Genomic DNA, 95054 nt, shown 5'->3' with positions numbered 1-95054 from the left:
GGCATGCTCCTGGGCTTGGTCTTTGGTTACCCCCTCGTGCAGGGTCCAGATCCTGTTCTCCTGAGTGGGGCGCGGCGGGTTGGGGTTGAGGTAGTAGTCGAGGGCGCGGCGGGCGGCTTCGCTGTCGAGATCTGTTTCGTCGTTTTTCGGTGGTTTCATCCTGATACCTGCTAACACCAGTAAGGAAAGGGTTCAGGTCGATACTAATACCTGGTGTATTTTTGTGCTTTCCGATAAATAATACTGAATGTTTATTGAGCGCTAGAAGGCAGTCCGTATCGTGCCAGCGATGAATATGGATAAATGGATTGCCCTCGTCCGTGACCGGATGGAGGAGCTAGGGCTCACTCAAGAGCAGCTTGCCGAACGCGTTGGCGTGTCTCAAGGCAGCGTGGGGCATTGGGTGAACAAGCGGCGTCAGCCGAAGATCGAATCGATGAACCGCACATTCGTCGAGATTGGCATGCCGCACTACAACGTCAGCCTACAGTTGCGCATTGTTGGCCAGGTTGGCGAGGAGCGCGGCATTTACGAGGTGGATGACGATGATGATGAGCTGGACCTCATGCAATACATCGTGTGTTTCCGCTACCCGGTGCTGGGTTGGGATGAGCTAGGTGTTGCAGATGTTACGGAGCCTGGCGTATTCGAACAGACGGACTATCTGGCCCAGGGCAAGGCGTTCTGGCTGACCGTGGAAAACGATGCCATGAGTGCCGTCAGTGGCCGCAGTGTGCCGCAGGGCATGCGGATGTTGGTTGACCCTGGCTTGGAAGCCGAGCCAGGGCGTTTGGTTATCGCCCGTCAGCCGGGCAAACCGGCGATTTTCCGTGAGCTGGCCGAGGAAGGTGGGCAGCGGTACCTGAAGGCATTGAACAGCAACTATCCGGCGCTGCTGTGTGAGGATGGCTGCGAGTTTCTGGGGGTGGTCGTGCGTGTACATGGGGCCTTCTAGATTGCCGGGGCTGCTGCGCAGCCCTTTCGCGACACAAGGCCGCTCCCACAAGTACCGCGCCAACCTCAAGGCATGCACCGTACCTGTGGGAGCGGCCTTGTGTCGCGAAAGGGCCGCAAAGCGGCCCCCGGGTACCCTCATTCCGCCAGTTCGACCAGCACCGTCCCTTCGCTGACCATATCGCCTTCCTGGCAGAACAACGCCTTCACCGTGCCGCCATGCGGCGCGCGAATGCTGTGTTCCATCTTCATGGCCTCCAGCACCACCAGCGCCGTACCTGCTTCCACCACCTGCCCAGGCTCTACCAGCACGCGCACGATGCTGCCGTTCATGGGCGCGCCCAGGCCGCCCTGGTGGCTGTGGCTGGCCTCGGCCTCGGCAATCGGGTCGAAGGCTTCGATGGCATGTATCTCGCCGTCCCAGTGCAAGTACAGCGTGCCACCACGGCGGATCGCCAGATGCTGGCGACGCACGCCCGCCTGGTCATGAACCAACTGCTCGCCCACCAGTTGCCAGGTAGACGCAGCGCTGCGCTCCAGGGCAACCGCCTGGTCTTGCCCGCCACTCACCAGGTGCAGGGTGCTGCGCGCCGGCAGGCCCAGGCGCAGGCCGTTGCGTTCGGCCCATGGCGAACTGTGGTCGTCGTCCCGCTGATGTGCGGCCTGGCCCTGCAACCAGGCCTCGGCTGCGGCTTCCCAGAAGCCTGCTGGCAGCACTTGAGGCGCGGGCAGCAAAACCTCCTGGTGACGCGGAATGAAGCCGGTATCCAGTTCGGCTGCAGCAAACGCCGGGTGGGCGAGAATGCGCCGCAGGAAGGCGATGTTGGTCTTCAGCCCGCCAATGGCAAATTCGTCGAGCATGGCCAGCAAGCGCAGGCGCGCCTGCTCGCGGTCTTCGCCCCAGGCGATCAGCTTGCCCAGCATCGGGTCGTAGAACGGCGACACCACATCGCCTTCGCTGACCCCGCTGTCCACCCGTCGCCCTTCGCCGGCTGCCGACTCACGGTACAGCGCCAGCTTGCCGGTCGCCGGCAGGAATTCGTTGGCTGGGTCCTCGGCATACAGGCGCACTTCGATGGCATGGCCGATCAGCGGCACCTGTTCCTGGGTGATCGGCAGGGCCTCGCCGCAGGCCACGCGAATCTGCCAGGCCACCAGGTCGAGCCCGGTAATGGCCTCGGTGACTGGATGCTCCACCTGCAGGCGGGTGTTCATCTCCATGAAGAAGAACTCGCCACGGGCATCGAGCAGGAACTCCACGGTGCCGGCGCCCACGTAGCCGATGGCCTGGGCCGCACGTACTGCCGCCTCACCCATGGCCCGGCGCAATTCGGGTGAAAGGCCTGGCGCAGGGGCTTCTTCCACCACCTTCTGGTGGCGGCGCTGAATAGAACAGTCACGCTCGTTGAGGTACAGGCAGTTGCCGTGCTGGTCGGCGAATACCTGGATTTCCACATGGCGCGGCTTGAGCACGTACTTTTCCACCAGCATGCGCGCATCGCCGAACGACGACTGCGCCTCACGCTGGGCCGAGGCCAGGGCGTCGGCCAGCTGGCTTTCGTCCTCGACCACTTTCATGCCCTTGCCACCGCCGCCGGCGCTGGCCTTGAGCAGCACCGGGTAGCCGATGCGTTCGGCGGCGGCGCGGAAGGTGTCCAGGTCCTGGGCCTCGCCGTGGTAGCCCGGCACCAGCGGCACGCCAGCGGCTTCCATCAGTGCCTTGGCCGCCGACTTGCTGCCCATGGCATCGATGGCACTGGCCGGTGGGCCGAGGAAGATCAGACCGGCTTCTTCGATGGCGCGTGCGAAGCCTGCGTTCTCGGACAGGAAGCCATAACCCGGGTGGATGGCCTGGGCACCGCTGGCCTTGGCTGCGGCCAGCAGCTTGTCGACCAGCAGGTAGCTTTCGGCAGCCTTGGTGCCGCCGAGGTCGACACGGATATCGGCTTCGCGGCTGTGCCGGGCATCACGGTCGGTGGCGCTGTGCACGGCCACGGTGGTCAGGCCCATGGCCTTGGCGGTGCGCATCACCCGGCAGGCGATCTCGCCGCGGTTGGCGACCAGCAGGGTGGTCAAAGCGGGGCGGCTCATGGGCGCGGCTCCTTCTTGTCGTCGGTTTGCCAGGCGGGGCAGCGTTTTTCCAGGAAGGCGCGCAGGCCCTCCTGGCCTTCGGCGCTGACGCGGATGCGGGCGATGGTGTTTTCGCAGTAGCGGCGCAGGGCTGGGCTGAGTTCGCCGTCGTCCACTTCACGCAGCAAGTCCTTGGTGGCGCGCAGTGCTTGCGGGCTGTTCTGCAGCAGGTTGTTCACCCAGGCTTCGACCTGGGCGTCCAGTTCGCTGGCCGGGTATACCTCGGCCAGCAAGCCCAGCTCGCGGGCCCGCACGCCGCTGAAACGCTCGGCGGTAATGGCATAGCGGCGCGCGGCGCGCTCGCCGATGGCCTTGACCACGAACGGGCTGATCACCGCCGGGGCCAGGCCTATGCGCACTTCCGACAGGCACAGTTGGGCGTCTTCGGCACCGATGGCCATGTCGCAGCAGCTGATCAGGCCCAGCGCGCCGCCAAAGGCCGCGCCTTGCACCACGGCCAGGGTCGGCGCCTTGAGGCGGTGCAGGGCATACATCAGCTCGCCCAGCTCGCGGGCATCATCCAGGTTGGTGTTGAAGTCCAGCTGCGCCGACTGCTGCATCCAGGCCAGATCGGCGCCGGCGCTGAAGTGCCGGCCGCGGCCGCGCAGCAGCACGAAGCGCAGGCTGGCGTCCTCGGCCAACTGGTCGAGGGCGATGATCAGTTCGCGGATCATCAAGGCGTTGAACGCGTTGTTCTTGTTCTCGCGGCTGAGCCACAGGGTGGCGAAGCCGCGCGGGTCGCGGATCACTTCGAGGGTGCTGAAATCGCTCATGGTCACATCCGGAAAATGCCGAAGCGGCTTTGTTCGATCGGTGCGTTCAGCGCGGCGGACAACGCCAGGCCGAGCACGTCGCGGGTCTGTGCCGGGTCGATGACACCGTCGTCCCACAGGCGGGCGCTTGAGTAGTAGGGGTGGCCCTGGTGCTCGTATTGGTCAAGGATCGGCTGCTTGAGCCGGGCTTCGTCCTCGGCACTGAAGGCCTGGCCGCTGCGTTCGCTCTGCTCGCGCTTGACCTGGGCCAGCACGCCAGCCGCTTGTTCAGCCCCCATCACGCCAATGCGGGCGTTGGGCCACATCCACAGGAAGCGCGGGTCGTAGGCCCGGCCGCACATGCCATAGTTGCCGGCGCCGAAGCTGCCACCGATGATCACCGTGAACTTTGGCACCTGGGCGCAGGCCACGGCGGTGACCAGCTTGGCGCCGTGCTTGGCGATACCGCCTTCTTCGTACTTCTTGCCGACCATGAAACCGGTGATGTTCTGCAGGAACAGCAGCGGGATGCCGCGCTGGCAGGCCAGTTCGATGAAGTGTGCGCCTTTTTGCGCGGCCTCGGCGAACAGGATGCCGTTGTTGGCGAGGATCGCCACCGGGTAGCCGTGCAGGTGGGCGAAGCCGCACACCAGGGTGGTACCGAACAGCGCCTTGAACTCGTCGAATACCGAGCCGTCGATCAGGCGCGCGATTACCTCGCGCACGTCGAACGGTTGCTTGGCATCGGCCGGCACCACGCCGTACAGCTCGTCGGCGGCATACAGCGGTGCCACCGGGGCCAGGCGTTGCAGCTTGCCCAGCTTGTGCCAGTTGAGGTTGGCCACGCTGCGTCGGGCCAGGGCCAGGGCGTGTTCGTCGTTGTCGGCATAGTGGTCGGCCACGCCGCTGGTGCGGCAGTGCACATCGGCGCCACCGAGGTCTTCGGCGCTCACCACTTCACCGGTGGCGGCCTTTACCAGTGGGGGGCCGGCGAGGAAGATGGTCGCCTGCTGGCGCACCATGATCGCTTCGTCGGCCATTGCGGGCACGTAGGCACCGCCGGCGGTGCACGAGCCCATCACCACGGCAATCTGCGGGATGCCCAGTGCGCTCATGTTGGCCTGGTTGAAGAAGATGCGTCCGAAGTGCTCGCGGTCGGGGAACACTTCGTCCTGGCGTGGCAGGTTGGCGCCGCCGGAGTCCACCAGGTAGATGCACGGCAGGCGATTCTGCAGGGCGATGGTCTGCGCACGCAGGTGCTTCTTTACGGTCAGCGGGTAGTAGGAGCCGCCTTTGACCGTGGCGTCGTTGGCCACGATCATGCATTCCACGCCTTCGACGCGGCCGATGCCGGCGATCACGCCCGCAGCGGGCACGTCTTCGCCATACACCTCATGGGCAGCCAGCTGGCCGATTTCGAGGAACGGCGAGCCCGGGTCCAGCAGGCGGTCGATACGCTCGCGCGGCAGCAGCTTGCCGCGCGAAGTGTGCCGCTCCTGAGCCTTGGGCCCACCGCCCTGGGCCACTTGGGCGAGCAGGCCGCGCAGGGCCTGGACCTGTTCGAGCATGGCCGCGCTGTTGCCGGCGAACTCCGCCGAACGCGGGTTGATCTGGGTGTGCAAGGTAGCCATGTGCGCCCGTCCCTTGTGCTCAGCGGGTTTCGTTGAACAGTTCGCGACCGATCAGCATCCGGCGGATTTCGCTGGTGCCGGCACCGATCTCGTACAGTTTGGCGTCGCGCAGCAGGCGGCCTGCCGGGAATTCGTTGATATAGCCGTTGCCGCCAAGAATCTGGATCGCCTCCAGCGCCATTTGCGTGGCGCGTTCGGCGGTGTACAGGATCACCCCGGCGGCGTCCTTGCGGGTGGTCTCGCCACGGTCGCAGGCCTGGGCCACGGCATACAGGTAGGCGCGGCTGGCGTTGAGCTGGGTGTACATGTCGGCGATCTTGCCCTGGATCAGCTGGAACTCGCCAATGCTCTGGCCGAACTGCTTGCGGTCGTGGATGTACGGCACCACCAGGTCCATGCAGCTTTGCATGATGCCGGTCGGGCCGCCGGACAGCACCACGCGCTCGTAGTCCAGGCCGCTCATCAGCACGCGCACGCCACCGTTGAGCTGGCCGAGGATGTTTTCCTCCGGCACTTCGACGCCGTCGAAGAACAGCTCGCAGGTGTTGGAGCCACGCATGCCCAGCTTGTCGAACTTGTTGCTGCGGCTGAAGCCTTTCCAGTCACGCTCGACGATGAACGCAGTGATGCCGTGCGCGCCCTTGTCCAGGTCGGTCTTGGCGTAGATCACGTAGGTGTTGGCGTCCGGGCCGTTGGTGATCCAGGTCTTGCTGCCGTTGAGCACGTAGTGGTCGCCGCGCTTTTCCGCGCGCAGTTTCATCGACACCACGTCGGAACCGGCATTGGGCTCGCTCATGGCCAAGGCGCCGATGTGCTCGCCGCTGATCAGCTTGGGCAGGTACTTGAGCTTCTGCTCGTGGCTGCCGTTGCGGTTGATCTGGTTGACGCAGAGGTTGGAGTGGGCACCGTAGGACAGGGCCACCGAGGCCGAGCCACGGCTGATTTCTTCCATCGACACCACGTGGGCCAGGTAGCCCAGGCCGGCACCGCCGTATTCTTCCGGCACGGTGATGCCCAGCAGGCCCATGTCGCCGAACTTGCGCCACATGTCGGCGGGGAACAGGTTGTCGTGGTCGATTTGCGCGGCACGCGGGGCCAGTTCGGCGGCGACGAAGGTGCGCACCTGGTCGCGGAGCATGTCGATGGTTTCGCCCAGGGCGAAGTTCAGGGTGGGGTAATGCATGCTGGGGCACCTTGTTGTTCTTGAAATGTAGGAAACACCCTGGCTCATGGATCTGGCGCCGAACCCTGTGGGAGCGGGCGTGCCCGCGAATGCGTCAGCAGGACCACCGTCATTGCCTGAGTGATCGCATTCGCGGGCACGCCCGCTCCCACAGGGTTCGGCGTCAAGCCTGAGGGATGGTGTCGTTCATCACCTTTACGTTAACGTAAACCTGCATGCGTCCACTGTCAATCGACTCATCACCTTTACGTAAACGTAAATCTGCGCCAGAGTATTCCCGCTTGCTTCAGTCGTGCCCAGAACAACCACAAGAAGGGACACCCATGAGTCAACCAAGCTATACCCGCGGTCGCCAGGACCAAGCCTTGCTGACCCAGACCATCGGCCAGGCCTTCGATGCCACCGTGGCCCGCTACGCCGACGGCGAGGCCCTGGTGTCGCGTCATCAGGGCCTGCGCTACAGCTGGCGGCAACTGGCCGAGCAGGTCGAAGTGCATGCTCGTGCCTTGATGGCCCTGGGCGTGAACACCGGCGATCGGGTCGGCATCTGGTCGCCCAACTGCGCCCAGTGGTGCATCCTGCAGCTGGCCAGCGCCAAGGTCGGCGCGATTCTGGTCAACATCAACCCGGCCTACCGCGTGGGCGAGCTGGAATACGTGCTGCGCCAGTCCGGATGCCGCTGGCTGGTATGTGCCGATGCCTTCAAGACGTCCGACTACCACGCCATGGTCCAGGAACTGGCACCGGAGCTGGCCAGCACCACCCCGGGTGAAATGGCCAGTGAACGCCTGCCCGACCTGCGTGGAGTGGTCAGCCTGGCCGCCAACCCGCCGGCAGGCTTCCTGCCTTGGCAGGCGCTGGCCGAGCGGGCAGGGCAGACCTCGACCGAGGCCTATGCGACGCGCCAGCAAAGCCTGCAGTTCGACCAGCCGGTGAACATCCAGTACACCTCCGGCACCACCGGCGCGCCGAAGGGCGCCACGCTCAGCCACTACAACATCCTCAACAACGGCTTCATGGTCGGCGAAAGCCTGGGCCTGACCGCACGCGACCGCATGGTGATCCCGGTGCCGCTGTACCACTGCTTCGGCATGGTCATGGCCAACCTCGGTTGCATCACCCACGGCAGCACCATGATCTACCCCAACGACGCCTTCGACGCCGAGCTCACCCTGCGCGCCGTGGCCGAAGAGCGCGCCAGCATCCTTTATGGCGTGCCGACCATGTTCATCGCCATGCTCGACCACCCCGCGCGCGCGCAAATGGATTTGTCGACCCTGCGCAGCGGCATCATGGCTGGCGCCACCTGCCCGATCGAGGTGATGCGCCGGGTCATCGACCAGATGCACATGGCCGAAGTGCAGATCGCCTACGGCATGACCGAAACCAGCCCGGTGTCGCTGCAGACCGGCCCCGACGACCACCTGGAGCTGCGCGTGACCACCGTCGGTCGCACCCAGCCGCAGTTGGAGAACAAGCTGGTGGACGCCGACGGCTGCATCGTCCCGCGCGGCGAGATCGGTGAGCTGTGCACCCGCGGCTACAGCGTGATGCTCGGCTACTGGGACAATCCCCAGGCCACCGCGGATGCCATCGACCCGGCCGGCTGGATGCATTCGGGCGACCTGGCGGTGATGGACGAGCATGGTTATGTGCGCATTGTCGGGCGCAACAAGGACATGATCATTCGTGGCGGCGAGAACATCTACCCGCGGGAACTGGAAGAGTTCTTCTACACCCACCCGGCGGTGGCCGATGCGCAGGTGATCGGCATCCCGTGCAGCCGTTATGGCGAGGAGATCGTCGCCTGGATAAAGCTGCACCCGGGGCACAGTGCCACGGTCGAGGAGCTGCAGGGCTGGTGCAAGGCGCGCATTGCCCATTTCAAGGTGCCGCGGCATATCCGCTTCGTCGACGAGTACCCGATGACGGTGACCGGCAAGGTGCAGAAGTTTCGCATGCGGGAGATCAGTGTGGCGGAGATCTCGGCTTTAACTGCTGGTTGATGTATTGATGCTGCTGGCCCTTTCGCGGGTGAACCCGCTCCCACAGGGACAGCGCCGCGTTCGAGGTCGGCGCGGTCCCTGTGGGAGCGGGTTTACCCGCGAAGAGGCCGGCCCTGCCAACACATCATCCTGGTCTACCCTTAAGCCTTCACCGGTGGCTCCTGGCTCGGCGGGTCGCCCACTGTCGGCGGCACGGTCGGCTTGATCGGCAGCTCGTCCGGGTCTTCCTCCGGCACGGGCGGCGGCAGGCTCGGGTCGTCGATGTTGGGATCGGGAGTCTCCGGTGGAATGGGAATGTTCATGGCCTGACCTCGCTTGGGTAATTGAAGAGGTGCTGCAGGCTTCGACTTCGCGCAGCTGCCGTTTGCTCAATTTTTTTGAACCCCACGCCTGTGCCCGGCTCTGAATCCTTACCGCCACCAGCCTGAGGGAGCAAGGTCCGATGTCACGAAACGAGCCCTTCGAAAGCGTGCCCATGGCCAACGATCACCCGGACCAGGCCATCAGCCTGTCCCAGGCGCTGCTGGCGCCGCGCATCGTGATCGAAGACACCCAACCCGTGCTCGAAGCCGGCACCTTCGCTGCCAAGGCCATCAGTGGCCAGCCGGTGGAGGTCAGCAGCAAGGTCTACAGCGACGGCCATGACCGCCTGGCGGTGATGCTCAACTGGCGCCAGGCCCACAGCCGGCGCTGGCATTGCGTGCCCATGCACTCGCCGGGCAACGACCTGTGGCTGGCCGAGTTCACCCCCACCGATCTGGGCCCGCACCTGTTCAGCATCGAGGCCTGGATCGACCCGTTCGCCACCTATTGCCACGACCTGGAGAAGAAGTACCACGCCGGTGTCGAGGTCAAGTTGGAGCTGGAAGAAGGCCGATTGATGCTGGGCAAGGGCATCGAGCTGTGCAACGGAGCCCTGCGCGAGGAGCTCCAGGCCTTGCAGCAGCGTCTGCCCACGTTGAACACCGACGACCAGGTGGCGCTGTTTCTCGACCCCGCCACCGCCCGCCTGATGAGCGATGCCGAGCATCGCAGCTACCTGGCCCGCAGCCGTGAATTCCCCGTCGATGTCGACCGCCCTGCCGCGCAGTTCGCCAGCTGGTACGAGCTGTTCCCACGCTCGATCACCGACAGCCCCGAGCGCCACGGCACCTTCAATGATGTGCACACGCGCCTGCCGATGATTCGCGACATGGGCTTCGACGTGTTGTACTTCCCGCCCATCCATCCCATCGGCATGCAGCACCGCAAGGGCCGCAACAACGCCCTCACGGCAGCGCCCGGCGACCCGGGCAGCCCGTACGCCATCGGCAGCGCGGAAGGCGGGCATGAGGCGATTCACCCGCAACTGGGCAGCCGCGACGACTTCCGCCGCCTGGTGGCCGCGGCGGCCGAACATGGCCTGGAAATCGCCCTCGACTTCGCCATCCAGTGCTCCCAGGACCACCCCTGGCTCAAGGAGCACCCAGGCTGGTTCAGCTGGCGACCGGACGGCACCATCCGCTATGCCGAGAACCCACCGAAGAAATACCAGGACATCGTCAACGTCGATTTCTATGCCCCCGACGCCGTCCCCTCGCTGTGGCTGGCCTTGCGCGATGTGGTGGTCGGCTGGGTCGAGGAGGGGGTGAAGACCTTCCGCGTCGACAACCCGCACACCAAACCACTGCCATTCTGGCAATGGCTGATCGCCAATGTGCGTAGCCGGTACCCTGAGGTCATCTTCCTCGCCGAAGCCTTCACCAAGCCGGCGATGATGGCCCGCCTGGGCAAGGTCGGGTACGCGCAAAGCTATACCTACTTCACTTGGCGCAACCACAAACAGGAGCTGCGCGAGTACTTCGAGCAGCTCAACCAGCCGCCATGGAGCCAGTGCTACCGGCCCAACTTCTTCGTCAACACCCCCGACATCAACCCGTACTTCCTGCACACCTCCGGCCGGGCCGGCTTCCTCATCCGCGCGGCGCTGGCCACCATGGGCTCGGGGCTGTGGGGCATGTACTCGGGCTTCGAACTGTGCGAAGGCACGCCGCTGCCGGGCAAGGAGGAGTACCTGGATTCGGAGAAGTACGAAATTCGCCCACGCGATTTCAGCCAACCCGGCAACATCATTGCCGAGATCGCCCAGCTCAACCGCATCCGCCGGCAGAACCGCGCCTTGCAGACCCACCTGGGCGTGGCGTTCTTCAACTGCTGGAACGACAACATCCTGTACTTCGCAAAACGCACGCCCGAGCGCGACAACTACATCCTGGTGGCCATCAGCCTCGACCCGCACAACGCACAGGAGGCGCATTTCGAGCTGCCGCTGTGGGAGCTGGGGCTGGATGACAACGCCGAAACCCATGGTGAAGACCTGATGAACGGCCATCGCTGGTCGTGGTACGGCAAGACCCAATGGATGCGCATCGAACCCTGGCATCTGCCGTTCGGTATCTGGCGCATCGAAAAGGCCCGTTAGCAAGGTACACGCCATCCCCTGTGGGAGCGGGTTCACCCGCGAAGCAGGCGCTGCGGAGCATGGCACCGGCTTCGCCGGTGTTCGCGGGTAAACCCGCTCCCACAGGGAATCGTGTCAAGTCAGTTGCTTGTGCATCAGGGACACAGCAACCAGAATTGAAAGGAGCAGCACATGGCCAAGCGTTCCCGCCCGGCAGCCTTCATCGACGACCCGCTGTGGTACAAGGACGCCGTCATCTACCAGCTGCACATCAAGTCGTTTTTCGATTCGAACAACGACGGCATTGGCGATTTCGCCGGCCTGATCAGCAAGCTCGACTACATCGCCGAGCTGGGCGTCAACACCCTTTGGCTGCTGCCGTTCTATCCCTCGCCACGCCGCGACGACGGCTATGACATCGCCGAATACAAGGCCGTGCACCCCGACTACGGTAACCTGGCCGATGCCCGCCGCTTCATCGCCGAGGCGCACAAACGCGGCCTGCGGGTAATCACCGAGCTGGTCATCAACCACACCAGCGACCAGCACCCCTGGTTCCAGCGCGCCCGCCATGCCAAGCGCGGCAGCAAGGCACGGGACTTCTACGTGTGGTCGGATGACGACCAGAAGTACGATGGCACGCGCATCATCTTCCTCGACACCGAGAAGTCCAACTGGACCTGGGACCCGGTCGCCGGCCAGTACTTCTGGCACCGCTTCTACTCGCACCAGCCCGACCTCAACTTCGACAACCCGCAAGTGCTCAAGGCAGTGATCGGGGTGATGCGCTTCTGGCTCGACCTGGGTGTCGATGGCCTGCGCCTGGACGCCATCCCCTACCTGATCGAACGCGACGGCACCAACAACGAGAACCTTGCCGAAACCCACGATGTGCTCAAGGCGATTCGCGCCGAAATCGACGCCAACTACCCCGACCGCATGCTGCTGGCCGAGGCCAACCAGTGGCCCGAGGACACCCGCCCGTATTTTGGCGAAGGCGAGGGCGACGAATGCCACATGGCCTTCCACTTCCCGCTTATGCCGCGCATGTACATGGCCCTGGCCATGGAAGACCGTTTCCCGATCACCGATATCCTGCGCCAGACACCGGAAATCCCTGCCAACTGCCAATGGGCGATCTTCCTGCGCAACCACGATGAGCTGACCCTGGAAATGGTCACCGACCGCGAGCGCGACTACCTGTGGAACTACTACGCCGAAGACCGCCGCGCCCGCATCAACCTGGGCATCCGCCGCCGCCTGGCGCCGCTGCTGCAGCGTGACCGCCGGCGCATCGAACTGCTCACCAGCCTGCTGCTGTCGATGCCCGGCACGCCCACCCTGTATTACGGCGACGAACTGGGCATGGGCGATAACATCTACCTGGGCGACCGCGACGGCGTGCGCACGCCCATGCAATGGTCGCCGGACCGCAACGGCGGTTTCTCTCGCGCCGACCCGCAGCGCCTGGTGCTGCCACCGATCATGGACCCGCTGTACGGTTACCAGACCGTAAACGTCGAAGCCCAGGCCGCTGACCCGCACTCGCTACTTAACTGGACCCGGCGCATGCTGGCGGTGCGCAAGCAGCAGAAGGCCTTCGGCCGCGGCAGCCTGCGTACCCTCACGCCGAACAACCGGCGCATCCTCGCCTATCTGCGCGAGTACACCGACGCCGATGGCAACACCGAAGTCATCCTGTGCGTGGCCAACGTGTCCCGCGCCGCCCAGGCGGCTGAACTGGAGTTGTCACAATACGCCGACAAAGTGCCGGTGGAGATGCTCGGCGGCAGCGCCTTCCCGCCGATCGGGCAACTGCCATTCCTGCTGACCTTGCCACCCTACGCCTTCTACTGGTTCCTGCTGGCCAGCCACGACCGCATGCCCAGCTGGCACATCCAGGCCACCGAGGGGTTACCCGAATTGACTACACTGGTACTGCGCAAACGCATGGAAGAACTGCTGCAAGCCCCCGCCAGCGATACCCTGCAAAGCGCCATCCTGCCGCAGTACCTGCCCAAGCGGCGCTGGTTCGCCGGCAAGGAAGGGCCGATCGACGCGGTGCGCCTCTGCTACGGCGTGCGCTTCGGTACGGCAACCACACCGGTGCTGCTCAGTGAGATCGAAGTGCTCAGCGACGGTGTGGCCAACCGCTACCAACTGCCGTTCGGCCTGCTGCCCGAAGAGCAGATCAACAGCGCGCTGCCACAGCAGCTGGCCCTGTCACGGGTGCGCCGTGCCCATCAGGTTGGCCTGATCACCGACGCCTTCGTCCTCGAGCCGTTCATCCGCGCGGTGCTGCGAGCCTGTGAGGATGGCATGCATCTGCCTTGTGGCAATGGCGAGGGCGAGCTGCGCTTCGAAAGCACGCAGCAGTTGGCGGGCCTGGCGTTGAACGACGAAAGCAGCGTGCGCTACCTCAGCGCCGAGCAGTCCAACAGCTCGGTGGTGATCGGCGACCAGGTGGTGCTCAAGCTGATTCGCCGGGTCAACCCCGGTGTGCACCCCGAGCTGGAAATGAGCGCCTACCTGACCGCCGCAGGCTTTGCCAACATTTCGCCGCTGCTGGCCTGGGTCAGCCGGGTGGACGAGCAGGGCGCGCCACACCTGCTGATGATCGCCCAGGGCTACCTGAGCAACCAGGGTGACGCCTGGGCCTGGACCCAGAACACCCTGGAGCGGGCCATTCGCGACCAGATGGAGCCTTCCAGCCTCGACGCCGATGCGCACACCGATGCAATGGCCGAACTTACCGGCTTTGCCGCCTTGCTCGGCCAGCGCCTGGGCGAGATGCACCTGCTGCTGGCCGCACCGACCAATGACGAGGCCTTCAAGCCGCGCCCAAGCGATGCCGACGACAGCGAACGCTGGAGTGCGCAGATCAGTGCCGAACTCACCCATGCCCTCGACCTGCTGGCCCAGCACCGCGACAGCCTCGACAGCGAAAGCCAGGCGCTGGTCGACGACTTGCAGCAACAGCGCGACGGCCTGGCCCAACATATCGCCGACCTGACCCACCAGGCCCAGGGCGGCCTGCTGATGCGCGTGCACGGCGACCTGCACCTGGGCCAGGTGCTGGTGGTGCAGGGCGACGCCTACCTCATCGATTTCGAAGGTGAACCGGCCCGGCCGCTGCAAGAGCGCAGGGCAAGACATAGCCCGTACAAGGATGTCAGCGGCGTGCTGCGATCCTTCGACTATGCTGCTGCGATGATCTTGCGCAGCGCGTCTGCGGTGGACCTTTCCGACCCGGCGCGCCAAGCCCGGCAACGTGTAGCCAGGCAGTACCTGCACCAGTCGCGGCATGCCTTTGTCGAAGCCTATGGCCTGGCCACCGCGGCCATGCCTCACGCCTGGCAGCAGGCCGAGGGCGAGCGTGCCGCACTGGAGCTGTTCTGCCTGGAGAAGGCTGCCTACGAAATTACATACGAAGCCGAAAACCGTCCGAGCTGGCTGGCCGTGCCTTTGCATGGCCTGCATGGACTGATCAGTACTTGGGGAGAGTCAGAATGAACGTTACAACGCGTGAAAACGGCGGCCTTCGGCAACGGGACCTCGACGCCCTGGCCCGCGCCGAGCACGCCGATCCATTTGCGGTACTCGGCCCCCATGGCGACGGCGCGGGCGGGCAAGTGGTCCGCGCCTTCCTGCCCAATGCCCTGAATGTGCGCATGCTGGCCCGGCATGACGGGCGCATCCTCGCCGAAATGGAGCAGGGCAGCCTGCCCGGGTTGTTCACCGCGCACCTCGATGAGGCACACCCGTACCTGCTGCAGATCGGCTGGGCCGGTGGCGAGCAGGTTACCGAAGACCCCTACAGCTTCGGCCCGCAACTGGGCGACATGGACTTGTACCTGTTCGCCGAAGGCAACCACCGCGACCTGTCCGGGCGCTTCGGCGCCCAACCTGTGCAGGTGGATGGCGTCGACGGCGTGTGTTTCTCGGTGTGGGCACCGAACGCCCGGCGGGTGTCGGTGGTGGGCGACTTCAACAACTGGGACGGCCGCCGCCACCCCATGCGCCTGCGCCACAGCGCCGGGGTGTGGGAGCTGTTCGTGCCGCGCCTGGGCGTGGGCGAAACCTACAAGTTCGAGGTGCTGGGCAAGGACGGCATTCTGCCGCTGAAGGCCGACCCGCTGGCGCGCGCCACCGAACTGCCACCGAGCACCGCCTCCAAGGTAGCGGGGGCGCTCAGCCACCACTGGCAAGACCACGACTGGATGGCACAACGCGCGCAGCGCCATGCCTACAGCGCGCCGCTGTCGATCTACGAACTGCACCCGGGGTCGTGGCGCTGCGAGCTGGATGAGGCGGGTGAGGTCGGGCGCTTTTACAACTGGCGCGAGCTGGCCGAGCGCCTGGTGCCGTACGTTCAGGAACTGGGCTTCACCCACATCGAACTGCTGCCGATCATGGAGCACCCGTTCGGCGGCTCCTGGGGTTACCAGCCGCTGTCGCTGTTCGCGCCCACCTCGCGCTACGGCAGCGCCGAGGACTTTGCCGCTTTCGTCGACGCCTGCCACCAGGGCGGGATTGGCGTGCTGCTCGACTGGGTGCCGGCGCATTTCCCCACCGACGAACACGGCCTGGCGCGTTTCGACGGCACCGCCCTGTACGAATACGAAAACCCCCTGGAGGGCTTCCACCAGGACTGGAACACGCTGATCTACAACCTTGGCCGCAACGAGGTGCGTGGCTTCATGATGGCCTCGGCGCTGCACTGGCTGAAGCACTTCCACATCGATGGCCTGCGCGTCGATGCCGTGGCCTCGATGCTGTACCGCGACTATTCGCGCAAGGCCGGCGAATGGGTGCCCAACCGCCACGGCGGGCGCGAGAACCTGGAGGCCATCGACTTCATCCGCCACCTCAACGGCGTGGCTGCCCACGAGGCCCCTGGCGCGCTGATCATCGCCGAGGAGTCCACCGCCTGGCCCGGCGTCAGTCAGCCGACCCAGCAGGGCGGCCTGGGCTTTGCCTACAAGTGGAACATGGGCTGGATGCACGACACCTTGCATTACATCCAGAACGACCCGGTGCACCGCACCTACCACCACAACGAGATGAGCTTCGGGCTGATCTACGCCTATTCCGAGCACTTCATCCTGCCCATTTCCCACGACGAAGTGGTACATGGCAAGCATTCGCTGATCGACAAGATGCCCGGCGACCGCTGGCAGAAGTTCGCCAACCTGCGCGCCTACCTCACTTTCATGTGGGCCCATCCCGGCAAGAAGCTGCTGTTCATGGGCTGCGAGTTCGGCCAGTGGCGTGAGTGGGACCACGATGGCGAGCTGGATTGGTACCTGCTGCAGTACCCTGAGCACCAGGGTGTACAGCGCCTGGTCGGTGACCTCAACCGCCTGTACCGCGAGGTGCCGGCGTTGCACGAGCTGGATTGCCAGCCGCAAGGGTTCCAGTGGCTGATCGGTGACGATGCGCAGAACAGCGTGTATGCCTGGTTGCGCTGGAGCAGCAGCGGCGAACCGGTGCTGGTGGTGGCCAACTTCACGCCGGTACCGCGCGAGGGGTATCGCATTGGCGTGCCGTTTGGCGAGCGCTGGCAAGAGCTGTTGAACAGTGATGCAGAGCTGTATGCCGGGTCCAATGTCGGCAACCTGGGGGTGGTGGTGAGCGACGAAATAGCCAGTCATGGCCAGCCGCAGTCGCTGGCGCTTAACCTACCGCCGCTTGGGGTTCTGATAATGAAACCTGCTTGATGTATTGCTTGTACTGGCCTCTTCGCGGGTAAACCCGCTCCCACAGGTATTGCACAAGCTTCAACCGCTGTGCGCACCTTGTGGGAGCGGGTTCACCCGCGAAAGGGCCGACCCTGCCTACCACCGCATCCGAACCCCAAGGCTGCCAATCAATCCATTCAAATCGTTGTCATCCACATCACTGCTGTAATCGGCACTGACGAACAACGCCACCGAAGGCGTCACCCGCGCCACCAGCCCCAACCCCAGTTCCACCGTGGTCGAGTAGCGCGAGCTGGAGATCTTGTCGACCTGGTCCAGCTTCACCTCATCGGCATTGCTGAAGTCATACCACACGTTGGTCCGCACATAGGGCTCGATCGGCATGCCGCGTACTTCATAACGCCCGGACAGCCTGGCACCGACACGGCCGCTCCAGCTCGGCTGGCTGTCGAAGGCCTGCAAGGTCTCTTCCTGCGCCCGATTGCCAGGGAAGAACTGCTGGTTGATCAACTGCGCCTGCGGCTCGATCACCCAGCCGCCACCCAGGCCGATGGGTATGCCGCCTTCCAGCGAAAAGGTCATCGCGTGGCCGCTGTCGTCCAGTCGCTGGCCATTCTCGCCACGGCCATTGACGTCGATGCGCGACCCCATGGCCACGGCATCCAGATGCCAGCCCTGCTCATGGGTCATGCTCCAGTACACCCCCAGGCTTTCTCCGCTGAGGTTCACGGCGTTGCGTTGCTTGTCACCCAGCAGCCGGCGCATGCCGTTGAAGCTGGTCTGCAGATTGTTTTGCCCCACGAAGATCCCCGCTCGGTGCACATTGCCCGCTGCAGTTTCGCGCACGAACAGGTCCGGGCCGATCGTCAGTTGCTGGCTGGGTGCCTCCAGCTGGTCCGGGGGCTGCGCGCCATTGCGCGCAGTGGTGGGGAAGAACTGCGCCCACTGGCTGGCGACCAGGTCCGGTGCAGCCTGCCCATGGCGCTCGCTCATCTTTTGCGTAAACGCGTTCAAGGTACCCATACTCAAGCCACTGGCGCTGAACGGGTCGAGCGACAGCTGTGGTACTGCCGGTTGGTGCAGGAAGCCGGGTGAGATCGGGTCGTCCTGCAGTTCATACGCGATAGTTTCCACCGGGGTTGCCAGAAGCAGCGACGTGGAAACCGCGTAGAAAATGCTGTCGAAACGCAAGTGGTTCGAGGAACTTTTCATGGCGGATCTCCTTTGTTTTTGTGTTACAGCCCTAGGACCTGGCCTGTTGTCACGAGCTGTACGGCAAAAACAGTGGGCGACCCAAACCAGCACGCCAGGCTTTCGCCAGCGCGCACGAAGGCGCGAGCTAGAGGCCCGGCGCGAGATCATTACTGCTTTGATATGTTCAGCTAAGGAGAGCGCGCCGCTTGCGTCAAGAAAGCGTGAAGAAAGTGTTCAGGTTCCGTGGTTTCGTCCAACTTGTTGAATCATCAGACAAATAATCGGGGCATAGCCGGGTTCGCTATTTGCCGTGTCGTGACTATGAAGAATGATTGCTAAGCCTGACTTCGACCGACAAAGGCAAGTGGTCCGACAGGTGCGACCAAGGTTTGTGCCCCAGAATCCGCGGCCCATGGCTTTCGGCGTTGCGCAGGTAGACGCGATCCAGGCGCAGCAGCGGCAGCCGCGCGGGATAGGTGCGTGCCAAATGGCCATGGTGGCGCTCGAAGGCCTCATGCAAGTCATTCTGCAAACCCAGGGTGCGATTACCATGGGATTTCCAGTCGTTGAAATCACCGGCGATGATCACCGGTGCTTCGGCGGGCAGGGATTCGAGCAGCTTGCGCAGCAGTTGCAGTTGTTTCTGGCGGTGGCTTTCCAGTAACGACAGGTGCACGCAGATGGCATGCACCTGGTGCTGGCCGGGTACATCGAGGACGCAGTGCAGCAGGCCACGACGTTCGGGGCCGGTGATCGACACGTCGAGGTTGCGGTGTTCGATGATCGGGTATTTGGACAGCAGCGCGTTGCCGTGGTGGCCGTCGGGGTAGACCGCGTTGCGGCCGTAGGCGAAGTCGCTCCACATGCTGTCGGCGAGGAACTCGTACTGCGAAGTCTGCGGCCAGCCAGGGTAGCGCGCGGCGTGGCGGTCGTGGCTGCCGAGCACTTCCTGAAGGAAGACGATATCGGCCTGTGTACTGCGCACCGCCTCGCGCAGTTCCGGCAGGATGAAGCGCCGGTTGAACGCGGTGAAGCCCTTGTGGGTGTTCACCGTCAGCACTTGCAGCCGCTTCACGGCCGGGGCCTGGTTGACACTGGCGAAACCTTTACTGCCGGCTTCGGGGTTCACGGTTACTCCTGCTGGTGTTCCTGACTGATATGACCAAACCCTGTGGGAGCGGGTTCACCCGCGAAGAGGCCCGATCAGGCATTTGGGTTGTCTGGGCTGGCGCATTCGCGGGTAAACCCGCTCCCACAGGGATAGCATGGGGTGATCAAAATTTACGACCTCCCTGCGCCATTACGGTTCACTCCTCATCCCGCTGCAACACCATCAGCAGCAACGACCGCCCCTTCACCTCGAACGTGCTGTCGAACTGCAGATGCTGGCCCTTGCGTAGCTCAGGCCGGTCGGTATCGACCAGGCAGCTCCAGTAATCCCCTTCGGGCACGGTCGGCAACTTGAACGGCACGATGTCGTGGTGGGCATTGACGATCAGCAGCACGGTGGCCTCGGCACCTGGCCGGGCAATGCCGCTGACCTGGGCTCGGCCATCGATCAGCATGCCCAGGCAGCGCCCGTGCGGGTCTTCCCATTGCTCCACGCTCATCTCGTTGCCATCCGGTGCCAGCCAGGTCACGTCCTTGACGCCGATTGCCTCATTGTAGTCGCCCACCAGGAAGCGCGAGCGGCGTAGCACCGGGTAGGCCAGGCGCAGGCGGGTCAGGCGCTTGACGAAGGCCAGCAGTTCCAGGCCCTCCTGGTCGAGGTCCCAGTTCACCCAGCCGATCTCGCTGTCCTGGCAGTAGGCATTGTTGTTGCCGTGCTGGGTGCGGCTGAACTCATCGCCGGCGACGATCATCGGCGTGCCCTGGGCCAGCAGCAGGGTTGCGAAGTAGTTGCGCATCTGGCGCATGCGCAGGGCATTCACGGCCGGGTCGTCGGTTGGCCCCTCGACACCGCAGTTCCATGACAGGTTGTTATCGGTGCCGTCCTGGTTGTTCTCGTCGTTGTCTTCGTTGTGCTTGTGGTTGTAAGACACCAGGTCGCGCAAGGTGAAACCGTCGTGGGCGGTGACAAAGTTGACCGAGGCATAGGGGCGCCGGCCACGGTTGTTGAACATGTCCCCCGACGCGGTCATGCGCGAGGCAAAGTCGGCCAGTTGGCCTTCGTCGCCTTTCCAGAAGGCGCGCACGGTGTCGCGAAAACGGTCGTTCCACTCTGCCCAGCCCGGGGCGAAGTTGCCCACCTGGTAACCGCCCGGGCCGCAGTCCCAGGGCTCGGCGATCAGCTTCACCTGGCTCAGCATCGGGTCCTGGCGGCAGGCGACGAGGAAGCCGTGGCGTTCGCTGTAGCCGTCGTGGTAGCGGCCAAGGATGGTCGCCAGGTCGAAGCGGAAGCCGTCCACGTGCATTTCGCCGGCCCAGTAGCGCAGCGAGTCGGTGACCAGTTGCAGCACGCAGGGGTGGCTGAGGTCCAGGGTGTTGCCGGTGCCGGAATCGTTGATGTAGTAGCGCTTGTCGTCCGGCATCAGGCGGTAGTACGAGGCGTTGTCGATGCCGCGCATCGACAGCGTGGGGCCGCGCTCGTTGCCTTCGGCGGTGTGGTTGTAGACCACGTCGAGGATCACCTCCAGCCCGGCGTCATGCAGGTGCGCGACCATTTCCTTGAATTCGGCGATCTTGCCGCTGGCCAGGTAACGCGGGTGCGGGGCGAAGAAGGCGATGCTGTTGTAGCCCCAGTAGTTGTTCAGGCCCTTGTCCAGCAGATGCTGGTCGTTGACGAAGGCGTGAATCGGCAGCAGCTCTATGCTGGAAACGCCCAGCTCCTTGATGTGTTTGAGCAACTCGTCATTGGCCAGGCCGGCAAAGGTGCCGCGCAGTTCTTCCGGCACCGCCGGGTGGCGCATGCTGATGCCACGGGTGTGGGCCTCGTAGATGATCGTGCGTTCCCAGGGGATCAGCACGCGCTGGTCGCGGCCCCAGGTGAAGGCGGGGTCGATCACCTTGCACTTGGGCACAAAGGGCGCGCTGTCGCGCTCGTCGAACGACAGGTCGCCGTCGGGGTGGCCGATGGTGTAGCCGAACAGTGCTTCGGACCATTGCAGGCTGCCGACCAATTGCTTGGCATACGGGTCGATCAGCAGTTTGTTGGGGTTGAAGCGGTGGCCGTTCTCTGGCTCGTAAGGGCCGTGCACGCGGTAGCCGTAGACCAGCCCGGGGTGCGCGTCGGGCAGGTACCCGTGGTAGATCTCGTCGGTGTATTCGGGTAGCTCGATGCGTTCGATTTCGTGCTCGCCAGTGGAGTCGAACAGGCACAGCTCGACCTTGGTGGCATTGGCCGAGAACAGGGCAAAGTTGACCCCAAGGCCATCCCAGGTGGCGCCGAGGGGGAATGGCAGGCCTTCGCGGATACGCGAAGGGGCGACCGAGCGGGTTTTCTTCGGGGTGCGGGGGCTCATGGCGGTCCTCTGTAGCCGTGGTAGGGGGGAGGGAGCTGCGTTGGCCTGCACCGGCCTCTTCGCGGGTAAACCCGCTCCCACAGGAATGGGGTCAGGCCTGAGCGTTACGCCGTACCTGTGGGAGCGGGTTTACCCGCGAAGAGGCCGGTACAGGCTTAACCGGCAGCCGGCTTTTTCACCGCCCGGGGTTTCTTAGCTGCCACGGCCTTCTCAACCGGCTCAGCCGCTACCTTGGGCTTGGCCGGGGCCCGCTTGCGCGGCGCAGCCTTGGGTGCCAGCGCCTCGGCTTCGGCCAACTTGCGAGCCATGTCCCAATGGCGATCTTCCTGGCCGGCGGGCTTACCCTCGGACTCCCAGATCTGGTAGGCAAATTCGCGGATGCGTTTTTCATCGACACTCATCATGACGCTCCTGATGCTCAAGATTGTTGTATCAGCAGGTTGACCGGAAACTCCGCCAGCACGGCGCTCAACAACAGCTCCCTGCAAGAGCTGACCGCAGCACTGGGGAAAAGTCCCGTCGAGTTGGCAGGCGACAAGGCAAACGGCAGGTTTACCCGGGTGTCTTCCCAGTTCTGTGCCGGGATCAGGGGTATCGGTGCACCTGCCAGCAGGGTACTGGCCAGGCGTGGCGCGATGATGACGGCCCGTTCGCCTTCGCCCAGGCGGGCGAACGCGACCACCTTGTCGGCATGCCGGCCGTGCACGGTCAGGGGCAGGTAGGCGCCACGACGGAACAGCTCGGCATGGGCCTGACGGCAGTCCAGCACCCGGGCGATCAGCGCCTGCTTCAGGCGGCCGTCGCGCCAGTGCGCCAGCAGCTCGGCTACCGGCGTTGCATCGTCCAGGGTGCGACGCCGGCAAGCGTAGTCCACGGCGCGGCGGTTGTCCGGGTCGACCAGGCTGAAGTCCCAGTATTCGGTGCCTTGGTACAGGTCGGGCACACCGGGTGAGGTCATGCGCAGCAGGGCCTGGACCAGGCCGTTGAGGGCACCGGGGCAGGCCACCAGGTGCGCGGCGTCGGCCAGCGATCTGCGCAACTGCTGGTTCTCGCCGTCCAGCAGCAGGCCGTCGATGTAGCGGGCGCAGGCGCTTTCGTAGGCCTCGTTCGGCGCGCTCCAGCTGCTGCGCAGCTTGGCCTCGCGCAGGGCCTTCTGCTGCCACTGGCGCATGCGTTCGGCGTACTGGCCAAGGGCGTTGTCGTCGTGCAGGTCGAGGTCCAGCGGCCAGCTTCCCAGCAAGGTCTGCAACAGCATCAGCTCGTCGCCGGGGCTGGGTGCCAGGCCGTCATCCAGTTGCGTACGCAACGGCGTGGCCAGTTCGCGCCAGTGTTCCATTCGGCTGGCCAGCCACGGGCCGCGCTCGCTGAGCACGGCCAGGCGCGCGCGGGTATCTTCGCCGCGCTTGTGGTCATGGGTAGCGGTGGCCAGCAGGTTGTCGGGGAAATCGCGCAGGCGCCGCTGGGCCTCGTTGTGGAAGTGCTCGGGCGGGGCGCTGAAACGCTCGGCGTCGAAGCCCACATCGTTGCGCGACAGCAGCCGCGCGCTGCGGTAGAACGCGGTATCTTCCACTGCCTTGGCGGCGCTGGGCGCGGTCAGTTGCTGGAAGCGCACGCAGGCATGGCGCAGCTGCTTGCGCGCCCGGCCTGCTGGCAGGTTGCGCCAGGCCTGCCCGCCCAGCCATTGTTCAAGGTGCTCGAGCAGCGGCCAGTCGGCTTCACCAAGATCCTGGCGGGCATTGGCCAGGGCCTGCTGGAAAAAACCTTCGTCTTCTGCCGGGCGCCCGCAGGCATTGAAGTAGGTGCGGTACACCGGGTAATGCGCTACCAGCGCCTGCAAGGCGCGGCGGATCGCGCCCAGGGTCAGGTCGCGGGTCATCAGGTCGTTGCGCGCCACCTGCAACAGCGCCTGGGCCACCGACTCGCAGTCACCGGCCAGGCTGGCATTGAGCACCAGGTGGCGGGCCTGACGCACTTCTTCGGGGAAGTCGGGGCGTTCGCTCACATTGGCCCACAGCTCGGTCAGCGCTGTTTCGCCCGCCGGGTCGTGCTGCAGCAGCGAGACCTGGTTCATGAAGTCATAGCCGGTAGTGCCATCGGTAAGCCAGTCGCGGTGCAGGTGCTCGTTGGCGCCGAGGATCTTCTCCACGTAGATCGGGAAGTGCTCCAGGGCGGCGTCCAACGGCCGCCGTGCCAGCAGGCCATCGACCCGCCGGCGCAGCTTGCGGCAGTAACCGCGCGGGTCGGCCAGGCCGTCGATGTGGTCGATGCGCAGGCCGTCTACCAGGCCGCGCTCGATCAGCTCGAACAGTTTGGCGTGGGTGGCCTCGAACACCACCGCGCGTTCGACGCGCAAGCCGCCCAGTTCGTTGATGTCGAAGAAGCGCCGCCAGTTGATGTCGTCGGCGGCAGTGCGCCAGCTTGCCAGGCGGTAGGTCTGGCGTTCCAGCAGCAGGTGCAGGCGCTTGAAGCCATGCTCGTTGCGGCTGTCGAAGGCCTGCAGCGCCGATTCGAGGTCGGCACCTTCAGCGACCAGGCGCGCCAGTTCGGCGTGCAGGGGCAGGGCGTCGGCCAGCGGCGTGGCCGATGCGCTCAACGCGGTGAAGCGCTCGGCCAGGGCATTCAGGGCCGGGTCCGGGCTGAGGGCGAGAATCCAGCCATAGTCGACCGGGCAGATCGGGAAGCGGTGTTCGTAGTGGGCGATTTGCAGCACCCCATTTTGCCTGTCGAACTCCAGCGGTATTTCGCCATTCTTCAGCGCCACGCCATAGTCGCTGCCCAGGAACGGCAACAGCAGCTGGCCGGCCAGCAGTGGGTCGCTGGAGTGCCACTGGATGTCGAAGAATTCTGCATACGGGCTGCGCCGGCCCCAGGCCAGCAGGCTCTGCCACCAGGGGTTGTCGGCACCACCCACGGCCATGTGGTTGGACACCGTGTCCAGAATCAACCCCATGCCGTGCTGGCGCAGGGCGGCAACCAGCCGTTGCAGCGCCGCTTCGCCGCCCAGCTCGGGGTTGACGCAGGTCGGGTCGACCACGTCGTAGCCGTGGCGCGAGCCGGCGCGGGCCTTGAGGATGGGCGAGGCATACAGGTGGCTGATACCCAACTGGGCGAAGTACGGCACCAACGGCACGGCGTGATCGAGGGTGAATTCACTGTGAAACTGCAGGCGCAGGGTCGCGGTCAACGCTTTCATCGGTCACGCTCCCACGCCTGTTCGCGGGCCTGGGCCAACAGCTCCAGGCGCCTTGCTGCGTCTTCATCGTCGAGCAGTTCACGTACCGGCCGGGCAAAGCGTCGGCGCCAGTTGGGGTGGCCGGCGGTGGTGCCCGGCAGGTTGGGTTGCTCGTCGCAGCCCAGCAGGTCTTCCAGCGGCACCAGCACCAGCGGTGCGCGGGTGTGGCCAACGTAGCGGATGGCCGCGTCGATCAGCGCGTCATTGTCCGGCAGTGTGCCGTAGTTGGCCTCCAAGGTGCGGCGCAGGCCATCGTGCTCCTTCTGCCGCTCGTGGCGCCAGTGCAGTTCGGTGGCAGCATCGATCAGTTGCAGGCGGTGGCTCCAGTCGATGTCGCGGTTTTCCAGCCAGCCGGCCAACGGCGCCAGGTCGTGGGTGCCGGTGGTGGCCAGGGCGTTGTCCGGCCAGTCGAGAATCGGCTTGAAGTGGCCGGGTTGGGTCTGCTCGAAGGGCAGCACGCGCATGCCCAGCACGGCCTTGGCCGCCAGTTGCTCGCGCAGGCCGTCCGGCACGGTGCCCAGGTCTTCACCGAGGATGATCGCCTGGTGGCGCACCGACTCCAGCGCCAGCAGGCGCAGCAGGTCGTCCAGCGGGTAGTTGAGATAGGCGCCTTCGCTGGGCTTGGCCCCCTGCGGGATAAGCCACAGCCGGCGCAGGCCCATGACATGGTCGATGCGCAGGCCGCCGGCATGGGCGAGGTTGGCCCGCAGCATTTCGATGAAGGCGCGGTAGCCGTTGCGCTTGAGGCCTTCGGGCGAGAAGGCGCAGATGCCCCAGTCCTGGCCGGCACGGTTGAGAATGTCGGGCGGTGCGCCCACCTTCAGGCCTGCCAGCAGTTCGTCCTGCCGGCTCCATGCCTGGCTGCCGACACCGTCGGCGCCCACCGCCAGGTCAGCGATCAGGCCGACCGCCATGCCATTGCCGCGCGCTGCTTCCTGGGCGCGTTGCAGGCCCCGCTCGGTCAGCCATTGGCAGAAGGCATGGAACTCGATCTTGGCCGGGTAGGCGTTGGCGAAGGCCTCCACTTCCGGGTGGTACGGGTCATGCCAGGTCTTGGGCCAATGGCGCCAGTCGGCACCCAGGCCGTGCTCCACGGCTTGGGCCTGCAGCACCTCGAAGCGGCAGTGGTGTTCCAGGGCCTGGCCACCGGCTTCGCGGAAGCTGTCGAAATCCTTGCGCAGCGGGTGGTCGCCCTGGCTGAAACCCTGGTACAGGGCTTCGAGCAGGCGCAGGCGGGCGCTGGCGGCACGCGGCCAGTCGACCAGCGGGCCTTGCTCCAGGTCGTCCAGCTGTTGCTCCAGGCCGCAGGCTTCTATGGCCACGCGCACCTCGCGCTCGCCCAGCAGTGCGGCTGGGCTGGCGTACAGGGTATTGAGCAGCAGGCGGCTGGAGGGTGAATAGGGGCTGTAGTGCGTCTGGTCGATGGTCGACAGGGCGTGGATCGGGCTGATGGCCAAGGCATCGGCACCACGCTCGGCGGCCGCGCGGGCCAGTTGTTCCAGGGCCAGGCAGTCGCCGTAGCCGCCATCGCCGGGCCGGCGCAGGCTGTACAGCTGCACCGCCAGGCCCCAGCAGCGCGGGGGCGGTGCCTGCACTCGGTCTTCAAGGCTGTGGCAGCGTGGCGGAGCCACGGCCACGGTGAAGCGGCGGCTGTCGATTTCCACTTGGTGGTAGCCGATGGGCAACGCACCGGGCAGCTGGGCCTGGTTGTCGAGGCTGAGGGTGACGGCGCTTTGGTCCTCCAGGGTGCAGTGCGCGAGGCTGGTGGCGCTGAAATAGCGCGCCAGTGGCAGTGGCTGGCCGAGGTCAGCGGTCAGCAGCGGCGGCAGGTGCTCACTGTCTTCGGCAGCGTCCACGGCGCGCAGGCTGGCGGCAATGGCGGCGTCATCGGAGGCGGGATGGCCAAGACCTTCAAGAATGTTGCGCAGCACCTCGTCGCTGACTCGCTGGGGCCGGGCGTTGGCGTCGATCCAGTCGCGGCTCAGCCCGACGCGGGTGGCCAGGCGGTGCAGGGCGGTTTCGCTCATGGGCGCTCCTGGGCAGGGGAAAGCAGGCTGACCACGCAGCTGTATGCGGCCAGATGGGTATCGGGGTGTCGGGTGTCGCTGCTGTCGAACAGTCGGTTGGCGGGCGTGGGCAACTCGACCTCCTGCGGGGTAGCGGCCAGGTTCAGGTCAATGCGCAGGGTGGTGCCGTTACCCAGGCGCCAGCGTGCGGTCAGGGCCTTGTCACCGTGTACTTCGGCGCCCAGCGCGCGGCTGCCGGGCAGGTGCGGGATCACATGGCGGCGGCGCAGTTCGAGCAGGTGCTGGTACAGCCCGTGCCAGCCAGCGATCACTTCCCTGGCCTGCGGGCGGGAGGCCTCGAAGGTCTGTTCTGCGTTGGGGTCGGGAATGCGTTGGCGCTGCTCGGGGTCGGCGAAGGCGGCGAAATGGGCGAACTCACCGCGCCGCCCCTCGCGTACGGCGTCGGCCAGCTGGTCATGGAAGTCAGTGAAGAACAGGAACGGCTGGCAGCTGCCATCGTCGTCGCCCATGAACAGCAGCGGGATCATCGGCGCCAGCAGCAACAGCCCGGTGGCCGCCCGCAGCGCCTGCGGCGGGCACAAGCGAGTAAGGCGCTCGCCCAGGGCGCGGTTGCCAACCTGGTCATGGTTCTGCAGGAACAGCACGAAGGCGCTGGGCGGCAAGTGCCCGCTGGGCTCGCCGCGGGGCGTGCCATGGCGGTTGGCCTGGCCCTGGAACACGAAACCTTCGGCAAGGCAGCGGGCCAACTGTTCGATGGGGCGCTGCTGGTAATCGGCGTAGTAGCCTTCGGTTTCGCCGGTCAGCAGCACATGCAAGGCATTGTGGCCGTCGTCGTTCCACTGGGCATCGAAGCCTTGTTCCAGCAGGAAGGCCTGGTTGTGCTCGTTTTCCAGGACCAGCCACACGTGGCGGCCCGGCTCCACGGCAGCGCGTACCCTTTGCGCCAGCTCGACCAGGAAGTCGGGCTGGTCGATGGCGTGCACGGCATCCAGGCGCAGGCCATCGAAGCGGTAGTCGCATAGCCACATCAGGGCGTTCTGGATGAAGTATTCGCGCACCTGCGGGCGGCGGAAGTCGATGGCTGCGCCCCAGGGAGTCTGCCGGTCCTCGCGGAAGAACGGGCTGGCGTACTGGTGCAGGTAGTTGCCGTCGGGGCCGAAGTGGTTGTACACCACATCGACCAGGACCATCAGCCCCTGGCCGTGGGCCTGGTCGACCAGCGCACACAGCTGCTCGGGGCTGCCGTAGGTGTTTTGCGGCGCATAGGGCAGCACGCCGTCGTAACCCCAGTTGCGCTCGCCCGGGAACTGCCCCAGCGGCATCAGCTCGATAGCGCTGATGCCCAGCTCGGCCAAGCGCGGCAGTTGCCGAGCGACCCCTTCGTAGCCGTCGAGCAGACCGACATGCAGCTCCTGAATGACCGCTTCGTGCCAGGGGCGGCCTTGCCAGGGGTGTTGCCAGGCATAGCTGGCCACATCCACCACCTGGCTCGGCCCCTGCACGCCGTCGGGCTGGTAGCGCGAGGCGGGGTCGGCCACCTGCAGTTCACCGTCGATACGGTAGTGATAACGGTCACCGGCCTGGCACGGGGCCACGCCGGTGTACCAGCCTTCATCGTCGGGCAACAGCTCGATGGCTGGCTGCTGCTCCAGTTCCACACTCACGCTGCGCGCATCCGGCGCCCAGAGGGCGAAGCGCGCCGACGTGGCGTCCAGCAGGTGTGCGCCATGCCTGTGCATCTTCAACTCCCCGTTCAGTATTGGCTGTGCTGGGCCTGCTTGACCAGGTCTTCGTACAGGCGTGCGTAGGGTTCCACGGCCTGGCACCAGTTGAACGGTTGGGTCATCGACAGGCAGCGCATGGCGTTCAGCAGGTCCTTCTTGCCGTATACATAGAAGGCGCGGCTGAGTGCCTCGCGATAGCTTTCGACGGTGGACTCGTTGAACAGGAAACCGGTGACGCCGCACTCGATGGTGTCGGCCAGGCCGCCGGTGTTGCGCGCCACCGGCAGCGAGCCGAAGCGCTGCGCGTACATCTGGCTGAGGCCGCATGGCTCGTAGCGTGACGGCATCAGCAGGAAGTCGCTGCCGGCGAACATGCGCCGGGCATCGGTTTCGTTGAAGCCGATGCGTACGCCGATACGGCCAGGGTGGCGTAGCGCCAGTTCGCGCATGGCCTGCTCTTCTTCGGGCTCGCCACGGCCGATGATCGCGATCTGCCCGCCTTGTTCGACGATGTAGTCGGCCACCCCCAAGGTCAGGTCCAGGCCTTTCTGGTAGACCAGGCGCGAAACCACGGCGAACAGCGGGCCTTCGGAGGGCTGCAGTTTGAACAGCTCGCGTACTTCCTGGGTATTGCGCGCCTTGCCTTCCCAGTCGTTGATGCTGAAATTGTGTTGCAGGTGCTTGTCGGTGGCCGAGTCCCAGCTTTCGTCGATGCCATTGGGAATGCCGCCGAGCAGGCCTTGCTGGGCCTTGCTGGCGAGGAAGCCGTCCAGGCCGCAGCCGAATTCCGGAGTGGTGATTTCCCGGGCATAGGTGGCGCTGACCGTGGTGATGTGGCTGGCGTAGGCCAGGCCGGCCTTGAGGAACGACAGCTTGCCGTAGAACTCCATGCCCTCCTGCTGCATGGCGTGCTCGGGGATTGCCAGTTCCGGGCTGCAGCCGCGGCTGTACACACCCTGGTAGGCCAGATTGTGGATGGTGAACAGGGTTGGCGTGCTCAGCCCGCGCCAGTGCATGTAGGCTGGTGCCAGGCCTGCTGGCCAGTCGTGGGCATGGACCACTTCCGGCTTCCAGTGGATCCTGCCTTCGCCGGCGGCGATTTCGGCGGCAGCCAGGCCCAGGCGGGCGAAGCGGATGTGGTTGTCGGGCCAGTCGCGGCCGTTGTTGGCGCCATAGGGGGTGCCGTCGCGCTGGTACAGTTCGGGGCAGATCAGCACATAGATGACCAGGCCGTCGGCCATGTCCATGCGCCCGATCTTGCACGGCGGCAAGGCGGCATGGCCACCCAGTTCACCGACAATGTGGATGGGGTTGTCGCTTTCCATCACCTGGCGGTAGCCAGGGATCAACACCCGCACATCGTGCAGGTGTGCCAGGGCACGGGGCAGGGCTGCCGACACGTCGCCCAGGCCACCGGTTTTCACCAGGTCGGCGATTTCCGAGGTCACGAACAAGATCTTGCGCTTGTTGCGGTTGTGCTGGCGCTGGGCGCCGGGTGCCTTGCCTGTCGTGGCGAAGTCCGGGGTGAGCGGCTCGCGGTTGTCCGGGTTGAATGAATCTACGTGAGGCTCGACAGCGGCACTGATCATACTTCTCTCCATCCCTATGCTTGGCCGGGTGCTGGCACCCGTGGCAATGTTTCGTGTTGGTTCTCTCTGTTTCTGGATTCTGCGTAGTGCGTTCCATGCCCCAGGGTCGTGCGCGCAGGCACGGCGCGATCGGCATTCCCGCCGAAGGCGATTGGGCTGGTGGGGTGTGTGGGCCGAGGCTGGGAAGTCCCTTTGCGTTTGGCCTACTTAGTTCCTGACCTGCCCGCGTTCCGTAAAGTTCGACTTTTTTTCGTCACTCTTCCGATGAGCAAATGGCGGGCCGAAACCCGAGTGTAGGAGAGAAAGAGATAAAAATGTGACCCGCTGGTCACTATTGCCATGCTGCGGAGTAGACGCAAACGTTGGCGGTTGTGACCGGATGTGAATGCATAGGCTGGAGCGGTGGATGACGGGCAGATGGCATGCCCCGTTACCGATAGCTGTGCACCTTTCTGGTGCGCTGTGGGGCCCGAACGGTGCCCGCGCTTTGCTTTGGGGGGCAGGTGAGGGCGTTCAGGTGCCTGTCTTGGAATATGAGGTTATGCGCAAATCGAGTGCCGCTCGAGTTCAACGGCGTCGAAAATGTTGTGACAAGCCCTCATAGCCAAATTCCTTATTGGCGCAGGCAAACAAAAGGGCTACTGGCAAACTTCCTCGAAGTTTCTTTCACAATGTTTCTGGATTGAATGGTCACTAATGCAGTGAGAGCTCGCGCGGGCAAAGGTTATAAAACGTTGCTTTAGGAAATTGCCTACGCAAGCACCAGTGCATTGAACCCATCGTTTCTGTCATGGAAGGACAATACGATTTAAGTTGCTCTTCAGTCACCGCCTCATCCCCGCAGTCGTCATCGGTTGATCCCGTCAATGCCACGGATCCAGCCGGCTGGCGCCTTGGCAACGGGCAATTTTCATTCGTCGTGATCAGCTTGAAGAAAGCCAGGGTGAGGTTGTCTTTCGCCGGTAAACATGATGGCGGGTAGAGCAACTCATGAAACAGTCGGACTTTCGTTTCGGATTTCAGGCGCTCGCCGGGCGCACGGAGTTCGAAGTGGTTTCATTCAAGCTGGAAGAAGCCATCAGTCAGCCATTTGAACTGAGACTTGAACTTGTCAGTTACGACAGTGATGTCGACTTCGGCCAGGTGCTCGACAAGCCTGCGCTATTCACCCTTTATTGCGCAGATCGGCCACTGCGCCATGTGCATGGCCTGGTCAGCGCCTTCAGCCAGGGTGAAACCAGCTTCTGTCGCACGCGCTACCACGCCGTGGTCGAGCCGCAACTGGCCCGCGCCCGCTTGCGTTCGAACTGGCGCATCTTCCAGCAGAAAACCGTACCGCAGATTCTTGAACTGATGTTCAAGCGCCAGGGCATTACCCGATTCGAGCTCAATAGCAGCGCCGAGCACCAGGTGCGTGAGTTTTGTGTCCAGGCGGGGGAAACCGACCTCGACTTCATCCATCGCCTTGCCGCTGAAGAGGGCTTTGTCTACCGCTTTGCACACTGCGCCAGGCAGCACACGCTGATCGTTACCGATCGCCTGCTATCGCTTGGGTTGCTCAGCCGGGGCATGCTCAAGCCCGAAGGTGATGAGGCGCTTTGGCTGGATGAAGACGATCTCGGCCCCGACAAGGTGCTGTACCACGCCCGTAGCGGTGGCGACCAGGCCCGTGCCTGCCTGCGGCGTTTGCGCTATTGCGAGCAGGTGCGTACTGCGCGGCAGGTGCAGCGCGACTACACCTTCACCAACCCGGCCTATCGTCAGGAGCACAAGGCTCAGGCCAGCGGAATCACGCACCAGTCGCCGGACTACGAGTTTTTTGATTACCCGGGGCGCTACAAGCGCGATGCGGTCGGCAAGCCCTTCACTGAAACGCGGCTGACGGCGCTTCGCCATGACGCCCGCCAGGCCGAAGTACAGGGCGATGATGTGCGCCTGCAGCCAGGCCTGAGCTTCACCCTCGTCGGCCACCCGCGCGAAGACCTCAATGTGCACTGGCGCGTGATCAGCCTGCGCCACGAAGGTACGCAGTTCTCCAGCCTGCAGGAAGAAGCCGCTGGCGCCGAACAAGGTACCCGCTATGTGAACGATGCGCTGCTGGTGCAAGGCATGGCCGAATGGCGCCCGGCACCCTTGGCCAAGCCGCGCATCGATGGCCCGCACATGGCCACCGTGGTCGGCCCGCCGGGGGAAGAGATTTTTTGCGATCAGTGGGGGCGGGTCAAGGTCAGCTTCCCCTGGGACCGTGAAAGCAGCAACAACGAATTCAGTTCCTGCTGGGTGCGGGTGTCGCAAGGCTGGGCCGGTGGCAGTTGGGGGGCGATGGCGATTCCTCGTATTGGCCAGGATGTGATTGTCCAGTACGTCAATGGCGACCCTGACCAGCCGGTGATCACCGGGCGCACCTACTGCGGTGACCAGCTGCCGCCGTACGACCTGCCGGAACACAAGACCCGCATGACCATCAAGAGCCAGACCCACAAAGGCGATGGCTTCAACGAGTTGCGCTTCGAGGACGAACTGGGGCGGCAGGAAGTATTCATTCATGCCGAGCGCGACCAGAACAACGTCGTGAAACACAACGAAACCACCTTCATCGGCAACGATCGTAGCGAGCGCGTCGAGCATGACGAAGTGGTGCACATAGGTGGCAACCGCAATGTCAAGGTCGGCGCCAGCAAGAGCGAAACGGTCGCCCTTGGCAAAGTCGAAAGCATAGGCCTGGGCAAGTCGTTGGCCGTTGGCGGGGCGTTGAACGTGATGGTTGGCCTCGAGGCCAGCGAGCGGGTCGCGCAGGACAAGCGTGTGCAGGTCGGCGGGCAACTGCGGGTGGAGGCCAATGACGATGTGTCGATCACCAGCCATAACGGCCACGTGCACATCGATAGCCGAACGTCCCTGACCCTGAGCTGCGGTGGGGCCTTCATCAAACTGGGTGATGGCCGCATCGAAATCGGTTGCCCCGAGCCACTACTGTTGCATGCCATCGCCCAGGTCAAGGCGCCTGCACGTTACGGTGAGCCGCCTGCACCGTCGCAGGAGGAAATCGAGTTTCGCCTGGTGCATGCCGACGGTACGCCGATTGCGGGCACGGCCTACGTGGCGACGTTGTCCGATGGCACCCAGCGCCAGGGTATGGTCGACCAGAACGGCTATGCCCGCCTGGCTGGCGTTACCCCCGGTTGCAGCGCCCGGGTGCGCTACGAGGTTGGCCAAGGCTCGCTTCAGCTGACGACCGCAATCGAGCCGGATGCTGCCTTGCAGGCATTGCTTGCCGGCTCCACCTCGGCGGGTGGCCAGCCATGAACTCCGCTGCTGACTGGCTGGATGAAGCGGTGGAAAGGGTGGCAGGCGGCTTTGGCTGGCTGCGTGACCTGGTGCTGGGCGAGTTTGCCGAGGACAGGCCACTGAGCGTGGTCATTGCCGACATGCTGCTGTCGTTGGTGCCGGGCGTGGTGATCGTACTCAGTGCCCGTGACCTGGCCGCAGTTTGCCTGCGCTTGGGCAAGCGCTACACGGCGGATGGCAGCCAGGCAACGGCGCAGCCGCCACAATGGCAGGAGTGGGTGCTGTTGGTTGCCTGCCTGATTACTTTGATCGCGCCGATCATTGCTGCCGTGGTGGGGGCGGTGGGTACGCCCGTGGGCTCGGTGGCAGGTGCACTGGTTGGGCAGGAAGCCGCAGCGTTTCTGCGAGGTTTGTGCCTGCTGCTTATCCGTGAAAGCCAGATCATCTTGCGGACCGTGGTTGCGTTTCTTGGCAAGTTCACCCGCGGCAGCGTGGAGTACTGGCTGCGCCAGGTCAGGTTCGCGAGCTATGAAAAGGACTTGCTGGCCTATCTGAACCAGTTCTTGACCAAGGTCATCGCTGCAACGGCAAAGCTTCGCAGCTATCTGGGCAACTGGCCCTTTAACCAGGCGGCCTCGCACCTGTTGGTGCGGCTCCAGGCGATGGAAGCCCAGTTCTACGCGGTGCAGGTGCATGCAGTGCGGGAAATCCCAAGGGCGCTGATGCAGCTCGACGCCAGGCTGGCCAAGGTGCTGGAGCAGGCCAGCGATCTGCCCGCGCAGGTTGCGCAGGCCGGGGTGCATGCGCCTAAGCCGGTGCCCATGGCCATGAGTGGTGGGCGGGTGACTTCTGGCATTGGCATGCGTCCGCGTTATCTTGAGCGCCCCGAGGGTGCGCTCGGCCCGCCAGTGCCCACCTCTGCGGCAGCCGCCACGCATGGCGCCAATGTGCACATGTTCGATCATTCGACGGCGACCCGGGCGCAAAAGGGCATTTATGGGGAGGTGGTCAGTGATCAGTACATGCTCGGCAAAGGCCATGAGAACCTGCTGTCGGTCTCTCGTGGGCCTCGCAGCCTGCAAATGAAACCCACCGGACGCGGGCTGGATGGCGTCTATCGTAATGCCCATCCACCGCCGCCGTTCATCATTACTGAGACCAAGTATCGAACGGGAGGCGCGTTTTCGCCGGGTAGTTTGCCAGTTACAAAGGGGAGTAAGGGGTTTCCGGGTGCCAGGCAGATGAGTGATGCGTGGATTCGTCCAAGGCTTTCCGAAAGTTTGGGGAAAGAACAGGCAATGAATATTCGCTCGGCTGGATATGAGCGCTGGTTGATAACCGTAGATGAGAAAGGCGCTGTAACCCAGGTAGTTAAGCTTGATGGGCATGCGAGATCTATAGGTGATGTAATTCAGTAGGGTTTGAAAATGAAGAGATTTGATGAGATCAAACGTGAGCCTTTGCTGCAAGAGGCAGCCTATCTCGACTCTGTTGGTTTTTGGAAGAAATACTATGTGGAACTAAAGGCTGAAGATTCTTTAGTGTTGGAACGCCCAGATTACGTAAATGTTGAAGGGTTGAGTTGGGATTGGTGCTTTGAATCTCTGGAATTGTTAGTAGCGCTTTATTCGGGGGGCGAGCCCGTTGAAGCGCTTGAGTTTTACGCGGATCACATGTTTTCCCAGTTTCAACGTCACAAGCAAGCTTATCCGGCTTTCAGCTTGAAGCTGTGGGAGCCTGATGCATATCAATACACGCTCTGGCTTCTATCGTTTGCAGTGCTGTTCAACAAGCCCGGGCGCATCAGGCAAATCGCACGTTTTTTAAGTGAAGACCCAGATGACGGTGAGGACATCCTGTTGCGGCAACTGTTTTCCCGTGTGGGGGTGACGATCCCTGGGAGTACGTTGATTCACGAGCGCCCCTACCATGAATTGCTCAATGCCGTAACTACCGAGAAGGATGAGCAGCAACAGGCAGTGCGTAGTTACCTGAAACAGTGGTATCGCGGCATGCGCAACTGTTATTGGCATGACCGGCACAAGGCACGAAGCGATGCGGGTTTTTTTGGCTATTGGGCCTTTGAGGCAGGATTGGTCACTGTGTTGTGGGGCGTCGACGATACGCCCTATAGAGATCTTCCTTTCTACCCGAAGGATTTGGTAGACGATGCTCGCAAGCGTCAAGTTATCAAAAGCTTCCCTGAACAACTGCAAAGCGCGACGTATTCGGATGCACTTGCCAGGTCGGGGGAAATTTGCCCGCGCACCGGCGTGTGGGTATGTGATGAATGGGCTGTGGGGCCTCAGACATTCATGCAAGGCGTAGAGATGCCGAGCGAAAATGGGCGTTCTCTGGTTTGGCGCTTGGTGAAAGGCTTATAGCGTGCGGGAGAGCCAATGGGCCAATTCGACAGCATCAAGCGCGACCCGTGGATGGTCGAGCAGCGTTACCTGGCTTCGACCCATGAAAAAGAGCAGGAATTCGCCGACCCTGACACCCAGGCATTGCTGACCGGGCCAGCCGAGCACAGGCATCACTACCGTGGCCTTAGCCGCGACTGGGCACATATGGCACTGGAGCTGGCAGTGCAGCGGTATTCCGGTGGCGAGCCTATGGAACTGGTAGAGGCCTATGCAGACTATGCGTTCGCCCAGTTCGCCCGGCATTTTTCGGCGTACCCGGCGCCCAGCGAGCAGTTGCGCCCTTGGGTGTCGGATGAATACCGGCTTGCCTTGTGGCTACTGTCGCTGGCGGTGCTGTGCGGTTATCCCGAGCGTGTCGGCCAGGTACTGGGCTGGCTGAACCAGGACGACGAGCGCAGCCCCGACCTGCTGCTGCATCGCCTGTTCCAGCGGCTGGGCAAGACCTACGCTGGCACCTCACTGCTTCACCCCGAACCATACGGCGCCTTGCTGGAGAGCCTCGACCTGAAAGGGCCCGCGCAGCATGACGCACTCGTGCGCTATCTCCGGCAGTGGTACCCCAATGCGCGCGGTTGCTACTGGCACGAGCGCCACACCCGGGCACGAAATGACCACCTGGGATATTGGGCATTCGAGGCGGCACTGGTGGCGTTTTTATGGTCTGTGCAGGGTAATGCCCTGGAAAGCGCTCCCCACTTTTACCCGCAGGCGCTGGTCGAAAGGGCGCGTTACCGACGCCTGGGCAAACAGTTCCGCGACCCGGAAACCGCAAGGCGCGAGGATGCCCCTGGCTGGCCTTCAGGCACGCCTTGCCCCTGGCCCGGCTACTACGTCTGCGTCGAGCGCATGATGGGTGAGCAGGTGTTCATGCACCAGGTACCTTTCCCTGAGATCGATGGCCAGGTCGTGCACTGGCGGCTGTCGAAAACGTTCTGAATGGCGCTGCCGGCATGCGTGCCTGGCGCCTCACATGATTCGGGAGTGGCAACAATGCCTGCCATCGTTCTGCTAGGCCACCCTCACCACTGCCCATTGTGCGGCCCGACCAGCATCAGCAGCGGCTCCAGCCTGTTCTTTGTCAACGGCAGGGCAGCCGCCAGGGTTGGCGACAGGCTCGGGTGTGGGGCGGTGATTACCACCGGCTCGGCCCTGATGATAGACGCTGGGCAGTCGCTTGCCAGGGTCGGCGATACCACCAGTCATGGCGGCACCCTGGAAAATGGCGATAATAGCTGGCTGCTTGATTGAGCGATGTGGGAGCAGTTCAGCTCCCACAGGGGCGGGGTAGGTTCAGAGGCTGACGGCCTTGTCGTCTGTGCGCGCTTGCGCCAGCAGCAGGTTCAGTTGGGCGACCTGCTGGCGCAGCTGGTCACGTTCGTCCTTCAGTTTACGCAGCTCATCACGGCGCACGGAGACATAGAGGGTCTGGGTTGGGGTTGCAGGCATCAAGGTACCCATGAGCACACCTCGCGGTTTTGGCTGGTGACAAGTTAAAGCGTAGACGCTTCAGGCGGGCGTATTTTGAATTCTTTCGCAGGTCTTGGGAACTTTTTTGTTTATCGTGGTCTCGCCGTTCGTCGCTGAACCCTCGATCGGTTCGCTGGACTAATCTGAAAAGCTGGATTGTGTTGTCATTTATTTCGAAAGGGGAGCATCGGCTCATGCAACTGGGAATCATCGGGCTGGGCCGCATGGGCGGCAATATTGCAAGGCGCCTGATGCGCGCCGGCCACCGCACCGTTGTACACGACCGCAACCGCGAGGCCATCGATGGCCTGGAGGGCGAGGGCGCCCAGGGTGCGCACGACCTCGGCGCGCTGGTACAGAAGCTGAAGGCACCGCGTGCGGTGTGGGTCATGCTGCCCGCCGGTGAGCCCACCGAGCAGACCATCGCCCAACTGGCCGAGCTGCTGGAGCCGGGTGATGCGATCATCGACGGCGGCAACACGTTCTACAAGGACGACATGCGCCGCGCCGCCGAGCTGGCCAAGCGTGGGCTGCATTACCTGGACGTCGGCACCTCGGGCGGCGTGTGGGGCCTGGACCGTGGCTACTGCATGATGATCGGTGGCGCAAAGGATGTATTCGAGCGCCTGGAACCACTATTCAAGGCACTGGCCCCGGGCGTGGGTGACATTCCGCGTACCCATGGCCGCAGTGGCGAGCACCAGCGTGCCGAACACGGCTACATCCATGCCGGCCCACCCGGTGCCGGGCACTACGTGAAAATGGTGCACAACGGCATCGAATACGGCCTGATGCAGGCCTACGCCGAAGGTTTCGACCTGTTGCGCAGCAAGGGCGGCAACGAACTGCCGGAGGACCAGCGTTTCGACCTGAACGTGGCCGAAATCGCCGAAGTGTGGCGGCGTGGCAGCGTGGTCACCTCGTGGCTGCTCGACCTTACCGCCGATGCGCTGGTAGCCGACCCGCAACTTTCGCAGTTCAGTGGCTCGGTGTCCGACAGTGGTGAAGGCCGCTGGACCATCGACGCCGCCGTCGAGCAGGCGGTGCCGGTGCCGGTGCTGTCCAGCGCGCTGTTCGCCCGCTTCCGCTCGCGCCAGCAGCAGGGCACCTATGGCGACAAGATTCTCTCGGCCATGCGCCTGGGCTTTGGTGGCCATGTCGAGAAGAAAGGCGAATGACCAGACAGAGCATTCCGGCTGCTCCGCCATGCACCCTGTTCCTGTTCGGCGCCAATGGCGACCTGGTCAAGCGCCTGCTGATGCCGGCGCTTTACAACCTCAGCCGTGACGGTCTGCTGGACCGCAACCTGCGCATCGTCGGTGTCGACCACAACCCGGCCACCGCCGAGGAGTTCGCCGGGCGCCTGCATGCGTTCATGGCCGAGCGTGACAAAGGTGGCGAGGGCACGGCCAAATGCCTGGATGAGAAGCTCTGGGCACGGCTGGCCAAGCGCCTGGATTACCAGACCGGCGATTTCCTCGACCCGGCCACCTACCAGGCGCTCGCCAAGCGCATCGACACAACCCGCCATGGCAATGCCATCTTCTACCTGGCGACCTCGCCGCGCTTTTTCCCCGAAGTGGCGCAGCGCCTGGGGCAGGCCGGGCTGCTCGACGAATCGGCCGGCGGCTTTCGCCGGGTGGTGGTGGAAAAGCCCTTCGGCACCGACCTGGCCAGCGCCGAGGCGCTCAACGCTTGCCTGCTGAAGGTGATGGGCGAGCGGCAGATCTACCGCATCGACCATTACCTGGGCAAAGAGACGGTGCAGAACATCCTGGTCAGCCGGTTCTCCAACGGCTTGTTCGAATCGTTCTGGAACAACCACTACATCGACCATGTGCAGATCACTGCCGCGGAAACCGTAGGCGTCGAGACCCGGGGTGCGTTCTATGACAGCACCGGGGCCTTGCGCGACATGGTGCCCAACCACCTGTTCCAGTTGTTGGCGATGGTGGCCATGGAGCCCCCGGCCGCGTTTGCCGCCGATGCCGTACGCAGCGAAAAGGCCAAGGTGGTCGGCGCCATCCGCCCGTGGTCGACGAAGATGGCCCTGAAAAACTCCGTGCGCGGCCAGTACAGCGACGGCCGGCAGGGGCGCAAGCGGTTGCCCGGCTACCGCCACGAGGCCAACGTCGCGGCTGATAGCCAGACCGAGACCTATGTAGCGCTGAAGGTGATGATCGACAACTGGCGCTGGGCTGGCGTGCCGTTCTACCTGCGCACTGGCAAGCGCATGAGCGTGCGCGATACCGAAATCGCCATCTGCTTCAAACCCGCGCCTTACGCGCAGTTCCGCGAGTCGGAGCTGGAGCGGCCCAAGCCCAATTACCTGAAAATCCAGATCCAGCCCAACGAAGGCATGTGGTTCGACCTGCAGGCCAAGCGCCCCGGGCCGGAGCTGGTGATGGAGAATGTCGAGCTGGGCTTTGCCTACAAGGACTTTTTCAAGATGACCCCGGCGACCGGCTACGAGACGCTGATCTACGACTGCCTTACCGGTGACCAGACCTTGTTCCAGCGGGCTGACAACATCGAGAACGGCTGGCGCGCGGTGCAGCCGTTCCTCGATGCCTGGGCACAGGGTGGCGAGGTGCATGAGTACCCGGCCGGTGAAGACGGGCCCGAGGCCGGCAATGAATTGCTGACCCGGGACAAGCGCGAGTGGCATCGCTTGGGGTGAGGTTTTTGTAAAAGCCTGTGCCGGCTCCTGTCTCAGGGGTTGCACGGACCTGTAGGAGCAGCCTTGCGCTGCGAAAGGGCCATTAAGCCAGTTGAGATGTGCCGGCCTTGCTGCCTTCTTCGCAGCACAAGGCTGCTCCTACAGATATGCCACTGGTTTCAAGACCTGTGATGTACCTGTGGGAGCGGGTTCACCCGCGAAGAGGCCAGCACAGGCAGCCACACAAGGAGCCGCAATGCCTGCCCACATCGAAGACTATGCGCTGCTGGGCAACTGCCGCAGCGCCGCCCTGATCAGCCGCGATGGCTCGCTCGACTGGCTGTGCCTGCCACGCTTCGACGCCCCTGCGGTATTCGCTGCACTGCTGGGCAATGAAGAAAACGGCCGCTGGCGCCTGGCCCCCTGTGACCCGGTCGAACACAGCAGCCGCCGATACCTGGACGACACCCTGGTACTGGAAACCACCTGGGTTACCGCCACCGGCCGCGCCCGCGTGCTCGACTTCATGCCGCTGAGCGAGGTCAACTCGCTGGTGCGCATCGTCGAGGGCCTCGCTGGCGAAACCAATTTCGAGATGGACCTGGTCATGCGCTTCGACTATGGCCGCAGCGTGCCCTGGGTAGAACGGCTCGACCCGCTGACCCTCAGCGCCGTCGCCGGCCCCGACCGGCTGATCCTGCGCACCACCGTCCCGCCGCATTCCCGCGACCAGCACACGGTCGCCCGCTTTCGCGTCGGTGCAGGCGAACGCCAGGTGTTCTGCCTGTGCCACCAACCCTCGCACCTGCCGGTGCAGCCTGGCTGTGATAGCGACGAAGCGCTGGCGCAAACCATCGACCAATGGCAGGCCTTCGCCGCCCGCTGCCCACAAGTGGGTCCATATTCCGCCCTGGTGCGCCGCTCGCTGTTGACCCTCAAGGCCATGACCTATGCACCTACCGGCGGCATCGTTGCCGCCGTCACCACCTCACTGCCCGAGCGCATCGGCCACGAGCGCAACTGGGACTACCGCTTCTGTTGGCTGCGCGACGCGACCATGACCCTGCTGGCCTTCATGAACCTCGGCTACTTCGACGAAGCCCAGGCCTGGCGCGAGTGGCTGTTGCGCTCGGTGGCCGGCAACCCCGAGCAAATGCAGATCATGTACGGCCTGGCTGGCGAGCGCGACCTGCAGGAATACAGCTTGCCGTGGCTGGCCGGTTACGAGCACTCGCAACCGGTGCGGGTGGGCAATGCAGCGTCGCAGCAAATGCAGCTGGATATCTATGGCGAACTGGCCGATGCCATGGCCCAGGCGATCAGGGGCGGCTTGCCCCGGCACCCGCGCAGCGCTGCCATCTCCCGGCTGATCCTGCCCTACGTCGAGCGGATCTGGCGTGAGCCGGACGAAGGCATCTGGGAAGTACGTGGCGGCCGCCAGCAGTTCGTGCACTCCAAGGTAATGGCCTGGGTCGCCTTCGACCGTGCCGCGGGGCTGGCCGACACCACTGAGGAAGGCCGCGAGCGCGGGCAGCATTACCGCCAGGTGGCTGACGAAATTCGTCATGAAGTCTGCGCGCAGGGCCTGGATCCCAGCGGCCGCTTTTTCGTCCAGGCCTATGGCTCGACCGAGCTGGACGCCAGCCTGTTGCACATCGCCCTGACCGGCTTCCTGCCGGCGGATGATCCGCGCTTTTTGCGCACGCTTGAACAGGTCGAGCAGCGCCTGCTGAAAAACGGGCTACTGCTGCGCTATGACAGTGACAGTTGCAGCGACGGCCTCACGCCCGGGGAGGGCACATTCCTGGTGTGTTCGTTCTGGCTGGCCGATGTGTATGTATTGCTGGGCCGTCAGACAGAAGCGCAGGCACTGTACGAACGCCTGACCGGGCTGTGTAACGACCTTGGCCTGCTGGCCGAACAGTACGACCCGGCGGGCCAGCGCATGCTTGGCAACTTCCCTCAGGCGTTCAGCCATATCGGCATCATCAACACTGCACTGAACCTTCACCGCGCACAGTGCCCGGTGCGTGATCGTGCGAGTGGTGGATAGAAACGCCTCCACTGGCAATCAACGTGTGACGCATTACGTCACATATGATACTTTGCTTCGTGTGACTCATGGCGTCACACTTGGCTCGTCTCCCAAATGGACGCGGCGAGCTACCCATGATCATCAGTTTTCGACACAAGGGACTGCGTATTTTTCATGATACGGGCAACACTCGAGGGATCCAGCTCTCTCACGCAAAGCGCTTGAAGCGGCAACTCCAGTTTCTCGAGTGCGCCATGTCTGCGCAAGATTTGAGCGTACCAGGCTGGCACTTACATCCGCTCAAGGGGGAGTTGTCAGGCTTCTGGTCAGTCAGTGTGTCTGGTAACTGGCGGCTGATCTTTCGCTTCGTGGGTTCGGATGTCGAACTGGTCGATTACCTTGATTACCACTGAAAAGGAGAGCTGAGCATGTCTTTGCACAACCCGCCACATCCTGGCGAAACCCTGCGTGAAGATGTTCTGCCCGCGTTAGGTCTGACGGTTAAGGCCTTCGCATCGCATCTTGGATTCTCTCGAGAAGCGCTTTCGCGGGTATTGCATGGTCGCGCGGCGATGTCTCCGGATTTGGCGATACGCCTGGAGATGGCTGGAATAAGTACCGCCCGCCTGTGGTTGGCCATTCAGGCTGATTACGATATCTGGCAGGCGCGTCACCGACAGCAACCTGTAATTACCCGGTTGTTTCAGGCTGCCTGATATAAAAGTGTGAAACGACCGGAGTAGACTAGGGCAAACCCCTTCGGCACGGAGCACACATGGGCATTCGCGGTACTGACCGGCAGATTGACAACATCGAGTTCAATGTCAGCGACATCGCATGGAGCAAGGCCTTCCATGGCAGTGTGTTCGGCTGGACGGCCCAAGCCTGATGGCCAACCACAAGATCGAAATCCGCCGGCGCAATATCGAGAAGATCCTGCAGGCAGCGGAAAAGGTGTTTGCCGAGAAAGGTTACGGCGCCACCTCGATGGGCGATATCGCCGAGCAGGCCGAGTTGCCGCGTTCCAACCTGCATTACTACTTCAGCACCAAGGACGACCTGTTTCGTGCGGTGCTGCAGGACTTGCTGGATGTGTGGAAGCAGGACGCGCTGTGCTTCGAGAACTTCGACGACCCGCGCGTGGTGCTGACCAGTTACATCCGGGCGAAGATGGGCCACTCGCGCTCGCGACCGCTGGGTTCGAAGATCTGGGCCGAAGAGATGCTGCACGGGGCGCCGGTACTCGGGGTGAACCTGGATGAAAGCCTGGTGCCCTGGGCCAAGCTGAAGGAAGCCAAGATCCGACGCTGGGTGGAGGAGGGGCGCATCCTGCCAGTGGAGCCGTCGGCGCTTTTGTACATGATCTGGGCCTCGACCCAGCACTATGCCGACTTTGGTTACCAGGTGACCTTGCTCAATGGCGGGGAAGCGTTGTCGGACATGGCCTTTGAAAGTTCGGTACAGACGGTGACCAGTGTGATCTTGCGGGGGATCGGGCTGGAGCCTTGAGGTTGGTGTACGCTGAGCGATCGGGGCCGCTTTGCGGCCCTTCGCGAGCACGCCCGCTCCCACAGGTGTTTCGCTGCCTTCCCAAGCGGCGCAATCTCTGTGGGAGCGGGCGTGCCCGCGAAGGGCTGCAAGGCAGCCCTATTGCTTCAACTGGCCTCACGGTAGGGGTTACGCGGATCCTGCGTCCAGTTCAGGTACGGCTTGCCGGTGTCCTGAGCCACCATCTCGATGCAGCTCTCCACCGGGCAGGTGATCTGGCACAGGTTGCAGCCCACGCATTCCGCATCGATCACGCTGTAGGCATGCGTGCCATCTGCCTTCAGCGTACTGGCAATCGCTTGGTGCGAAGTATCCTCACAGGCAATGTGGCAGCGCCCGCAGCCAATGCATGCCTGCTGGTCGATGTGCGCCACCGACTTGTAGTTCATGTCCAGGTACTTCCAGTCAGTGGTATGCCCCACCGCCTGGCCGCGAAACGCCTCGATGTTGCGGTGCCCGTGCTGGTCCATCCAGCGCGCCAGGCCGTCCTTCATGTCCTCGACGATGCGGAAGCCGTGCAGCATCGCTGCCGTGCAAACCTGCACGGCGCCACTGCCCAGGGCCATGAACTCGGCGGCGTCACGCCAACTGCCGATGCCGCCAATACCGCAAATCGGCAAGCCGCGCGTTTGCGGGTCGCGGGCGATTTCCGCCACCATGTTCAGGGCAATCGGTTTCACCGCCGAGCCGCAGTAGCCGCCATGGGTGCTCTGGTCGCCGACGATGGGGTGGGCGACCATGCGATCAAGGTCGACGCTGGTGATCGAGTTGATGGTATTGATCAACGACACCGCATCGGCCCCTCCACGGTGCGCGGCGCGCGCCGACTGGCGGATGTCGGTGATGTTCGGCGTGAGTTTGACGATCACCGGCAGCGAGCAGTACGTCTTGCACCAGCGGGTGACCATCTCCACGTACTCCGGCACCTGGCCGACCGCCGCGCCCATGCCGCGCTCCGGCATGCCGTGCGGGCAGCCGAAGTTCAGTTCGATGCCATCGGCCCCGGTGGCTTCCACCAGCGGCAGGATGAACTTCCACGAATCTTCCACGCACGGCACCATCAGCGACACGATCAGCGCGCGGTCGGGCCAGTCTTTCTTCACCTGGGTGATTTCGCGCAGGTTGATGTCCAGTGAGCGATCGGTGATCAGCTCGATGTTGTTGATGCCCTGCACCTGGCGATTGGGGCCGTAATGCGCCGAGTAGCGCGACGACACGTTGACTGCCGCCGGGTCTTCGCCCAGGGTTTTCCACACTACGCCACCCCAGCCGGCCTCGAAGGCGCGGACCACGTTGTAGGCCTTGTCGGTTGGCGGTGCGGAGGCCAGCCAGAAGGGGTTGGGTGCCTTGATGCCGGCAAATTCGATGGACAGGTCGGCCATTTACGCAGCCTCTACGTTGAGCATGAGTTGGGCATGGATGGCTTCGGCGGCCAGCTTGCCGTGTTGCACAGCCTGAACGGTAAGGTCCTGGCCCAAGGCGGTGCAGTCACCGCCGGCATATACGCCCGGCAGGCTGGTCTGCATCGTTTCGTCGACGCAGATGCGCTCGCCAATGCGCGCCAGTTGTGCGGCCACCGGGTCGCCGAGGCTGGCGTCGTCGAAGCGTTGGCCGATGGCCTTGAAAATGGCATCGGCAGCCAGCTCGAAGGTTTCGCCGGTGTCGCGCAGGCGGCCGTCTGCCAGCTCGGTGCGGGCAAAGCGCATGCCGCGCACCCTGCCGCTTTCGTCCAACAGTACCGCATCGGGGCGGGCCCAGGTGTGCAGGCGTACCTGGTTGGCCTTGGCGATGTCCTGCTCGTGGCCGGTGGCACCCATGTCGGCATGGCCGCGGCGGTACACCAGGTTGACATCGCGGGCACCCAGGCGGCTCATCTGCACGGCCATGTCGATCGCGGTGTTGCCGGCGCCGATCACCAGGCAGCGGTCGGCCAGGGGCAACTGGCTCAGGTCGCCGGCCTGGCGCAGTTCGCGGATGTATGCGGTGGCGGCGAGCAGGCCGGGGGCTTCTTCATCCGGCAGGCCTAGCTGGCGCACGGCATTCAGGCCCAGGCCGAGGAACACTGCGTCGTACTGGTCGCGCAGTTCGCCCAGGCCGAGGTTGCTACCCAGGCGCTGGCCATGGCGAATTTCGATGCCACCGATGCCGAGCAGGAATTCCACTTCACGCTGGGCATAGTCGTCCACCAGCTTGTAGCGGGCGATGCCGTACTCGTTGAGGCCACCAGCCTTGTCGCAGGCCTCGAACACAACCACATCATGCCCATGCATGGCCAGGCGGTGGGCGCACGACAGCCCGGCTGGGCCGGCACCGACCACGGCAATGCGCTTGCCGGTGGCCGGCGAGCGCTGGAACGGGTGCTCGGTGAAGTGGGCATTGTCCAGGGCATAGCGCTGCAACTGGCCGATCAGCACCGGTGCGCATTCCTGCGCGTTGTTGCGCACGCAGGCTTGCTGGCAAAGGATTTCGGTGGGGCAGACGCGGGCGCAACTGCCGCCGAGAATGTTGGCCGAAAGGATGCGCTCGGCGGCGCCTTGCAGGTTTTCGTCGCTGATGCGGTGGATGAACGACGGGATGTCGATGTCACTGGGGCAAGCGTTGACGCAGGGAGCGTCATAACAATACAGGCAGCGTGCGCTTTCGACGGCGGCCTGGCGAGCGGTGAGGGGTGGGGCCAGATCGCTGAAGCGCTCGGCCAGTTGGTCGGCGCCGGCCCGGGGGCGCGGCAAGTGGTTCAGGACGTCGATCACGGTTGTAGCCTCTCTATTTTTTATGGATGCAGGCGACAAGCATTGCGGTGTTTTCTAGGGCCGCTGCGCGACCCATCGCGACACAAGGCCGCTCCTACAAGGAACCGCGCACTCATGTAGGAGCGGCCTTGTGTCGCGATGGGCTGCGCAGCAGCCCCAATGGCCTTAACGCTGCACGGGCGTCGGCCGCTGCACTTCAGCCCTGCGCCCCAGTACCTCATACACCGACGGATACGCCGGCCGTTCCACATACCGCCCCGCGCCCTTTTCCGCGCGCAGGTCGCCATCGGCCCAGAGCACCTTGCCCTGGCTGATGGTGTGGCTGGGGATGCCGCGCACGGTACGGCCTTCGAAGATGTTGAAGTCCACCTGCTGGTGGTGGGTCTTGGCCGAGATGGTGCGGGTGCCTTGCGGGTCCCACAGCACCAGGTCGGCATCGGCGCCAACACGAATGGCACCCTTGCGCGGGAACAGGTTGAAGATCTTCGCAGTGTTGGTGGAGGTCAGCGCGACGAACTCGTGCATCGACAGGCGCCCGCTGTTAACCCCGGCATCCCACAGCACCGCCATGCGGTCCTCGATGCCGGCAGTGCCGTTGGGGATACGGCTGAAGTCGTCGCGGCCCATGGCTTTCTGCTCGGCGCAGAAGCAGCAATGGTCGGTGGCGGTGGTGTGCAGGTTGCCCGACTGCAGCCCGCGCCACAGCGCCTCCTGGTGTTCGCGCGGGCGGAACGGTGGGCTCATCACGTAGCCAGCGGCGGTGGCCCAGTCCGGGTCACGGTAGACGCTGTCATCCAGCAGCAGATGGCCGGGCAGGACTTCGCCGTACACCGGCTGGCCCTTGCCGCGGGCATAGGCGATTTCGTCCAGCGCTTCGCGGCTGGAAACATGCACCAGGTACAGTGGCGTGCCCAGCGTCTCGGCAATACGAATGGCACGGCTGGCCGCCTCGCCCTCGACCTGGGATGGGCGTGACAGCGGGTGGGCTTCCGGCCCGGTCAGGCCCTGCGCCAGCAGTTTCTTCTGCAGGTGGTAGACCAGTTCGCCGTTCTCGGCATGCACGGTGGGCACCGCCCCCAGTTGCAGGCAGCGCTCGAAGCTGGCCACCAGGGTGTCGTCGGCGGCCATGATCGCATTCTTGTAGGCCATGAAGTGCTTGAAGCTGTTCACCCCATGTTTGGCCACCAGTTCGCCCATCTCTTCGGCCACCTGCTCGCTCCACCAGGTGATGGCGACGTGGAAGCCGTAGTCGCTGGCGCTTTTCTGCGCCCAGCCGCGCCAGGTGTGGAAGGCCTCCAGCAACGACTGCTGCGGGTTGGGGATGACGAAGTCGATGATCGAGGTGGTGCCACCGGCCAGGCCTGCGGCGGTGCCGCTGAAGAAGTCCTCGCTGGCCACGGTGCCCATGAACGGCAGCTGCATGTGGGTATGCGGGTCGATGCCGCCTGGCATCAGGTACTGGCCGCAGCCGTTGAGGATCTCGCAGTCGCTGGGTGGTTCGAGGTTTTGCCCGATGGCGCGAATCAGGCCATCGGCACACAGGACATCGGCGGGGTAACTCTCTTCGTGGGTGACCACGGTGGCGCCACGGATCAACAGGGACATGCCGTTTTCCTCGCAGGCTGACCGGTCTGGGCCGGTTCTTGGAATTGTCTTGGCGCAGGGCGGGCAGGGAGGTTAATCCTGTCAGACCTGACAAGATTGGAGGCTAGATGCAGATCCGGCATTCAGCAAGAAAATTTTCCCATTAATTTTGTGGTTTTTAACTCATTGAAATTAATGGATTTATTTGTTTTGCAGTGCTTAATTCGGGGTTTTTTGAAACTTTGACTGACTTGACAAGATGAAAATCTGGTCGAGATTTTCAAGCACATAAAGCGTGTGTACTCCGGCCATCGCATCAACCCGATGGGCAAACAACAACTACAAGAAAACCTGGAGCAAGCCTCATGCAGCAGAGCAGATCGGAAGTGGTCGAGCAGGATGGCCTGTTCGAGCTGTCCGAGGGCAGCGATGTCCTCGACAGCCCGCGCTACAATCACGACATCGCCCCGACCAAGGTGCACCAGCGCACCTGGAACAAATGGCATATCACCGCCCTGTGGGTGGGCATGTCCATCTGCGTGCCCACCTACACCCTTGGCGGCGTGCTCACCGCCTACTTCGGCCTCAGCGTGGGCGAGGCATTGCTGGCGATCTTGCTGGCCAACCTGATCGTGCTGATCCCGCTCACCCTCAACGCCTTCCCAGGCACCAAGTACGGCATTCCGTTCCCGGTGCTGCTGCGTTCGTCGTTCGGCATTCTTGGCTCCAACGTGCCATGCCTGATCCGAGCGGTGGTCGCCTGTGGCTGGTTCGGCATCCAGACCATGTTCGGCGGCCTGGCTATCCACCTGTTCCTCGGCTCGGTGTTCGACGGCTGGAAGGCCCTGGGCGGTACCGGCGAGGTGATCGGCTTCATGGTCTTCTGGTGCCTGAACCTGTGGGTGGTGCTACGCGGCGCCGAGTCGATCAAGTGGCTCGAAACGCTTTCTGCACCGCTGTTGGTGGCGGTCGGCGTCGGCCTGCTGTTCTGGGCCTTGCCGCACATGTCGATGAGCGAACTGCTGGCCCAGCCGCCCAAGCGCCCGGAAGGGGCGAACATGCTCGGCTACTTCTGCGCCGGGCTTACTGCCATGGTCGGTTTCTGGGCCACGCTCTCGCTGAACATCCCCGACTTCAGCCGTTACGCACGCAGCCAGAAGGACCAGATTCTCGGGCAGATCTTCGGCTTGCCGCTGACCATGTTCCTGTTCGCCGCGCTGGGCGTGGTGCTGACCGCTGCCTCGGCGTCGCTGGTTGGCGAGACCGTGTCCGACCCGGTCAGCCTGATCGGCAAGATCCACAGCCCGTTCTGGGTGGCCCTGGCCATGGCGCTGATCGTGATCGCCACGCTGTCGACCAACACCGCGGCGAACATCGTGTCGCCGACCAACGATTTCCAGAACATCGCCCCACGCCTGATCGGGCGCAGCCGCGCGGTGTGGCTGACCGGCTTCATCGGCCTGGCGCTGATGGGCCATGAGTTGCTGAAGAAGCTGGGCTGGATCGTCTCCGACCTTAGCCTGGAAAGCGTGTACTCCAACTGGCTGCTGGGCTATTCCAGCCTGCTGGGGCCGATTGCCGGGATCATGGTGGTGGACTACTTCCTGATCCGCCGGCAGCAGCTGGACCTGGCCGGGCTGTACCGTGACGACGTATACCCGGCGTGGAACTGGGCCGGCTTTGCCGCCTTTGCGTTGCCGGTGGCGCTGACAGTAATGGCCATTGGCAACAACAGTTTCAGCTGGTTCTACGACTACGGCTGGTTCACCGGTTCGCTGCTGGGTGGGGCGCTGTATTACCTCTTCGCCGGCGTTGTCGCGCGCAGCCCGGCGCGGGTGGCCAAGCCCTTGCCGTGAGACCGCGCTGGCTTCTTCGCGGGCCCGCCCGCTCCAACAGGTACTGCACGGTTTTTCAGACCTGTGGTGATCCTGTGGGAGCGGGCATGCCCGCGAAGAGGCCGGCACAGAAAACAAAAAGCCTTAAGGAGAAACCCGTGACCCCAGTCCAAGACATCCTGAAGACCACCGCCCCCCACATCGACAGCACCCGCCTGTGGCAGTCCCTGATGGACCTGGCCCGCCTCGGTGCCACCGCCAAGGGCGGCGTGTGCCGCCTGGCCCTGACCGATCTCGACCGCCAAGCCCGCGATCTGTTCGTGCAGTGGTGCGAGGCCGCCGGTTGCACGGTCAGCATCGACGCCGTCGGCAACATCTTCGCCCGCCGCCCTGGGCGAAACCCCAAGCTGCCCCCGGTGATGACCGGCAGCCATATCGACACCCAGCCCACCGGTGGCAAGTTCGACGGCTGCTTCGGGGTGATGGCCGGGTTGGAAGTGCTCCGCACCCTCAATGACCTCGGCGTGGAGACCGAAGCGCCGCTGGAAGTGGTGGTGTGGACCAACGAGGAAGGCTCGCGCTTTGCGCCGTGCATGATGGGGTCCGGGGTGTTCGCCAGCAAGTTCACCCTGGAGGAAACCCTGGCCAAGCGCGACGCCCAGGGTGTCAGCGTTGGCGAGGCGTTGAACGCCATTGGCTACGCCGGCCCGCGCGCTGTATCAGGCCACCCGGTGGGGGCCTATTTCGAAGCGCATATCGAGCAGGGCCCGATCCTCGAAGATCAGCGCAAGACCATCGGCGTGGTGCTGGGCGCGCTGGGCCAGAAATGGTTCGACCTGACCCTGCGCGGTGTCGAGGCCCATGCCGGCCCTACGCCCATGCACCTGCGCAAGGACGCCCTGGTCGGCGCGGCGGCGGTGGTGGAGGCAGTCAACCGCACCGCCCTCGGCCACCAGCCCCACGCCTGTGGCACGGTGGGTTGCCTGCAGGCCTACCCGGGCTCGCGCAACGTGATCCCGGGCGAAGTGCGCATGACCCTGGATTTTCGTCATCTGGAGGGTGAGCAGCTGAATGCGATGATTGCCGATGTGCGCGCGGTGATCGAAGCGACTTGTGCCAGGCATGGCCTGAGCCACGAGTTGGTACCCACGGCCGATTTCCCGGCGTTGTACTTCGATAAAGGGTGTGTCGACGCCGTGCGCGAATCGGCGCAGGCGCTGGGCCTGCCGCACATGGACATCGTCAGCGGCGCGGGGCACGACGCGATCTTCCTGGCCGAGCTTGGGCCGGCGGGGATGATTTTCGTGCCCTGCGAGAACGGTATCAGCCATAACGAGATCGAGAACGCCACGCCCGAGGACCTGGCTGCGGGCTGCGCGGTGTTGCTGCGCGCGATGCTTGCGGCATCGGAGGCGATTGCCAGTGGGCGATTGGCGGCATAGTACCGTCAGTATCAGGAGTACGCGCTTTTTGTAGGAGCGGCCTTGTGTCGCGATCGGGCTGCGCAGCAGCCCCAGGGTCTTGAAGTAGACGCAGGCATCGCCGGGGCCGCTTTGCGGCGCTTTCGCGACACAAGGCCGCTCCTACAGGGGCTGTGCTGCCGGTGCGGGTTGGGTAAGATCTGCCAGAAACGCCGCAATCTGCCGCTCACCCCGCAAATGCACCACCGGCACCTGCGGCCCTATGGCCTGGCGGCTCGCCTCGATCCCCGGCCGATAGCCCCGGTCGAACGTCCATACGAACTTCAGGAAAGTCAGAAACTCCCGGTCCAGCCGTTCGGTACATCCCGTAGGCAGGTCTGGCCGGGGCTTGTTCAGCACGCTGCGCAGGATCACCCGCTTGAGGCAGGTCAGTCTCGGCGTATCCAGCCAGATGACCAGGTCGGCCCGCGGCAGACGCAGGTCGAACGTGCGGCGGGCATAATTGCCCTCGCATACCCAAGCCTCCCCAGCTACCGCATCGCGCACGCGCGTACGGAAGGTCTCGGCATCCGGCTCGACCCAGCCGGCCTCCCAGAACAGCATATCGAGGTGCACCACCGACACGCCCAAACGTGCGCCAATCTGCCGGGCCAGGGTCGATTTGCCACTGCCGGCGTTACCCAGAATCACGATGCGTTGCATGGCCAAGTCCTTTTGGAAAAACCGGCCATGCTAAATCATCCGGCCGGCTGAAGACAGCCATCGCGCCCGATGTGATAGCGCTGCAGGTCCTGCGCCAGGGTCAGCTGCCCGCTGTAGTGGGCGAGGGCTTCGTCGCGCACGTTGTCGATGCTCGGGCTGCGCCGTGGGTCGTTCTGGTAGCGGGCGCTGAAGTGCGTCAGCACCAGGTTGCGCACGCCCGCAGCTTCGGCAAAGCGCGCCACCGCAGCCGCGGTGCTGTGGCCGAAGGTAACCCCCGTGCGTTCGACCACCGCCTGGGTGAACGTGGCTTCGTGCACCAGCACATCCGCGCCCTTGGCTGCGTCGGCCAACAGCTCGGGGTTGTCATTGTCGCCGCACACGATCACCCGCCGTGGCGGGCGCGAAGGGCGCAAGTAGTCACTGCCATGCAGCAGCCGCCCGCCATGCTGCACCGTCAGGCCTTTGGCCAGGTCGCCCCACAGCGGGCCGCGGGGGATGCCATCGGCTTCCAGGCGCGGAATGTCCAGGCGTGGTTCGGGGTTGAGCTCGGTGAAAACGAAGCCGACGCTCGGTACCCGGTGCGACAGTTGTACGCTGGTTACTTCCATGACGTCGCTGCGCCACTCGACCAGTTCTTCCACGGGCAGCAGGCGCAGTTCGAACGGCAAAAAGGTATCGCTGGCCACCAGACCCTGGCGAACCCAGCCGTGCAGGGCAGCGGGCAGGACAAGGTCCAGCGGCTGGGTGCGCCCGCTCATGCCGGCGCTGGCCAGCAGGCCCGGCAGGCCGAAGCAATGGTCGCCGTGCACGTGGGTGATGAAGATGGCGCGCAGGTCGCGGATCGACAGCGGCGTGTGCAGTAGCCGGTGCTGGGTACCTTCGCCACAGTCCACCAGGTACCAGTGGCTGCCGCTGGCTTCGATCACGGCGGTGGCGCTGACGTTGCGTGTCTTGGTCGGCACGCCGGCGGAGGTGCCCAGGAACAGCAAATCCATACTCTGGCTCCTTGTTCAGCCCAGCAGCGACGCCTGTACCAGCGGGCCGATGTGCGTCAGACGGATACAAGGTGCTGGCGGCGGCGTAGTACTCAACGGGCTCGTTCCTTCGAGGTGATACGGGGCGCACACCTTAGCCGGATTACCGCATGCCGTCGATGGCCCGCCAGGTCTCGCCTACTCGGCCTGTCGCCAGATGAGCTTGCTGGTGTCATAGCCTTGCTCCCGGGCAATCGTCAGCAGTTGCTCGCGCTGCTGGTCGGTGACCGCTGGCGTGCGCGAAAGCAACCACAGGTACTCGCGGTTAGGGTGGCCGACCAGGGCCACGCGGTAGTCCTTGTCGTGGTACAGCACCCAGTACTCGCCCTTGGTCAGGCCGGGCGCGAGGCGGCTGAACCAGTTGTCGAAGCGCACCCAGAGTTTGTCGGTACTACCCGGTTGCTGGGCTTCGGCAATGCCCTTGGCCTGGTTCCACTGGCCGTCCTTTTCCTGGCAGCGGTTGGTCACATCGAGGCGGCCGTCATCTCGCAGGCCATAGTACGCCTCGGACTGCACGCAGTTGCGCTGGAAGAACATCGGCAGCCGCGCGAGTTCGTACCAGGTGCCCTGGTAACGTTGCAGGTCGACCTGCTGGGTGCGCGGCGGCGCCGGGTGATCGTTGCCGGCGCAGCCGAGCAGGGCCAGGGTCATGCAGGAAAACAGCAACGTGGTGCGTAGCGCCATGGTGAACCTCCTTGACACGGACGGGGCTTACCTGTGTTTCGATGCGGGCGAGAGGCAAAAGTTGTACGGGATTGGATAGCCGAATGGCAGGCAGCAGAATCGACAGCGCAAACCTGTGCTGGCCCTTTCGCGGGTAAACCCGCTCCCACAGGTACTGCACAGCCTTTGAGCCTGGCGCAATACCTGTGGGAGCGGGTTCACCCGCGAAGAGGCAGGTGCAGGCTACCTCACAGCCAGTAGGTCACCGCCCACCACCCCAGCCCACCCATCACTACGGTATAGGGCAAGGCCATCCACACCATTCGCCCATACGACAGCCGGATCAGCGGCGCGATCGCCGAAGTCAGCAGGAACAGGAACGCCGCCTGCCCATTCGGAGTCGCCACGCTCGGCAGGTTGGTGCCGGTGTTGATCGCCACCGCCAGTGTCTCGAAATGCTCGCGGCTCATGCCTCCATCGAGGAACGCCTGCTTCACCTCGGTAATGTAGATGGTGGCAACGAACACATTGTCGCTGATCGCTGACAGCAGGCCGTTGGCCAGGTACAGCATGCCCGGTTGCTGCTCGGCCGGCAGCGCCAGCACCCAGGCAATCAACGGGCTGAACAGTTGCTGCTGGTGAATCACCGCCACCACGGCGAAGAACACCACCAGCAATGCGGTGAACGGCATGGCGTCCTGGAAGGCACGGCCCAGGCGGTGCTCGTCGATAATACCGGTGAATGCCGTGATCAGCACGATCACCATCAGGCCGATCAGGCCGACCTCGGCAACGTGCAGCCCCAGGCAGACGATCAGGATCAGTGCGGCCAACCCTTGCACCCACAACGCGATGCGCTGGGCAGTGGTGCGCGCAGCATCGTCCTCGGCTGCGTAAGTGGCCAGCACCTGGCGCACCGGCTCGGGCATCAGCGTGCCATAGCCGAACAGGCGCAGCTTTTCCAGCAGCACGCAGGTCAGCAGACCGGCGCCCAGTACCGGCAGCGACACCGGTGCCACCTTCAGGAAGAAGTCAGCAAAGTGCCAGCCCATCTCATGGCCGATCAGCAGGTTCTGCGGCTCGCCCACCAGCGTGCACACGCCGCCCAGGGCGGTACCCACCGCGCCATGCATCAGCAGGCTGCGCAGGAAGGCGCGGAACTGGTCGAGGTCTTCACGGTGCAACTGTGCGACCTGCTGATCGCTGTCCAGCGCACTGTCTTCGCGCGGGTTGGCCCCGGAGGCGACGCGGTGGTACACCGCATAGAAACCGACCGCGGCGCTGATGATCACGGCGGTCACGGTCAGCGCATCGAGAAACGCCGAGAGGAATGCCGACAGCACGCAGAACAGCAACGCCAGGATCGCCTTCGAACGCACCCCCAGCAGGATGCGCGAGAACAGGAACAGCAGCAGTTCCTTCATGAAGTGGATGCCCGCGACCATGAACATCAGCAGCAGGATCACCGGGAAGTTGTGCTGCAGCTCTTCGTACAGGGCTTGCGGCGTGGTCATCTGCAACAGCAGGGCTTCGACCAGCAGCAGGCCGCCAGGCATCAGCGGGTAGCACTTCAGGGCCATGCCCAGGGTGAAGATGAATTCGAGCACCAGTGCCCAGCCGGCCGCGACCGGGCCGACGGTCATCAGCAGCAGCGGGTTGAGCACCAGGAACAGGCAGATGACTGCCTTGTACCAAAGCGGCGACTGGCCCAGAAAGCTGTGGGCGAGGGCGCCGGTCAGGGAGCGCGACATGAATTTGTATCCTTATGATTCGGCGATGGCGCACGGTGCCGGATCAGCGCGTCTTAGGCAAGACGTAAAGTCCCGTTTTTGGCACAAGTGCGGTCATCGGGCTGGGTTACCATCCTTGCCATGAACCCTTCACCCGCAGGAGTGCCGCCCGTGACCGAGTACAGCGCATTCAAGGTCGAACTGACCGACAGCATCGCCCACGTTCAGATCAACCGCCCGGACAAGCGCAATGCGATGAACGCGGCCTTCTGGGAGGAGATTGTCGACATCTTCCAGTGGGTCGACGACACCGACGCGGTGCGGGCAGTTGTGATCAGCGGTGCCGGCAAGCATTTTTCCGCCGGTATCGACCTGATGATGCTGGCTTCGCTGGCCGGGCAGATGGGCAAGGACGTGGGCCGCAATGCGCGCTTCCTGCGCAGCACCATCCTGCGCCTGCAGGCATCGTTCAATGCCGTGGACAAATGCCGCAAGCCGGTACTGGCCGCGGTGCAGGGTTACTGCATTGGCGGCGCGATCGACCTGATCTCGGCCTGCGACATGCGCTACTGCAGCAGCGACGCGCAGTTCTCGATCAAGGAAATCGACATGGGCATGGCCGCCGATGTCGGCACACTGCAACGTTTGCCTCGTATCATCGGTGACGGCATGATGCGTGAGCTGGCTTTCACCGGGCGCAATGTCGAGGCCGAAGAGGCGCTGCGCATCGGCCTGGTCAACCGGGTCTATGATGATCAGGCCGCGCTGATGGACGGGGTCTTTGCCATTGCCGGCGAGATTGCCGCAAAATCGCCGATCGCCGTGGCCGGCACCAAGGAAATGCTCAGCTACATGCGTGACCATCGCATCGACGATGGCCTGGAATACATCGCCACCTGGAACGCCGCGATGCTGCAGTCCGAAGACCTGCGCGTGGCAGTGGCGGCGCACATGAGCAAACAGAAACCGACGTTCGCCGACTGATCAGGCCGGGGGACGCGCAGTAAAGGAACCCCCGACATGTCAGCACGCTGGACTACCGCAGTACTCGACCCGCAGATAACCGGGGGGCTGGCCGTGGCCCGCAGCCCGGAAGGGTTCCTGGTGGACGACAACGGCGCGCTGTTCCCTCGCGACTGGCTCAAGCGCCAGGACCTCGACGTGCTGTGCGAGCACGGTATCGGCCACTTCGACGGCCAGCCGGTGTTCCTGCTGGAGCTGCGCAGCGCCACCGACCTGCCCGGCTGCGCCTGGCGCGGCCTGCGCGCGTTCATGCTCGAGGGTGACTTCGACACCTACAAAGTGCTGGGCTATGCCGCGCAGATTGGCACCTGGGCCCGCGAGCATCGCTTCTGCGGCAGCTGCGGCCAGGCAATGACGCAGATTCGCTGGGAGCGGGCGATGTACTGCCAGCCGTGCGACTTGCGCAGCTATCCGCGCATCTCGCCGAGTATGATCGTGCTGGTGACCCGAGGCGACGAGATCCTGCTGGCGCGTTCGCCACGCTTCGTCACCGGGGTGTACAGCACTCTGGCAGGCTTCGCCGAGCCGGGCGAGTCGGCCGAGGACTGCCTGGTGCGCGAAGTGCGTGAAGAGGTGGCGGTGGAAGTGAAGAACATCCAGTACGTCGGCAGCCAGTGCTGGCCGTTCCCGCATTCGATGATGCTGGGCTTCCATGCCGAGTATGCCGGCGGCGATATCGTCATGCAGCCGGACGAGATCGAGGACGCCAAGTGGTTCAGCGTCCACGACCTGCCGCCGCTGCCGGCCGGGCGGTCGATTGCCCGGTACCTGATCGACCTTTATGTTGCACGGCGGCTGGGCTGTGATATCCCTGCTTTCCCGTCCTAGCTGCGCAGATAGGGCGGGTAAGCAGGGGTATCACAGCCCATCAGGCCTGCCCGAACCAGTGCTGCCACGCTAGGCGCACGGTCAATGCCAGCACCACGGTGATGAACACCGGGCGGATGAACTTGCTGCCGCCACTGATCGCCGTGCGTGCGCCGAAGAACGCGCCGACCATTACCGACAGGCCCATGCACAGGCCGACGATGTAATCCACCTGCCCGGAAATGATGAACACCGTCAGCGCTGCGATGTTGCTGACGAAGTTCATGCTGCGCGCCACGCCGCTGGCCCGGACCAGGTCGATGGGGTAGAGCAGCAGGGTGCTCACCGTCCAGAACGCCCCGGTACCCGGGCCGGCCACGCCGTCATAGAAGCCCAGGGTGAAGCCTTGCGGCACTTGCCACTTTTTCCTGATAGGTGCATCGGCATCCAGCGGTGCCTTGGGCGTGCCGCCGAACAGAAGGTACACGCCACAGGCGAAGACGATGACTGGCAGCATCTTGTTCAGCCATTCGGCCGGCATGTAGTGGGCGATGACCGCGCCGAGCAACGCCCCGGTCAAGGTGGCGAACAAGGCCAGGCGCCATTGTGCCGGATGGAACAGCTTGCGCTTGTAGTAGGTGAAACCGGCGGTGGCCGAGCCGAAGGTGGAGCTGAGCTTGTTGGTGCCCAGTACCAGGTGCGGTGGCATGCCGGCGGTGAGTAGCGCCGGGGTAGTGAGCAGGCCGCCACCGCCGGCGATGGCATCGATGAAACCGGCGACGAAGGCGACCAGGGCCAGGATCAGCAGGGTGAGGGGTTCTACGGTGAGTTCGAAGGGCATGGGGTTCTGGCAGGCAGGGAGGCAAGGGGCGGCAAAAGGCCGCACTAGAAGGGTGACATGGTAATCCTGGGGGAGGTGTGTTGCCAGTGCCGACCCTTTCGCGGGCATGCCCGCTCCCACAGGTTACCTGCACATTTCAAGACTTGTGCAGTACCTGTGGGAGCGGGCGCGCCCGCGAAAGGGCCGGTACAGGCCATCACATCAGCTACGGATAAACGCCAGCAAATCCGCATTGATCACATCGGCATGGGTGGTCGGCATGCCATGCGGGTAGCCCTTGTAGGTCTTCAGCGTGCCATTGGGCAGCAGCTTCGCCGACAGCAGCCCGGAGTTCTCATACGGCACGATCTGATCATCATCACCATGCATCACCAGCACCGGCTGTTGGATGCCCTTCAAGTCATCGGTAAAGTCAGTCTGGGAAAACGCCACGATGCCATCGTAATGGGCCTTGGCGCTGCCAATCATGCCCTGGCGCCACCAGTTGCCGATGATGCCTTCGCTGGCTTCGACACCGGGGCGGTTGTAGCCGTAAAACGGCCCGGCCGGCACATCCCGGTAGAACTGCGCACGGTTGCTGGCGACCTGGGCCTGGAAGCCGTCGAAAACCGATTTGGGCAGCCCACCGGGATTACCGGGAGTCTGCACCATCAGTGGCGGTACTGCGGCGATCAGCACGGCCTTGGCCACCTTGTCTTCAGGGTGCCGGGCCATGTAGCGCACCACTTCACCGCCACCGGTCGAGTGGCCGACATGCACGGCACCCTGGGTGCCCAGGTGAGCGACCACCGCCGCCACATCGTCGGCGTAGTGGTCCATGTCGTGGCCGTCCCATACCTGGCTGGAGCGGCCATGGCCACGGCGATCATGGGCGACCACGCGGAAACCCTGAGCGAGGAAGAACAGCATCTGCGCATCCCAGTCGTCGGCGCTGAGCGGCCAGCCGTGGTGGAAATGGATGACCGGCGCATCGCGCGGGCCCCAGTCCTTGTAGAAGATCTGTACGCCATCCTTCGTGGTTACATAGCTCATGTCGTGTCTCCTGGGTGCAGGAAGCGAAGGGAGCTATTGAGCATAGGAGGAATTTATCCTGGCGCTGGAATTTGTATTGGCAGTACCGGCCTCATCGCCGGCAAGCCAGCTCCCACAGGTACTGCACAGAACTTTCGGCCTGTGGTGATCCTGTGCGGGCCTCTTCGCGGGTGAACCCGCTCCCACAGGTACTGCACAGGTCTTGATATCTGTACATGACATGTGGGAGCGGGTTCACCCGCGAAGAGGCCCGCACAGGTCATACAAATTGCCCTCAGACGCGGTCGCGCATCCGGTACCAGGCCTTGGCAGCGGCTTCCAGCGGTGCCGCCAGTAGATCGCCGCCGGGGAAGCGGCCGTTGTCGATGCCTTGGTACAGCGTCAGCAGGTCGTCGTCGCCAAGAATGGCATCGCTGACCGCACGCGCCGCCGCCAGTGTAGGGAGCACGCCATGGCCGGAGAAGCCCTGCAGCCAGTAGCGCTGGCCCTCGCGGCCGACATCCGGGGTACGCTGAATACTGCAATCGATATGGCCGCCCCAGGCGTAGTCGATGGCTACCCCGGCCAGTTGCGGGAACACCCGCTCCAGGTACGGGCGGGTGGCGCTGGCGACATCCTTGGGGATGCCACCCAGGTAGGTGCAGCCGCCGCCGAACAGCAGGCGGTGGTCAGGGGTAAGGCGGAAGTAGTCGGGCACGAACTGGTTGTCGATCACGCAACTGTTGCGCGGCAGCAGCGAACGGGCGAAGTCGGCGTCCAGTGGCGCGGTGGCCACCTGGTAGGACCCGACGGGCAGCAGGCGGCGTGACAGGCTGCGGTCGAGGCGGTCGATGTAGACGTTGCAGGCCAGCACCAGCACATCGCTGCGCACTTCGCCACGCGCAGTGCGGGCGATGTAGCCGCTGCCGGTCTGTTGATAGTCGAGCACCTGGCTCTGTTCGTAGATTCGCCCGCCAGCCGCTTCGATGGTACTGGCCAGGCCCTGGGCCAGCTTCAGTGGGTTGAGGTGGGCGCCTTTGGCATCGTATAGCGCGGCCTGGTAGCGCGGGCTGTCGATCCATTGCGGCAGCTCGTCGCGGCCGATCAGGCGCAGGGCGTCGTAGCCCCATTTGTGTTCGGCCTCGTGCAGGGCATCTTCCAGCATCTTCACCCGGCGCGGCAGCACGGCGGTCCACAGGCTGCCCAGCCGGTAGTCGATGTCGAAGCCATGCCGCTCGGGCAACTCGCGCAATTCATCGGCGGCCCAGCACATACTGGCCCACAGGCGTTGGGTGCGTTCGACGCCCAAGGCCTTCTCCAGCGGCGGCATGTCGCACGACCAGCCGAGCAGTGCCTGGCCACCGTTGCGGCCGGACGCTGCCCAGGCCACGCGGCTGGCTTCCAGCAGTGTTACACGCTTGCCGGCCTGGGTCAGGCGCAAGGCGGTGTGCAGGCCGCTGAAGCCGGCGCCAATGATCAGGACTTCGGTGTCGTGGCTGCCTTGCAGGGTAGGGTGCAGGGGAATGCTGGCGGGGTAGGTCTGGGCGTAGTAGCTGGCGATGTGCTGGGCGGACTGTTTGAACATGCAGAGATTCCATGAAATTTATTGTGTTTATTTTCATGAAAACTTAGCAGGTAAATTTCATGGTGCCAATGCATGGTCGGGGTTGATGGGTTAGCTGGGGGTTGTTGTGCTACCTGTCCTGGCCCTTTCGCGGGTAAACCCGCTCCCACAAAGTCATCACAGTTATCGAGGTTGGCGATGTACCTGTGGGAGCGGGTTTACCCGCGAAGAGGCCGGAGCTGATATTGCAAAAACTTCAGGTTGCCGCCTTTCTCCGCGGCTGTCGCGGCTTGCTGGCAGCCTTGCTTCCAGCCGCTTTACTCTTCCCATTTCCTCGACGCTTCTTCTTCCACGGCGGTGCAGTCCCGGCTGCCGGCCCGCTGATGGTCATGCGCATGCCGCTGCACCGTTCGACCAGCTTGCCCATCCATGCCGACTGCCGGGCGACGAACTCCTCCAGCGTCATCTCGCCACTCTGCACCATGTCCAGCGCCTGTTCCCAGATAGCCGTGGTGCCAGGGTCGGCAATGGCGCGTGGCACGGCATCGATCAGGCTGAAGGCCGCAGGGGTGGCGGACAGCGCCTTGCCGTTCTTCACCAGGTAGCCGCGGTCTAGCAACCCCTGGATGATGCTGGCACGGGTGGCTTCGGTGCCGATGCCGGTGGTTTCCTTGAGCTTCTGCTTCAACCGCGGGTCGTCCACCAGCTTGGCGACGTTCTTCATCGCCTTGATCAGGTCGCCTTCGGTAAATGGCTTGGGCGGCTGGGTCCACAGGTCCTTCAGTTGCAGGCCCTGCACTGTGCAGTCCTGGCCTTCGCGCAGCACCGGCAGTACCTGGGCTGGTGGTGCCTCGCGGCCCTTGGCCGGGGTCAGCGCCTCGGGTAGCGCACGGCGCCAGCCTGGCTCGATGATCTGCTTGCCTACTGCACGCAGGGCATGGCCGGCGCAGTCGAAGTCGGCCTGGGTGCGGTCGAACTCGTGGTTGGGCAGAAACTGCGCCAGGTAGCGGGCGCGGATCAGGGTGTACACCGCCTTGTGCTTGGCGGGCAGGCGCGACGGGTCGCTGGCGGCGGCAGTGGGGATGATGCCGTGGTGAGCGCTGACCTTGGCGTCGTTCCACGCCCGTGAACGGCGCTGCGGCTCCAGATAGGGTTGCAGCGGCGCCAGGCTGGCATCGGCCCGTTGCAGGGCGGCGAGGATGGCTGGCGCTTCGGCATGCTGGCTTTGCGGCAGGTAGCCGCAGTCGCTGCGCGGGTAGGTGATCAGCTTGTGGGTTTCGTACAGGGCCTGGGCGATGTCGAGGGTTTCCTGGGCGCCGAGGCCGAACTTTTTCGAGCACAGTTCCTGCAGGGTGCCCAGGTCGAAGGGCAGAGGCGCGGCTTCTCGTACGCGCTCGGTGGCCACCTTGGTGGCCCGGGCAGTGCCGGCCTGGTTGATGTCCGTGGCGGCCTGTTGTGCCAGGGCCTGATTCAGACAGCGGCCTTGATCGTCGCAGGCGTCCTCGGGCGCGCGCCATTGGGCATTGAAGCCTTGGCCTGCGTGCTCCAGCTGCACATCGATGGCCCAGAACGGTACCGGCACGAAGTCGGCGATGCTGCGGTCGCGGTCGACCACCAGGCGTAAAGTTGGCGTTTGCACCCGGCCCACCGGCAGCACGCCCTGATAGCCCGACTGGCGGCCCAGCAGGGTGAACAGCCGGCTCATGTTCATGCCGATAAGCCAGTCGGCGCGCGAGCGACCCAGCGCCGAGTGGTACAGGTTGAAGGTTTCGTGGCCCGGCAGCAGTCGCGCCAGGGCCTTGCGAATGGAGGCGTCGTCCAGCGCCGACAGCCACAGGCGCTGCACCGGGCCGCGGTAGCGGCAATGCTCGACCAGTTCGCGGGCGATCATTTCGCCTTCCCGGTCGGCGTCGGTGGCGATCACCAGTTCGCGCGCTTCGCCGAGCAGGCGTTTGACTGCCTTGAACTGGCTGGCGGTCTTGGGTTTGACCAGCATCTTCCACTTTTCCGGGATGATCGGCAGGTCGGCCAGGTTCCAGCGCTTGTAGCGTTCGTCGTAGCTGTCGGGCGGGGCGGTTTCCAGCAGGTGGCCGATGCACCAGGTCACGCAGACGTCGGTGCCTTGCCAGCAGCCATCGCCCTTGCGGTTGGCGCCGAGCACTTTGGCGATGTCTTTTGCCTGGGAGGGTTTTTCGCAGAGGAACAGGCGCATGGCCGGGGACGCTTCATCGGGGTTGATGGGCGATAGGATGCGCAAGCGGGGGCGCGGAGGCAAGTTTTATCTGGATGGATGTACAGGTTTTTTGTCAGGAGGGATGTCTTGGCTGTGCCGGCCTCTTCGCGGGTGAACCCGCTCCCACAGAGGCCCCCCCACAATTTTCGGGATTTGGGGAGGCCCCTGTGGGCAGATCATGGATCAGGCACGCGAGTCGCGCACCATGTCCACGTGCGGGATGCCGGCTTCGAGGAACTCTTCGCTGACTACGCGAAAGCCCAGCCGCTCGTAGAACGGTGTGGCGTGCACCTGGGCGCTGAGCATCTGCTGCTTCAGGTCGCGGTTCTGTGCTTCGACAATCACAGCGTTCATCAGCGCGTCACCCACCTTCAGCCCGCGCCAGTCCTTCAGCACCGAGACCCGGCCGATGGTGCCATCAGGCAGCAGGCGCGCGGTGCCGATCGGGTAGTCGCCTTCCAGGGCCAGGAAGTGCACGGCGGTCGGATCATCCGAGTCCCATTCCAGCTCAGGCGGAACGTGCTGTTCGGCAATGAACACCGCTTCGCGGATGCGGCGGATGTCGGCGTTGTCCTTGTGCCAGTCGGCGAGGCGCACACGAATCTTATTCATTGGCGAATCCCAGGCTTCCTTGTTTGACCAGCTGCTGTACCAGCATAAGGCCATCTTCATCCTGCAGCCATTCGCCCAGGTTGTCGATGTGCAGGGCGTCGGCCGCGCAAACCAGCTTCAGCAGCTCGCGCAGTTTGCCTGGCAGCGGGCAGCTGCGGCCGCTGGCGAACAGCAGCAGGTCTTCTTCGAATTCGGACCAGGCCAGGCGCGCGCTCGGGTTGCGGATCAGGATGGCGCCCTGTTCCAGGGCATCGACCAGCTCTTCCTCGGACAGCTCTTCACCGACGATCTGCTCGGGGTAGCGCGGCTCGGTCATGAACTGGCCGAACCAGGTCAGCAGCAGGTCCTTGTCGCCCATGTGCTTGTCGAGCAGCGCCTTCAGGCGGTCGAGGGCGTCGTGCTGGATCTGGTGTGGGTCGCTGACCGGCTGGGCATCGGCGTCGCTGTAGCGTTCTTCGTCGGGCAGGAACTGGCCGAGGAAATCGGTGAAGTGGGTCAGCACTTCGGCGGCGCTTGGCGCGCGGAAGCCTACCGAGTAGGTCAGGCAGTCGTCCACGGCCACGCCGTAGTGGGCCAGGCGTGGTGGCAGGTAAAGCATGTCGCCCGGCTCCAGGGTCCACTCATCGCTCTGCTCGAAGTCGGCGAGGATGCGCAGGTCGGCGTGCTCCAGCAGCGAGCTGTCGCTGCTGCACATCTGGCCGATTTTCCAGTTGCGCTGGCCGTGGCCTTGCAGCAGGAACACGTCGTAGTTGTCGAAGTGCGGGCCGACGCTGCCACCAGGGGCGGCGAAGCTGATCATCACGTCATCGATGCGCCAGCTGGGCAGGAAGCGGAAGTTTTCCAGCAGTTCGGCTACCTCCGGGACGAACTGGTCCACGGCCTGCACGAGCAGGGTCCAGTCCTTTTCCGGCAGCTCGGCGAAGGTGTCTTCGGTGAACGGGCCGCGGCGCAGCTCCCAAGGATGCGCGCCGTGCTCGAGTACGATACGCGACTCTACTTCCTCTTCCAGGGCCAGGCCGGCCAGCTCGTCGGGGTCGATCGGGCTGATGAAGTCCGGGAATGCCTGGCGCACCAGTAGCGGCTTCTTCTGCCAGTAGTCGCGCATGAATTCGCGGGCCGAGATGCCGCCGAGCAGCTGCAGTGGAGTATCAGGATTCATGTTCAACCTATTGAAAAAATGTAATTTTCGTTCGGGAATAAAAACGCCCGGCCAGGCCGGGCGTTGAACGCGACGGTCAGCTTAGATGCGTTTGGCCTGTGCTGCCGCGTTGCCGATGTAGGTAGCAGGGGTCAGCTGCTTGAGCTCGGCCTTGGCTTCGGCTGGCATGTCCAGGCCGTCGATGAAGGTCAGCAGCGCTTGCGGGGTGATGCCCTTGCCACGGGTCAGCTCTTTGAGCTTCTCGTAGGGGTTTTCGATGTTGAAGCGGCGCATCACGGTCTGGATCGGCTCGGCCAGCACTTCCCAGCAGGCGTCCAGGTCGGCGGCGATGCGGGCTTCGTTGACTTCCAGCTTGCCGATGCCTTTCAGGCTGGCTTCGTAGGCGATGACGCTGTGGGCAAAGCCCACGCCCAGGTTGCGCAGCACGGTGGAGTCGGTCAGGTCACGCTGCCAGCGCGAGATCGGCAGCTTGCTGGCCAGGTGCTGGAACAGCGCGTTGGCGATACCCAGGTTGCCTTCGGAGTTTTCGAAGTCGATCGGGTTGACCTTGTGCGGCATGGTCGACGAGCCGATTTCGCCGGCAACGGTCTTCTGCTTGAAGTAGCCCAGCGAGATGTAGCCCCACACATCGCGATCGAAGTCGATCAGGATGGTGTTGAAGCGGGCGATGGCATCGAACAGCTCGGCGATATAGTCGTGCGGCTCGATCTGGGTGGTGTACGGGTTGAACTGCAGGCCCAGTTCGTCTTCGATGAAGGCGCGGGCGTTCTGCTCCCAGTCGATCTGCGAGTAGGCCGACAGGTGGGCGTTGTAGTTGCCCACGGCGCCGTTGATCTTGCCCAGCAGCGGTACGGCGGCAACCTGGGCGATCTGGCGCTCCAGGCGGTACACGACGTTGGCCAGTTCCTTGCCCAGGGTGGTCGGCGAAGCCGGCTGGCCGTGGGTGCGCGACAGCATCGGCACGTCGGCGTGGGCGTGAGCCAGGGCGCGGATGGCGTCGGCGATCTGGCGCATCAGCGGCAGCAGCACTTCGTCACGGCCGGCGCGCAGCATCAGGGCGTGGGACAGGTTGTTGATGTCCTCGCTGGTGCAGGCGAAGTGGATGAACTCGCTGACCTTGGCCAGCTCAGGCAGCTTGGCGGCCTGCTCCTTGAGGAGGTATTCGATCGCCTTGACGTCGTGGTTGGTGGTGCGCTCGATTTCCTTGACGCGTTCGGCGTGCTCGAGCTTGAAGTCGGTGGCCAGGCTGTCCAGCAGCGCGTTGGCTTCGGCGGAGAACGCCGGCACTTCGCCGATCTGCGGGTGGGCGGCCAGGCGCTGGAGCCAGCGCACTTCGACCAGGGCGCGGAAACGGATCAGGCCGAATTCGCTGAAAATGGGGCGCAAGGCCTGGGTTTTGCCGGCATAACGGCCGTCTACAGGGGAAACCGCAGTGAGCGAAGAAAGCTGCATGGGGTGTTCTCGGACAGTCAGGCTTTTGGAAGGGCGCATATCATACATGAAAATTGCGCCCGAGTCGGGTGGCTGACCAAAGGTCGGGCCTAAAACGCATGTTGCGGTCCCAGTGTAGGAGCGCCTGTGGGAGCGGCCTTGTGTCGCGAAAGGGGCGCGCAGCGGCCCCCAATTCGTCGCCCCAGCAAAGATTGCCGGGGCTGCTGCGCAGCCCTTTCGCGACACAAGGCCGCTCCCACAGGCCGCTCCTACTGTGTCAGGAAGGCGAACGCATCATGTCGTACAGTTCGTTCAGCAGCTTGCGGCGGCTGAATACCAGCTGCCAGCGGTGCCCGCCCAGCTGGCGCCACAGGCGTGCGGCGCGGATGCCGGCCAGCAGCAGGGCGCGGATCTTCGAGGCGTTGCTGGCCTGCTGCAGGAAGCGCATGTCGCCATGCACCTGGATGCGTTGGCGCAAGGTGCTCAGGGTGTCCTGGTACAAGGCTCCGCTGGAAGCGATGACGTTTTCATGAACCAGGCCGAAATGCTCGGCCTGGGACTGGATTTGCGGCAGGCGGTTGCCAATGGTGTCGAGCAGGTCGCCGCGCTTGTTCAGCTGGCGCTCAAGGCCCAGCATCGACAGGGCGTAGCGCAGCGGCTCGCGCTGCAGGCTGCTGGGGTCGCGCTCCAGCGCGCCGACCAGTGCGCGGTAGCCGTCGCGCAAATTCAGGTCGTCACCGCCGAACACCTCCAGGGTGTCCTTGGGGTCGCGGACCAGCAGGCTGCCCAGCATGCAGCCGATGTTGGCCTCGCTGGCCTGCCCGGTGCGGGCGATGCGGTCGACCAGTACTGCGGCCTGGAACACACCGCCCAACGCAATCAGCTGCTCCTGCAGGTTGCTCATGCGCGTGGGCTCCACGGCTCGGCAGCTTCGATCACGCCGCCGCCCAGGCACACTTCACCGTCGTAGAACACCACTGACTGGCCCGGGGTAACGGCGCGTTGCGGTTCGTCGAACACCGCGCGGTAACCGCTTTCGGTCAGTTCCAGGGTGCACTGCTGGTCGCTTTGGCGGTAACGCACCTTGGCGGTGAGCTGACGCGGGCTGCTGAGGTCGACCGGGTTGACCCAGAAAATTTCCGAAGCGAGCAGGGCGCGGGAGAACAACCATGGGTGTTCATTGCCCTGGCCGACCACCAGCACGTTGCGGGTCAGGTCCTTGTGCAGCACGTACCACGGCTCGTCGCCGGCGTCCTTCAGGCCGCCAATGCCCAGGCCCTGGCGCTGGCCGATAGTGTGGTACATCAGGCCGTGGTGGCGGCCGATCACTTCACCGTCGGTGGTTTCGATGTTGCCTGGCTGGGCCGGCAGGTATTGCTTGAGGAAGTCGCTGAAGCGGCGCTCGCCAATGAAGCAGATGCCGGTGGAGTCTTTCTTCTTGGCGGTGGCCAGGCCGTGCTTTTCGGCAATGGCGCGTACCTCGGGCTTTTCCAGTTCGCCGACCGGGAACAGGGTGCGGGCGATTTCCTTGCCGCCGACGGCGTGCAGGAAGTAGCTCTGGTCCTTGTTCGGGTCCAGGCCCTTGAGCAGTTCGGTGAGTTCGCCGGTGTTGCGGCGGCGCACGTAGTGGCCGGTGGCGATCAGGTCGGCGCCCAGCGACAGGGCGTAGTCGAGGAACGCCTTGAACTTGATTTCGCGGTTGCAGAGGATGTCCGGGTTGGGCGTGCGGCCGGCCTTGTACTCCTCGAGGAAGTGCTCGAACACGTTGTCCCAGTATTCGGCGGCGAAGTTGGCGGTGTGCAGCTTGATGCCGATGCGGTCGCACACGGCCTGGGCGTCGGCCAGGTCTTCACGGGCGGTGCAGTATTCGGTGCCGTCGTCTTCTTCCCAGTTCTTCATGAACAGCCCTTCCACCTGGTAGCCCTGCTCCATGAGCAGAAGGGCGGAGACGGAAGAGTCCACGCCGCCGGACATGCCGACGATGACGCGGGTCTTGGCGGGGTCTTTGAGTGCTGGGCTGGTCATGGTTACCGGTGTGTATCAAGGGGGAAAAACGTCGATTCTATCAAACCTGCGGCGGCGCGTCAGTCGCGCAGCAGGTCGAGACTGTGCAAGGGGCCTTTGAGGTAGTCGTCGAGGCAGCGTGGTACCAGTTCGCTGCGCCAGCGGGCGGGGTCGGCCAGCAGTTCGTCGCGGGTCAGCCACACGGCGCGGACGATGTCGCTGTCCAGTGCCAGGTCGGTGTGATGGCGCACGGGGCGGGCGGCGAAGCAGATGCGCTGGTAGGTCACGCCGTTGCTTGGGGCGGTGTACAGGTAGATGCCGACCACGCCGGTGAGCTCGACTTCCCAGGCGGTTTCTTCGAGGGTTTCGCGCAGGGCGGCCTGGGGCAGGGTCTCGTTGGGTTCGAGGTGGCCGGCGGGTTGGTTGAAGACGTGCTGGTTGGCTTTGAATTCTTCGACGAAGAGGAACTTGCCTTCGTGTTCGACGATGGTGGCGACGGTGATGTGGGGTTGCCAGGTCATTTGTATGTCCCTTTGAATTGTTGGGGCCGCTTTGCGGCCCATCGCAGGCAAGCCAGCTCCCACAGGGGTCGTGCAAACATAGAGCCTGATGCAGTGCCTGTGGGAGCTGGCTTGCCTGCGATGGGCTGCAAAGCAGCCCCTGTTCCCAGAAAGCACAAACCCCGGTGCGTGGCCGGGGTTTGTGCTGTTACTTCAAGCGAACCTTACAGGGCAGCAATGGCGCTGTTCAGGGTCTGGCTTGGGCGCATCACCTTGGCGGTCAGCTCGGCATCCGGGGCGTAGTAGCCACCGATGTCGGCCGGCTTGCCCTGGACGGCGTTGAGCTCGGCGACGATGGTCTCCTCGTTCTCGGTCAGGGTCTTGGCCAGTGGCGCGAAGCGTGCCTGCAGGGCAGCGTCGTCGTTCTGCGCAGCCAGGGCCTGGGCCCAGTACAGGGTCAGGTAGAAGTGGCTGCCGCGGTTGTCGATACCACCGACTTTGCGCGAAGGCGACTTGTTGGTGTCGAGGAACTTGCCGGTGGCCTGGTCCAGGGTGTTGGCCAGCACTTTGGCGCGCGGGTTGTCGTAGGTGTTGCCCAGGTGCTCCAGGGAAGCGGCCAGGGCCAGGAATTCACCCAGCGAGTCCCAACGCAGGAAGTTCTCTTCCACCAGCTGCTGTACGTGCTTCGGTGCCGAACCGCCGGCGCCGGTTTCGAACAGGCCACCGCCGTTCATCAGCGGCACGATCGACAGCATCTTGGCGCTGGTGCCCAGTTCCATGATCGGGAACAGGTCGGTCAGGTAGTCACGCAGCACGTTGCCGGTCACCGAGATGGTGTCCTTGCCTTCGCGGATGCGGGCCAGGGAGAACTTGATGGCATCTACCGGTGCCAGGATGCGGATGTCCAGGCCGGTGGTATCGTGATCCTTCAGGTACTTCTGCACCTTCTCGATCATCACACCGTCGTGAGCGCGGGCCGGGTCCAGCCAGAACACTGCAGGAGTGTCGCTCAGGCGGGCACGGTTGACGGCCAGCTTGACCCAGTCCTGGATCGGCGCGTCCTTGACCTGGCACATGCGGAAGATGTCGCCGGCTTCGACGTTCTGCTCGAGAACGACCTTACCTTTGCTGTCGACCACGCGCACGACGCCGTCGGCCTTGATCTGGAAGGTCTTGTCGTGGGAGCCGTATTCTTCAGCCTTCTGTGCCATCAGGCCGACGTTCGGTACGCTGCCCATGGTGGTCGGGTCGAAGGCGCCGTTGGCCTTGCAGTCTTCGATGGTGGCCTGGTAGATGCCGGCGTAGCAGCGGTCCGGGATGATCGCCTTGGCATCCTGCAGTTCGCCGGCGGCGTTCCACATCTTGCCCGAGTCACGGATCATGGCTGGCATCGAGGCGTCGACGATGACGTCGCTCGGCACGTGCAGGTTGGTGATGCCTTTGTCGGAGTTGACCATGGCCAGGGCCGGGCGCTGGGCGTACAGGGCCTGGATGTCGGCTTCGATTTCGGCCTGCTTCTCGGCTGGCAGGTCCTTGATGCGGGCGTACAGGTCGCCGATGCCGTTGTTGGCGTTGAAGCCAACTTCAGCCAGGGCGGAGGCATGCTTGGCCAGCACGTCGTTGTAGAACTCTTCGACGATGACGCCGAACATGATCGGGTCGGAGACCTTCATCATGGTGGCCTTCAGGTGTACCGACAGCAATACGCCGGAGGCCTTGGCATCGGCGATCTGCTCGGCGATGAAGGCTTTCAGGGCCTTGCGGCTCATGGTGGCGCAGTCGATGATTTCGGCAGCTTTTACCGCAGTCTTTTCTTTCAGTACGGTGGTGTTGCCGTCTTTGCCGACCAGCTCGATGCGCAGGCTGTCGTCAGCTTCGATCAGTGCGGCTTTTTCGCTGCCGTAGAAGTCGCCCTGGGTCATGTGGGCAACGTGCGACTTGGAGTCGGCAGCCCAGGCGCCCATCTTGTGCGGGTGCTTGCGGGCGTAGTTCTTGACCGACAGCGGCGCGCGGCGGTCGGAGTTGCCTTCGCGCAGCACCGGGTTCACGGCGGAACCCTTGATGCGGTCGTAGCGTGCGCGGGATTCTTTTTCTTCCGCAGTGGCCGGCTCGTCGGCGTAGTCAGGGATGTTGAAACCCTTGCCCTGCAGTTCCTTGATCGCGGCTTTCAGCTGCGGTACCGAGGCGCTGATGTTCGGCAGCTTGATGATGTTGGCTTCCGGGGTGGTAGCCAGCTGGCCCAGCTCCGCCAGGTGATCGCCTACTTGCTTCTCTGCGCCCAGTTGCTCCGGGAAGGCGGCGAGGATACGGCCAGCCAGGGAGATGTCGCGGGTTTCGACGGCGATGTCAGCCGAAGCGGTGAAGGCTTCGATGATCGGCAGCAGCGAGTAAGTGGCGAGGGCGGGGGCTTCGTCGGTGAAGGTATAGATGATCTTGGAACGGGTGGGCATGCGGGTTAACTCTCTGTGTGCTGAGCGTGCTCGAGTCTCGTGGTGCGCAGGGTAGGCGCATCGCCCTGGCAACGCCATGAGCGGAAAGTCGAGAGGCTGCGAGCGGTGATGGTGGATGCATCAGTCGAGCGTCAAGTGCTGAGCTGCGGTAACAACCCAGGCTTTATGGCCAGGCTATGTGTCCATTCATGGCCAAGGGCGGTCCGCATTTTTCCTAGGGATCGCCCTGATGACCCTTCGGTCGCGGCGGAGTATACCAAACCATTCGGGCTAATCAGCAAGGCCAAGTGATATCGGCCCATTTATAAGACCAAAGACGTACCCGCAATGTGGTCGGTTGTCGCATGCCTTGCACCTCGGCAGATGTGGTTTAGTCTCATTGGATCGAACGATGACCAATCACACCCGAAAGCGGAGTAGTGCAAGCATGGGATACCAGAAAATCAAGGTTCCGACCGACGGCGCCAAGATCACCGTCAATGCCGACCATTCGCTCAACGTGCCTGACAACCCGATCATTCCTTACATCGAGGGCGACGGGATTGGCGTCGATGTCTCGCCGGTAATGATCAAGGTGGTCGACGCCGCCGTGCAGAAGGCTTATGGCGGCAAACGCAAGATTGCCTGGATGGAGGTGTACGCTGGCGAGAAGGCCACGCAAGTCTACGATCAGGACACCTGGCTGCCCCAGGAAACCCTGGATGCCGTGCGTGATTACGTGGTGTCGATCAAGGGGCCGCTGACCACCCCGGTGGGCGGTGGCATCCGTTCGCTCAACGTGGCCCTGCGCCAGCAGCTGGACCTGTACGTGTGCCTGCGCCCGGTGCTGTGGTTCCAGGGTGTGCCGAGCCCGGTGAAAAAGCCGGGTGACGTCGACATGGTGATCTTCCGCGAGAACTCCGAGGACATCTATGCCGGCATCGAGTGGAAGGCCGGCTCGCCCGAGGCGAACAAGGTGATCAAGTTCCTCAAGGAAGAAATGGGCGTTACCAAGATCCGCTTCGACCAGGACTGTGGCATTGGCGTCAAGCCGGTGTCCCGCGAGGGCACCAAGCGCCTGGTGCGCAAGGCCCTGCAGTATGTGGTGGACAACGACCGCGAATCGCTGACCCTGGTGCACAAGGGCAACATCATGAAGTTCACCGAAGGCGCCTTCAAGGACTGGGGCTACGAGGTGGCGCGTGACGAATTCGGTGCCGAACTGCTCGATGGCGGGCCATGGATGAAGTTCAAGAACCCGAAAAGCGGGCGCGAGGTCATCGTCAAGGACGCCATCGCCGACGCCATGCTGCAGCAGATCCTGCTGCGCCCGGCCGAGTACGATGTGATCGCCACGCTCAACCTCAACGGTGACTACCTGTCCGATGCCTTGGCGGCGGAAGTGGGCGGTATCGGCATCGCGCCGGGTGCCAACCTGTCCGACACCGTGGCCATGTTCGAGGCCACCCACGGCACTGCGCCCAAATATGCCGGGCAGGACAAGGTCAACCCGGGCTCGGTGATCCTGTCGGCAGAAATGATGCTGCGCCACATGGGCTGGACCGAGGCGGCCGACCTGATCATCAAGGGCACCAACGGCGCGATTGCCGCCAAGACGGTGACCTACGACTTCGAGCGCCTGATGGACGGCGCCAGGCTGGTGAGCAGTTCAGGCTTTGGCGATGAAATGATCAAGCATATGTAAGGCAATGGAAAACCGGCCGCTTCCAGTCAGGAGGCGGCCGGTTTTTTGTGTACCGGCAGGAGGCGCGGCAGTTCAGGCGTCGGCAGTGCTGCTGGCCTGGGCGGCACTGACGGCTGCGGCGGCGGTGGCGCTGCTGATATTCACCGCGTGCAGGCCTTTTGGCCCCTGGACGATGTCGAAGCTCACGGCCTGGCCGGCCTTGAGCGTCTTGTAACCGTCCATCTGGATGGCCGAATAATGAGCGAACAAGTCTTCATCCTTGCCCTCTTCATTGATGAATCCATAGCCCTTGGCATTGTTGAACCACTTGACTTTACCGCTTGCCATCCCTATGTCCCTCTGCAAAGGACTCCATCACTGGAGTATCATCCACTTCATCCGCATACGAACCTTGCGAAAAATCTGGTTGACTGCGCGGATCTTTATCGACCACGGTGGGTTCTTATTGGTTGTAACACCGTTTTGCCGATAGTCAAGGTCGCCCGGCGCCTGCCCTGGCCGTGCCCTTCGCAGTCAACCCACAACCTTAACCTGACGCTCATGATGAAATTCTTTCCATGCATGCACCTAGTGAGATTCGACTAACATTCAATCAGGATCGCCCGCAATCGAATGAGGACGACGGCTCAGGTCTTGCAGTTCAGGAAGCCAAGCCGATCCTGCAGGCGCCACCGATGTACAAGGTGGTTTTGTTCAACGATGACTACACGCCGATGGATTTCGTCGTCGAAGTGCTCGAGACGTTCTTCAATCTGAACCGCGAGCTGGCGACCAAGATCATGCTGACCGTCCATACCGAAGGGCGGGCAGTGTGCGGATTGTTTACCCGTGACATCGCCGAAACAAAGGCTATGCAGGTCAACCAATACGCCAGGGAAAGCCAGCATCCGCTACTCTGTGAAATCGAGAAGGACGGTTAATCGCCGACCACTTGGGTATGAGGTGAAGCTATGTTAAACCGCGAGCTCGAAGTCACCCTCAATCTTGCCTTCAAGGAGGCCCGTTCGAAGCGTCATGAGTTCATGACCGTCGAACATCTGCTGCTGGCACTCCTTGACAATGAGGCTGCCGCGACCGTTCTGCGCGCCTGTGGCGCCAATCTCGACAAACTCAAGCACGACCTGCAAGAGTTCATCGATTCCACCACACCCCTGATCCCGGTCAACGACGAAGATCGCGAAACCCAGCCGACCCTGGGCTTCCAGCGTGTACTGCAGCGTGCCGTGTTCCACGTGCAAAGCTCCGGCAAGCGCGAAGTCACTGGCGCCAACGTGCTGGTGGCGATCTTCAGCGAACAGGAAAGCCAGGCCGTGTTCCTGCTCAAGCAGCAGAGCGTGGCCCGCATCGATGTGGTCAACTATATCGCCCATGGCATCTCCAAGGTGCCGGGCCATGGTTCGCATTCCGAAAGCGACCAGGAAATGCAGGACGAAGAGGGCGGCGAGACCGCCTCTTCGAGCAACCCGCTGGATGCCTATGCCAGCAACCTGAACGAACTGGCCCGTGCCGGCCGTATCGACCCGCTGGTAGGTCGCGAGCAGGAAGTGGAGCGCGTGGCGCAAATCCTTGCCCGTCGGCGCAAGAACAACCCGCTGCTGGTGGGCGAGGCAGGCGTCGGCAAGACCGCCATCGCCGAAGGCCTGGCCAAGCGCATCGTCGATGGCCAGGTGCCCGACCTGCTGGCGCAGAGCGTGGTGTATTCCCTCGACCTCGGCGCCCTGTTGGCTGGTACCAAATACCGTGGTGATTTCGAGAAGCGCTTCAAGGCGCTGCTCGGCGAGCTGCGCAAGCGCCCGCAGGCGATCCTGTTCATCGACGAAATCCACACCATCATTGGTGCCGGTGCGGCGTCGGGCGGGGTGATGGATGCGTCCAACCTGCTCAAACCACTGCTGTCGTCCGGTGAGATCCGTTGCATCGGTTCGACTACCTTCCAGGAGTTTCGCGGCATCTTCGAGAAGGACCGTGCCCTGGCGCGGCGCTTCCAAAAGGTCGATGTCAGCGAACCATCAGTCGAAGACACCGTGGGCATCCTGCGCGGCCTGAAAGGGCGCTTCGAAAGCCACCACAACATCGAGTACAGCGACGAAGCCTTGCGCGCCGCAGCTGAACTGGCCTCGCGCTACATCAATGACCGCCACATGCCGGACAAGGCCATTGACGTGATCGACGAAGCCGGGGCCTACCAGCGACTGCAGCCGGAGGCCAACCGCGTCAAGCGCATTGACGTGCCGCAGGTCGAAGACATCGTCGCCAAGATCGCGCGGATTCCGCCGAAGCATGTCACCAGTTCCGACAAGGAGCTGCTGCGCAACCTCGAGCGTGACCTGAAGCTGACCGTATTTGGTCAGGACCAGGCGATCGATTCGCTGGCCACTGCCATCAAGCTGTCCCGCGCTGGCCTCAAGTCGCCGGACAAGCCCGTCGGTTCGTTCCTGTTCGCCGGCCCGACTGGCGTTGGCAAGACCGAAGCGGCGCGGCAGCTGGCCAAGGCGCTGGGCGTCGAGTTGGTGCGCTTCGACATGTCCGAGTACATGGAGCGCCACACTGTGTCGCGCCTGATCGGTGCGCCTCCTGGCTATGTTGGCTTCGACCAGGGTGGCTTGCTGACCGAGGCGATCACCAAGCAACCGCACTGCGTATTGCTGCTCGACGAAATCGAGAAGGCCCACCCGGAAGTCTTCAACCTGCTGCTGCAGGTGATGGACCACGGCACCCTGACCGACAACAACGGGCGCAAGGCCGACTTCCGCAACGTGATCCTGATCATGACCACCAACGCTGGCGCAGAAACCGCCGCGCGGGCCTCGATCGGCTTCACCCATCAGGATCATGCGTCCGATGCCATGGAAGTCATCCGCAAGAGCTTCACGCCGGAGTTCCGCAACCGTCTGGACACCATCATCCAGTTCGGCCGCCTGAGCCACGAGACGATCAAGAGCATCGTCGACAAGTTCCTTATCGAACTGCAGGCGCAGCTGGAAGACAAGCGTGTGCTGCTGGAAGTCAGTGATGATGCGCGCGGCTGGCTGGCGGCTTCGGGCTACGACGTGCAGATGGGGGCGCGGCCGATGGCGCGGCTGATCCAGGACAAGATCAAGCGGCCGCTGGCCGAGGAGATCCTGTTTGGCGAATTGGCCGAGCATGGTGGCGTGGTGCACGTCGACCTGCGCGATGGCGAACTGGTGTTCGACTTCGAGACCACGGCTGAGGTCGCCTGAACCGCTGGGGCCGCTTTGCGGCCCATTCGCAGCACAAGGCTGCTCCTACAGGGAATGCGTGCTGCCCTTGTAGGAGCAGCCTTGTGCTGCGAATGGGCTGCAAAGCAGCCCCCTACAATCGGACAGGCACAAAAAAGCCCGGCACATGGCCGGGCTTTTTCATGGCTTGAGCTTAGCGCGCACGGTAGGTGATGCGGCCCTTGCTCAGGTCGTATGGCGTCAGCTCGACGCGGACCTTGTCGCCAGTGAGAATACGGATGTAGTTCTTGCGCATCTTTCCGGAGATGTGCGCGGTTACGACGTGCCCGTTTTCCAACTCCACGCGGAACATGGTGTTGGGCAGGGTGTCGACGACAGTACCTTCCATTTCGAAGCTGTCTTCTTTCGACATGCAGTAGAGCCCTCGGATCCAGTGTTGGCCCGACGCATAACCGCACCGGGCAAAAAAGTGGCGTGGATTATGCCCGAAAACTGTGTGTCAAGCCAATGCCTTTCAGTTGAGGGTGACCCAGCGCTGATTTATCAACAGTTCGATAGGCCGGTACTGCGTCTTGTAGTTCATTTTCTTGCAGTTCTTGATCCAGTAACCCAGGTAAACCGCCTCCAGGTCCTGGCGCAGGGCTTCGGTGATCTGCCAGAGGATGGCGAAGCGGCCCAGGCTGCGGCGTTCTTCGTCCGGCTCGTAGAAGGTGTACACGGCCGACAGGCCGTTGGGCAGCAGGTCGCACACCGCTACCGCCATCAGGCGGCCTTCCAGGCGGAACTCGTAGAACCAGCAGAACGGCAGGTCGCGTACCAGAAAGGTGGAAAACTGGTCGCGGCTGGGCGGGTACATGTCACCGTCGGCGTGGCGCGTTTCGATATAGCGCCGGTACAGCTCGAAGTACTCTTCCTTGAATGCCGGGCGTGCCGCGGTCACGGTCAGGTCGGCGTTGCGCTTGAGGATGCGCCGTTGCTGGCGGTTGGGTATGAAGCGCGCTGCCGGGATGCGTGCCGGCACGCAGGCATTGCAGTTCTGGCAATGCGGGCGGTACAGGTGGTCGCCACTGCGGCGGAAGCCCATTTCCGACAAATCGGCGTACACGTGCACGTCCATCGGCTGGCTGGGGTCGAGGAACAGCGTGGTGGCCTGTTCGTCGGGCAGGTAGCTGCAGGAGTGGGGCTGAGTGGCATAGAACTTCAACCGCGCCAACTCTGTCATGATCAACCCCCTCGGTGAGACTTTGCTTTAAGTGTAAGCCAGCTATGGGAACTCGCCTAGGGAAGCCATGTGGCGCTGTTAGGCTGGTCGAGGTAGCGTGCCAGGTAGCCGGCGAACTCGGCGCGGCTGATGGCGTGGGCGCCCAGGCTGTGCAGGTGGTTGGTCGGCATCTGGCAGTCGATGAGGACGAAGCCGGCCTCGCGCAGGTGGTTGACCAAGGTCACGAAGCCGACCTTGGAGGCGTTGTCGGCGCGGCTGAACATCGATTCGCCGAAGAACAGCTGGCCCATGGCCAGGCCATAAAGACCACCAACCAGTTCGCCGTCCTGGCGCACTTCCACTGAATGGGCGATGCCGCGTCGGTGCAGCTCGCAGTAGGCGGCACGCATGGTGTCGGTGATCCAGGTACCGTCGGCGTAGTCGCGTGGCGCGGCGCAGGCGGCGATTACCGCCGGGAAGTCGGTGTCGAAGCTGACCTGGTAGCGGCCCTGGCGCATCAGCTTGGCCAGCGAGCGCGACACGTGCAGCTGGTCCGGGAGCAGCACCGTGCGCGGGTCGGGTGACCACCACAGGATCGGCTGGCCATCCTGGTACCACGGGAAGCAGCCGTGGCGATAGGCCTGCACCAGGCGCTCGGGGCTCAGGTCGCCGCCGGCGGCGAGCAGGCCGTTGGGTTCGTGCAGGGCCTTTTCCAGGGGTGGGAAGGTGAGCGAGTCGCGGGTCAGCCAGGTGAGCATGGTCTAGTGTGCGGTGGGGGAGGGGAGAGGGCAGCATGGCGCGGGTGAAAAGCAGGGTCAATCTCTTTGGCTTCTTCGCGGGTGAACCCGCTCCCACAGGTATTGCACAGGTGCTGAAGGCTGTGTGGCCACTTGTGGGAGCGGGTTCACCCGCGAAGAGGCCAGCACAGGCGATCAAAATAGGCAATTTCCTACACATTCATGAAACAGCAGGCACCATCCGCTACATTTGCTGTCACACCTGTGCAAAAACACAGCATAAGCCTTTGTCACAGAAGACAATGCGTGCTCAAATTGCAGGTATACGAAAGTCGCCCCCACTCAAGCTCCTTACGGCGTGCCGTCATGGCAGTGGGCGGGCAGTAATGTTAAAAGTAGTGGTTCATTGGCCGCACCGTCGGCCGATCACTATTGGACGCGCAGCACGCGCAGGAATAGACGCGTTTTGAAGAAATCCACCGCAACTCCAGCTCCCTTGCCTGTCCCCCTGTGGCGGCAGCAGCTGCATTATCGCCTCAAGGAAGGTGCGTTGATCGCTGTCGGCGCTCTGTGCCTGTACCTGTGGATGGCGCTGCTGACCTACGATACGTCGGACCCGGGCTTCAGCCACACCAGCAACGTCGACCAGGTGCAGAACGCCGCCGGGCGTGCCGGCGCCTACTTCGCCGACATCCTGTTCATGGTGCTGGGGTACTTCGCCTACATCTTCCCGCTGCTGCTGGCGATAAAGACCTGGCAGATCTTCCGCGAACGGCACCAGCCCTGGGACTGGAGCGGCTGGCTGTTCTCCTGGCGGCTGATCGGCCTGGTGTTCCTGGTGCTGTCGGGTGCGGCGCTGGCGCATATCCATTTCCACCCGGCTGCGAGCATGCCGTTCTCCGCCGGTGGTGCACTGGGCGAGAGCCTCGGCGACCTGGCGCGCAACCTGCTGAACGTGCAGGGCAGCACGCTGATGTTCATTGCCCTGTTCCTGTTCGGCCTGACCGTGTTCACCGACCTGTCGTGGTTCAAGGTGATGGACCTGACCGGCAAGATCACCCTCGACCTGTTCGAACTGGTGCAGGGCGCTGCCAACCGCTGGTGGGAAGCACGCAACGAGCGCAAGCGCCTGGAGGCGCAACTGCGCGAGGACGAGCCGGTGGTGGTCAAGGCCGCACCGATGGCAGCCGACAAGCGCGAGCCGGCCAAACCGGCGCTGCGCGAGCGCATCTTCAAACGTGAAGAGGCACCTGCCCAGCCAGTCGAGCCGCGTGAGCCGACCCTGTCACGCGAGCCTGTGGTGCCGCGCGAGTCGCTGGCAGCACGTGAGCCGATAATCTCCCGCGAGCAACCTGCCGCGGCCCCGATGATCGTGCCGCCGACACCCGCCAGGGCGCCGGAGCCGAGCAAGCGGGTGATGAAGGAGAAGCAGGCGCCGCTGTTCGTCGACAGCGCGGTGGAAGGCACCTTGCCATCGATCTCCATCCTCGACCCGGCCGAACAGAAGAAGATCGAGTACTCGCCCGAATCCCTGGCCGGTGTTGGCCAGCTGCTGGAAATCAAACTCAAGGAATTCGGCGTGGAAGTGACGGTGGATTCGATCCACCCAGGCCCGGTGATTACCCGTTACGAAATCCAGCCGGCCGCCGGCGTGAAGGTCAGCCGCATCGCCAACCTGGCCAAGGACCTGGCGCGTTCGCTGGCAGTGACCAGTGTACGTGTGGTCGAAGTCATCCCCGGCAAGACCACCGTGGGTATCGAGATCCCCAACGAAAACCGGCAGATGGTGCGGTTCTCCGAAGTGCTGGCCACACCGCAGTATGACGAGCAGAAATCGCCGGTCACCCTGGCCCTGGGCCACGACATCGGCGGCAAGCCGGTGATCACCGATCTGGCCAAGATGCCGCACCTGCTGGTGGCCGGTACCACCGGTTCCGGTAAGTCGGTGGGCGTGAACGCGATGATCCTGTCGATCCTGTTCAAGTCCAGCCCGGAAGACGCGCGGTTGATCATGATCGACCCGAAAATGCTCGAACTGTCAATCTACGAAGGCATCCCGCACCTGCTGTGCCCGGTGGTTACCGACATGAAGGACGCGGCCAACGCCCTGCGCTGGAGCGTGGCCGAGATGGAGCGGCGCTACAAGCTGATGGCGGCCATGGGCGTGCGTAACCTGGCCGGCTTCAACCGCAAGGTCAAGGACGCCCAGGAAGCCGGCGAAATCATCCATGACCCGCTGTATCGCCGCGAGAGCATGGATGACGAGCCGCCTGCACTGAAAACCCTGCCTACCATCGTGGTGGTGGTCGACGAATTTGCCGACATGATGATGATCGTCGGCAAGAAGGTCGAAGAGCTGATCGCCCGTATCGCCCAGAAGGCACGTGCGGCCGGTATCCATCTGATCCTCGCTACCCAGCGCCCGTCGGTGGACGTGATTACCGGCCTGATCAAGGCCAACATCCCGACCCGCATGGCGTTCCAGGTCTCGAGCAAGATCGACTCGCGGACCATCATCGACCAGGGTGGTGCCGAGCAGTTGCTGGGCCACGGTGACATGCTGTACATGCCGCCGGGCACCAGCCTGCCGATTCGTGTGCACGGCGCGTTCGTCTCCGACGACGAGGTGCACCGCGTGGTGGAAGCGTGGAAGCTGCGCGGCGCCCCGGACTACAACGACGACATCCTCAACGGCGTCGAGGAGGCCGGCAGCGGCTTCGAAGGCGGCGGCGGTGGTGGCGATGGCGAAGATTCGGAAAGCGACGCCCTGTATGACGAGGCCGTGCAGTTCGTGCTGGAAAGCCGCCGTGCGTCCATCTCGGCCGTGCAGCGCAAACTGAAGATCGGCTACAACCGCGCCGCCCGCATGATCGAAGCCATGGAAATGGCCGGCGTGGTCACCCCCATGAACAGCAACGGCTCGCGGGAAGTGATTGCCCCGGGCGGCCCGCGCGACTGACGAACACCCTGCCGGGCGCCAACGGTGGCGCCCGGCCTTTTCAATGCTCGATGAGGACTCCCATGCGCGCGATTCGCATGCTGTTGGTTTCTGCCCTGGCCGCGGCTTCTGTGTCGGCCACCCTATCGGCTCATGCCGGTGAGCAAGACGTACAACGCCTGACCCAATTGCTGGAAAAGTCGCAGACCATCGAGGCCAACTTTTCCCAGCTGACCCTGGACGCCGGCGGCACCAGCCTGCAGGAAACATCCGGCAAGATGACCGTCAAGCGCCCGGGCCTGTTCTATTGGCACACCGATGCGCCGCAGGAGCAGGTAGTGGTATCCGACGGCAAGAACGTCACCCTGTGGGACCCGGACTTGGAGCAGGCCACCATCAAGAAGCTCGACCAGCGCCTGAACCAGACCCCGGCGCTGCTGCTGTCCGGTGACGTGTCGAAGATCAGCCAGAGCTTCGACATCAGCTCGAAGGAGCAGGGCGAAGTGATGGACTTCACCCTCAAGCCGAAGACCAAGGACACCTTGTTCGACTCGCTGCGCGTGTCGTTCCGCAAGGGCCTGATCAACGACATGCAGCTGATCGACAGCGTCGGCCAGCGCACCAACATCCTGTTCAATGGCGTGAAAGCCAACCAGGCGGTGCCGGACAGCAAGTTCAAGTTCGACATCCCCAAAGGCGCGGACGTCATCAAGGAGTAACCAGAGCTCGCCATGGACCTGTTTCGAAGCGAACCCGTCGCCCAGCCCCTGGCCGCCCGCCTGCGCCCGTCCAACCTGGACGAGTACGTCGGCCAGGAGCACCTGCTGGCGCGCGGCAAGCCGCTGCGCGAGGCGCTGGAGCAGGGTGCGCTGCACTCGATGATCTTCTGGGGGCCGCCGGGGGTGGGCAAGACCACCCTCGCGCGGCTGCTGGCGCAGTTCTGCGATGCGCACTTCGAAACGGTGTCGGCGGTGCTGGCTGGTGTGAAGGAGATTCGCCAGGCGGTCGAGGTGGCCAAGCAGCAGGCTGGCCAGTATGGCCGCCGTACCATCCTGTTCGTCGACGAAGTGCATCGCTTCAACAAGTCGCAGCAGGATGCCTTCCTGCCCTATGTCGAAGACGGCACCTTGCTGTTCATTGGCGCCACCACCGAAAACCCGTCGTTCGAGCTGAACAATGCGCTGCTGTCGCGGGCACGGGTGTATGTGCTCAAGAGCCTGGACGAGGCGGCGCTGCGCAAACTGGTAAACCGCGCGCTGACTGAAGAGCGCGGCCTGGGCAAGCGCAACCTGCGGGTTGGCGATGACGCCTTCAAGATGTTGATGGCCGCCGCCGACGGCGATGGCCGGCGCATGCTCAACTTCCTGGAAAACGCCTCGGACCTGGCTGAAGACGGCAGCGAGATCGACGTCGAGATGTTGCAGAGCCTGCTCGGTGACAGCCGCCGCCGCTTCGACAAGGGGGGCGAGGCGTTCTACGACCAGATTTCCGCGCTGCACAAGTCGGTACGCGGCTCCAACCCCGATGGCGCCCTGTACTGGTTCGCGCGCATGCTCGACGGCGGCTGCGACCCGCTGTACATCGCCCGCCGCGTGGTGCGCATGGCCAGCGAAGACATCGGCAACGCCGACCCGCGCGCGCTCAGCCTGTGCCTGGCGGCCTGGGATGTGCAAGAGCGCCTGGGCAGCCCCGAGGGCGAGCTGGCGGTTGCCCAGGCCATCACCTACCTCGCCTGTGCGCCGAAGAGCAATGCGGTGTACATGGGCTTCAAGACCGCCCTGCGCGAGGCTGCCGAGCACGGCTCGCTGGAAGTGCCACTGCACTTGCGTAACGCGCCGACCAAGCTGATGAAGCAGCTGGGCTATGGCGACGAGTACCGCTATGCCCATGACGAGCCCGACGCCTATGCCGCCGGCGAAGACTACTTCCCCGACGAGCTCGAGCCGCGCCAGTACTACCAGCCGGTGCCCCGTGGCCTGGAACTGAAGATTGGCGAGAAGCTGCGCCACCTGGCCGACCTTGACCGCAACAGCCCCCGCCAGCGGAGAAAACCGTGATTGCACTGATTGCCGCCGTCAGCGCGGGTGGTATTGCCGGTACCTTGTTGCGCTTCGCTACCACCAATTGGGTGGCTGCCCACTGGCCACGGCACTTCTATCTCGGTACGCTGGCGGTCAACCTGGTTGGCTGCCTGCTGATCGGCCTGCTCTATGGCCTGTTCCTGCACAAGCCGGTCGTGCCGGTCGAACTGCGCGCCGGGCTGATCGTCGGCTTCCTCGGTGGCCTGACGACCTTTTCCTCCTTTTCGCTGGATACCGTACGCCTGCTGGAAAGCGGGCAAGTGCCTCTGGCTTTGGGCTACACCGGTATCAGCGTGGTGGGCGGGCTGCTCGCGACCTGGGCCGGCCTGTGCCTGACCCGATTCTGAACCAACACCTACACATAACGAGAGAACGATATGCTCGATTCCAAACTGTTACGCGGCCAACTTCAGGAAGTGGCGGATCGCCTGGCCTCCCGTGGCTTCAGCCTGGATGTCGCGCGCATCGAATCACTGGAAGAGCGCCGCAAGGCGGTGCAAACCCGCACCGAGCAGCTGCAGGCCGAGCGTAACGCCCGCTCCAAGTCCATCGGCCAGGCCAAGGCCAAGGGCGAGGACATTGCGCCGCTGATGGCCGACGTTGAGCGCATGGCCAATGAACTGGCTGCCGGCAAGGCCGAACTGGACGGCATCCAGGCCGAACTGGATGGCATCCTGCTGACCATCCCCAACCTGCCGGACGCCAGCGTACCGGTCGGCGCCAGCGAAGACGACAACGTCGAAGTGCGCCGTTGGGGCACACCGAAGGCCTTCGACTTCGAAATCAAGGACCATGTCGCCCTCGGCGAAGTCAGCGGTGGCCTGGACTTCGAAGCTGCCGCCAAACTGTCTGGCGCGCGCTTTGCCGTGCTGCGTGGCCCGATCGCCCGCCTGCACCGAGCCCTGGCGCAATTCATGATCAACCTGCACACCGGCGAGCACGGCTACGAGGAACACTACACCCCGTACCTGGTGCAGGCCCCGGCCCTGCAGGGCACCGGCCAGCTGCCGAAGTTCGAGGAAGACCTGTTCAAGATCAGCCGCGAAGGCGAGGCCGACTTCTACCTGATCCCGACCGCCGAAGTGTCGCTGACCAACCTGGTGGCCGGTGAAATCCTCGACGCCAAACAGTTGCCTCTGAAGCTGGTTGCCCATACCCCGTGCTTCCGCAGCGAAGCCGGTGCTTCCGGGCGTGACACCCGCGGCATGATCCGCCAGCACCAGTTCGACAAGGTCGAGATGGTGCAGGTAGTCGAGCCGTCCAAGTCGATGGAAGCCCTGGAAGGCCTGACTGCCAACGCCGAACGCGTGCTGCAGCTGCTGGAGCTGCCGTACCGCGTGCTGGCCCTGTGCACCGGCGACATGGGCTTTGGTGCCGTGAAGACCTACGACCTGGAAGTGTGGGTGCCAAGCCAGGACAAATATCGCGAAATCAGCTCGTGCTCCAACTGCGGCGACTTCCAGGCGCGTCGCATGCAGGCCCGCTGGCGCAACCCGGAAACCGGCAAGCCAGAGCTGGTGCACACCCTCAACGGCTCCGGCCTGGCCGTAGGCCGTACCCTGGTTGCGGTGCTGGAAAACTACCAGCAGGCCGACGGTTCTATTCGTGTGCCAGAAGTGCTGAAGCCTTACATGGGCGGCGTCGAGGTTATCCGCTAAATGGATTACCTGCCGCTGTTCCACAAGCTGCAGGGCGGCCGCGTGCTGGTCGTTGGCGGCGGTGAGATTGCCTTGCGCAAGGCGCGCCTGCTGGCCGATGCCGGCGCCGCGCTGCGCGTGGTGGCCCCGGATGTCGACGGCCAGTTGGCCGCGCTGGCCCGGGAAGGTGGCGGCGAGGTGCTGGTGCGCGGCTATCAGGCTGCCGACCTGGTCGGTTGTCGTCTGGTGATCGCCGCCACTGACGACCCTGGGCTCAATGCCCAGGTGTCGGCGGATGCGCAGGCCCTTAGCCTGCCGGTGAACGTGGTGGATGCGCCGGCGCTGTGCACGGTGATCTTCCCGGCAATCGTCGACCGTTCGCCGTTGGTGGTTGCGGTGTCCAGTGGCGGTGATGCACCGGTGCTGGCGCGCTTGATTCGCGCCAAGCTGGAGGCCTGGATCCCGTCCGCCTACGGCGAGCTGGCTGGCCTGGCAGCGCGCTTTCGCGACAAGGTCAAGGGCTTGTACCCGGACGTCAATCAGCGCCGTGGCTTCTGGGAAACCGTGTTCCAGGGGCCGATTGCCGAGCGCCAGCTGGCCGGGCAGGGCGCCGAGGCCGAGCGCCTGTTGCAGGCTATGGTCGACGGTGCACCGGTGCAGCAGGGTGGTGAGGTGTACCTGGTGGGTGCGGGCCCGGGCGATCCGGACTTGCTGACCTTCCGTGCCTTGCGCCTGATGCAGCAGGCCGACGTGGTGCTGTACGACCGCCTGGTGGCACCGGCGATCATCGAGATGTGTCGTCGCGATGCCGAGCGTATCTACGTGGGCAAGCGTCGCGCCGACCATGCAGTGCCTCAGGACCAGATCAACCGCCTGCTGGTCGATCTGGCTCGGCAGGGCAAGCGTGTGTTGCGCCTGAAAGGCGGCGACCCGTTCATCTTCGGCCGGGGCGGCGAAGAGATCGAAGAGCTGGCCGAGCATGGCATCCCGTTCCAGGTGGTGCCGGGCATTACTGCGGCCAGTGGCTGTTCCGCCTATGGTGGGATTCCGCTGACGCACCGTGACTATGCCCAGTCGGTCCGCTTCGTGACCGGGCACCTGAAGGATGGTACCAGCAACCTGCCCTGGGATGACCTGGTGGCGCCGGCACAGACCTTGGTGTTCTACATGGGTTTGGTGGGGTTGCCGACCATCTGTGCCGAGCTGATTCGCCACGGCCGCGCAGCCAGTACCCCGGCGGCGTTGGTGCAACAGGGGACGACGCGTAATCAGCGCGTGTTTACCGGTACCCTGGCCGACTTGCCGGAGCTGGTGGCCCAGCATGAAGTGCACGCGCCGACCTTGGTGATTGTCGGGGAAGTGGTGCAGTTGCGTGACAAGCTGGCGTGGTTCGAAGGTTCGCAGAACAGCTGAAATCGTTGGGGCCGCGTTGCGGCCCATTCGCAGCACAAGGCTGCTCCTACGGGAAACCGCGATCTCCTGTAGGAGCAGCCTTGTGCTGCGAATGGGCTGCAAAGCAGCCCTGCAATCTCAAACCTGCCAAATCCCCTTGCCCGCCAACCGCTCCCGATCATGTGCCAGGCCAAAGTCCTGCAAAGGCCCTTTAGGCACGATCCCGTTCGGGTTGATGGTCTTGTGGCTCATGTAGTAGTGCTTCTGGATATGCTCCATGTCCACTGTGCCCGCCACCCCCGGCCACTGGTACAGCTCACGCAGCCAGTTCGACAGGTTGTGATAATCGCTCAGGCGGCGCAGGTTGCACTTGAAGTGCCCGTGGTACACCGCATCGAAGCGCACCAGGGTGGTGAACAGGCGCACATCGGCCTCGGTCAGGTATTCCCCGGCCAGGTAGCGATTGCGGCTCAGCAGGTCTTCCAGGTAGTCCAGTTCGTTGAACACTTCGTCAAACGCAGCCTCGTAGGCGTCCTGCGTAGTGGCAAAGCCTGCGCGATACACGCCGTTGTTCACCGCCGGATAGATGCGCCCGTTCAGCGCTTCGATGGTCGGGCGCAGCGGCTCAGGGTACAGGTCCAGCGTGTTGCCGGTCAGTTCGTTGAACGCACTGTTGAAGATGCGGATGATCTCCGACGACTCGTTGTTGACGATGCGTTTCTCTTTCTTGTCCCACAGCACTGGTACGGTTACACGACCGGTGTAGTGAGGGTCATCCTGGGTATAGCGCTGATGCAGGTACTGCAGCGCGTCGAGGTGGTCGCCGCTGGAGCCTTGCTGTTGGTCGAAAGTCCAGCCATGGTCTTGCATCAGCCAGCTGACCACCGACACGTCGATCAACGGTTCCAGGCCCTTGAGGGCGCGGAAGATCAGGGTACGGTGCGCCCATGGGCAGGCCAGCGAGACGTACAGGTGGTAACGGCCAGCTTCGGGAGCAGGCAGCTGATTGCGGCGTTGGGCATTCTCGCGTTTGAACGTGCCGTCCTTGCCGTTTTCATACCACTGGTCATGCCAGCGGCCGTCGATCAAAAGGCCCATGGTGAGCTCCTCGGAACAAAGTTGTTTGTCGTTGGAGCCCAGTCTAGGGAAAAACGTTCGAATAACTAGCGCAAAGACTGCGCTCTTGCTATCTATTTATTCGATTGGTTGCGTGCACCCCAGTAACCACGTGCCGTGGCGAAAGCCTGCTCGCGGTCCTGGCCCAAGCCGCGCAGGGCCAGGGCGATGGTCGCGACCACAGCCATTTCACCGTAGCTGTCCTCGGCCTCGCCGCGCCAGACCGCCAGCAATTGCTGCGGCTCCAGGCTTGGCGGTTTCACGTGGCGGCGTTCGCTCAGCGCTGGCCATTCCTCGTCCCAGGCTTCGCCGGCGGTGGTGCCGTACAGATGGCTGATTACATCGGGGTTGACCTCGATCTCGCCGCCATCACCCTTGATTACAACGGCATGGTCGCCCAGCAGGCGGCTGGCCTCGCGGTGCACCGCCTGGTAACCGGGGTGGAAGATGCTTTGCAGACCACAGCGCGCAGCCAGCGGGTTGAGTACCCGGGCCAGCGAATGGATGGGCGAACGCAGGCCCAGGGTATTGCGCAGGTCGATCATGCGCTGCAACTGGGGTGCCCAGTCCTGCAGCGGGAAGAAGGCCAGGCGCTGCTCGTCCAGGGCGCGGCTGACCGCAGCCCAATCACGGCATAGCGGAATTTCCAGCAAGGACAGAAGCTGCTCGGTGTACATGCGCCCGGCAGTGTGTGCACCGCCACCGTGCATCAAGGTGCGCACGCCATTGTTGGCCAGGCATTTGGCAGCCAGCAGGTACCACGGCAGGTGGCGCTTCTTGCCGGCGTAGGTGGGCCAGTCCAGGTCAACGGCGATGCGCGGCGCCTGCAAGTGGGCGCGCACGGCCTCGGTGAAGCCGGCCAGTTCTTCGGCGCTTTCTTCCTTGTGCCGCAGCAGCATGAGAAAGGCACCGAGCTGGGCATCTTCGACTTTGCCTTCCAGCAGCAGGGTCATGGCCGTACGGGCTTCTTCACGGGTCAGGCCACGCGCGCCGCGCTTGCCTTTGCCAAGAATGCGCACGAACTCGGCGAATGGGTGTTCGGCTGGGGTTTCCAGGGTAAGCGGGCGAGGTTCTGTCATATGCAGTTGGTCGGCTTGGGCAGGCCTGCCAGCTTGGCGGCCAGTTTGGCGGGAGTGCCGTTGAACAGGCGGTTGAGGTGCGGGCTGTTGCCCTTGTCAGGCCCCAGTTTGAGGGCCGTGTACTTGATCAGCGGGCGCGTGGCCGGGGACAGCTGGTATTCCTGGTAGAACTGGCGCAGCAGTTCGAGGATTTCCCAGTGGTCCGCCGTCAGCGGGATGCCCTCGCGCTCGGCCAAAGCCTCGGCGGCGGCATGCGACCAGTCTTGCAGATCGACCAGGAAGCCATCCTTGTCCAGGGCGATCGCCTGATCGCCAACGTTGAGGGTATTCATAGCCAGCTGTTGACCTTGTCGTAAAGCAGCGACAGTTCGACGAACCCGGAGTAGTCCACGGCCTTGGCCAGTTCGTTGCCGACGGCGCGGGCCTGCACGTCTTCGTCCAGCGCGAACAGGCGCTGTGCCAAGCCGGCGGCTTGCAGCTGGCGGTGCGGTTCGCTGCCGCTGCGCAGGGCATACACCGCATCGCCGCACAGCAGCAGGGCGTCGTCGGTACCAAGCAAGCGCAGGCAGCTAGCCAGGCGCTCGTCGCCAAATGGGGAGTGGGCAATTACATGCAGGGTTGTCATCAGAGCGTTACCACCTGGTCGAAACGGGCGATCAGTGCGGCCAGGGCCGCGTCGTCCAGCACTTGCACTGGCAGCGCCAGGTTGTCGGCTGCCAGGCCGCGGCGAGTGAGGCTGTGGCTGCAGGCGAACAGTTCCTCGACGCCGAACATTGGTAGCGCCTGCAAGTTGGCGGCCAGATTCTTCTGTTGCACGGCGGCGGGCTGTTGGTCCGCAGCGAGCTGAAACACCCCGTCGTCGAGGAACAGCATGCCCAGCGGCAGATCGAACGCGCCGCCCGCCAGGGCGATGTCCAGTGCTTCACGGGCCGATGGGCCGTTCCAGGGTGCCTGGCGGCTGATGATCAACAAGGATTTGGTCATTTCAGTCGCCTCCAAAGCAGACAAGGCGATCGGCAACCTGCGCCGCCTCATGCAACTGGCCAAGCCCCGACAGTTCCCAAGGCTTGGGCAGGTTCACTGCCGGGCGCTGATAGCGGTTGGCCTCGGCCTCGTCGAGCACGCCGCGGCGCAGGGCGGCAGCGATGCACACCACTGCGTCCAGCTGGTTGGCTGCAATGAAGGCGCGCCATTGGCCGGCAACATCCAGCTCGTCCTGGGGGGCGACCACGTTGGCCGAGGCACTGTGTACCCCGTCCTGATAGAAGAACAGCCGGGCAATCTCATGCCCGCCGGCCAGTACCGCCTCGGCGTAGCGCAGGGCGCGCCGCGAGGAGGGCGCATGGGCCGGGGAGAACACCGCGATAGCGAATTTCATGGGTAACTCATGCAAAAGGAATGGTGCCATGATAAAGCAAAAAAGCCCGCGCCCGCTTGTGCATGGCGGGGCGGGCTTTCTGTAAAGCATCTGTCTCCAGGCTCAAGCCTGTTCCTTGCTCTCCGGCAGGAACCAGTTCAACACCAAGGCACAGATTCCTCCAGTAGCCACGCCCGACTCCAGCACATTGCGAATCGCCGCCGGCATATGCGCCAGGAACTCCGGCACCTGCGCCACGCCCAGGCCCAAGGCCAGGGACACAGCGATGATCAGCAGGGCACGACGGTCCAGGCGAGTGCTGGCCAGGATATTGATCCCCGAAGCTGCAACCGCTCCGAACATGACCATGGCCGCACCACCCAGTACCGGCTCCGGCACCGCCTGAATCACCCCGGCAACGCTCGGGAACAGCCCCAGCAGCACCAGCATCACGGCAATCCACATTCCGATATGGCGGCTGGCGATCCCGGTCAGCTGAATTACGCCATTGTTCTGGGCAAAGATCGAGCTTGGGAAGGTGTTGAACAAACCGGCCAGCAGCGAGTTGGCCCCATTGACCAACACACCGCCCTTGATCCGCTGCATCCACACAGGCCCCTCGACCGGCTGGCGCGACACTTTGCTGGTGGCAGTAACGTCACCGATGGCTTCCAGCGAAGTTACCAGGTAGATCACCAGCATCGGGATGAACAGTGCCCAGGAAAAGCCCAGGCCGAAATGCAGCGGCGTCGGCACCTGGAACAGCGCGGCTTCATGCATGCCGGTGAAATCCAGGCGGCCCAGGTAGCCGGCCAGCGCATAGCCGACCGCCAGGGCGATAACGATGGCGCAGCTGCGCATCCACACCACCGGGATGCGGTTGAGGATGACGATGATCGCCAGCACCACGCCCGACAGCAGCAGGTTCTCGCCATTGGCGAAGGTGCCATTGGCCATGGCGCCGAAACCACCACCCATACTGATCAGGCCGACCTTGATAAGGGTCAGGCCGATCATCAGCACCACGATGCCAGTTACCAGCGGGGTAATCAGGCGTTTGACGAAGGGCAGGATGCGCGACACGCCCATCTCGACGAACGAGCCGGCGATTACCACGCCAAAGATGGCCGCCATCACGCCTTCTACCGGCGTACCTTGCTTGACCATTAGCGCCCCGCCGGCAATCAGCGGGCCGACGAAGTTGAAGCTGGTGCCCTGGACTATCAGCAGCCCGGCACCGAACGGTCCGAAGCGTTTGCACTGGACGAAGGTGGCAATACCAGAAATGACCAGCGACATGGAGACGATCAGGTTGGTATCCCGTGCCGAAACACCCAGCGCCTGGCAAATCAGCAGGCCAGGGGTGACGATCGGCACGATGATCGCCAACAGGTGCTGCAGTGCTGCCAACAGGCCGATCAACAGCCGTGGCTTGTCCTCCAGACCAAGCACCAGTTCATTGGCAGGCGCCGCTGCGCCTGGGCTGTGTTCGTGTGAGCTCATTGCGAAAAGCTGCCCCGGAGAAAAAAGGAGCGCATTCTACGGGGTGATGGCGAATTGGGGTAGAGAAAAGCACGATGGCGGCATGATCGACGACCATTTGCCTACTTACCTGACTTTGTGGTCAGTTATTGTGCGCTTTTTCTAGGAATCGACCTGTGGGAGCGGGCGTGCCCGCGAAGAATGCGACGCGGTGTATGGCACCGGCTTCGCCGGTGTTCGCGGGCTCGCCCGCTCCCACAAGGCTCCAGCTAGATCGATGGGTTTGGCGCCCACAAAAAAGCCCGCCGAAGCGGGCTTTCTATTGCAGCATTCAATCAGTCATCACGACCCATGATGCCAAACAGCTGCAGCAGGCTGACAAACAGGTTGTAGATCGACACATACAGGCTGATGGTAGCCATGATGTAGTTACGCTCGCCACCATGAATGATCGCGCTGGTCTGGAACAGGATGCAGACCGAGGAGAACAGCACGAAGCCAGCGCTGATCGCCAGTTGCAGGCCGCTGATCTGGAAGAAGAAGCTGGCCACGACAGCGCCCAGCAGGACAAAGAAGCCCGCAGTGATGAAGCCGCTGAGGAAGCTCATGTCCTTGCGAGTGATCAGCACATAAGCCGACAGGCCACCGAAGACCAGAGCAGTCATGGCAAATGCCGAGCTGACCACCTCGGCGCCACCGGCCATGCCCAGGTAGCGGTTGAGGATAGGGCCGAGGATGAAGCCCATGAAACCGGTGAGGGCAAAGGTGGACACCAGTCCCCAGGCCGAATCACGAAGCTTGTTGGTGAGGAAGAACAGCCCGTAGAAGCCGATCAGCACCACGAACACGTTCGGGTAGCCGACGCGCATCTGCTGGGCCACGAAGGCCATGACACCGCTGAAGGCGAGGGTGAGCGCCAGCAGGCTGTACGTGTTGCGCAGGACCTTGCTGATCTCCTGCTGCTCGACCTGCTGGCCGTGGTGTACGGCGTAATCCTGTTCGCGCATGGCGACACTCCTTGGTAAACCTGTGGTTTTCAGACGTTCAGATGCTAGGAGTCTACCAGAGCTCCCGCAACCCGCGACACAGAGAGTTTGACAGCTTGTTTCATTACGGTATTATGGCGGCCGCAAAACGAGCTGGAAGCGTGGCCGAGTGGTTTAAGGCAACGGTCTTGAAAACCGTCGATGGGCAACTATCCTAGAGTTCGAATCTCTACGCTTCCGCCATCATTCCTCATTAAAGCCCTGATTATTCAGGGCTTTTTTGTTTCTTGGGCCTGCTCCTTCACCCGGGAGCAAGCCTTGGCCTCCCTCGCGAGGTTGATGGACGAGCAGGGTGAATCGAGTTGCGCGCTCGGTGCTCGGCCAGCGTTCCAATCGGAGAATGGGTTCAGGCCGATAACCTTACCGCTCGTTCACGTTTACGGACCTTTCGCGTCTGATTGTAATAGCCTGACAAATTTGCCTCCACTCCAACCCGCATAAAGTCATTGTCCGGTAACTGGTCTGTAGACGATTGAGTCTATTCGGGTGATCTACCGTTGACCCATTTACGATAACTGCACGTGTCGATTCCCGTCGGATTGTTGATGGGTTTTGAAGATCGGGTGCAATTTTACCTGCGCCAATATTTTGCACTCGGAACAAGCCAATATCTTGTCGCGTCATGATGCTTGAATAACTTACGCAGATGGCCGAGCCGCAATGGCTCTGAAAAACAACGGGCCAATGCTGAACGCCTCGCGAGTTCAGGCGATCGGCTGGCCTGAACGGGTTTGGCCTGTTTCAAAACCTGACACCTGGGGCAGGCTTTGCACAGTCACCGAACGGGTAAGGCCAACCGGAATAAAGGAAACGAGTAACACTCGCATTTTTGCGGCCACTCCCAATTTCCCGGATTTCGAGCACCGCGCTTGAAAGGTGCAGGTAGAAGCAAAAAATGTAGCCATTAATACCAAAATGTCATTAGGCCATTATTTGTTTTGTTGCATATTATTAAGTAAGTGGGATCGATAGTGGTGTTATATAAGAGTTGAATTTAAAAGACTGATAGTTGACGCCAAAAAAACAAACGCCAATAAAAATAAACATCCTTGTAGCCAGCCGAAAAGACTCGAAGCATGGCTGAACATGGAAGCCAATCGCACACGTTACCCGGGAGAGCCGCCTTGAGCATCGCCATAGTCAAAAGTATTGTTGGCCAGGTAATCGCGATTTCCCCAGAGGGCACCCAGCGTGTGCTTGTGGAAGGGGATCGAGTGTTCGCAGGTGAACAGATCCAGACCGGCCCCGGTGGCGCGGTGAGCCTGGAACTGGCCGATGGACGCATCCTCGATCTGGGGCGCGATACCCAGTGGAGCGCCGATGCCCCAGATAGCGTGGCCGACCTGAGCGCAGCTACTGCGCAGGCCGCACCCTCCGTCGATGAGCTGCAACAAGCCATCGCCGCCGGTGCTGACCCGACAACCGCGCTCGAAGCGACCGCAGCAGGCCCAACGGGGGCAGGTGCGAACCCTGGTGGCATCGGGGGCGGCCACTCGTTTGTGATGCTTGACGCAGTGGGCGGGTCGGTTGCCCCCACCATTGGTTTCCCCACCGGGCCACTAGGCGTTGCTGTTGAACCGACTCGGGAATTCGTCGGCAATTCGACACCGGTACAGCAGGTACCTGAGGTACAGCCCGAGCCTCAGCCCACTGCGGCCACGCTGACCCTGAGCAGCACCAATGTGCAGGAAGGGGGCCTGACCAGTATTACCGGTACCCTGAGCCAGCCGGCAGGCAAGGATTTCACGGTGACCCTGAGCAATGGCCAGACCTTGTCGTTCAAAGCCGGTGAAACGGTCGCAACGACCGGTGAGTTCACTGCACAGAGCGATGATGTGTTCCGGGACGGTGAAATCCAGAACATCACCGTCACCAATGCCGGCGATCATGGCTTTGGTAGCCTCAATACCGGTGCAACTTCTACCCTCACTGTGACCGATACCATCGATGCCGTGAGGGCCGAGCTGAGCCTTTCGCCTAACCCAGCGGTGGAAGGGCAGGCGGTGACCTACACCATCACCCTGACCGGCCCGGCCGGTGCCGATTTGACTCAACACGGTGGTCTGTCCATCACTCTGAGCAACGGCGAGGTGATCAACATCCCTGCGGGCCAGATCAGCGCTTCGCAAACCGCTAACCTGGCGAACGACGTCTATGTCGGCAGTAGTGCTCCGATCATCGCCATCAACGGCATCACCGAGCAAGGCACCGGCAAACAGGTCTTCGAGAATCTGGTCAAAGGCGATCCGGTGACCCTGCAGATTACCGATGAGCCAGGCACGCCAGGCAACCCTGGCACCCCGGGCACGCCGAATGGCGGCGATGAAGTGACGCTGACCCTGAGCGGCAACGCGGTGCAGGAAGGGGGGCAGACCACCATAACCGGTACTCTAAGCCACCCGGCCGGCCAAGCCTTCACCGTTACCTTGAGCAACGGCCAGACCCTGACCTTCGCCAAGGACGCCACCACCGCGACCACCGCACCGTTCGTGGCGCAGAGCGATGACGTGTTCAAGGATGGCGAAACCCAGACCATCAGCGTGACGAATGCGGGCAACCACAACTTCGAGAACCTTAACACCAGTGCCACCACGACCCTCACGGTCACCGATACCATCAACACCGTGAAGGCCGAGCTGAGCATCTCGCCGAACCCGGCCGTGGAAGGCCAGGCGGTGACCTACACCATCACCCTGGCCGGCCCGGCCGGTGCCGACCTGAGTCAGCACGGTGGTTTGTCCATCGCGCTGAGCAACGGCGAGGTGATCAACATCCCTGCGGGCCAGATCAGTGGCTCGCAGTCGGGCGTCCTGGCGGACAACATCTATGTCGGCAGCAGTACTCCGAGCATCGCCATCTCCGGGATCACCGAGCAAGGCACGGGCAAACAGGTCTTCGAGAATCTGGTCAAAGGCGACCCGGTCACCCTGCAGATCACCGATGAGCCGGGTACTCCAGGCAACCCTGGCACTCCCGGCACGCCTAATGGCGGCGATGCTGTGACGCTGACCCTAACCGGCAATGCCGTGCAGGAAGGCAACGCCACAACCATCACCGGTACGCTGAGCCACCCAGCGGGCCAGGCCTTCACCGTTACCTTGAGCAACGGCCAGACCCTGACCTTCGCCAAGGACGCCACCACCGCGACCACCGCACCGTTCGTGGCGCAGAGCGATGACGTGTTCAAGGATGGCGAAACCCAGACCATCAGCGTGACGAATGCGGGCAACCACAACTTCGAGAACCTGAACACCAGTGCCACCACGACCCTCACGGTCACCGATACCATCAACACCGTGAAG

At 63.5% G+C, this 95054-nt stretch carries 74 protein-coding genes, 1 tRNA gene and 2 pseudogenes; 32 read left to right on the top strand and 45 right to left on the bottom strand.

Translation table 11 applies throughout. From position 1 onward, the window contains the following. A pseudogene (locus JV551A3_RS31530) lies at nucleotides 1–159 on the bottom strand (DUF6124 family protein); the annotation flags it as partial. Between the two features lie 130 nt (nucleotides 160–289). Here JV551A3_RS31530 and JV551A3_RS20995 point away from each other — a divergent pair. Then, complete coding sequence (locus tag JV551A3_RS20995; protein ID WP_133979092.1) at nucleotides 290–955, top strand: LexA family transcriptional regulator; 666 nt, start codon at nucleotides 290–292, stop codon at nucleotides 953–955. Nucleotides 956–1092: 137 nt separating this feature from the next. Here the strand turns inward: JV551A3_RS20995 and JV551A3_RS20990 are convergent, their stop codons facing one another. Genes JV551A3_RS20990 through JV551A3_RS20975 form a run of 4 tightly spaced genes read right to left on the bottom strand, consistent with a single transcriptional unit; the run spans nucleotide 1093 to nucleotide 6650 of the window. Further along, on the bottom strand, nucleotides 1093–3045 hold the full coding sequence (locus JV551A3_RS20990; protein ID WP_133973985.1) for an acetyl/propionyl/methylcrotonyl-CoA carboxylase subunit alpha: 1953 nt from the start codon (nucleotides 3043–3045) through the stop codon (nucleotides 1093–1095). Beyond that, nucleotides 3042–3857, bottom strand: coding sequence for a gamma-carboxygeranoyl-CoA hydratase (locus JV551A3_RS20985; protein ID WP_133979090.1), 816 nt, complete (start codon nucleotides 3855–3857; stop codon nucleotides 3042–3044). The genes JV551A3_RS20990 and JV551A3_RS20985 overlap by 4 nt, the downstream gene beginning before the upstream one ends. A 2-nt stretch (nucleotides 3858–3859) precedes the next feature. Beyond that, nucleotides 3860–5467 carry a carboxyl transferase domain-containing protein gene (locus tag JV551A3_RS20980; RefSeq protein ID WP_133973981.1) on the bottom strand — a complete coding sequence of 536 codons (1608 nt, stop codon included), beginning with the start codon at nucleotides 5465–5467 and terminating at the stop codon, nucleotides 3860–3862. 19 nt (nucleotides 5468–5486) lie between these two features. Further along, nucleotides 5487–6650 carry an isovaleryl-CoA dehydrogenase gene (locus JV551A3_RS20975; RefSeq protein WP_025339821.1) on the bottom strand — a complete coding sequence of 388 codons (1164 nt, stop codon included), beginning with the start codon at nucleotides 6648–6650 and terminating at the stop codon, nucleotides 5487–5489. A gap of 323 nt (nucleotides 6651–6973) precedes the next feature. On the opposite strand from JV551A3_RS20975, the gene JV551A3_RS20970 reads away from it, so the two are divergent. Continuing rightward, a complete protein-coding gene (locus JV551A3_RS20970) occupies nucleotides 6974–8656 on the top strand; it encodes an AMP-binding protein (RefSeq protein ID WP_133973979.1) in 1683 nt (560 codons plus the stop codon). Nucleotides 8657–8796: 140 nt separating this feature from the next. Here JV551A3_RS20970 and JV551A3_RS30755 read toward each other — a convergent pair whose 3' ends face one another. Then, entirely contained in the window at nucleotides 8797–8958 is a 162-nt protein-coding gene (locus tag JV551A3_RS30755; protein ID WP_003251307.1) for a hypothetical protein, read from the bottom strand. Between the two features lie 140 nt (nucleotides 8959–9098). On the opposite strand from JV551A3_RS30755, the gene JV551A3_RS20960 reads away from it, so the two are divergent. From JV551A3_RS20960 to glgB, 3 genes are all read left to right on the top strand, one after another. Beyond that, nucleotides 9099–11117 carry an alpha-1,4-glucan--maltose-1-phosphate maltosyltransferase gene (locus tag JV551A3_RS20960; RefSeq protein WP_133973975.1) on the top strand — a complete coding sequence of 673 codons (2019 nt, stop codon included), beginning with the start codon at nucleotides 9099–9101 and terminating at the stop codon, nucleotides 11115–11117. Between the two features lie 171 nt (nucleotides 11118–11288). Beyond that, nucleotides 11289–14609: a maltose alpha-D-glucosyltransferase gene (treS, locus tag JV551A3_RS20955; RefSeq protein ID WP_133973973.1), complete on the top strand. Its 3321-nt coding sequence runs from the start codon at nucleotides 11289–11291 to the stop codon at nucleotides 14607–14609. Next, nucleotides 14606–16816, top strand: coding sequence for a 1,4-alpha-glucan branching protein GlgB (gene glgB, locus JV551A3_RS20950; RefSeq protein WP_133973971.1), 2211 nt, complete (start codon nucleotides 14606–14608; stop codon nucleotides 16814–16816). Before treS ends, glgB begins: the two co-directional genes overlap by 4 nt. Nucleotides 16817–16933: 117 nt before the next feature. Here the strand turns inward: glgB and JV551A3_RS20940 are convergent, their stop codons facing one another. From JV551A3_RS20940 to glgA, 8 genes are all read right to left on the bottom strand, one after another. After that, on the bottom strand, nucleotides 16934–18010 hold the full coding sequence (locus JV551A3_RS20940) for an autotransporter domain-containing protein (protein WP_133973969.1): 1077 nt from the start codon (nucleotides 18008–18010) through the stop codon (nucleotides 16934–16936). Nucleotides 18011–18311: 301 nt separating this feature from the next. Next, a complete protein-coding gene (locus tag JV551A3_RS20935; RefSeq protein ID WP_133973967.1) occupies nucleotides 18312–19121 on the bottom strand; it encodes an endonuclease/exonuclease/phosphatase family protein in 810 nt (269 codons plus the stop codon). A 178-nt stretch (nucleotides 19122–19299) separates the two neighbouring features. After that, complete coding sequence (gene glgX, locus JV551A3_RS20930) at nucleotides 19300–21453, bottom strand: glycogen debranching protein GlgX (RefSeq protein ID WP_133973965.1); 2154 nt, start codon at nucleotides 21451–21453, stop codon at nucleotides 19300–19302. 155 nt (nucleotides 21454–21608) lie between these two features. Continuing rightward, entirely contained in the window at nucleotides 21609–21857 is a 249-nt protein-coding gene (locus JV551A3_RS20920) for a DUF2934 domain-containing protein (protein WP_112252861.1), read from the bottom strand. A gap of 14 nt (nucleotides 21858–21871) precedes the next feature. Beyond that, complete coding sequence (locus JV551A3_RS20915; protein WP_133973963.1) at nucleotides 21872–24646, bottom strand: malto-oligosyltrehalose synthase; 2775 nt, start codon at nucleotides 24644–24646, stop codon at nucleotides 21872–21874. Next, entirely contained in the window at nucleotides 24643–26712 is a 2070-nt protein-coding gene (gene malQ, locus JV551A3_RS20910; protein ID WP_133973961.1) for a 4-alpha-glucanotransferase, read from the bottom strand. The genes JV551A3_RS20915 and malQ overlap by 4 nt, the downstream gene beginning before the upstream one ends. Continuing rightward, complete coding sequence (gene treZ / locus JV551A3_RS20905; RefSeq protein WP_133973959.1) at nucleotides 26709–28451, bottom strand: malto-oligosyltrehalose trehalohydrolase; 1743 nt, start codon at nucleotides 28449–28451, stop codon at nucleotides 26709–26711. Before treZ ends, malQ begins: the two co-directional genes overlap by 4 nt. Before the next feature lie 14 nt (nucleotides 28452–28465). Then, nucleotides 28466–30025 (bottom strand): glycogen synthase GlgA, encoded by a 1560-nt coding sequence (glgA, locus tag JV551A3_RS20900; protein WP_133973957.1) that lies wholly within the window; start codon nucleotides 30023–30025, stop codon nucleotides 28466–28468. A gap of 990 nt (nucleotides 30026–31015) precedes the next feature. Between glgA and JV551A3_RS20895 the strand changes: the two genes are divergently transcribed. Genes JV551A3_RS20895 through JV551A3_RS20875 form a run of 5 tightly spaced genes read left to right on the top strand, consistent with a single transcriptional unit; the run spans nucleotide 31016 to nucleotide 36987 of the window. Continuing rightward, the gene (locus tag JV551A3_RS20895; protein WP_133973955.1) at nucleotides 31016–33331 is read left to right on the top strand and encodes a type VI secretion system Vgr family protein; all 2316 of its coding nucleotides are present in this window, start codon (nucleotides 31016–31018) and stop codon (nucleotides 33329–33331) included. Next, nucleotides 33328–34731 carry a hypothetical protein gene (locus JV551A3_RS20890; protein WP_177421332.1) on the top strand — a complete coding sequence of 468 codons (1404 nt, stop codon included), beginning with the start codon at nucleotides 33328–33330 and terminating at the stop codon, nucleotides 34729–34731. Before JV551A3_RS20895 ends, JV551A3_RS20890 begins: the two co-directional genes overlap by 4 nt. A gap of 9 nt (nucleotides 34732–34740) precedes the next feature. Further along, the gene (locus JV551A3_RS20885) at nucleotides 34741–35697 is read left to right on the top strand and encodes a PoNi-like cognate immunity protein (RefSeq protein ID WP_133973953.1); all 957 of its coding nucleotides are present in this window, start codon (nucleotides 34741–34743) and stop codon (nucleotides 35695–35697) included. A 15-nt stretch (nucleotides 35698–35712) separates the two neighbouring features. Next, a complete protein-coding gene (locus tag JV551A3_RS20880) occupies nucleotides 35713–36675 on the top strand; it encodes a PoNi-like cognate immunity protein (RefSeq protein WP_133973951.1) in 963 nt (320 codons plus the stop codon). A gap of 54 nt (nucleotides 36676–36729) precedes the next feature. Beyond that, nucleotides 36730–36987 (top strand): PAAR domain-containing protein, encoded by a 258-nt coding sequence (locus JV551A3_RS20875; protein WP_166674285.1) that lies wholly within the window; start codon nucleotides 36730–36732, stop codon nucleotides 36985–36987. A 42-nt stretch (nucleotides 36988–37029) separates the two neighbouring features. Here the strand turns inward: JV551A3_RS20875 and JV551A3_RS30750 are convergent, their stop codons facing one another. Then, nucleotides 37030–37197, bottom strand: coding sequence for a DUF6026 family protein (locus JV551A3_RS30750; protein WP_235874622.1), 168 nt, complete (start codon nucleotides 37195–37197; stop codon nucleotides 37030–37032). Nucleotides 37198–37361: 164 nt separating this feature from the next. Between JV551A3_RS30750 and gnd the strand changes: the two genes are divergently transcribed. From gnd to JV551A3_RS20840, 7 genes and pseudogenes are all read left to right on the top strand, one after another. Beyond that, on the top strand, nucleotides 37362–38384 hold the full coding sequence (gnd, locus tag JV551A3_RS20870; RefSeq protein WP_166674286.1) for a phosphogluconate dehydrogenase (NAD(+)-dependent, decarboxylating): 1023 nt from the start codon (nucleotides 37362–37364) through the stop codon (nucleotides 38382–38384). Next, nucleotides 38381–39886: a glucose-6-phosphate dehydrogenase gene (zwf, locus tag JV551A3_RS20865; protein ID WP_133973945.1), complete on the top strand. Its 1506-nt coding sequence runs from the start codon at nucleotides 38381–38383 to the stop codon at nucleotides 39884–39886. Before gnd ends, zwf begins: the two co-directional genes overlap by 4 nt. Before the next feature lie 235 nt (nucleotides 39887–40121). Beyond that, entirely contained in the window at nucleotides 40122–41918 is a 1797-nt protein-coding gene (locus tag JV551A3_RS20860) for a glycoside hydrolase family 15 protein (protein WP_133973941.1), read from the top strand. A 116-nt stretch (nucleotides 41919–42034) separates the two neighbouring features. Then, nucleotides 42035–42313: a type II toxin-antitoxin system RelE/ParE family toxin gene (locus tag JV551A3_RS20855; protein WP_133973939.1), complete on the top strand. Its 279-nt coding sequence runs from the start codon at nucleotides 42035–42037 to the stop codon at nucleotides 42311–42313. A 15-nt stretch (nucleotides 42314–42328) separates the two neighbouring features. After that, nucleotides 42329–42616: a HigA family addiction module antitoxin gene (locus JV551A3_RS20850; protein WP_133973937.1), complete on the top strand. Its 288-nt coding sequence runs from the start codon at nucleotides 42329–42331 to the stop codon at nucleotides 42614–42616. Nucleotides 42617–42675: 59 nt separating this feature from the next. Continuing rightward, a pseudogene (locus JV551A3_RS20845) lies at nucleotides 42676–42774 on the top strand (VOC family protein); the annotation flags it as partial. 14 nt (nucleotides 42775–42788) lie between these two features. Next, entirely contained in the window at nucleotides 42789–43409 is a 621-nt protein-coding gene (locus JV551A3_RS20840) for a TetR/AcrR family transcriptional regulator (protein ID WP_133973935.1), read from the top strand. A 146-nt stretch (nucleotides 43410–43555) separates the two neighbouring features. Here JV551A3_RS20840 and preA read toward each other — a convergent pair whose 3' ends face one another. The 3 genes from preA to hydA form a co-directional block, all read right to left on the bottom strand. Continuing rightward, nucleotides 43556–44830 carry an NAD-dependent dihydropyrimidine dehydrogenase subunit PreA gene (gene preA, locus JV551A3_RS20835; RefSeq protein ID WP_133973933.1) on the bottom strand — a complete coding sequence of 425 codons (1275 nt, stop codon included), beginning with the start codon at nucleotides 44828–44830 and terminating at the stop codon, nucleotides 43556–43558. Beyond that, complete coding sequence (locus JV551A3_RS20830) at nucleotides 44831–46198, bottom strand: NAD(P)-dependent oxidoreductase (RefSeq protein WP_133973931.1); 1368 nt, start codon at nucleotides 46196–46198, stop codon at nucleotides 44831–44833. Nucleotides 46199–46363: 165 nt separating this feature from the next. Continuing rightward, nucleotides 46364–47803, bottom strand: a complete 1440-nt coding sequence (gene hydA, locus JV551A3_RS20825) for a dihydropyrimidinase (protein ID WP_133973929.1) — start codon at nucleotides 47801–47803, stop codon at nucleotides 46364–46366. A gap of 344 nt (nucleotides 47804–48147) precedes the next feature. Between hydA and JV551A3_RS20820 the strand changes: the two genes are divergently transcribed. Then, complete coding sequence (locus JV551A3_RS20820; RefSeq protein ID WP_133973927.1) at nucleotides 48148–49638, top strand: NCS1 family nucleobase:cation symporter-1; 1491 nt, start codon at nucleotides 48148–48150, stop codon at nucleotides 49636–49638. A gap of 137 nt (nucleotides 49639–49775) precedes the next feature. Further along, nucleotides 49776–51059, top strand: a complete 1284-nt coding sequence (locus JV551A3_RS20810) for a Zn-dependent hydrolase (protein WP_133979088.1) — start codon at nucleotides 49776–49778, stop codon at nucleotides 51057–51059. 141 nt (nucleotides 51060–51200) lie between these two features. On the opposite strand, the gene JV551A3_RS20805 is transcribed toward JV551A3_RS20810, so the two are convergent. From JV551A3_RS20805 to nhaB, 4 genes are all read right to left on the bottom strand, one after another. Further along, on the bottom strand, nucleotides 51201–51740 hold the full coding sequence (locus JV551A3_RS20805; RefSeq protein ID WP_133979086.1) for a P-loop NTPase family protein: 540 nt from the start codon (nucleotides 51738–51740) through the stop codon (nucleotides 51201–51203). A gap of 35 nt (nucleotides 51741–51775) precedes the next feature. Next, nucleotides 51776–52735, bottom strand: a complete 960-nt coding sequence (locus JV551A3_RS20800) for a ribonuclease Z (RefSeq protein WP_133973921.1) — start codon at nucleotides 52733–52735, stop codon at nucleotides 51776–51778. 177 nt (nucleotides 52736–52912) lie between these two features. Next, nucleotides 52913–53458, bottom strand: coding sequence for a lipocalin family protein (locus JV551A3_RS20795; RefSeq protein WP_133973919.1), 546 nt, complete (start codon nucleotides 53456–53458; stop codon nucleotides 52913–52915). Between the two features lie 227 nt (nucleotides 53459–53685). Next, nucleotides 53686–55188, bottom strand: a complete 1503-nt coding sequence (gene nhaB / locus JV551A3_RS20790) for a sodium/proton antiporter NhaB (RefSeq protein WP_133973917.1) — start codon at nucleotides 55186–55188, stop codon at nucleotides 53686–53688. 150 nt (nucleotides 55189–55338) lie between these two features. Between nhaB and JV551A3_RS20785 the strand changes: the two genes are divergently transcribed. Further along, nucleotides 55339–56151, top strand: coding sequence for a crotonase/enoyl-CoA hydratase family protein (locus JV551A3_RS20785; RefSeq protein WP_133973915.1), 813 nt, complete (start codon nucleotides 55339–55341; stop codon nucleotides 56149–56151). 36 nt (nucleotides 56152–56187) lie between these two features. Next, nucleotides 56188–57018 carry an NAD(+) diphosphatase gene (gene nudC / locus JV551A3_RS20780; protein ID WP_133973913.1) on the top strand — a complete coding sequence of 277 codons (831 nt, stop codon included), beginning with the start codon at nucleotides 56188–56190 and terminating at the stop codon, nucleotides 57016–57018. Nucleotides 57019–57058: 40 nt separating this feature from the next. Here nudC and JV551A3_RS20775 read toward each other — a convergent pair whose 3' ends face one another. The 11 genes from JV551A3_RS20775 to JV551A3_RS20725 all read right to left on the bottom strand — a co-directional run bounded on the left by JV551A3_RS20775 (nucleotide 57059) and on the right by JV551A3_RS20725 (nucleotide 70802). After that, nucleotides 57059–57838: a TSUP family transporter gene (locus JV551A3_RS20775; protein ID WP_133973911.1), complete on the bottom strand. Its 780-nt coding sequence runs from the start codon at nucleotides 57836–57838 to the stop codon at nucleotides 57059–57061. A gap of 201 nt (nucleotides 57839–58039) precedes the next feature. Further along, complete coding sequence (locus tag JV551A3_RS20770; RefSeq protein WP_133973909.1) at nucleotides 58040–58870, bottom strand: alpha/beta fold hydrolase; 831 nt, start codon at nucleotides 58868–58870, stop codon at nucleotides 58040–58042. Nucleotides 58871–59144: 274 nt separating this feature from the next. After that, entirely contained in the window at nucleotides 59145–60434 is a 1290-nt protein-coding gene (locus tag JV551A3_RS20765; RefSeq protein ID WP_133973907.1) for an NAD(P)/FAD-dependent oxidoreductase, read from the bottom strand. A gap of 235 nt (nucleotides 60435–60669) precedes the next feature. After that, a complete protein-coding gene (locus JV551A3_RS20760; protein WP_133973905.1) occupies nucleotides 60670–62625 on the bottom strand; it encodes a DNA topoisomerase III in 1956 nt (651 codons plus the stop codon). 204 nt (nucleotides 62626–62829) lie between these two features. Next, nucleotides 62830–63258, bottom strand: coding sequence for a GNAT family N-acetyltransferase (locus JV551A3_RS20755; RefSeq protein ID WP_112252837.1), 429 nt, complete (start codon nucleotides 63256–63258; stop codon nucleotides 62830–62832). Beyond that, the gene (locus tag JV551A3_RS20750) at nucleotides 63251–64417 is read right to left on the bottom strand and encodes a ribosomal protein uL16 3-hydroxylase (protein WP_112252836.1); all 1167 of its coding nucleotides are present in this window, start codon (nucleotides 64415–64417) and stop codon (nucleotides 63251–63253) included. The genes JV551A3_RS20755 and JV551A3_RS20750 overlap by 8 nt, the downstream gene beginning before the upstream one ends. A gap of 81 nt (nucleotides 64418–64498) precedes the next feature. Then, nucleotides 64499–65869 (bottom strand): adenylosuccinate lyase, encoded by a 1371-nt coding sequence (purB, locus tag JV551A3_RS20745; protein WP_112252835.1) that lies wholly within the window; start codon nucleotides 65867–65869, stop codon nucleotides 64499–64501. 256 nt (nucleotides 65870–66125) lie between these two features. Then, complete coding sequence (gene hflD / locus JV551A3_RS20740; protein WP_015270973.1) at nucleotides 66126–66752, bottom strand: high frequency lysogenization protein HflD; 627 nt, start codon at nucleotides 66750–66752, stop codon at nucleotides 66126–66128. Next, complete coding sequence (gene mnmA / locus JV551A3_RS20735) at nucleotides 66749–67873, bottom strand: tRNA 2-thiouridine(34) synthase MnmA (protein ID WP_133973902.1); 1125 nt, start codon at nucleotides 67871–67873, stop codon at nucleotides 66749–66751. The genes hflD and mnmA overlap by 4 nt, the downstream gene beginning before the upstream one ends. A gap of 59 nt (nucleotides 67874–67932) precedes the next feature. Continuing rightward, nucleotides 67933–68373: an NUDIX hydrolase gene (locus tag JV551A3_RS20730; RefSeq protein WP_133973900.1), complete on the bottom strand. Its 441-nt coding sequence runs from the start codon at nucleotides 68371–68373 to the stop codon at nucleotides 67933–67935. Nucleotides 68374–68576: 203 nt separating this feature from the next. Next, complete coding sequence (locus tag JV551A3_RS20725; RefSeq protein WP_112252834.1) at nucleotides 68577–70802, bottom strand: NADP-dependent isocitrate dehydrogenase; 2226 nt, start codon at nucleotides 70800–70802, stop codon at nucleotides 68577–68579. A gap of 427 nt (nucleotides 70803–71229) precedes the next feature. Here JV551A3_RS20725 and icd point away from each other — a divergent pair, with 427 nt between their 5' ends. Continuing rightward, complete coding sequence (gene icd, locus JV551A3_RS20720) at nucleotides 71230–72486, top strand: NADP-dependent isocitrate dehydrogenase (RefSeq protein ID WP_133973898.1); 1257 nt, start codon at nucleotides 71230–71232, stop codon at nucleotides 72484–72486. Nucleotides 72487–72558: 72 nt separating this feature from the next. On the opposite strand, the gene cspD is transcribed toward icd, so the two are convergent. After that, complete coding sequence (gene cspD / locus JV551A3_RS20715) at nucleotides 72559–72813, bottom strand: cold shock domain-containing protein CspD (RefSeq protein ID WP_133973896.1); 255 nt, start codon at nucleotides 72811–72813, stop codon at nucleotides 72559–72561. A 230-nt stretch (nucleotides 72814–73043) separates the two neighbouring features. Between cspD and clpS the strand changes: the two genes are divergently transcribed. Further along, complete coding sequence (gene clpS / locus JV551A3_RS20710) at nucleotides 73044–73406, top strand: ATP-dependent Clp protease adapter ClpS (protein WP_013973290.1); 363 nt, start codon at nucleotides 73044–73046, stop codon at nucleotides 73404–73406. Nucleotides 73407–73436: 30 nt separating this feature from the next. After that, entirely contained in the window at nucleotides 73437–75707 is a 2271-nt protein-coding gene (gene clpA, locus JV551A3_RS20705; RefSeq protein ID WP_112252832.1) for an ATP-dependent Clp protease ATP-binding subunit ClpA, read from the top strand. Nucleotides 75708–75879: 172 nt separating this feature from the next. Here the strand turns inward: clpA and infA are convergent, their stop codons facing one another. The 3 genes from infA to aat form a co-directional block, all read right to left on the bottom strand. Next, complete coding sequence (infA, locus tag JV551A3_RS20700; RefSeq protein WP_002553999.1) at nucleotides 75880–76098, bottom strand: translation initiation factor IF-1; 219 nt, start codon at nucleotides 76096–76098, stop codon at nucleotides 75880–75882. A gap of 102 nt (nucleotides 76099–76200) precedes the next feature. Further along, nucleotides 76201–76908: an arginyltransferase gene (locus JV551A3_RS20695; RefSeq protein ID WP_013973288.1), complete on the bottom strand. Its 708-nt coding sequence runs from the start codon at nucleotides 76906–76908 to the stop codon at nucleotides 76201–76203. 56 nt (nucleotides 76909–76964) lie between these two features. Continuing rightward, entirely contained in the window at nucleotides 76965–77645 is a 681-nt protein-coding gene (gene aat / locus JV551A3_RS20690) for a leucyl/phenylalanyl-tRNA--protein transferase (RefSeq protein ID WP_133973894.1), read from the bottom strand. Nucleotides 77646–78030: 385 nt separating this feature from the next. On the opposite strand from aat, the gene JV551A3_RS20685 reads away from it, so the two are divergent. The 6 genes from JV551A3_RS20685 to cysG all read left to right on the top strand — a co-directional run bounded on the left by JV551A3_RS20685 (nucleotide 78031) and on the right by cysG (nucleotide 85693). Further along, nucleotides 78031–80583, top strand: a complete 2553-nt coding sequence (locus JV551A3_RS20685; protein WP_372239055.1) for a DNA translocase FtsK — start codon at nucleotides 78031–78033, stop codon at nucleotides 80581–80583. Between the two features lie 62 nt (nucleotides 80584–80645). Further along, nucleotides 80646–81281, top strand: a complete 636-nt coding sequence (gene lolA / locus JV551A3_RS20680; protein WP_133973892.1) for an outer membrane lipoprotein chaperone LolA — start codon at nucleotides 80646–80648, stop codon at nucleotides 81279–81281. A gap of 12 nt (nucleotides 81282–81293) precedes the next feature. Then, nucleotides 81294–82619: a replication-associated recombination protein A gene (locus JV551A3_RS20675; RefSeq protein ID WP_028613325.1), complete on the top strand. Its 1326-nt coding sequence runs from the start codon at nucleotides 81294–81296 to the stop codon at nucleotides 82617–82619. Then, nucleotides 82616–82990, top strand: coding sequence for a fluoride efflux transporter CrcB (crcB, locus tag JV551A3_RS20670; protein ID WP_085621936.1), 375 nt, complete (start codon nucleotides 82616–82618; stop codon nucleotides 82988–82990). The genes JV551A3_RS20675 and crcB overlap by 4 nt, the downstream gene beginning before the upstream one ends. 30 nt (nucleotides 82991–83020) lie before the next feature. Further along, nucleotides 83021–84301 carry a serine--tRNA ligase gene (gene serS / locus JV551A3_RS20665; protein ID WP_085621937.1) on the top strand — a complete coding sequence of 427 codons (1281 nt, stop codon included), beginning with the start codon at nucleotides 83021–83023 and terminating at the stop codon, nucleotides 84299–84301. Next, on the top strand, nucleotides 84302–85693 hold the full coding sequence (gene cysG / locus JV551A3_RS20660) for a siroheme synthase CysG (protein ID WP_133973890.1): 1392 nt from the start codon (nucleotides 84302–84304) through the stop codon (nucleotides 85691–85693). It abuts the gene before it with no gap. Nucleotides 85694–85810: 117 nt separating this feature from the next. On the opposite strand, the gene JV551A3_RS20655 is transcribed toward cysG, so the two are convergent. The 8 genes from JV551A3_RS20655 to JV551A3_RS20615 all read right to left on the bottom strand — a co-directional run bounded on the left by JV551A3_RS20655 (nucleotide 85811) and on the right by JV551A3_RS20615 (nucleotide 91713). After that, nucleotides 85811–86770: a glutathione S-transferase family protein gene (locus JV551A3_RS20655; protein WP_133973888.1), complete on the bottom strand. Its 960-nt coding sequence runs from the start codon at nucleotides 86768–86770 to the stop codon at nucleotides 85811–85813. Nucleotides 86771–86862: 92 nt separating this feature from the next. Continuing rightward, nucleotides 86863–87867: a glycosyl transferase family protein gene (locus JV551A3_RS20650; protein WP_133973886.1), complete on the bottom strand. Its 1005-nt coding sequence runs from the start codon at nucleotides 87865–87867 to the stop codon at nucleotides 86863–86865. Beyond that, a complete protein-coding gene (locus tag JV551A3_RS20645) occupies nucleotides 87864–88199 on the bottom strand; it encodes a TusE/DsrC/DsvC family sulfur relay protein (RefSeq protein WP_112252822.1) in 336 nt (111 codons plus the stop codon). Before JV551A3_RS20645 ends, JV551A3_RS20650 begins: the two co-directional genes overlap by 4 nt. Continuing rightward, nucleotides 88196–88492 carry a sulfurtransferase complex subunit TusB gene (gene tusB, locus JV551A3_RS20640; protein WP_133973884.1) on the bottom strand — a complete coding sequence of 99 codons (297 nt, stop codon included), beginning with the start codon at nucleotides 88490–88492 and terminating at the stop codon, nucleotides 88196–88198. The genes JV551A3_RS20645 and tusB overlap by 4 nt, the downstream gene beginning before the upstream one ends. Further along, a complete protein-coding gene (gene tusC / locus JV551A3_RS20635) occupies nucleotides 88492–88851 on the bottom strand; it encodes a sulfurtransferase complex subunit TusC (protein ID WP_133973882.1) in 360 nt (119 codons plus the stop codon). Before tusC ends, tusB begins: the two co-directional genes overlap by 1 nt. Before the next feature lies 1 nt (nucleotide 88852). After that, nucleotides 88853–89245: a sulfurtransferase complex subunit TusD gene (tusD, locus tag JV551A3_RS20630; RefSeq protein WP_013973276.1), complete on the bottom strand. Its 393-nt coding sequence runs from the start codon at nucleotides 89243–89245 to the stop codon at nucleotides 88853–88855. 102 nt (nucleotides 89246–89347) lie between these two features. Continuing rightward, entirely contained in the window at nucleotides 89348–90727 is a 1380-nt protein-coding gene (locus JV551A3_RS20625) for a nucleobase:cation symporter-2 family protein (protein WP_013973275.1), read from the bottom strand. A gap of 314 nt (nucleotides 90728–91041) precedes the next feature. Further along, nucleotides 91042–91713, bottom strand: coding sequence for a Bax inhibitor-1/YccA family protein (locus JV551A3_RS20615; protein WP_003251184.1), 672 nt, complete (start codon nucleotides 91711–91713; stop codon nucleotides 91042–91044). A gap of 134 nt (nucleotides 91714–91847) precedes the next feature. On the opposite strand from JV551A3_RS20615, the gene JV551A3_RS20610 reads away from it, so the two are divergent. Further along, a tRNA-Ser gene (locus JV551A3_RS20610) sits at nucleotides 91848–91935 on the top strand. A 941-nt stretch (nucleotides 91936–92876) separates the two neighbouring features. Further along, nucleotides 92877–95054 (top strand): retention module-containing protein (locus JV551A3_RS20605; RefSeq protein ID WP_167494838.1); only part of this gene is annotated, 2178 nt, incomplete at its 3' end.

Source organism: Pseudomonas inefficax (assembly GCF_900277125.1).
GTDB classification, from domain to species: Bacteria; Pseudomonadota; Gammaproteobacteria; order Pseudomonadales; family Pseudomonadaceae; genus Aquipseudomonas; species Aquipseudomonas inefficax.
Note: the sequence above shows the minus strand (reverse complement) of the source record. Positions and strands in the feature narration are given on the sequence as shown.

Bases quoted from the DNA above. Each gene is read 5' to 3' on its own strand.
- JV551A3_RS20995 (WP_133979092.1), top strand. From the start codon at position 290: ATGAATATGGATAAATGGATTGCCCTCGTCCGTGACCGGATGGAGGAG.
- JV551A3_RS20990 (WP_133973985.1), bottom strand. From the start codon at position 3,045: ATGAGCCGCCCCGCTTTGACCACCCTGCTGGTCGCCAACCGCGGCGAG.
- JV551A3_RS20985 (WP_133979090.1), bottom strand. From the start codon at position 3,857: ATGAGCGATTTCAGCACCCTCGAAGTGATCCGCGACCCGCGCGGCTTC.
- JV551A3_RS20980 (WP_133973981.1), bottom strand. From the start codon at position 5,467: ATGGCTACCTTGCACACCCAGATCAACCCGCGTTCGGCGGAGTTCGCC.
- JV551A3_RS20975 (WP_025339821.1), bottom strand. From the start codon at position 6,650: ATGCATTACCCCACCCTGAACTTCGCCCTGGGCGAAACCATCGACATG.
- JV551A3_RS20970 (WP_133973979.1), top strand. From the start codon at position 6,974: ATGAGTCAACCAAGCTATACCCGCGGTCGCCAGGACCAAGCCTTGCTG.
- JV551A3_RS30755 (WP_003251307.1), bottom strand. From the start codon at position 8,958: ATGAACATTCCCATTCCACCGGAGACTCCCGATCCCAACATCGACGAC.
- JV551A3_RS20960 (WP_133973975.1), top strand. From the start codon at position 9,099: ATGTCACGAAACGAGCCCTTCGAAAGCGTGCCCATGGCCAACGATCAC.
- treS (WP_133973973.1), top strand. From the start codon at position 11,289: ATGGCCAAGCGTTCCCGCCCGGCAGCCTTCATCGACGACCCGCTGTGG.
- glgB (WP_133973971.1), top strand. From the start codon at position 14,606: ATGAACGTTACAACGCGTGAAAACGGCGGCCTTCGGCAACGGGACCTC.
- JV551A3_RS20940 (WP_133973969.1), bottom strand. From the start codon at position 18,010: ATGAAAAGTTCCTCGAACCACTTGCGTTTCGACAGCATTTTCTACGCG.
- glgX (WP_133973965.1), bottom strand. From the start codon at position 21,453: ATGAGCCCCCGCACCCCGAAGAAAACCCGCTCGGTCGCCCCTTCGCGT.
- JV551A3_RS20920 (WP_112252861.1), bottom strand. From the start codon at position 21,857: ATGATGAGTGTCGATGAAAAACGCATCCGCGAATTTGCCTACCAGATC.
- JV551A3_RS20915 (WP_133973963.1), bottom strand. From the start codon at position 24,646: ATGAAAGCGTTGACCGCGACCCTGCGCCTGCAGTTTCACAGTGAATTC.
- malQ (WP_133973961.1), bottom strand. From the start codon at position 26,712: ATGAGCGAAACCGCCCTGCACCGCCTGGCCACCCGCGTCGGGCTGAGC.
- treZ (WP_133973959.1), bottom strand. From the start codon at position 28,451: ATGCACAGGCATGGCGCACACCTGCTGGACGCCACGTCGGCGCGCTTC.
- glgA (WP_133973957.1), bottom strand. From the start codon at position 30,025: ATGATCAGTGCCGCTGTCGAGCCTCACGTAGATTCATTCAACCCGGAC.
- JV551A3_RS20895 (WP_133973955.1), top strand. From the start codon at position 31,016: ATGAAACAGTCGGACTTTCGTTTCGGATTTCAGGCGCTCGCCGGGCGC.
- JV551A3_RS20890 (WP_177421332.1), top strand. From the start codon at position 33,328: ATGAACTCCGCTGCTGACTGGCTGGATGAAGCGGTGGAAAGGGTGGCA.
- JV551A3_RS20885 (WP_133973953.1), top strand. From the start codon at position 34,741: ATGAAGAGATTTGATGAGATCAAACGTGAGCCTTTGCTGCAAGAGGCA.
- JV551A3_RS20880 (WP_133973951.1), top strand. From the start codon at position 35,713: ATGGGCCAATTCGACAGCATCAAGCGCGACCCGTGGATGGTCGAGCAG.
- JV551A3_RS20875 (WP_166674285.1), top strand. From the start codon at position 36,730: ATGCCTGCCATCGTTCTGCTAGGCCACCCTCACCACTGCCCATTGTGC.
- JV551A3_RS30750 (WP_235874622.1), bottom strand. From the start codon at position 37,197: ATGGGTACCTTGATGCCTGCAACCCCAACCCAGACCCTCTATGTCTCC.
- zwf (WP_133973945.1), top strand. From the start codon at position 38,381: ATGACCAGACAGAGCATTCCGGCTGCTCCGCCATGCACCCTGTTCCTG.
- JV551A3_RS20860 (WP_133973941.1), top strand. From the start codon at position 40,122: ATGCCTGCCCACATCGAAGACTATGCGCTGCTGGGCAACTGCCGCAGC.
- JV551A3_RS20855 (WP_133973939.1), top strand. From the start codon at position 42,035: ATGATCATCAGTTTTCGACACAAGGGACTGCGTATTTTTCATGATACG.
- JV551A3_RS20850 (WP_133973937.1), top strand. From the start codon at position 42,329: ATGTCTTTGCACAACCCGCCACATCCTGGCGAAACCCTGCGTGAAGAT.
- JV551A3_RS20840 (WP_133973935.1), top strand. From the start codon at position 42,789: ATGGCCAACCACAAGATCGAAATCCGCCGGCGCAATATCGAGAAGATC.
- preA (WP_133973933.1), bottom strand. From the start codon at position 44,830: ATGGCCGACCTGTCCATCGAATTTGCCGGCATCAAGGCACCCAACCCC.
- hydA (WP_133973929.1), bottom strand. From the start codon at position 47,803: ATGTCCCTGTTGATCCGTGGCGCCACCGTGGTCACCCACGAAGAGAGT.
- JV551A3_RS20820 (WP_133973927.1), top strand. From the start codon at position 48,148: ATGCAGCAGAGCAGATCGGAAGTGGTCGAGCAGGATGGCCTGTTCGAG.
- JV551A3_RS20805 (WP_133979086.1), bottom strand. From the start codon at position 51,740: ATGCAACGCATCGTGATTCTGGGTAACGCCGGCAGTGGCAAATCGACC.
- JV551A3_RS20800 (WP_133973921.1), bottom strand. From the start codon at position 52,735: ATGGATTTGCTGTTCCTGGGCACCTCCGCCGGCGTGCCGACCAAGACA.
- JV551A3_RS20795 (WP_133973919.1), bottom strand. From the start codon at position 53,458: ATGGCGCTACGCACCACGTTGCTGTTTTCCTGCATGACCCTGGCCCTG.
- nhaB (WP_133973917.1), bottom strand. From the start codon at position 55,188: ATGTCGCGCTCCCTGACCGGCGCCCTCGCCCACAGCTTTCTGGGCCAG.
- nudC (WP_133973913.1), top strand. From the start codon at position 56,188: ATGTCAGCACGCTGGACTACCGCAGTACTCGACCCGCAGATAACCGGG.
- JV551A3_RS20775 (WP_133973911.1), bottom strand. From the start codon at position 57,838: ATGCCCTTCGAACTCACCGTAGAACCCCTCACCCTGCTGATCCTGGCC.
- JV551A3_RS20770 (WP_133973909.1), bottom strand. From the start codon at position 58,870: ATGAGCTATGTAACCACGAAGGATGGCGTACAGATCTTCTACAAGGAC.
- JV551A3_RS20765 (WP_133973907.1), bottom strand. From the start codon at position 60,434: ATGTTCAAACAGTCCGCCCAGCACATCGCCAGCTACTACGCCCAGACC.
- JV551A3_RS20760 (WP_133973905.1), bottom strand. From the start codon at position 62,625: ATGCGCCTGTTCCTCTGCGAAAAACCCTCCCAGGCAAAAGACATCGCC.
- JV551A3_RS20755 (WP_112252837.1), bottom strand. From the start codon at position 63,258: ATGAATAAGATTCGTGTGCGCCTCGCCGACTGGCACAAGGACAACGCC.
- JV551A3_RS20750 (WP_112252836.1), bottom strand. From the start codon at position 64,417: ATGAATCCTGATACTCCACTGCAGCTGCTCGGCGGCATCTCGGCCCGC.
- purB (WP_112252835.1), bottom strand. From the start codon at position 65,869: ATGCAGCTTTCTTCGCTCACTGCGGTTTCCCCTGTAGACGGCCGTTAT.
- hflD (WP_015270973.1), bottom strand. From the start codon at position 66,752: ATGAGCAACCTGCAGGAGCAGCTGATTGCGTTGGGCGGTGTGTTCCAG.
- mnmA (WP_133973902.1), bottom strand. From the start codon at position 67,873: ATGACCAGCCCAGCACTCAAAGACCCCGCCAAGACCCGCGTCATCGTC.
- JV551A3_RS20730 (WP_133973900.1), bottom strand. From the start codon at position 68,373: ATGACCTGGCAACCCCACATCACCGTCGCCACCATCGTCGAACACGAA.
- JV551A3_RS20725 (WP_112252834.1), bottom strand. From the start codon at position 70,802: ATGCCCACCCGTTCCAAGATCATCTATACCTTCACCGACGAAGCCCCC.
- icd (WP_133973898.1), top strand. From the start codon at position 71,230: ATGGGATACCAGAAAATCAAGGTTCCGACCGACGGCGCCAAGATCACC.
- cspD (WP_133973896.1), bottom strand. From the start codon at position 72,813: ATGGCAAGCGGTAAAGTCAAGTGGTTCAACAATGCCAAGGGCTATGGA.
- clpS (WP_013973290.1), top strand. From the start codon at position 73,044: ATGCATGCACCTAGTGAGATTCGACTAACATTCAATCAGGATCGCCCG.
- clpA (WP_112252832.1), top strand. From the start codon at position 73,437: ATGTTAAACCGCGAGCTCGAAGTCACCCTCAATCTTGCCTTCAAGGAG.
- infA (WP_002553999.1), bottom strand. From the start codon at position 76,098: ATGTCGAAAGAAGACAGCTTCGAAATGGAAGGTACTGTCGTCGACACC.
- JV551A3_RS20695 (WP_013973288.1), bottom strand. From the start codon at position 76,908: ATGACAGAGTTGGCGCGGTTGAAGTTCTATGCCACTCAGCCCCACTCC.
- aat (WP_133973894.1), bottom strand. From the start codon at position 77,645: ATGCTCACCTGGCTGACCCGCGACTCGCTCACCTTCCCACCCCTGGAA.
- lolA (WP_133973892.1), top strand. From the start codon at position 80,646: ATGCGCGCGATTCGCATGCTGTTGGTTTCTGCCCTGGCCGCGGCTTCT.
- JV551A3_RS20675 (WP_028613325.1), top strand. From the start codon at position 81,294: ATGGACCTGTTTCGAAGCGAACCCGTCGCCCAGCCCCTGGCCGCCCGC.
- serS (WP_085621937.1), top strand. From the start codon at position 83,021: ATGCTCGATTCCAAACTGTTACGCGGCCAACTTCAGGAAGTGGCGGAT.
- cysG (WP_133973890.1), top strand. From the start codon at position 84,302: ATGGATTACCTGCCGCTGTTCCACAAGCTGCAGGGCGGCCGCGTGCTG.
- JV551A3_RS20655 (WP_133973888.1), bottom strand. From the start codon at position 86,770: ATGGGCCTTTTGATCGACGGCCGCTGGCATGACCAGTGGTATGAAAAC.
- JV551A3_RS20650 (WP_133973886.1), bottom strand. From the start codon at position 87,867: ATGACAGAACCTCGCCCGCTTACCCTGGAAACCCCAGCCGAACACCCA.
- JV551A3_RS20645 (WP_112252822.1), bottom strand. From the start codon at position 88,199: ATGAATACCCTCAACGTTGGCGATCAGGCGATCGCCCTGGACAAGGAT.
- tusB (WP_133973884.1), bottom strand. From the start codon at position 88,492: ATGACAACCCTGCATGTAATTGCCCACTCCCCATTTGGCGACGAGCGC.
- tusC (WP_133973882.1), bottom strand. From the start codon at position 88,851: ATGACCAAATCCTTGTTGATCATCAGCCGCCAGGCACCCTGGAACGGC.
- tusD (WP_013973276.1), bottom strand. From the start codon at position 89,245: ATGAAATTCGCTATCGCGGTGTTCTCCCCGGCCCATGCGCCCTCCTCG.
- JV551A3_RS20625 (WP_013973275.1), bottom strand. From the start codon at position 90,727: ATGAGCTCACACGAACACAGCCCAGGCGCAGCGGCGCCTGCCAATGAA.
- JV551A3_RS20615 (WP_003251184.1), bottom strand. From the start codon at position 91,713: ATGCGCGAACAGGATTACGCCGTACACCACGGCCAGCAGGTCGAGCAG.